Here is a 115,343-nt window from a genome sequence, read left to right on the forward strand (position 1 = left end):
CCCCCCCCCCCCCCCCCCCCCCTCCACTTTCTTTTTGCCACCGGACGACGGCATCCGGCGGTGCGAGGGGTGTGCGGAGTTCTGCTGTGGCGTGGGGAGTTGCGAGTTGCGAGTCAACAAGATATTGAATTATCTGAAAGAGTAAAGTGAACGCTTTACTCTTTTTTTATTTTTATTGGTTTATAGCTTTAACGTACGGGTGCTATAAGTTTTCTAACGTTATTTTGAGTATTATTCATTTAAAAGTGAAAGTCGGTATTGTTCCATAACCTGCTTCTTGGTTTAACTCATTCTTGCCCCAAAATAAGTTAGGTTAAATGCTCTAACTGCTGCTTTGAGCAATCAAGAAACGGTCCAAGCCCTACACATTGAATGATAAGTTAACGCATCTTTAATTATAGCTAGAAAATTTTGCTTAATGGGCTTACAACACCGTTTGCTCCTTGTTGTAAAACATGGGTGTAAATCTGTGTGGTTTTGACATCAGAATGGCCCAATTGTGCTTGAACGGTGCGAATATCGGCGCCACTTTGCAATAGCTGCGTTGCAAATGAATGGCGCAAGGTATGAGGCGTAATAACCTTTGTAATATTGGTTTGCTTTAATGCTTTTTTAATCGCTTTTCTAACACATGTAGGGTGGAAATGGTGGCGACGTATCTCGCCAGTTTCTGGGTCATCACTTAATTTGTAGGAAGGAAATAAGTATTGCCACGCTAGTGATTTATTAGCTGAGGGATATTTACGAGTTAAAGCGTTGGGCATCCACACACCTGCGTATCGCTCGTTTTGTAAATCTAATCTTAAATATTCTTCAACTTGCAAAATTTGATTTCTAAGTAATGGGATCAACTCCGTTGCAAGAGTAACTATACGATGCTTGTTGCCTTTTCCATTCCAAATTTGAATGCATTTGTAATCAAAATCAATGTCCTTTACTCGCTATTGCACCGCTTCCATCACACGCAAACCACTTCCATACATTAACCCCGTGATTAAGTAATATCGCTTGGAAAGATGACTCATCAATTGCTTTACTTCATCAGGCGTCATCACTACAGGCAGCTTGGGTTGTCGATTACTTCGTGCAAAATTCAAGTTTAAAGAAAGCTCATTTTTGACAATATGTTTATATAAAAAAGCCAGCGCATTTAAAGCTGCACTTTGTGTTCTAGGTGACATATTACGTTTTAATACAATATGGTCTAAAAACGCTTTGACTTCTGCATCTCCCATTGAGCTTGGGTGACGTTTGTTGTGAAAGTGAATAAATTTTGCGATCCAACCTAAATAAGCATTAATTGTTCTTAATGAATACTGACGAGTGAGCATATAGTCTGCAATGTAGTTTAAATAAGGAGAGCGAGTTTTCATTCCTTTGAAATGAGGCTGTATATATATACAGTTTTAGCTCAGTCGCTCGTATAGTCAAGAAAACGACCCAATCGCTCGTTTTTATCCTGAGGTAAAAGCGAGAACTCCTAAATTTTAATAACACTGGTAATTAGTTAACAAGTTTGTTAAAAATAATCTAATAAGAAAAACGAGGGATTAGCTCGCTATAAACATGTTATAAGCCAAAGGAAGTTCGGTGATGAAATCGATAATTGGAAAACTTGATGTGTTAAGCGTATTTTTGGCTTGGGCACTTTTGCTAGTTTTCTTTGTATCATTGGCTTATGGGAAAATGTTTTCTGAACCTGAAGCAAGTGCCAGCCATTTGGTTTATTTGTTCAGCGCATTTCTTTGCGCAGTTTTAATTCATATTGTTTTGGCATTTTTTAACCGATGCCCACATTGCAATAAATGCTTAACTGTTCAAGGTTTTCAAAAGCCACATCCAGCATCAAGTGGTAGCTGGGATAAAGTAGTCTGGCGCTGGTTTTCGGGTTCAATTGTTTGTATTCATTGCGGGCAAAGAGTGGCAACTAATGGCTTATAACAAGTTGCTCAAGTTCGTTCGTAAACTCACTGGGACAATTAACAGTTGGCTTTGCGCTTCGCGCAAGTATAGCCAACAGTAAATTGCCCTTTAGCAAAGCGTTAGGTGCCGAATAGGTCTGAGTCCAATAATCAAAATGTGAGAGGGAATTTGAAATGACGCCATATAGAAACATCAATGGAAACTCTAATGTCGAAGCGTATGAAATCGATGGTGACTCAATTACAGTAAGGTTTATGTCGGGTAGATGGCGTAACTATCTATATACTAGCCGTAGACCGGGAGCTGCTGTCGTAGAAAGAATGAAGGCATTAGCAATACAAGGTCACGGTCTTAATTCGTACATTTCCACGACAGTTCGCTCTAATTTTGAACGAAAATGGTAATACACCTAACAAGCGCGTCCACATGACCTTCAGCAACTGTCACCGCTTTTGCTTGCGCAAAAGCACCGCCAGTTCCACGGCCTGTGACGCGGGCGTTATGTCTCTCGGAGTTCTCTTGCATGGATTTGCGACCAACACCACAAGAAGAAGCTTTTTTAAGTCTTGCTTACAACAGGTTTTACGACCTCTCAGACGAAATTATTAAAGACTCGTTTTGGGATAAAGACGATTGGTATCGATTTAGTATAGTAAATAGTTTGTTTTCTGTTTACGCAGAATTGCTAGCGTACGAGCCTTTTAAATATGTTTTAGAAGAGATCAAAAAACAAAGACCACCTATGGAGTCTGAAATTGGTGGGCCATTGTTTAAATTTGTTAGAAATATATTTGCTCACTTTCCTCTGTTCGAGAGTTGGAATGACGTTTGGTTAACTAAAGACTTAGTCAATTGGCATAAAGAAGGTTTAACCATTGACCGCTTCCTGAAGAAATACGCAGGGCATCAGGAAATAAAGTATAGGTTTTGGGAGGCCGAGAAAAAGCAAATGACATATATGAGCATAAATTTTCCAAAACTATATGCAGACAATAAGATCTACTTAAATGATATTCTTTCAGAAAAGGACGGTGTTAAATTTTCGTTGATAATGATGCGAAAAATATTGAATACTAAAGTAGAGTCGATAGAAAACGAGACATAACAAGTTACTCAAAAGGACGCAAAACGCTTGGCTTGCGCTCATTCTTCGCTAATTGTAGCCAAGCATTTTTACGCCCATTATTGAGGTGTTATGTTTTCTTCAATTCTTGGCATCTAAATTTACGAATAGCTAAATGAGGTTATATGGACATTGCAGAGTTTAATTATGCGGAATCTTTGTTCTGGTTTATTATCGCCTTATGCCTATTGGTGCATGCTTTTAAGCTAGGTAAATCAGATGCTAATTTTAGAACGAGCCTTATAGCATCAATTGCATTTGTAGCTTTCGGTGTATCCGACATTATTGAGGCGCAAACAGGTGCATGGTGGCGCCCATTTAGCTTATTGGTTTTCAAAATTGGTTGTATTGTTGCGTTTTTAGTTTGTTTTATTAAATACAAAAAGATAGAGAGCAACAGGAAAACATAACAAGCCAATTAATCAGATTCACCAAGGCATGTCATGCCATTTGCTGAGCAAATCGCCCGCCAGCATTTGGTTCACTTATTATTGGGGCGTTATAAGTAGCTCAAAATTTAGAGCTAGGTTCGATAAAAGGATTTTCAAATTGAATTATAGAAAAAGATTAGTAGAAGCACTCGATAGAACTGAAAAACTTGGTCTAAAATTAGATTTCTCTCCACTTCCACTAACAGCTGATTTGCCTATTGATGTTAAACAGAACATTTTTCAGTTGTGTGCAGAAGCTTTGAATCATTATGGTTACGTTACATCTTCAGACCTAGCTAGTAAATGTACTCCCGTACACTTAATGCTTCAAAGCCACCTAAAATCCGACTTAAATATAGATAGCTATATCACAATAGGTGATCGGTATTGGGATGATTACATCTATTGTGAAATGTCAGATGAAAGTATTAATAAAGAGCTAGAAAGTACCAATATTCACGAACCAATTAAAGCCCATGTTTGGTTAACTCTTTCTGACGGTACTATTTTGGATTGCACAGCTGAGGCTCATGCAGATTTATTATTTAAACGCGGAGAGCACCCAGCCCATAAATGCATAATGTTAATCGATCCAAAGCAGCCAGAAGATGCTAAAACAGGGTATCACAGACCATTTATTTTAGGCTCAGCTTTCCTAAAAAAGACAGGAATGGTTCAGTTAGGCTACTTATAACATGTTACTCAAAAGGACGCAAAACGCTTGGCTTGTGCTCCTTCGTCGCTAATTTTAGTCAAGCATTTATGCGCCCATTAGTAAGGCGTTATACGTCCTTGCGGCTATGGATCATCAGGTAGAATTAAAATGAATGAAGAAATGATGGAATACGTCGAAAAAGAGAAACGTGATCGCATGATGAAAGAAAGGGCAATATACTCTGAACTCCAAGAACGGGAGACTGAGCTTTCAAACTATAGGGAGATGTTGAGGGCAAGAGAGCATGAGCTAGAGGAATATAAAAATCGCCTGAAAGAAGAGCAGATTGAAAGAGAGAAATATTTTAGAAAAGAACTCAGCGAAAGGGATCAGCTTATTGAAAATCGGGAGAGAGAGTTGTATGCCCGGCAAAAGGATATGGAGCGCCAATTCGCTAGGCGATTCGAAGAAACAGAAGAAATGCGAGAATCGCTGCAGAAAGAGCTTCTTCAGAAAGAAACAGAGCTTAAAAATCTTCTTATTGAGGCCGAGCGCGAAAAAGAGCGGTATCGTGAGGAAAGCCGAAAATCTATCGAATCAAAATCACAAAAATTCGTAGATTCAGCACTTCAGCTACTTAGTAAAAAGGAATCAAAATTCCATGATGTTTCTAGAAATTGGGCGATATTAGGGGCTTTCTCCATTGTTTTCGCGATTGGCTTTGCAATTTATACAATGGTAACAAGTGCAGATTTATTTCATCAGGCATCAAACAGTAGCCTTTCGTACTACCTGTATTCTCTTTTCCGTGGTCTTATTGTTGTAAGCCTTTTTGGGGCGCTTTCAAGATATGCATTTATCCTTAGCAACTCGTTTATGCATGAATCTCTGAAAAGTGGCGAAAGGTTGCATGCCATTAAATTTGGAGAATTTTACCTAGATGCATATGGAGCAGATGCAGAGTGGGAACAACTAAAAGAAGCCTTTGAAAACTGGAATATCAGTGGAAGCAGCGCATTTTCAAGAAAAGATATGGAGTCTAATAGCGGCAACCTTGCCGATACAATAACTGATAGCCTTGAAAAGGCCGTAAAAATAGCCACGGAAAAGAATTCAAAGTGAACGTATAACAAGCGCAAGTTGGCGGACTGGTTTTCCGCTGCGCTCCAAACCAGCCGCAAATGCGGGCGTTACTGATTAAATACTCTAACTCATTTTTGTCCAAAAACGAGTTTGATTAGCTAATTCTCAAATGCAGATAACCTAGGGAAATTGCCACAAACAAAAAGAGCATTGTATATAGCGCGATATAAACCGTGCCTACAATGCTCGATAGAGACTATTTTAAATAACGAGGTTATTTTAGTGAGTCGTTAATTTCTTTTAGTGTCGCAACTGGGTCTGCCGATTGAGTGATTGGGCGGCCTACAACTAAATAGTCGCTGCCATCTTCAACGGCTTGTTTTGGTGTCATGATGCGCTTTTGGTCGCCGGCATCGCTGCCTGCTGGGCGAATACCTGGAGTAACCAGTTTGAAGTCTGCGCCTAGTTCTGCTTTTAGCTTTTTCGCTTCTTGTGCTGAGCACACTACCCCATCAAGGCCTGATTCTTTGGCAAGCTTTGCTAAGTAAATTACTTGCTCTTCTGGCGTTTTATCTACACCTAAACGAGTTAGCTCTGCGGCATCCATACTGGTTAGTACAGTTACTGCAATCAGTAATGGAGCATCATCACCAAACTGCTCTAAAGCTTGTTTTGCTTTAGTCATCATTTCAACGCCGCCAGAGGCATGTACGTTAACCATCCACACACCCATTTTTGCAGCTGCTGTTACAGCTTTAGCCACTGTGTTTGGAATATCGTGAAATTTTAGGTCTAAGAATACATCAAAACCTAAGTCGATTAGTTCCTTAACAAAGCTAGGACCAAAATACGTGAACATTTCTTTGCCTACTTTAAGGCGACACGTATCAGGCGATAATTGCTTTACAAACGCTAGAGCTGTTTGTTGATCATCATAATCAAGGGCAATTAATACTTTTTTTGAATCTTCGACAGACATAACTTTCCTAAAAACTAATGGACTAATATGAATTAAAAACCGTCTATGCCACGGCTTGGAACAATTGTTTCCCAGTGCTTACAAGATGGACATACCCAATAAATGGTATGACTGGTAAAGCCACAGTGTTGGCACTGAAAATCAGGTTTGGTTGCGATATAAGACGTAACTAGCTTATCAATTTGATCGAGTACATCTTTAATATCGTTGTTTTGTTTGGCAAGTAGCTGTAATAAAAAGCTAAAGCCACGAATAGTTGGATGACGCTTTAAACTATCCGTTAAAAATTTGATTGCTTGCTCTATATGGCCTTGCTCAAGTAAAGCTTGGCAGTGTTTTATTTTTATTAATACGCCACCTTTATCGAGCAGTTCATTGAGTAATTCGTAAAACTGATGCGTTAAATTAAGCTTTTGATAGCTCAGTGCTAATTCTTCAATAAATACCGGCGCAAAAAACGTGAATTGGCTAATAAGCTCGCGCCAATAGTAAATTGCTTTTACATAATCTTCTTTAGTAAAAGCGCTGTGGCCAAGCTCATACAGTGGGCGAATGGCTTTGTGGTTTAAGCTAATGGCTTTACGCATAATTTGCGTATCGTTATCTTGTAAGGCTGCTTCACAGTAAAAATTGGCAATCGCTTTTACATGCTGAGGTTTAGTGAACAACTCACTGTGGGCCTCGTACATGTTAATGCCCTTTTCCCATTCACGGGTTTGTGAATAAAGATTAATAATTGGCTCTAACGCTTCTTTATAGCCTGCCTTAACAAGCCATACTAAATGCTCTTCTGCACCATCTAACAAGCCTGCCATAATGTAATCTTCAGCAAGTTCTAAGCGGCTGGTTGCAGCTTGTTGCTCATCAAGACTTGGATGTTTTAATAGCAGCTCATGAATTTTAATCGCGCGGTCAAGTTCGCCACGGCGGCGGAACATAGTTGCAAGCGTAGAATAGTGTTCAACAGAATCAGCGGCAACTTCGAGTAGATTAATAAGGTGCTCTAAGCCTTGGTCTTCTTCTCTGTCTAAGAGAAATTTAAGGCCTTTAGAATATTCAGAGGTAATTTGGCGATTAAGCTGATGAGCTTGGTTTTTAGCGCTGTTTTTACCCATTATCCAACCGTAACCGGCTGCAACGGGTAAAAGTAAAAACAGAAGCTCAATCATGATTAGGTGTCTTTATTAGCAACAAGCTTTTTATTGTTTTTTTCAGGCGCTAATTTCTTTTTTAAACGATAATTTTGCCACTTTAACTGAGAAAACAGTGTAAAGCTTATAAAACAACCAATTGCGACACCTAAAATAAAGCAGATACTTATTACAACAGCTAGGGGCAAAGTATTACTCGCGATTAAATAATTGATTTGCACCAATTGTGGATTCTGTGAACCAAGTACAAACGCAATAAATAAACACAGCGCAATTAATACGATTTTTAATACCCTAAACAAGTAACTACTCCTGTATAAAACTAGGCAATACTCGCATTTACGCGGTCACGTAATTCTTTACCTGGTTTAAAATGTGGTACGTGCTTACCGTCTAACTCAACTGTTTCGCCAGTCTTTGGATTACGACCTGTGCGAGGAGAACGATAATGCAATGAGAAACTTCCAAAGCCACGGATCTCGATGCGATCTGAGCTAGATAATGAGCCGGCCATTTGTTCAAGAATTTCTTTAACGGCATTTTCAACATCTTTCACAGGGATGTGTGCGTGTTGCTCGGCAAGTTGTTCTATCAATTCTGACTTAGTCATAGCGTTTCCTTAAAGAGTGGTAAAGGAAGGGCAAAACTGCCCTTCCAATTTTAAAAGACTAGATATTAGTCTTTTTGAGCATTTTTGAATGCTGCAGCCATAGCGTTTTCGAACGCTGGCTCTTCTTTCTTAAGCTTCTCTAGTACTTCTTTCTCTTCTGCTTCGAAAAGAGCTTTAACAGATAAGCTTAAAGTGCGGTTCTTACGATCAACACCAACGTATTTCGCTTCGATTTCGTCGCCTACAGAAACTACAGTAGTAGCATCTTCAACGCGCTCTTGAGCGATATCAGCTACACGGATGTAACCTTCAACGCCTTCGATTAGCTCAACAGTTGCGCCTTTCGCATCAACTTCAGTCACTTTACCTTTAACAATAGCACCTTTTTTGTTTGCGTCCAGGTAGTTATTGAATGGGTCAGCTTCGATTTGTTTAACGCCTAGAGAGATACGCTCACGCTCTGGGTCAACTTGTAATACGATAGCAGTGATTTCGTCGCCTTTCTTGAATTCACGTACAGCTTCTTCGCCTGGCGTGTTCCAAGAAATGTCTGAAAGGTGAACAAGACCGTCAATACCGCCTTCAAGACCGATGAAGATACCGAAGTCAGTGATTGATTTGATCTTACCAGTAACTTGGTCGCCTTTGTTTTGTAGACGAGCAAATTCTTGCCATGGGTTAGCAATACATTGCTTAAGACCAAGAGAAATACGACGACGCTCTTCGTCGATTTCAAGAACCATAACTTCAACAGTGTCACCTAGTGAAACAACTTTTGAAGGGTGGATGTTCTTGTTAGTCCAATCCATTTCAGAAACGTGTACTAGACCTTCTACGCCTTCTTCGATTTCAACGAAACAACCGTAGTCAGTAAGGTTAGTTACACGACCAGAAAGCTTAGAACCTTCTGGGTAACGACCAGCGATAGCTGCCCATGGATCTTCGCCAAGTTGTTTAAGACCTAGAGATACACGAGTTTTATCTTTGTCGAATTTAAGAACTTTAACTGCGATTTCGTCGCCAACATTAACGATTTCTGAAGGGTGCTTAACACGCTTCCACGCCATGTCTGTGATGTGTAGTAGACCGTCAACACCACCAAGGTCAACGAACGCACCGTAGTCAGTAAGGTTCTTAACGATACCTTTAACTTCTTGACCTTCAACAAGGTTAGCAAGAAGCTCTTCACGCTCTTGTGAGTTTTCTGATTCGATAACTGCACGGCGAGAAACAACAACGTTGTTACGTTTTTGGTCAAGCTTGATTACTTTGAACTCAAGCTCTTTACCTTCAAGGTGAGTTGTGTCACGTACTGGACGAACATCAACAAGTGAACCAGGTAAGAATGCACGGATTGAATCAACTTCAACAGTGAAACCGCCTTTAACTTTACCGTTGATAACACCAGTAACAGTCTCTTGCTCTTCACATGCTTTTTCTAAGCGGATCCACGCTTCGTGACGCTTCGCTTTCTCACGAGAAAGGATAGTTTCACCGAAACCGTCTTCGATTGCGTCTAAAGCTACATCTACTTCGTCGCCAACAGCAACTTCTAGTTCACCAGCAGCATTTTTGAATTGCTCAGCAGGGATTGCACTCTCAGATTTAAGACCAGCATCAACAAGTACGATGTTGTTCTCGATTGAGATAACTGTACCTTTAACGATAGAGCCTTGCTCTGCTTCAAAACCCTTTAGGCTTTCTTCAAATAACTGCGCAAAATTTTCTGACATTATACGTCTCTAAATAATTAAATAACCAATTAGCAACCATGCTGCATGGGGTTGTTAAAATAGCACTGGCTTCCTGCCGGCACCTTAATAAATTACTTTTTAGCTTTTGGAAGCTTACCTGCAAGTACGGCTTCGTCGATTAAAGTTACAACTTTATCAAACACTTGCAATGCATTGAACTCGCTAGTATCGATTTCAATGGCGTCTTCTGCAGGAACAAGCGGCGCAACTTCACGTGTCATATCACGGTGATCGCGAGCTTTTATGTCCTCTAGTAGACCACTTAGTGTAACATCAAGACCGCGTTCGTTCAACTCAGCAAAGCGACGACGAGCACGCTCTTCAGCCGTTGCGGTTAAATAAATCTTTAATGGTGCATCTGGGAACACAACCGTGCCCATATCACGACCATCGGCAATTAGGCCGCTCTCAGTACGAAACGCACGTTGACGACGTAATAATGCTTCTCTCACCCGTGGTAATGCAGCAATTTTAGATGCCGCAGCACCGACTTCTTCATTACGAATTGTGGTTGTGACGTCTTCGCCTTCCAAGACAATTTTAGATGTGTGCGTTTGGCTATCGACCAAAAACTGTACATCTAAGTTTGCAGCTAGCGGCACTAGCGCATCTTCATTATCTAATTCAATTTGATGATGAAGCGCTGCAAGTGACAGCACACGATAAATCGCACCGCTGTCTAATACATCCCAACCTAATTTCTCGGCTAACAAGCGACAAACAGTTCCTTTACCTGAACCACTTGGGCCATCGATGGTGATTACGGGCATTGATAACGCCTGCATTTATAACCTCCTGCAATGCACACCAAAATAAAACCGCGACATTATACGCCAGTTCTTGAAATAGATCCGCATTTAGAATGTAACTTTTTATATTTTCTTCTGTTTTATTGACTTGAGACAGACTCTAGTACTTTGAAAAACGTTGGAAAAGTTTTGTATGTACACTTAGGATCGTTAATGGTTATTGGCTTTCCGCCAACGGCAACCATTGCAAAACACATGGCAATGCGGTGATCGTTATAGGTGTCAATTGCGACATCGTTGAATGTCTCAGGTGGTGTAATTTCGATGAAATCTTCCCCTTCAACAACCTCTGCGCCGACTTTACGAAGCTCAGTCGCCATGGCATACAAGCGATCTGTTTCTTTTACGCGCCAGTTATAAATATTACGAATTGCTGTTTTACCTTTTGCGAATAACGCAACAGTGGCCAGCGTCATTGCCGCATCAGGAATTGCATTAGCATCAATATCCACTGCGTTCAGCTCGCCTTTACGAACCACCAGCTTTTCATCGTACCAATCAATTTTAGCGCCCACTTGCTCCATCACTTTGGCAAAACCAATGTCACCTTGAACAGATGCCGCACCTACCCCATTAATTTCTATTTCGCCGCCCGCTATTGCAGCCGCCGCAACAAAATAAGAGGCACTTGAAGCATCGCCTTCAACCATAATACGCTCAAGTGCTTGGTACTGCTGACAGCCTTTAACGTAAAATGTTTGGTAGTTATCATGGCTTACAGTCACACCAAAACGCTTCATTACATCAAGGGTAATATCAATGTAAGGCTTTGATACCAGCGTGCCTTTAATGGTAATTTCTGTGTCACCATTAAATAATGGCGCTGCCATTAATAGTGCAGTTAAGAACTGACTTGAAATACTGCCATCAATTTCAACTTGTCCACCATTGATTTTGCCGCCTTTAATGGCCAGTGGTGGATAGTCTTTATGTTTAAGGTATTCAACATCACCGCCAAGTGCTTGCAGAGCATCAACCAAATGGCCGATTGGGCGCTCTTCCATACGTGGCTCACCCACTAGCTGGTATTCGCCTTCTACCGCCGCTAACACCGCTGTAAGAGGACGATAAGCCGTACCAGCATTACCTAAGAACAGTGGCTCACTTGGCGTTTTGAATTGACCAGCAACACCTTCTACAGTTGCCACTGTTTTGTCTTCATTTAGGGTAACATTCACACCTAGCAGTTTTAACGCACCTAGCATGTGGCGAATATCATCACTGTCTAGTAGGTTTTCAACAACCGTTGTGCCCTCTGCCAGTGCCGCTAGTAACAAGATACGGTTTGATAAGCTTTTTGAGCCAGGCAGTGTCACACTGCCATTTACTTTAGAGATAGGTTCAAGACGAAGCTGTTCCATAATTAGCTGTTCTCCTTGGCGAATTTATCCATAAAATCAACCAACGCTTGAACACCTTCAAGCGGCATCGCATTGTAGATACTCGCGCGCATGCCACCCACAATGCGGTGGCCTTCAAGGGCTAATAGGCCAGCTTCTTTTGATTCACTGATGAATTTATCATTCAGTGATTCATCATTTAGCCAAAACGGCACGTTCATACGCGAACGGCAATGTTTAGCAACTTTATTGCTATAAAACGCTGAACTATCAATAAAGTTATAAAGTAGTTCTGCTTTTGCGATGTTTTGCTCTTCCATCGCTTTAACGCCACCGTTTGCTTCAAGCCATTCGAACACTTCAGCAGCTAAGTACCACGCAAATGTCGGTGGTGTGTTATACATGCTGCCTTGTTTTGCTTCTAAGGCATAATCAAGTATGCCCGGCTTTGCAAGACCTTCGCGCTCAAGGAGCGTTTTACGAACAATAACAATCGATAAACCAGACGGGCCGATATTCTTTTGTGCACCCGCGTAAATTAGGTCGAACTGATTTACGTCAAACTCGCGCGATAAAATAGTCGATGACATATCAGCGACAATCGGTGCAGATGGGTGTGAAGGTACTTCAAAAATTTCTATGCCGTCGACGGTTTCATTCGGGCAATAGTGAATGTATGACGCATCCGCAGGTAATTCCCAGCTGCTCGCTGGTTTAATAGAAAACTGGCCATTTTGCTGTTCATCATCACGTACATTAATGCTTTGAACAGTCGTGAATTTTGCAGCTTCTTCAGTGGCACCTTTAGACCATACACCGTTTTCACAGTACACAGCAGGCTTACCATCAAGATGAAGGTTCAAAGGAACCGCACTAAATTGACCACGGCCACCACCGTGCATAAATAACACTTCAAACTCATCGCTAATATTCATTAAGCGGCGTAAGCTTGCTTCACATTTAGCGGTCAGTGCTAAAAAGTCACTGCTGCGATGGCTGATTTCCATCACAGAAACACCTAAACCTTGCCAATCAATAAACTCTTTTTGTGCTTTTTGCATAACTGCCGGCGGTAACATTGCCGGTCCTGCACAAAAATTATATTTAGTCATTACTTTGCCTCATTCCAGTAATTATAGTGCGGATAAAAAAAGCGGCCGAAGCCGCTTTTTAAATCAATGTTATTCTGAAGGTGGGTTATCACCCGTTTCTTCAGTATTTGTATCGACTACTTCAACGGCCTCGCCTTCGATGGCTTCTAGCTCATCAACTTCGATTTCTTCGATACGTTGTAAACCAACTACTTGCTCTTCGTCAATAGTTCGTATCAAAATAACGCCCTGAGTATTACGACCAACCGTAGAAACCTCGTTTACACGCGTACGTACAAGTGTACCGCGATTAGAGATGATCATGATTTCGTCGTTTTCGTCAACTTGTACTGCACCAACCACAGCGCCATTACGCTCGCTTACTTTGATTGATACAACACCTTGTGTTGCACGGCTCTTCGATGGGTAATCTTCAAGTGCAGTACGCTTACCATAACCGTTTTCTGTCACAGTTAAGATTGCGCCATCTGACTTAGGTACGATTAACGAGACAACGCGTTGGTCGTCAGCCATCTTAATACCACGAACACCTGTTGCTGTACGGCCCATTGGACGTACACCTTTGAAGCGGATTTCTGGGTTACCATTTTCATCTAGAACTGGGTTACCGTTTTCATCAACAACTTCTGACTCTTCAGCTTCTTTAAAGCGAACAACTTTACCAGCATCAGTGAATAGCATGATTTCATTCGTGCCATCAGTGATATCAACACCAATTAGGCTATCGCCTTCATTTAGGTTAACCGCGATGATGCCGCTTGCACGTTGACGGCTATACGCAGTCAGTGGTGTTTTCTTAACTGTACCAAATGCCGTTGCCATGAAGATGTACTTATCTTCTTCGTACTCGCGTACTGGTAAGATAGCAGTGATACGCTCATCAGCTTCAAGTGGTAATAAGTTAACAATTGGCTTACCACGCGCTGCACGGCTTGCTAATGGTAATTGATATACTTTCAACCAATATAAACGACCTGCCGTTGAGAAGCACAGAATTGTATCGTGAGTATTGGCAACTAATAGACGTTCGATGAAGTCTTCATCTTTCATCTTCGTTGCTGATTTACCTTTACCACCACGACGCTGTGCTTCGTAGTCAGTTAATGGTTGATACTTAACGTAACCTTCGTGAGAAAGCGTTACAACAACGTCTTCTTCATTGATTAGGTCTTCAAGGCTAATATCGTGAGCAGCTGCACTGATTTCAGTACGACGTTCGTCACCATATTGCTCTTTGATTTCTACTAGCTCGTCGCGGATAACTTCCATTAGACGCTCTGGGCTTGAAAGAATGTGTAAAAGCTCAGCAATTAGATCTAGAAGTGTTTGGTACTCGTCTAAGATCTTCTCGTGCTCAAGACCCGTTAATTTGTGTAAACGTAGGTCTAGAATAGCTTGTGCTTGTTGCTCAGATAAATAGTACTGACCGTCACGGATACCTAAATCAGCGGCTAACCAATCAGGACGTGCTACGTTATCTTCACCTGCTTTTTCAAGCATTGCTTTAACAGTACCTAGTTCCCAAGAACGTGCTGTTAATGCAGCTTTTGCTTCTGCTGGTGTTGGTGACTTACGAATAAGTTCGATAATTGGGTCGATATTCGCAAGGGCAATTGCTAAGCCTTCAAGCGTATGAGCGCGGTCACGGGCTTTACGTAAATCAAATACTGTACGACGTGTTACCACTTCGCGGCGGTGAATGATAAACGCTTCAAGCATTTCTTTTAAGTTGAAACACTTAGGTTGGTTATTATCAAGTGCAACCATGTTCATACCAAACACAGTTTGTAACTGAGTTTGTGCATATAGGTTGTTTAAGATTACTTCACCAACATCACCACGTTTGATTTCGATAACGATACGCATACCGTCTTTATCTGATTCGTCACGTAGTGCGCTAATACCTTCAATCTTCTTATCTTTAACAAGCTCTGCGATCTTTTCGATAAGACGTGCTTTGTTAACTTGATAAGGGATTTCGTGAACGATGATTGTTTCACGACCGGTTTTTTCGTCAACTTCGATTTCAGCACGAGCACGGATATATACCTTACCACGACCTGTTAGGTACGCTTGCTCAATGCCTTTTTTACCATTGATAATCGCCGCAGTCGGGAAATCCGGACCTGGGATATATTCAATAAGATCAGCAATTGACATATCAGGGTTTTGAATAAGCGCTAAACAGCCATTGATAACTTCTGTTAAGTTATGAGGCGGAATGTTCGTTGCCATACCAACCGCGATACCTGAAGAACCGTTTACTAATAAGTTAGGTACTTTTGTAGGTAATACGTCAGGAATTTGCTCAGTACCGTCGTAGTTAGGTACGTAATCAACCGTTTCTTTTTCTAAGTCAGCTAATAATTCATGTGACATTTTCGCCATACGGACTTCCGTATAACGCATTGCTGCCGCAGAGTCACCGTCAACAGAACCAAAGTTACCTTGGCCGTCAACAAGCATATAGCGTAATGAGAAAGGCTGCGCCATACGAACGATGGTGTCATATACCGCGCTGTCGCCATGTGGGTGGTATTTACCGATTACATCACCAACAACACGTGCTGATTTCTTGTAAGGTTTATTCCAATCATTATTGAGTTCGTTCATTGCGAATAAAACGCGGCGGTGAACTGGCTTTAAGCCGTCACGTACGTCTGGCAATGCACGTCCTACGATTACACTCATTGCATAATCTAGGTAGGAATTTTTTAATTCATCTTCAATATTGACTGGCAGAATTTCATTGGCGAGATCAGTCATTTGATTTCACATTCCTTCAGTATTGACTCATTAAGAGGCAAACCGCCGTCTTAAGAGCTTTAGTTATTATTTCCAGACCATGCTATCACAATTTATTTAGATTTACAGGCGCTAAATCTTTGCGATTTATTAATTTCCCCCTATATAATGGCCTCAGATTAACGAGGAAGTTTTTTATGACCGAGCATCAAAATGTAGATAATGCAGAAATTGCAAAGTTTGAAGCCATCGCTGAACGTTGGTGGGACCGCGACGGAGAGTTCAAACCCCTTCATGAAATAAATCCTCTGCGTTTGGATTTTGTCGCTGATAAAGTGGGCGGCTTATTTGATAAGGAAACCTTAGATGTTGGCTGTGGTGGCGGCATTTTAAGTGAAAGTATGGCGCGTATGGGCGCAAAAGTAACTGGCATCGATATGGGCCAAGAGCCTTTAACCGTTGCTAAATTACATAGTTTAGAAACAGGCGTGCCTGTTGACTATATAAAGGTACCTGCAGAACAGTTTGCTGCTGAGCACCCTGCTCGCTTTGATGTTGTAACCTGTATGGAAATGCTTGAGCATGTTCCAGATCCAGCTTCTATTATCCGCGCTGTCGCTGAGCTTGCTAAACCGGGCGCCGATGTGTTTTTCTCAACACTAAATAAAACACCAAAAGCTTATTTGTTTGCCATCGTAGGTGCTGAAAAGCTATTAAAAATGGTGCCTGAAGGTACCCATGACCACAAAAAGTTTATCAAACCAGCACAACTCATTGCGTGGGCAGAAGAAGCGGGTCTAAAAGTAAGAGCCAGTACTGGCCTTAACTACAATCCATTTTCAAAGCAATACAGCTTAAATGATGATGTAAGTGTTAATTACATCCTGCACTTTGAGAAACTAGCATAATGAGTGGTGTGCAAACACCCTCTATCGATTTTGATGCCTTTATCTTTGATTTAGATGGCACACTACTCGATACCGCAGATGATTTAGGTGGCGCATTAAACCGTGTGTTAGCAGATGCTAATGTGGCCCCTGTTGCTGAACATATATACCGCCCTGCTGCATCTAATGGCGCTAATGCATTATTAGAAGCCGGCTTTGGTGATAAATGGCCTGAACTTGAACAACTTGCTTTACGCCAACAGCTTCTGGATTACTATGCCGAAGATATCGCTGTACACAGCAAATGCTTCACTGGCATCGAGCAGCTTTTAATTGCGCTTAAGCAAAACAATATTAAGTGGGGCATTATGACCAATAAGCCCGGCTTTTTAACTGAACCTTTAGTGCAAGCAATCCCGTCATTAAGTAATGCCCAGGCTGTTGTCAGTGGTGATACATTATCAGTGGCAAAACCATCGCCGGATCCACTTCTCCATACCGCTGAGATCTTAGAGGTTGATCCGAGCCGTTGTTTGTATATCGGTGATGCTGAGCGTGATATTCAAGCAGCAAAGGCTGCAAATATGTACAGCGCCACGGCGTTATGGGGTTACATACCCAGTGTCGACGCTGCGCTTGGCTGGCAAGCGGATTTCAATTGGCACTCACCAATTGATGGCTTTAACCATATATAGTGTTATTTAATATCTAAAACACCATATATTGTGATCTGATTTACTTTTGAACATTCTTTGATGATAAAAAAAACAGTCAAAATTTATTTTTAATTACGGTAAATTTTCTGGATCTTTTGTTGATTTCTACAAATTTCGTCGTCTATGAATGTTCAAAGGTTAATGGTTACTAACACAAAGCGTTTATCCAATAGTTATCCACAAAATGGGGCAATTCTATCCCTTGCAAAACAGCGCAGACCACACTATCTTGTGATCTGCAATTTAAACAACACCAGATATTGTGGCTAAATGTTATTCAATTAGTTCTCTGGTGTTTAATAATAATAATTACATAAAGAATACCTTTGTCTTTACAACTATAATTTCCCAAGGAATACAGGCAAAACTATGAACCAACAGCTATCTGTAAGCAAACGTGACGGCCGTAAAGAGTCACTTGATCTCGATAAGATCCATCGCGTGATCGCTTGGGCCGCAGAAGGTCTTGATAATGTGTCTGTCTCACAAGTTGAATTAAAATCTCATATTCAATTTTATGACGGCATTCGCACCGACGACATTCATGAAACTATCATCAAAGCTGCAGCTGATCAGATCTCTAAAGATACGCCTGATTACCAGTACCTTGCTGCTCGCTTAGCTGTATTCCATTTACGTAAAAAAGCATATGGCCAATTTGAGCCACCACGCTTACACGATCACATCACGAAATTAGTTGAAGACAAGCGTTATGATCAACACCTATTAGTTGATTATACCGAGCAAGAAATTGATGAGTTAGATGCTTACATCGATCACAACCGTGACTTAAACTTCAGCTACGCTGCTGTTAAGCAACTTGAAGGTAAGTATTTAGTTCAAAACCGTGTTACTGGCGAGATTTACGAAAGTGCACAGTTTTTATATATCTTAGTGGCTGCAAGCTTATTCTCTGATTATCCAAAAGAGACACGTCTTGATTACATCAAGCGTTTTTACGATGCAGTATCGACATTCAAGATTTCATTACCAACACCAATTATGGCAGGTGTGCGTACACCAACACGTCAGTTCAGTTCATGTGTATTAATTGAATGTGGTGATAGCCTAGATTCTATCAATGCAACATCGTCTGCGATTGTTAAGTATGTTTCACAACGTGCAGGTATTGGTATCAATGCCGGTCGCATTCGTGCGCTAGGTAGCCCAATTCGTAACGGCGAAGCGTACCACACTGGCTGTATCCCGTTTTATAAACACTTCCAAACAGCAGTTAAAAGCTGTTCTCAAGGTGGTGTACGTGGCGGCGCAGCAACCCTATTCTACCCACTATGGCACTTAGAAGTTGAAAACTTACTTGTGCTTAAGAATAACCGTGGTGTTGAAGACAACCGTGTTCGTCACCTTGACTACGGTGTACAGTTCAACAAATTAATGTATAGCCGTTTAATCAAAGACGATTACATCACATTATTTAGCCCGTCAGATGTACCGGGTTTATACGATGCGTTCTTTGAAGATCAAGCCAAATTTGATGAGCTATATGTTAAGTACGAACAAGATGAGTCTATTCGTAAAAAGCGTATTAAAGCGATTGAGTTATTCTCAATGTTTGCACAAGAGCGTGCGAGCACAGGTCGTATCTACTTACAAAACGTTGACCACTGTAATACGCACAGCCCGTTCATCTCGACTGTGGCGCCAATTCGTCAATCTAACTTATGTTTAGAGATTGCATTACCGACTAAGCCGCTAAGCAATGTAATGGATGAAGAAGGTGAAATTGCACTTTGTACGCTTTCAGCGTTTAACTTAGGTGCGATTGAGTCATTAGATGAATTAGAAGAGCTTGCTGAACTTGCTGTTCGTGCCCTTGATAACTTACTTGATTTCCAAGACTACCCAGTTCCTGCAGCTAAAAACGCAACGATGGGTCGTCGTACGCTAGGTATCGGTGTAATCAACTTTGCTTACTACTTAGCGAAGAATGGTAAGCGTTACTCAGATGGCAGCGCAAACGCGCTAACTCACAAAACATTTGAAGCAATTCAATATTATCTAATGAAAGCATCAAATGAGTTAGCAAAAGAGCGCGGTGCGTGTCCTAAATTTAACGAGACAACGTATTCTCAAGGCATTATGCCAACAGATACTTACAAACGTGACCTAGATCAGTTCTGTAATGAACCACTTCACTTAGATTGGGATTCATTACGTGCAAGCATTCAAGAGCACGGTATGCGAAACTCAACGCTATCTGCCCTTATGCCTTCAGAGACATCATCACAAATCTCTAACGCAACAAATGGTATTGAGCCACCACGTGGTCATATCAGCGTTAAAGCAAGTAAAGATGGTATCTTAAAGCAAGTAGTGCCAGATTATGAAAATCTGAAAGATAACTACGAGCTACTGTGGGATATTCCTTCAAACGATGGTTACCTACAACTTGTTGGTATTATGCAAAAGTTCGTTGACCAAACGATTTCTGCTAACACTAACTATGATCCATCTAAGTACGAAGGCGGTAAAGTACCTATGAAGGTGCTATTAAAAGACCTACTGACTGCTTACAAACTTGGTGTTAAAACCCTGTACTATCACAACACGCGTGACGGTGCATCGGATGCTCAAGATGAGCTAACACCAGAGGTGGAAGATGATGGTTGTGCAGGCGGCGCTTGTAAAATCTAATTAAATTAATAACATAACAAAAGCGGGCTCATTAGCCCGCTTTGTCCTGACTGTTTTTTGAGTAATCACTATGTCATATACAACTTTTAGCCGAAATCATAATAACCAATTACAAGAACCGATGTTTTTCGGCCAAACTGTAAACGTGTCACGTTACGACCAACAAAAGTACCCTATCTTCGAGAAGCTAATTGAAAAACAATTATCGTTCTTTTGGCGTCCTGAAGAGGTTGACGTAAGTAAAGACCGTCTTGACTTCCAAGCGTTACCAGAGCACGAAAAACACATCTTTTTGAGTAACTTAAAATATCAAACATTACTTGATAGTGTACAAGGTCGCTCGCCTAACGTTGCGTTACTACCCATTGTGTCTATTCCTGAGCTTGAAACATGGATTGAAACATGGGCATTCAGTGAAACCATTCACAGCCGTTCATACACGCACATTATTCGTAACGTGACGCAATCGCCAGAGCTTATCTTTGATGACATCGTAAGTAACGAGAAAATCAGCGAGCGTGCGGATGCCGTAACTAAATACTACGATGACTTAATCAACATGATTTCTGTTTACAACCTGTACGGTGAAGGTAAACATGTGATCAACGGTGAAGAAGTTAAGGTCAACCTTTTTGATCTTAAAAAGCAACTTTACCTTGCGATGATGTCGGTTAACATTCTTGAAGCGATTCGCTTCTACGTTAGTTTTGCTTGTTCATTTGCGTTCGCAGAACGTGAATTAATGGAAGGTAATGCAAAAATCATCAAGCTAATCGCGCGTGATGAAGCATTGCACTTATCTGGTACGCAACACATCTTAAACATCATGCAAGAAGGTAAAGACGACCCAGAAATGGCAATCGTTGCTGCACAATGCCGTGAAGAAGCGATCCAGATGTTTAAAGAGGCCGCTGAACAAGAAAAAGATTGGGCTGAGTATCTATTTAAAGATGGTTCAATGATCGGTCTTAACAAAGATATCTTATGTCAATACGTTGAATACATTACAAATGCACGTATGACTGCGGTAGGTTTGCCAGCTCAATTTGAAAGTAAGAGTAACCCTATTCCTTGGATCAACTCATGGTTAGTATCTGACAATGTTCAGGTTGCGCCGCAAGAAGCTGAAATCAGCTCTTACCTAGTTGGCCAAATTGATTCACAAGTTGATGCATCAGATTTTGGTGACTTCGACCTGTAATGAGCGCGAATACCACTGCACAGGTTATCCTTGCAGGAACAGACAGCCAGGATCTTGATTTTGATTCTGGCTGTTCATCTCTCCTTGAATGCCTAGAACAACACAAAATAGATGTCCCCTACCAATGCCGTGAAGGTTATTGTGGCGCATGCCGTGCAAAATTAGTTGAAGGTGATGTGAGCTACAATCAAGAGCCACTTGCGTTTGTTCGAACAGGCGAAGTGTTACTGTGTTGTAGTAAACCCAATGGTAAGGTGAAAATAGAACTTTAATGCCACACAAGTTCATTTGTTTGGTAGAAGTTTTCTTTGTCTGACACACTCACTGTTTGTTGATCTATGGTTACATCCCACTGTAAGTTCTTCGTTAAATGACTCGCCAATTGCTCAATAAAGTTGCCATCAAAAGCAATTAAATGGCTATTATTTATCAGCTCTAGTTGATGCTCATACTCTTGTAACCACTCATGGTTTAGCGTCGTAACAACCCATAATTCATCCACTCGTTTCGCTATTTTATTGAGCTGCACAATATCGGGTTGGTCAACAGCCAGCCAGGTTTGATAATGATCATCCAACGCTTTTATTGATACATCAGGCTCAGAATCGCTATGGCTTGTATTCAAGATGGCCGATTCATTATGAGAAAATAAGCAATAACTTAATAGTTTAAGTACAAAATGCTGATAGCTTTCACGACGACCACAGGCCGTAGTAAACACCTCTTTGTGATTACGATTTGCTCTTAAATCAGCAATCGTAAAATTTGCTTTAAACACCCTATTTTTATCAGACATAAGAGTTGGCCATCTCACTGTAACAGTCTAAGTATAGTGTATGGTGTTAAAATCGCGACATAAGGTAAAGTTATAGTATAACGTTATTGCAGTTAAAAAATTGCGGTGTTATATTATATCACAACACTCAACAACAAACTTAGAAGTAGTAATGATGAAGCAACTTTCAATTCTTTCTAGTGCTGTTGCCGCTGCGCTGTTTTCCCAATCAACAATGGCTGCTGTGATCACAGGTCAAGTATTAGATAAAAACCAACAACCTATCAGTAATGCCGAAATACACGTACATGGTAAATCGCAATCTGTTGTCACCGATACACAAGGTCAATTTAAAATTGATGTAGACAACAAAGGCCAGCTGCACATTAGTAAAGACAATTACATTGATAAACGCGTTGCTATCAACGGTGAAAATCAAAACCTGGTTGTTACACTTACCCCAACCTCAGTTGAGACTGTGGTTGTTTATGCCTCTGCACTTCATAAAAATAGCCTTGAAATGATTTCACCAGTGAATGTTTTAGCCGGTGATGAACTAAAAGATAAGGCAAAACCAACTCTAGGCGAAACACTTAAAGGATTACCAGGCGTTAATGCCAGTTACTTTGGCCCAGTATCTTCGAGCCCGATTATTCGTGGCTTAGATGGTCCACGTGTTAAAATCACTCAAAATGGTCTTGATAGCAGCGATGCATCTCGTATTGGTCCAGATCACGCAACATCGAACGACAGCTTAGCAGCTGAGCAAATCGAAGTACTTCGCGGCCCAGCTACCCTACTTTATGGCTCTGGCGCAATTGGTGGTGTGGTTAACGTAGTTGATAACCGTATTCCTACCGATAACATTGACACTTTAACCGGTGCTGCTCAGTACACTCACGATACAGTATCAAATACCAACACCTATGCTGCAAAACTTGAAACCGGTAACGATGGCTTCAACTTCCATTTTGATGGTACTAAGCGTAAAGGCCATGACTATAAAACACCAACATTCGAGCTTCCTGAGGAGCACGATGAACATGAAGGTGAAGATCATGAAGAGCACGAAACAGCTAACAGTGTTGAAAATACCTTTATCGATAGCCAAAATGTAAACTTCGGTACCAGCTATGTGGGTGAACACCTGACCTTAGGTGTATCTTATGGTCGTATCGAAACTGACTATGGTATTCCAGCACATGAACACCACCATCATGAAGAAGAAGCGGCTGATCATGATGAAGAAGAACATGAAGAGTCTGTTTTTGCACAATTAGAGCAAGATCGTTGGCAAGGTTACATGAGCTATGCGCTGCATGATAATTGGATTGAAAATATCTCATTACGTGTTGGTTACACTGACTATAAACATGCTGAAATTGAAGATGGTGCTGTTGGTACTGTGTTTTCAAACAAAACCACAGAAGCACGTGCCACTGTTGAGCATAAATTAGGTCTTTGGCACGGTATGGCGGGTTATCATTACACTGAATCTGACTATGATGCAGATGGTGAAGAAGCCTTTACACCTGCAAGTGTGACAAAATCAAATGCATTATTCATGCTTGAAGAGCGTCAATTTGGTGATGTTACCGTTGAATTAGGTGCACGACTTGAAGATTACCAAATCGACTCTGCAGTTAGCATGGCTGAACATCATCATGATCATGAAGCAGAAGAAGAAGATCACGATGAAGAAGAAGCAGAAATCATTAACTACAGTGAAGATTTCACTAACCTTAGCTTATCTGCAGGCGCAATTTGGCAGTATCAAGAAGGCCAAAGTGTTGCTTTAAGTGTATCTCGTTCTGAGCGTGCGCCGCTAAGTGCTGAATTACTATCAAATGGTGTTCATATTGCAACAGGCACTTATGAACTAGGTCTTGGCTATCATATCGAAGACGGTGAAATTCATTTTGAACCTGAAGATATCAAACAAGAAACATCAACCAACTTTGATTTAAGTTTCCGTCGTTTTATTGGTGACTTTGGTTATACCGTTAACTTTTTCTATAACGATATTGAAAACTACTATTACCAGCAGAATACGGGCTTAGCCTTTGATGAAGATAATGGCTTAACCAGTCAAGCTGATGCTGATGAAGATGCGATGGCGGTTTATCAGTTTACTAGTAAAGACGCAAAACTATACGGTATTGAATTTGATGTGCACTATCAAGTCACACCAAGTGCCTTAGTAAAAGTATTTGGCGATTCAACAACCGCTAAGTTAAAAGATGATGAAGGTTACTTACCGCGTATTCCGGCTAATAAACTAGGCTCGGAATTACAGTACACAGTAGCGGATTGGCAATTTAGCCTAACAGGCACTCATTACTTTGAGCAATCTGACATCACTGCGTATGAAACAAAAACAGATGGTTACACATTGTTTGATGCATCAGCTAACTACCAACTTGATTTAGGCCCTGTTGATACACAGCTTTATATTAATGTTGACAACTTAACCGATGAATTAGGTTTCGTACACAGTTCATTCATTAAAGAAAAAGCACCATTACCTGGTCGTAACTTCAGCTTGGGTATTCGCGGTTATTTCTAATCGCTTTAAATGGTTATAAAAAAACCCTTTCACTTTAAAAGTGAAAGGGTTTTTTATTAAGTTTAGAAACTTAATAGATTAGCTATTAGCCTTTTTGTTCAATCTTCGCCCATGAATCACGAAGACCCACAGTTTGATTGAATACTAATGAGTCGGCTTTGTTATCACGACAGAAGTAACCCATACGTTCAAACTGGAAGCCCTGCTCTGCTTGTGCATTAACAAGTGACGGTTCAAGTTTCGCGTTAGCAAGAACCACAAGTGATTCAGGGTTTAACGTTGCATTGAAGTCTTCAGCAGCAGCTGGGTTTGGTACGTTGAATAAGCGGTCGTATAAACGAACTTCTGCAGTAATTGACTCACTCGCTGAAACCCAGTGAATAACACCTTTAACTTTACGACCATCGCTCGGGTTTTTACCCAGTGTTTCTGGATCGTATGAGCAGAAAATAGTCGTGATTTCACCGTTTTCGTCTTTTTCAACGCGCTCCGCTTTAATTACATAAGCACCACGTAAACGTACTTCTTTATCAAGCACTAAACGTTTGAACTTGTTGTTTGCTTCTTCACGGAAATCTTCACGCTCGATATACAGTTCACGAGTGAAAGGCACATCACGGCGACCCATTTCTTCTTTATTCGGGTGGTTTGCTACAGATAAAGTTTCTACTTTATCGGCATCATAGTTTTCGATAATAATCTTCACCGGATCTAGAACAGCCATTGCACGCGGTGCATGCTCATTAAGATCTTCACGGATACACGCTTCAAGCATACCCATTTCAACCATGTTTTCTTGCTTGGTGATACCGATGCGAGAACAGAATTCACGTACTGATGCAGGTGTATAACCGCGACGACGCAAACCAGCAATAGTTGGCATACGTGGATCGTCCCAGCCTTCAACATGACCATTAACCACTAAGTCGTTTAATTTACGCTTAGACATAATCGTGTATTCAAGGTTTAAACGTGAAAACTCGATTTGTTGAGGATGACATTCAAGGCTGATGTTATCTAATACCCAATCGTATAAACGACGGTTATCTTGGAACTCAAGAGTACATAATGAATGTGTGATACCTTCTAACGCATCAGAGATACAGTGCGTGAAGTCATACATTGGGTAGATGCACCACTTGTCACCCGTTTGGTGATGATGTGCAAAACGTACACGGTATAAAATCGGGTCACGTAAAACGATAAACGAGCTAGCCATATCGATTTTTGCACGCAGTACACACTCGCCTTCTTTGAATTCACCATTACGCATTTTTTCAAAAAGCGCTAAGTTTTCTTCAATCGGTGTATCACGGTAAGGGCTGTTTTTACCTGGCTCTTTTAATGTTCCACGGTATTCACGTGCTTGCTCTGGTGACAAGAAACACACATACGCAAGGCCTTTTTCGATTAGCTCAACAGCATAGCCGTATAACGCATCGAAATAGTTAGATGAATATTTGATTTCACCATCCCACTGGAAACCTAACCACTGCACATCTTCTTTAATTGAGTTTACGTAATTGATGTCTTCTTTTTCTGGATTAGTATCATCAAAACGTAAATTACAAAGACCTTGATAATCTTTGGCAATACCAAAGTTTAAGCAAATCGACTTTGCATGACCAATGTGTAAGAAACCGTTTGGTTCTGGTGGAAAACGCGTGTGCGTAGTCGCATGCTTACCGCTTGCGAGATCTTCATCGATACGCGTTCTAATAAAGTTACTTGGGCGATTCTCAATTTCCGCCATAGGAGCATAATCCTCTGAATATTGCATGGTGACAAAACTACTGCATTATTACAAAAACAAACCCTAACATACAGTAGTTGAACCATGTTTATTGAAGATAATAAGTCGATTCTTGAATACATAGTTCACAGACTGGACAAAATCGGTAAAAAAATTGTTCTAACGCAATAAAATGATCATTGACTAGCGATATAGTGCCGTCAGTTTCATTACCAATAAGGAAAAAAGATGGCTTCGCTCAATCAACACCGAGTCTATATTCCTAGCTCAGCACGTGCAAACCAGTATGTGTTAGTTGAATTTAAACCTACTGATGAGTTTTTTGCCCAGTTTACTAATGTGAGCTGCGCTTATAAGCGTCTTGCAAGGGAATTATTTGCGCTATGTGATGAGTATGAATTGCATAACGTACATTTAATCGCAAACGATAAACTACCTGTGGTTCGTTACCATGATGAAGCATACAGTTTAGAAACCGCTAAGCAGATTTTATTTTTCTACAATCCGCAATACCATGAAGCACATAATGTATTTGCCGATGGTGAAGTTAGATGCAAAAAAATACGTTTATTATTCTTAGCAACCGGTGAAGATATTCGTGCACATGCAGCAAGTTTTCATCATAATGTGCAACGAGTGATTAACTCATTACAAGAAAAACTATTAAGCGGCCAACCACCGCTTAAAATTCGCGATCATCAACACCTAACTTACGATTTATTTGCCAAAGCAAAAGGTCACAAAGAAAGCTATGGTTATAAATTACGTAGCTTATACCCACGTTATCAGTCTCGCCAATGTCATTTACCCAATGAACATAGCGAAATGACCTATGCAGGTTTTTCAATTCCTGTTACACGTGCCATTAAAACGCAATTTCAACATATGTTGAATGAAGAGAATTACACGCAGTTTTATCAATACATCTTTGATGCATTCAAACGTGCATGTGAAAAACGCGGATTAACCCTAGGCGCATTTATCGCAAATGGTACGCGCCCGATTGTGCGTAATAGCAATATTGATAACGCACAAAGTAACAGTGAACTGCAAAAACTAACCTTTGATTGCAGTACTGAACAAGTACAGTTACAACAGTATTGGGATGCTAATCAACTTGTTGATGCGCTACATTTTGTGATTGCAGCAGCAGATAAAGACAAGCATGACATTGGTTATGGTAAGTTTATGAATCAAGTACAAAGTGCCATAAATGAAGTAACCGATGAACTGGCGTTTAATCCGACTCGCCAAGATTTACGTGTGCGTTTTTATCAGCACATAAATTATCAATATTAATGAATAACAATGAGAGGTGACGCGCTTGCGTCACCTTTTAATTAACGGTTTTTACTTAACTTAGTAAGGTCTAAACGCAGTACCTTAGAACGTCTCTCATAGTTATAAAGCGCTTTTTTCTTAGCTGGCAACTCATCGACTGTTACCAATTCAAAACTCTGCTCTAAAAACCAGTGGATGCTACGTGTCGTTAAGGCAAATAAATGTGAGTAACCCGCACGTTTAGCCTTGTTGATGATAAATCGCAGAAGAAAACTGCCACGATCGGCATCTCGATATTGTGGATGCACAGCCAAACTCGCAAATTCTCCCACTTGTTCATCAGCAAACGGATATAGCGCAGCACAGGCAATGATAACGCCATCACGCTCAATTACTGTAAATTGCTCAATTTCAATTTCAAGTTGCTCACGCGAACGACGCACTAAATAGCCCTGCTCTTCAAGTGGTCTGATAAGGTTAATAATCCCCGTGATATCAGAGATACTTGCACTTCGTAATTGCTCAGAGCTTTGCGGCGCGATTTGCGTACCGATCCCATCTAAAGAGAACAGCTCTTGCAACAAAGCACCGTCTTCTTTGTAACTCACTAAGTGACAGCGATGTACACCACCACGACACGCATCAATCGCCGCTTGTAAGAATACGGTTGCACTTAAACATGAATCTGGTTGATTGCGATAATTCGCTAATACATGCTCTGCTTCATTTGGCATAAGCTCAGCGATTGCTTCGCCATTTTCATCCAAAATACCAGCTTCTTGGCAAAAGCCTAGCATCTTATCAGCACGCAGTTTTAACGCTACTTGTGTGGCAATTTCTTCTGCTGTTAAGTTAAAGCTTTCACCTGTCACTGATGCTGCAATCGGACCGAGTAACACGATACCGTTGTTATTTAGCTGATGGCGAATGCCTGCAACGTCAATGCGTCTCACTCTTCCTGAGTGATGGTAATCGACACCTTCATCAACACCTAAGGGTTGAGCAATAACAAAATTACCGCTGACAACATTTAAGAAAGAACCTGACATTGGTGTACTACTCAAAGATGTCGATAAGCGTGCTGTGATGTCAAATTGCATTGCACCGGCAACTTTTTTTATTACATCAAACGTTTCGTTATCGGTCACTCGTATCTCATTGTGAAACTGACTAGTTATGCCAACTTGCTCAAGCGCGGCATTAAACTGTGGGCGAGCACCAAACACTAAAACAATCTTAATACCAAGACTCGTTAAAAGCGCAATATCATTGATGATACTGCGACAACCAGACTGATCAATCGCCTCACCACCAAGCATGACAACGAATGTTTTGCCTCTGTGAGCATTTACATAAGGGGTTGACTGGCGAAATCCATCTACCAATTCTGTGGTACGCACGTAATATTTACCTTATTAAAGTCGAATGTTTTAATAAAAACAACTATACAAGCCACAAGTGTAGAGAATTTATATTCACAAATAAAGCATTATTATTCTTAATTTGCAGGCGGAATTTTAGTGCGGGTTATAAGAAAGTGATAGATACAAAAAAGGCCCGCATAAGCGAGCCTTCTTTAAGAGTTCAGAACTGATTACCAGCCTGTTTTCTCTTTAAGTGCAGCACCGATATCAGCTAGTGAACGTACAGTTTTTACGCCAGCAGCTTCTAATGCAGCAAATTTCTCATCAGCAGTACCTTTACCGCCTGCGATGATTGCACCTGCGTGACCCATACGCTTACCTGGAGGTGCAGTAACACCCGCAATGTAAGAAACAACAGGTTTAGTCACGTTGTGCTTGATGTATTCTGCAGCTTCTTCTTCTGCAGTACCACCGATTTCACCGATCATAACGATAGCTTCAGTTTGCTCGTCTTTTTCGAACATTTCTAAAACGTCGATGAAGTTAGTACCAGGGATTGGGTCACCACCGATACCAACACATGTTGATTGGCCGAAACCAGCGTCAGTAGTTTGCTTAACCGCTTCGTAAGTTAAAGTACCAGAACGTGATACGATACCTACTTTACCAGGCTTGTGGATGTGACCAGGCATGATACCGATCTTAGTTTCACCCGGAGTGATAACACCTGGGCAGTTAGGACCGATCATACGAACACCAGTTTCTTCAAGCTTAACTTTAACGTCAACCATGTCTAGTGTTGGGATACCTTCAGTGATACAAACGATTAGCTCGATGCCAGCATCGATAGCTTCTAAGATTGCATCTTTACAGAAAGGTGCTGGTACGTAGATAACTGATGCAGTTGCGCCAGTTGCTTCAACAGCGTCACGTACTGTGTTGAATACTGGAAGACCAAGGTGCGTTTGACCGCCTTTACCTGGGCTTACACCACCAACCATTTGTGTACCGTACTCAAGCGCTTGCTCAGAGTGGAAAGTACCTTGACCACCTGTGAAACCTTGACAGATAACCTTTGTATCTTTATTGATTAATACAGACATTATTTGCCCTCCGCAGCAGCAACAACTTTCTCAGCTGCGTCTGTTAGTGATTCAGCAGCGATGATGTTAAGGTCAGACTTAGCAAGTACTTCACGACCTAGTTCAGCGTTAGTACCTTCTAAACGTACTACTACAGGAACGTTTACGCCTACTTCTTTAACTGCGCCAATGATACCTTCAGCGATCATGTCACAACGTACGATACCACCAAAGATGTTAACTAAAACAGCTTTAACGTTGTCGTCAGATAGGATGATCTTGAATGCTTCAGATACACGCTCTTTAGTAGCACCACCACCAACATCTAGGAAGTTAGCTGGCTTACCACCGTGTAGGTTTACGATGTCCATTGTACCCATCGCTAGGCCTGCACCGTTAACCATACAACCAACGTTACCGTCTAGTGCAACGTAGTTAAGCTCGAAGCTTGCAGCGTGAGCTTCACGCGCGTCTTCTTGTGAAGGATCGTGCATTTCACGGATTTTAGGTTGACGGTAAAGCGCGTTACCATCTACACCGATTTTACCGTCTAGACAGTGAAGGTTACCTTCGTCTGTGATAACTAGCGGGTTGATTTCTAATAATGCGAAATCGAAATCGTTGAACATGTTTGCAAGACCCATGAAGATCTTAACGAACTGTTTCATTTGAGTAGGGTTTAAACCTAGTTTGAAACCTAATTCACGAGCTTGGTAAGCTTGAGGACCAACTAGTGGATCGATCTCAGCTTTGTGAATTAATTCTGGAGTTTCTTCTGCAACTTGCTCGATTTCAACACCACCTTCAGTAGATGCCATGAAAACAACTTTACGAGAAGCACGATCTACTACAGCGCCAAGGTATAATTCGTTAGCGATGTCAGTGCAGCTTTCAACAAGGATTTTAGCTACTGGCTGACCATTTTCGTCTGTTTGGTAAGTAACTAAGTTTTTACCTAACCAGTTCGCAGCGAACTCTTTAACTTCGTCGATTGTTTTAACTAGCTTAACACCGCCAGCTTTACCACGGCCACCTGCGTGAACCTGTGTTTTAACAACCCACATATCACCGCCGATTTTCTCAGCAGCTGCTGCAGCTTCTTCAGGTGTATCGCAAGCGAAACCTTGAGAAACTGGTAAACCATATTCGGCAAAAAGTTGTTTTGCCTGATACTCATGCAAATTCATGATGCTTTATCCAATTTTTTATACTAAAAGAGCTGAATATTTATGCAAATAGCCAGCTATCCCAAATTGCGCACTTAGTATAAATCCCAAGGCTCCACATGAAAACCCCAGTTAGACCAAAGGCGCAAAAAAAAAGCTGTGAACGAGGTTCACAGCTTAGTTTTTATACAACCAGATTAAACATCTAGTAGTAAACGAGTTGGATCTTCAAGTAACTCTTTAATTGTTACTAGGAAGCCTACTGATTCTTTACCATCGATTTGGCGGTGATCATAAGATAACGCTAAATACATCATTGGTAAGATTTCAACTTTACCATTTACAGCCATTGGACGATCTTGGATTTTGTGCATACCTAAGATTGAAGACTGTGGTAAGTTGATGATTGGTGTAGATAGTAATGAACCGAACACACCACCGTTAGTAATTGTGAAGTTACCACCTGTCATATCTTCGATAGATAATTTACCGTCACGACCTTTAATCGCAAGCTCACGGATACCTTTTTCGATTTCAGCAACTGAAAGTTTGTCACAATCTTTAAGAACTGGTGTCACAAGACCACGTGGTGTAGAAACCGCGATGCTGATGTCGAAGTAGTTGTGATAAACAATATCATCACCGTCAATAGACGCATTAACTTCAGGGAAACGCTTAAGTGCTTCAGTTACAGCTTTCACATAGAAAGACATGAAACCTAAACGGATACCGTGACGCTTTTCAAATACTTCTTGGTACTGCTTACGAAGATCCATGATTGGCTTCATATTAACTTCGTTGAACGTCGTTAACATTGCAGTAGAGTTTTTCGCTTCAAGAAGACGATTAGCAATTGTTTTACGTAAACGCGTCATAGGAACACGTTTTTGCGTACGGTCACCCATAGGTGCTGCTGGCGCTGCTGCTTCAGCTTTTGGTGCTGCTGCAGGTGCTTTTAAGAATGTATCAACATCTTCTTTAGTTACACGACCGTTTTTGCCTGTACCTTTGATTTTAGATGCATCAAGACCTTTCTCAGCAATTAAACGGCGTACTGACGGTGTTAAAACGTCAGAGCTGTCGCTTGAATCGCTTGCTGGTGCTGCTTCAGCTTTAGGAGCTGCTGCTGCCGGTGCTGCACCCGCTTTAACTGTACCAATTACTTGCTCACCAAGTACTGTTTCGCCTTCAGCGTGAATGTGCTCACCCATGATACCGTCTTCTTGAGCAACAACTTCAAGAACAACTTTATCAGTTTCGATGTCAACTAGGTTTTGATCGCGAGTTACCGCTTCACCTGGTTGAACGTGCCAAGTAGCAATTGTCGCGTCTGCGACTGATTCTGGAAGTACAGGTACTTTAATGTCCACTTCTTTACCTTCTGATGCTGGTGCTGATTGCGCCGCTGGCGCGTCTTCTGATTTAGCTGGTGCACTATCACTTGCTGGTGCAGCATCTGCATCACCAAGTAATGCAATTACTTGTTCGCCAAGTACCGTTGCACCTTCTTCTTGTGAAATTTCAGTGATCACACCGTCATTTGGTGCAACAACTTCTAAAACAACTTTATCTGTTTCGATATCTACTAAGTTTTGGTCGCGGCTTACTTTGTCGCCAACACTTACGTGCCATGTTGCAACTGTAGCATCAGCAACCGACTCAGGAAGTACAGGAACTTTAATTTCTGTGCTCATTGCTTATCCTTTCTTTTCAATAGTAAGCGCATCAGCAACGAGCGCTTGTTGTTCTTTATTATGCACTGACATGTAACCACACGCTGGTGATGCTGATGCTTTACGACCTGCGTAAGTTAATTTAGCACCCGCTGGGATTGCATCAACAAAATGATGTTGAGAGCAATACCATGCACCTTGGTTTTGTGGCTCTTCTTGACACCAAACAAAATCTTTAACGTGTTGGTAACGTTGCATGATTGTATCCATTTCAGCATGTGGGAATGGATATAATTGTTCTACACGAACAATAGCAATGTTATTTAATTCAAGCTTGCGACGCTCTTGTAGTAGCTCGTAATAAACTTTACCGCTACAGAATACAACGCGTTCTACTTTGTCTGCTGCAATATCATCGATTTCGTCGATCATGTTGTGGAACACACCTTCCGATAACTCTTCAAGTGTTGATGTTGCCAGCGGATGACGAAGTAATGACTTTGGTGTCATAACAATCAATGGACGACGAAGTGGACGTACAGATTGGCGACGTAGCATTGCATAAACTTGCGCAGGTGTTGAAGGCACACAAACTTGCATGTTGTGATCAGCACACAATTGTAAGAAACGCTCAAGACGTGCCGAGCTATGCTCAGGACCTTGACCTTCATAACCATGTGGAAGTAAACATGTAAGACCACATAAACGGCCCCACTTCTGCTCACCTGAGCTTAAGAATTGGTCGAATACAACTTGTGCACCGTTAGCGAAGTCACCAAACTGCGCTTCCCACATAACAAGTGAAGTCGGCTCAGCTGTTGCGTAACCGTATTCAAATGCAAGTACCGCTTCTTCTGAAAGTACAGAGTCGAATACTTCAAACGCACCTTGCTTTTCGCTGATATTTTGCAGCGGCAAGTAAGTTGAAGCGTCTTTTTGGTTATGGATTACAGCATGACGGTGGAAGAATGTACCACGGCCTGAGTCTTGACCTGTTAAGCGAATATCAGTACCTGCATCAACAAGTGTTGCGTAAGCAAGTGTTTCGGCCATACCCCAATCAAGCGCTTTTTCGCCTGTTGCCATTAGCTTACGGTCATCGTAGATTTTCTTAACACGAGACTGAGCTTTGTGGCTTTCTGGGTAGTTTGCGACCTTTTCACCAAGTTCTTTTAACTTTTCAACAGACACTGTTGCATCGTACTCAACATCCCAATCGTGGCCAACAAATTTAGCCCAATCAGAAGAGTGTGATGTTTCTGGCTGAATTTCTTCAACAACACAGTTGCCTTTGTCTAAGCCATTACGGTAATCATCTGCTAGTGCTTTAATTTCATCTTCAGAGAATGAACCTTCAGCAACAAGTTGATCTGCGTAAATTAAACGAGGAACTGGGTGTTTTTTGATTTTTTGGTACATAAGTGGTTGAGTCGCATTCGGCTCATCCGCTTCGTTATGACCATGTCGGCGATAACATACTAAATCAATCACTACATCACGTTTAAACTGATTTCTGAAATCAAGAGCGATTTGAGTTACAAATGCAACCGCTTCTGGGTCATCAGAGTTAACGTGGAAAATTGGTGCCTGAACCATTTTCGCAATATCAGTACAGTATGGTGTAGAACGTACATCAGACTGCTTAGACGTTGTGAAACCAACTTGGTTATTAACAACGATACGGATACTACCACCACAACTAAATGCATTAGTTTGCGATAAGTTAAATGTTTCTTGTACAACACCTTGACCTGCGATTGCAGAGTCACCGTGAATAGTAATTGGTAAAGCTTTAATACCTGACTTGTCACCTAGACGGTCTAAACGCGCACGTACCGAACCCATAACTACTGGGTTAACGATTTCTAAGTGAGAAGGGTTAAATGCAAGTGCCATGTGCACGTTGCCGCCCTTAGTTGCAAAGTCAGATGAATAACCCATGTGATATTTAACATCACCTGAGCCTAATGTGTCTTTGTGTTTACCAGCGAACTCATCGAATAATTCTGATGGGTTTTTACCTAATACGTTCACTAGTACGTTCAAGCGACCGCGGTGAGCCATACCAATAACAGCTTCTTTTTGTCCGCTTTCACCTGCACGATGAATAAGTTCTTTAAGCATTGGTACTAACGCATCACCACCTTCAAGTGAGAAACGTTTTGCACCTGGGAACTTAGCCCCTAGGTATTTTTCAAGGCCATCTGCAGCTGTTAATCCTTTAAGGATACGTAGCTTTTCTTCTTTTGAGAAGGTTGGACGTGATTGCACTGATTCTAAACGTTGTTGTAACCAACGCTTTTCTTCAGTTGAAGTGATGTGCATATATTCAGCACCAACCGACCCACAATAAGTCGTTTTAAGCGCTTGATATAGCTCACCTAATGGCATGGTTTCGCGACCGACAGCAAACGAACCCACATTGAATTCACGGTCAAAATCAGCTTCAGATAATTCGTGGTACTCTAATTCAAGATCACGAACACGTTCGCGTTGCCAAATACCTAATGGATCTAGGTTGGCATTTTGGTGACCACGGAAACGGAAAGCATTAATAAGTTGTAGCACTTTGACCTGTTTAGGATCACCAGAGCCACCCTCTGCTACCACTACTTCTCTATGCTTGTTTTTAGCAAGCTGTGCAAATTGTGAACGAACTTCTGAATGTTTAACGTCAACATCCACACCATCAACTTTTGGTAATTGTTCGAACACTTCTCGCCATTCTTCTGGCACAGAAGTCGCATCATCTAAGTACGCTTCATAAAGCTCTTCTACGTAAGCAACGTTACCGCCGTTTAAGTGAGAAGATTCTAGCCATGCCTTCATCACACCTTCGTGCATTTATAAGCCCTTTTCTTTAGCGCAGAAATTAATTGTTGTAAAAACAAGGTGGTTAATCACTTAACCACCTTACATATTCAAGCTTTAAACAGCGCGGTTTAATAGCATTGATTTGATTTGTCCAATTGCTTTGGTCGGGTTAAGACCTTTTGGACACACGCTAACACAGTTCATGATACTGTGACAACGGAACACGCTGAACGCATCGTCAAGGTCAGCAAGACGCTCTTCAGTTGCTGTATCGCGGCTATCAGCCAAGAAACGATACGCATGAAGAAGACCCGCAGGACCGATGAACTTGTCTGGATTCCACCAGAACGAAGGACACGATGTTGAACAACATGCACATAAGATACACTCATATAAGCCATCTAACTTATCACGTTCTTCGATTGACTGAAGACGCTCACCCGCCGCTGGCGTGTCGTTGATTAGGTAAGGCTTAACTTTTTCGTATTGAGTGTAGAACTGACTCATGTCAATAACAAGGTCACGTACCACAGGTAAACCTGGTAATGGGCGAATTACGATTTTACCTTTGCCACCTTTAAGTAGCGTTGATAAAGGCGTGATACACGCTAAACCATTTTTACCATTCATGTTGATACCGTCTGAACCACACACACCTTCACGGCATGAACGACGGAATGATAATGTTGGATCTTGCTCTTTCAATTGCATAAGTGCATCCAATACCATCATATCTTGGCCTTCTTGCGTTTCTAGCGAGAAGTCTTGCATACGTGGTGCATTATCAACATCTGGATTGTAACGATATACCGAAAATTGTACTTGTGCCATCGTCTCGCTCCTAGTATGTACGTGCTTTAGGTGGGAAAGCTTCACGCAGTTTCGGCGCGTAGTTTACATCACGTTTGCTCATTTCTTCGGTCGTAGGATCGTAGATTGAGTGACATAACCAGTTTTCGTCATCACGATCTGGGTAGTCAAAACGAGAGTGAGCACCACGGCTTTCTGTACGGAAGTTAGCAGCTACTGCTGTTGAGTAAGCTGTTTCCATCAAGTTATCTAGCTCTAGACATTCGATACGTGCAGTGTTGAACTCAGTTGACTTGTCGTCAAGACGAGCGTACTGAAGACGTTCACGAATTTCTTTAAGCTCTTTAAGACCTGTTGCCATTGCATCACCTTCACGGAATACCGAGAAGTTAAGTTGCATACACATTTGTAAGTCTTTCTTGATTTGAACTGGGTCTTCACCTTGGCCAGCTTTAGAGCTTTCCCAACGGTTAAAGCGTGCAAGTGATGCTTCAAGGTCTGATTCAGACGCATCTTTACCTGCTTCAACACCGTTTAGGTATTTACCTAGGAAGTTACCAGCCGCACGGCCGAATACAACTAAGTCAAGTAGCGAGTTACCACCTAGGCGGTTCGCACCGTGTACAGATACACACGCAATCTCACCAACAGCGAATAAACCTTCAACTACTTTTTCTTGACCATTTGCATCAACTTGTAATGCTTGACCATTCACGTTAGTTGGAACACCACCCATCATGTAGTGACATGTTGGGATAACTGGGATTGGCTCTTTTGCCGGATCAACGTGTGCGAATGTTTTCGCAAGGTCACATACGCCAGGTAGACGTAGGTTAAGTGTTTCTTCACCTAAGTGGTCAAGCTTAAGCTTGATGTGTGGACCGTAAGGACCATCGCAACCACGACCTTCACGGATCTCAGTCATCATTGAACGAGCAACAACGTCACGAGATGCTAAGTCTTTCGCGTTTGGTGCATAACGTTCCATGAAGCGTTCGCCGTCTTTATTTAGAAGGTAACCACCTTCACCACGACAACCTTCAGTTACAAGTACACCAGCGCCAGCGATACCTGTTGGGTGGAACTGCCACATTTCCATATCTTGCATTGCAACACCAGCACGTGTTGCCATACCAACGCCGTCACCTGTATTGATGTGAGCATTTGTTGTAGATGCGAAGATACGACCTGCACCACCTGTTGCTAGTACAACAGCTTTAGATTTGAAATAAACAACTTCGCCAGACTCGATGTCGATTGCTGTACAACCTACAACGTGACCGTCGCTATTCTTAACTAAATCTAGTGCATACCACTCAGAGAATACGTTTGTTTTGTTTTTAACGTTTTGCTGGTAAAGACAGTGTAATAGCGCGTGACCTGTACGGTCAGCTGCTGCTGCAGTACGTGCAGCTTGTTCACCACCAAAGTTTTTCGACTGACCGCCGAAAGGACGTTGATAAACACGGCCATTTTCAAAACGAGAAAATGGTAAACCCATGTTTTCTAATTCAGTAATAGCTTCTGGACCTGTTTTACACATATATTCGATAGCATCTTGGTCACCGATGAAATCGGAACCTTTAACAGTATCGTACATGTGCCATTCCCAGTTATCTTCATGTGAGTTACCCAGCGCAACCGTAATACCACCCTGTGCAGACACAGTGTGAGAACGTGTAGGGAAAACTTTTGAGATAAGTGCACAGGTTTTGCCTGATTCAGTGATAGCTAGTGCAGCACGCATACCCGCACCACCGGCACCAATCACTACAGCGTCAAATTCACGAACAGAATAATTCACTTAAACACCCCATAAAACGATTAGACCAATTGCTACGTAAGCAACAGCCATAAGGTTTAATACAAAGCCTAAAACAGCACGTAATTTCGCGTTTTTAACATAGTCCGTAAGAACTTGCCAAAGACCGATACGGGTGTGAACCATGATGCAAACTAGGGTAATTAGTGTAAACCCTTTCATTGCTAGGTTAGAGAATAGGCCTTGCCAGGCTTCAAAAGTGACTTCTGGTGTACATAAAAAATAGCCAACAATAAAAATCGCGTAAGCGCTGATGATTAATGCTGTTGTACGTAGTGATACGAAATCTTGTACACCATCACGTTTAAGAGTTGCTTGATTTAAAACCATATCCACACTCCTGCTAGAATTGCAGCTACAACACCTAAAGCTAATGCAACTTTAGCGCTGAAGTTACCTGATTCAAGTTCTTCCCAGTGACCCATGTCCATAATGATGTGACGGATACCACCGATTAAGTGATACGCCAATACAGAAATGGTGCCCCATGCTATGAATTTGGCAATGAATCCGCTGAACAGACCCTTGACGAATTCAAAACCTTCCGCAGAAGAAAGAGACTCAGACCAAGCCCAAATGACAAACGTTAAAGCAAAAAATAATGCAACACCGGTGACGCGGTGAAAAATTGATGCTTTAGCCGTTGCCGGCATAGATATAGTTGTTAGATCTAGATTTACAGGTCTTTGCTTTTTCACAGTTACTTGCCCATCTTGCCCACTAAGGAGCTCATCTACTTGTTTTTCTAAAACCCATCAAAATGAATTTCGATGGAACTATCTAAGTAAACCGTGTTGATACACAAAAAGTTCACACTTATGCAAAACTCAAATGTAAAAATAAAGTTTACCTACAGACAATACGGTATAAAACCTTGGATAGTATATATAGCCCAAGGTCTTTTTACAATTCTTGTTTAGTAAGAGACGTTTGCGAATTAGCCAATGGTATAATATTTAATCCTGCTAGAATATTTATTATCCATTTGTGCATAATGTTTATAAAAATTGACTTTACACCCCTCTTTCACGTTAAAATGAAAAGAATGTGCTTAAACAGATTCAGAACATAACAATCAGAGTTGTTATCTTAATAGGAGATAAATAGATGGCGGATAAGAAAGCCACGGTCCATATTGATGGTCTTGATCCAATCGAACTTCCAATTTACCAAGGCACTGCTGGCCAAGACGTAATCGACGTACGTACGTTAGGTTCTCATGGCTATTTCACTTATGACCCAGGTTTCATGTCGACCGGTTCTTGTGAATCTTCAATCACTTACATCGATGGCGGCAAAGGTGTTTTATTACACCGTGGTTACCCAATCGAGCAATTAGCTGATGATTCAAACTACATCGAGCTTTGCTACTTACTATTAAACGGCGAATTACCGACTAAAGAACAATACGATGCGTTTGCACAAGAAATCACGCACAACACAATGCTTGATACTAAAATCGCAAACTTCTTCCAAGGTTTCCGCTTTGACGCTCACCCAATGGCAATGCTGTGTGGTGTTGTAGGTGCTCTTTCTTCTTTCTACCACGAAGATTTAGACATCACTGATGCTACACAACGTAAAACAAGCGCAATCAAGCTAGTTGCTAAATTACCAACTATCGCTGCGATGGCTTACAAATACAACGTTGGTCAACCATTCGTATACCCACGTAACGATTTAAGCTTTGCTGAAAACTTCTTACACATGATGTTCTCAGTACCTGCTGAAGAATATAAAGTAAGCCCTGTTCTTGCTAAAGCAATGGACAAAATCTTCATGCTTCACGCTGACCACGAGCAAAACGCATCAACGTCAACAGTTCGTTTAGCAGGTTCTTCAGGTGCTAACCCTTACGCGTGTATCGCGGCGGGTATCGCATCTCTATGGGGTCCTGCACACGGTGGTGCTAACGAAGCATGTCTTAACATGTTAGAAGAAATCGGTTCTGTTGACCGCATCGATGAGTACGTTGCGAAAGCGAAAGACAAGTCTGATCCTTTCCGTCTTATGGGCTTTGGTCACCGTGTATACAAAAACTTCGACCCACGTGCGACAGTAATGCGTCAAACGTGTCACGAAGTACTTGCTGAGCTAAACATTCAAGATCCACTTCTTGATATCGCAATGAAGCTTGAGCAAATTGCACTTGAAGACCCATACTTCGTAGAGAAGAAACTTTACCCTAACGTAGATTTCTACTCAGGTATCATCTTAAAAGCAATCGGTATTCCAACAAGCATGTTCACTGTAATCTTTGCAATGTCACGTACTGTTGGTTGGATCTCTCACTGGGATGAGATGCTTTCTCAACCTGGTCACAAGATCAGCCGTCCTCGTCAGTTATACACTGGTGAAACTTCACGCGATTACGTTCCAGCTGACAAACGCTAGACTGTATTTGTGTTTAAAAAAGGCCGCTATGCGGCCTTTTTTGTTGCCCTGCACTTGTCTATTTGTGCAAAGTAATTAAAATCGTCGCATTCTCGCTGTTAAGGGCCTTCCATGTTCGACATTGCTAAAATACGTGCTGACTTTCCACTGCTGAATGAAACGGTTAATGAGCAGCCTCTGGTATATTTAGACTCAGCGGCGACCTCTCAAAAGCCACAAGCGGTAATTGATGCCCTTGCACGCTTTTATAGCCATGAGAATGCAAATGTCCACCGTGGTCGTCATACTCTCAGTGAAAACGCCACACGCAACTATGAACATACCCGAACGCTACTTGCTGATTATTTTTCTGTAAAAAGTAATGAGATAGTGTGGACCAAAGGCGCAACTGAATCGATTAATTTAATCGCAAATGGTCTGGCTTCTAGGCTTAATCCTGGCGATAAGATTGCCTTATCTGCTATTGAGCATCACGCCAATATCGTCCCTTGGCAACAACTCGCTCAGCGTACCGGTGCACAAGTCATTATTTTGCCGATAGAAAATGATTTAAGTATTAATAGCGAACACTGTAGTGAATTTATCACACAACAAAGGCCGAAAATTGTCGCCATTACCCATGCATCAAATACTTTAGGTAATATTACTGACTTAGCGCCTATCATTAGCGCATGTAAAGCCATTAATGCTATTTCGGTTGTAGATGGTGCGCAGGCGGCGATGCATTTGCGCCCTCATTTACCAGAAATTTCGTGTGACTTTTACGTATTTTCTGCCCATAAAATGCTCGGCCCAACAGGTTTAGGTGGCTTATATGGACGTTATGAGCTGTTAAATTCGCTCGATGTTTATCAAACCGGTGGCGAAATGATAGAAACAGTTTCCTTAACTCAGAGCACTTTTCGTGATGCACCGGGTAAATTCGAAGCAGGAACACCTAATATTGCGGGTGTCATTGCCTTTGCAGAGGCAATTAATTATTTAACGTCTTTAGATTTTCAGCAAATGCGTCAACATGAGCATACAGTTTTCGCTTATGCGATAAACCAGTTAGCAGCAATTGACGGTATTCGAATATATTCAAATCAAGAATGTAACATTGGTAACATCAGTTTTAATTATAAAGATGAACACCCTTTTGATGTTGCCACCTTACTTGATGGATTTGGTGTTGCGGTACGTAGTGGTCACCACTGTACCCAGCCAATCATGAGCCAACTAGGTATTCCTGGAACAGTACGCGCTAGTTTTGCCTTATATAACAATAAAGACGATGTTGACGCCTTTATAAATGCACTTAAAAACAGTATCGAATTATTAGATTAATTTTGGATAAGATATGAATTCAACGTTTAAAGCCGTAACTAAAGACATTGAAATAGCGGCAGGTTGGCAACAAAAATACCGCCAAATTATGCTACTGGGTAAACAATTACCAGCAATGCCTGATGCATTAAAGGTCGATGATGCGCTTGTAAAAGGCTGCGAGAGTAAAGTGTGGCTTTATATTGAGTTTGATCACTCGGAAAATAGCCTTGTTTTAGCAGGCGATTCAGATACGCGTATCGTCAAAGGGTTACTGGCTTTGATTTTAGCCTTATACAATGGTCTAACACCGGAACAAGCAGCGCAAATAAATGCCTATGATGAATTTGAACGACTTGGTCTAATTAACCATTTAAGCCCTTCTCGCGGCAATGGCATCAAAGCCATGGTCGATAAAATTCAAACCATGGCTGAACAAAAGCGCTAAGTTAGGCACCGCGCTGTTTTTTATCTAGGTATTTTCTAATCGCTTTGGCTGCTACAAAAAAGCCAAAGCTGCCTGTCACCATGGTTGCAGAGCCAAAACCATTATTACAGTCCATATTCATAGAACCATCTGCACCTTGTTTTGCTTGGCAAACCTCACCTTCAGAGGTTGGATATACAAGCTGCTCAGTTGAATAAACACAATCAACGTTAAATTTTCGCTTTGGATTGCTACTAAAGTTGTACTGTTTTCGCAAAATATAACGTACTTTTGCAAGTAATGGGTCATGAGTTGTCTTTGCAACATCACCAAAACTGATTTGACTAGGGTCAGTTTGCCCGCCTGCTCCACCGGTTGTAATTACCGGTAGTTTTATACGTTTACAATGTGCGATTAGCGCTGCTTTTTCTTTTACAGCATCAATACAATCAATTACATAGTCAAAGCCTTGAATATGTTCACGAATGTTATCAAGGGTAATAAAATCATCAATAACATTAATTTTGATATCTGGGTTTATCAACTCACAACGTGTTTTCATGGCTTCAACTTTTGCTTCACCAACAGTGCCCGTTAAAGCATGAATTTGACGATTTACATTGGTTGCACAAATATCATCAAGATCAATAAGCGTTAGTTGCCCTACACCAGTTCGTGCCAATGCTTCAGCAGCCCAACTACCTACGCCACCAATACCAATGACACAAAAATGGGCTTGTTGTAACCAATCAAATTGTTGATGACCATATAAACGTTTAATGCCACCAAAGCGGATGTCTTGTGTTGTTTCTTTCATTTACCAATCCAACGTCCAAGGAGTGAACCACTCTTGGAATTCGTCTGCGTTAAATACTTCGTTAAGATGCAAGCCAAAAGTGTAACCACATCGATATTCTTTAAGCTGCCCTTTATAGCTAAATTGTAGTGCATAGGCATGCAAATTAGTGCGCTCGTCTTTACTTCCTGCATAAGTGGAATCACCAAGAATTGGGGCGCCTAAGCTTTTCATCGCGACTCTAAGCTGATGTGTCTTACCTGAATAAGGTTTTAACAAATAAGCACGAAGCCCTGGGCGAATACTTGTGGAATAAAAACGAGTAATCGCTGGGTTTGTTTGCGTCTTTAAAAGCTTAAATGCACCACGACGACTTTTTTGCATATCCCCTTTTATCCAACCTTGTTTTTTCTTCGGTTTGGCATCACTGACGGCTAGATAAAATTTATTTATTTTATGATCAGAAAATAGCGTGGTGAATTCGGCTGCGGCTTCTTTATTGCGGGCTAAAATAATTAAACCAGAAGTCACTTTATCTAGCCTATGAACCGGATAGAGCTTCTCGTTTACGAGCTTTTCAGCAAGTACGACAAAACCAGCACACTGTTCACTATGAAAACTTACACCTGCTGGTTTATAAAAAACAAAAAAGTCATCTTCACTAGCATGAAGATGAACAGTGTTTACATCGTACATGCGCTATTTGCCAAGTACAGCAATGACTCGCGCTAAATCTTCAGGTGTATCAACACCCGCCTGTGGCGCGCACACTGCTTTTGCGATTTTGATCTTATGACCATGATAAAGGACACGAAGTTGCTCTAAAGACTCAAGTACTTCTAAACGAGACTCAGGTAACTCGATGTAGTCCTTTATAAAACCTGCTCTGTACGCATAAATACCAATATGGCGTGCAAAATCAGCAAGATTTAATTTTGCTTTATCGTCATTCATCATCGCATCACGATGATAAGGGATTGGCGCACGTGAAAAATACAACGCATTGTTATCTGCATCGTTAATAACTTTGACACAATTAGGATTAAAGATATCGTCAATCTCATCAATGCTTGTACTCAAAGTCGCCATTGGCGCATCTGAGTCTGCAAGTAGCGTGGCAACTTGAGAAACATTTTCGCTCGCCAATAAAGGCTCATCGCCTTGCACATTCACAACAATGATGTCACTTTCAAGCTCTAATTGCTCAACAACTTCAGCTAAACGCTCTGTACCAGATTGATGATCTTCACGCGTCATAAGCACGTTATCAGTAAAGAGTTTTACTGCATCAAACACTGCTTGATGATCAGTGGCAACGTAAACTTGTGATGCACCTGAGGCAACGGCTTTTTCATAAACATGTTGGATCATCGGTTTGCCACAGATATCAGCCAGTGGTTTACCCGGCAAACGTGTTGATGCGTAGCGTGCAGGAATAACGACTACGAATTCCACTTATCAACCTCTTCTTGGCTTAATTCACGGGCTTCATTTTCTAATAGCACCGGGATATCATCTTTGATTGGATACGCAAGTTTTGCAGCTGTGCTGATAAGCTCTTGATTTTCTTTATCAAGACGTAGTTTACCTTTGCAAACTGGGCAAGCGATAATTTCAAGTAATTTTGTATCAAAGGCCATTGAGGATCCCTTTTTGTTTTAATAATAAATTTAGTTTGTCGATAACTGCTGGTGTCGGCTTTGCATCAACAGGTAAATAATACCAATTAGGTTTAGCAAAACTAAAGCATTTAACTGCATCTTTTTCTGTCATAAACACTGCATCGTCGGCAAAATCGTTAAAATCATTTGCTTGGTAGGCATAATGGTCACGAAAATGATGAGTCGATAACAACTTAATGCCCTGCTGCTCAAGACTATTTTCAAAGCGTTTAGGATTACCTATTGCACTAACTGCATGACCTTTATCTTGAACTGAATTAGCAAGCTTTGAATCACTCACGGTTCGAAATGGACTCGATGCCAAATCATAGCGACTCTGTGCGTTGCCACCATTTTCAATCACTAAATCAACCGACTTTATACGCGCTTTGGTTTCGCGAAGTGGGCCTGCAGGCATTAATAAACCGTTACCAAATTGTCGCTCACTATCAACAATACAGCACTCTATATCACGCGCCATTTTATAATGCTGCATGCCATCATCAGAAATGATCACATCAATACCATGCGACTCTAACGCCTTGATACTTGCTTGTCTGTTAGGGCCAACCATAACAACACAGCCTAAACGACGTTGTATCAATACAGGTTCGTCGCCCGCTTGCGTTGTACTCGTTTGTTCTGTCACTAACAGTGGATAAGAATCAGATTCACCACCGTAGCCACGGCTGATCACAGCCACTTTTAAACCTTGTTGCTGTAAGTACTCAGCAAGCCAAATAACAAATGGCGTTTTACCGTTGCCACCTACACTGATATTACCAACCACAATAACAGGAACATGCGCTTTAAAAGCCTTAAGTATATTAAGTTTATAAAACAAAGCACGAAGCGTTGAGATAAACCAAAAGAGCAAACTCAAAGGCAATAGTAAAATGCTTAGTAAACCTGGCTTTTTATACCAGCTTTTTTCAATAACACTCACTATTGCTCACCAAATTGCATCTTACATAAGGCTGAATAGGTACCGTCTTTTTCAAGCAGTTCGTTATGTGTGCCCTTTTCGATAACCTGTCCATGATCAATGACATAAATACAATCACTGTTTTCGATAGTCGATAAACGGTGCGCAATGACTATTGAAGTTTTCTCTTTCATTAAACTATCAAGCGCTTGCTGGATCAGTTTTTCAGATTCAGTATCAAGTGCTGAGGTAGCTTCATCAAGGATCAAGATAGGTGCATCTTTTAATATTGCACGTGCAATAGCGATGCGTTGACGTTGGCCGCCTGATAACATCACGCCGTTTTCACCCACCATGGTATCTAACCCTTCTGGTAAGTCTTTTACAAACTCCCAAACATGGGCTTGCTTGGCAACGGCCATTAATTCTTCGTTCGTTAATTCACGGCTTAGACCGTAACAAATATTATTAGCAATGGTGTCGTTAAAGAGCACGACTTGCTGTGAAACCAGTGCAAATTGCTTACGAAGATCCGTTAGCTTGTAATCCGCGATATTAACACCATCGAGCAAAATTTCACTTTCACCTTCAAGTTCATAGTAACGCGGCAGTAAATTCGAGATGGTCGACTTGCCTGACCCAGAGCGCCCTACTAATGCAATGCTTTCACCGGCATTAATCGTGAGTGACAAGTTTTTCAAAACAGGCTCATCTTTAGTTGGGTATTTGAAGGTCACATTATTCACTTCAATACGACCCGTCACTTTCTCAATGCTGTATGTACCAGTGTCCTTTTCAACCTCTTCATCAAGCACTAAAAAGATACTTTGCGCAGCAGAAATACCACGTTGTAAATCGCTATTTACGTTTGAAAGTTGCTTAAGTGGACGCAATAACATCATCATTGATGAAATTAGCAATACGAAGTCGCCAGAGCTAATGGTGTCAATCATAGACGGCATCGACACAACCCATAAAATCACTGCCATAGCGCTTGCTGCCAATATTTGAATAACAGAAACACTTAACGCTTTGGTGGCATCCATTTTAATGCGCTGCTGGCGATTATGATTGTTAATTGCTGAAAACTGAGCAATTTCTTGTTGCTGACCGCCAAAACCATGAATCACTTTGTGACCAGAGAGCATTTGTTCTGAGCTACGCGTTACTTGCCCCATGGCTGACTGAATTTTTTTCGAAATCATACGAAAACGTTTTGAAACAAACGCGACAATCACAGCCACCAGCGGAATAATAACTAAAAATATTAAAGAAAGTTTCCAACTGGTATAAAACATATTGAATAGCAAAAAGACTACAAAGGCCCCTTCTCTAACCACGATTAAAAGCGCTTTCGTGATAGCTTGCTGTACTTGCTCAGTATCGAAGGTGATTTTTGAAATTAAATCACCATTTGAGTTTTTGTCATGAAATGAAACAGGTAAATGTAAGATATGCTCAAACAATTGCTGACGTAAGCTTCTAACAACTTGCGAGCCAACATAACTTAAACAATACGACGACATATAGTTAAACATGCCTCGACCCAACACCAGCGCTATAACAACAAATGGCGCATAGGTTAAAACTTCAGTGTTACGGGCATTAAGACCTTCATCAATGAAGGGTTTCATTAAATTGATAAACAATGCATCCATAGCGGAATAACCAATCATGCCCACAATGGCGAAAAACGCGATTAACTTATAATCACCCACATAACTGATTAATCGCTTATAGATTTGGGATGTAGTTTGATCCATAACACTCTCTTATTCATAGACTTCGACTATTGTAGCCTCATGGGGTTAAAAACAAAACGTCAATCTTGTTCGAACCAATAACTTTCCTGCTCGCGGGCAAATTCCAAACGATAACTATCACGATAAAATAGAATACGAATGTGCCCCTGCTCGGCGGTGGAGAATTGAGGTATATTGCGTTGCTGATAGCGTTTTACAACCTCTGGGTGCGGAAAATGCCATTGACCTTGATAAGCCGATGAATGAATCACCATTTTTGGGTTTACAGCATCAATAAAGCGAACACTCGATGATGTATTACTACCATGGTGAGGACTCAATAAAACAGTTGCCTGCAGGTCAACGCCCTTTTCAATCAGGGTTGCTTCTGCCAAAGCGGAGATATCACCTGTTAACAACACTGAGTAATTTAAAGAACTAATTTTTAGTAAGCATGAGTGATCATTTCGATTATCACCATTCACATCAGCATGAAAGCTATTTATGATTAGCCCCTCAAACCTCAACTGTTTGTTGTCACATGGTTTTCTTAGTCCCTCAGGGTGAAAGGTTGAGAATGTATCGCGATACCCAGCTCGGTACCAAGAACTTAAACCACCCGCATGATCGTTATCTAAATGACTTATTTGTGTCGCTGAAACCGTTAATGCGTATTTATTAATATTCCTAACTAACACCCTATTGATGTAATCATAGCGAGAAAAGTGCCTTGGCCCTAAATCATAAATTAGGGCGTGCTTATTTGCACTTATCATCACCATAAGGCCATGGCCTACATCAAAGATATCCACTTGGAATTGAACCTGTGGCTGTAGCTTGCAATCAATGATATAGATAAAAAGTGGAAGTACTGATAAGTACTTCTTTGGGCTAAACAGTAAGATGAGTAAACTAAGATAGCTGATGGTCAATAGCGAAAAATTAACCTCTGAAAAAGAAAACCAACGCCAATGCTTAGGAATACTAAGTAGTAATTGATAGCCAAAACTCAGAACACTATCGACAAGAGACAATAAACTAACCACATCGAGAAAACTTGAAATCAGACTATAAAATATCAACAAAGGGAGTAACACCAAGCCAACAAGTGGCACGGCGATTAAATTGACTATAAGACCAATTACACTGGTACCGTCAAAATAAAATAATGACAATGGCAATAAGCCAAAGAACAAGGCCAACTGAACATACATAAGTTGGCTAATACGCTTTATTAAACCGAGTTTTATATCTAACGTATGCTTGGTTAATAGGAAAATAATTGTCACCGCAGTAAAACTAAAATAAAGCCCCGGATTTAGAAGCGAAAATGGGTCAATCAGCAGCACAAGTGTTAAAGCATACAGAATAGAGCGCCAGCGCAGCGGGTTTTTACCTAACTGATATATGACCAAATAGCAGCCGAGCATAACAAGAGCACGCGTTGCTGAGACAATAAAGTCGCTCAAGTAGACATAAATAAGTGCACAGCTAAAGCCAAATAAAACAAAACCGTTGTTCAACTGGTATGCTTGATTTATCCGCAGTTTACTTACTTTTACCAGCCATTTGCTCGTATAGAAACCTATTGCGTAGATAAGTCCGATATGAAGTCCAGAAATCGCGAGCAAATGCGTTAGGCCTAACTCTCTTAATTGTGTGTTATCGTCATAGGAAATTTTGCTTCTATCACCCGTAAGTAAAGCATAGTAAAGCCATTGTAAACGCGTATTCTCAGTGATGCTGGAAATGTACTGCCGATACCGTTCTCTAATATTATTTCCTTGTTGGTGACCATAGGAGCTAACTTCACCAACACTACGACCTTTGTAAAATATCCGTTCTTTAAGCGCATTTCTTTCACTATCAAAACTATCGAAATTTTTTACAGAACGATAACGTTTGAGTTTTACTTTGCCTTCTATTAAATCACCAGAGAGAAGTGGTTTATCTGATGTAATACTGAGCATGGCAAGTGGTGCAGGACGAATTATTCTTTCACAGGATTCTATATTTATTAATCGCGCTTTGATGTAAAAAGGACTCTTCGCACTAACGCTTTCAATTACCTCAAATTTGACAACTCTAGTGAGTTGGTAGTTTATTTTGCAATCACTCACGGAGTAAAAAATTAGGTAATGAAAAATCACTAAAAAAATTGCGCAAATAAACCCTGACAATAGAATCAAAAAAGGCTTAAAATAAGCACCTGCTAATAAAATAGCAAAACTCATTATATAGAACGCCGCAGTGCCAAATGTATATAGGGTGATAAAACAGCCTATGACAAAGCCGCTGCATAACCAAATTGATGTAAATGGTTGCTTTAAATGGCTAAAAAAACGATCCAACGGTTTTTACCTGATCATAACAAGGTAAGAGAACACAAGTATTTAAGAATTTTTGGTCGTTTATTGCATGATGCCAATTTGTGGCACTTAAATAGACGCTCTGCACGCGGTGCATTTGCGGTTGGTTTATTTTTCGCATTCATCCCTGTTCCTTTTCAAATGGTTCTTGCAGCCGCCCTGGCTATTCCATTTCGAGTGAATTTACCTATCTCTGTTGCGACAGTGTGGATCACAAACCCACTAACAATGCCTCCTATTTTCTATTGTTCATATATTGTTGGCACGATTGCCCTAGCCCAGCCTCCACAGCATTTCCAATTTGAACCAAGCTGGCAATGGTTCATCGAAAGTCTTACAACTATCGGCCCTGCGTTTTTAGTTGGTTCACTTATTTGTGCAACGGCTGCGGCTATTATTGGTTATTTTGGTATCGATATGCTTTGGAAGCGCTCAGTGCGCAAAGCCTGGATACATCGCCATAAAAAATAATATTAGCAATTTATAATTTCAGTATAGACAAAAAACCCAGCTTGGCGCTGGGTTTTTTAATATTGATTAGTAAGTCTCGATTACGAAACGATTACTTTTTAAAGAAGCGACGTGCAGCTGCAAATGGCACTAACAATAGTGCATACCAAGGAAAACTTGCAGATTGACGCTCATATTGTTCAATCTCTTCCGCTGGACACTCTTCTACACTGCCATCAATTGGCGTTAATTTAACAGCAACTGCAATACTTTCATATTCGATATTACCATCAACATCGACAACTACATTGCCAAATGAATCTGTCTTTTCGACTGTTTTAGTCGCAACACCGAAGATTTCATTATTGTTGTTAATTGATTTAGCTTCAGCAACCGTATACTTAAAGCGTGTCTCACCATCTTCTTCGTAACATGGTAATAAATCGTTTAAGTTAACAACTTTATCTTCACCAATGGTGTACATGAAACCTTCACGACGACGCGTAGAAGTATTGTAAATGTCAGTTTCACCTTCACCAACAACGATCCCATTGTCATTAACATCATTTGCTAACGAACTTGAGCTCGAGAAGTAATCAGTTGGGAAAACAACACTGTCACTTTTTTTATCGTAGTAGAAGAATTTTGTGCGCGTTGTACCATCAATACGTTTGCTTGCGTAACCAACAACAACATCGTTATTATTTACAGCAAGTGGCTGACCCGAAATCCAATCGTCTTCTTGATCGATAAACTCTTTTACTTCACCATTTTCGAAGATAACAGGCATAGTGATGCGGGTGCTATTGCTTTTATAACGAACATCAGAAGTACCTACAACCAGACCATTTTCGTTGATAGCAAGTGCGTTACTACGAAAAGCAAAATCTTCATCATCTTCAGGTGTTAAACCTAAACCAAAAATTTCAGTGTTAGTGATATTAAGATTACTATCTAACGTCCATTTCACAGCGCGTTTGTTATAGATGCCAGTTGTATAAGTACGATTATAAGCTTCTACACAGTCTGAAACTGGCTCATCTTCACCATCACAGTTATCGGTAATATCATCAAGTGGGTCAACCGCGATATCCGTTGATACTGTACCTACAACTTCATAGCCATTAGCTGTTTTAATAATGTCATTTGCCGAGCTAATACCGCCGTAATCATCAAACTCAGGTGCGAGTTCAACTTTCACACCATCTTCTGAGATTACAATCGCACGACTAATAAAGTCTCTTAAGAAGTGTGTTTCTTCTTCGTCTTCATCAGTTTGTGTGAACGATGTTTTTTCGTAAGGTGCACTACCCCAACCGACCATTACACCGTCATCTGTTACTGCATTTAGTAAGTTAGACGTCGAACGTGTTAAGCCGTCAAAATCAAGCGATTGTTCATCAAATAATACTTGCTCTGTTGAACCTTCAGATGAATATACCGTCGCTATAGCGCTTGATAGTTTTTGATATTCAGAATCAGTTGAACGACCTGTTAAAAAACTAACCATAAATGAATGGGCATCGGCATTGGTATTTACCGCATCGTTATTCGCAATATCATCAAGGGTGAAAGTAATTTCTTTATCAATGAGTTTATATTGCGCTTCTGCTGTATCGTAAGCTGATTCAAGACGGCTATCATCTGTAAAATCAATATATGAGATATCAATAGGTAGCTTATAAAGACCGTTTGCTAAGCCTATGATGTGACCGTTTTCACTAACATCTGTTACGTAGTTAAATTTAGCGCCATCAACGCCACCTAATTCTTCTAATTTATAGGTTGCGCTCATCGCTGAGGTACTTAGGGTGGCTAAAATACTGGCAGCGAGTAATTTGTATTTCATTTTAATCCTTACTACTGATTCTTTAAATCTTCGAGTTCTTCCCAGCGCTCAAAAGCGGCTTCAAGCTCAGACTCTAACTCGGCTAAATGGTTCAATGCTTCTGTCGTAATTGCAGCATCTTGCTTAAAAAAGTCTGGGTCATTAACCACAACTTGCTGAGCGTCTAACGCTTTTTCAAGTTGTTCCACTTTACTGGGTAATTCTTCTAATTCAAGTTTTAATTTGTAAGAGAGTTTATTACTTTTCTTTGGTGTTTTATCTTGGCTAACAACGGGCGGCTTTTCTTGCTTAATTTGTTGCTGTTGTTGTTTTTCTTGCTCAGCTAAATGAGCAGCATATGCTTCATAGTCGCTATAGCCTCCGACAATGTCAGTGATCTTGCCGTTACCTTCAAATGCCCAGACAGAATTACAAGTATTATCAATAAATTCACGGTCATGGCTTACAATCAGTACAGTGCCCTGATATTGGTTAATAATCTCTTCTAAAAGCTCTAAGGTTTCAATATCTAGGTCATTGGTTGGCTCATCGAGTACGATAATATTCGATGGCTTTAAAAATAACTTTGCTAATAATAAGCGGTTTTTCTCACCACCCGATAATGCTTTTACCGGTGTACGTGCTCTTGCCGGCGGAAATAAGAAGTCTTGTAAGTAACCAAGTACATGACGTGAGCGACCGCCCATCATCACTTCTTGCTTACCTTCAGCTACGTTATCTTGTACTGTGGCTTCTTCATCAAGCTTTTGACGATACTGGTCAAAATAAGCAAACTCTAAGTTAACACCTTGCTTAACACTGCCGCTATCAGGTGTTAAGTCACCAAATAAAATTTTAAGCAGTGTTGTTTTACCAATACCATTGGGTCCGACCAGGCCAACACGATCGCCACGCATAACAAGGGTCGAGAAATCTTTCGCGATCACTTTATCTTTAAATGCATGACAGATGTTTTTCGCTTCGAATACTAATTTACCTGAACGATCCGCTGTTTCAATATTGAAATCAGTTTTACCAACTTGATCAACACGCTGCTTACGCTCTTTACGTAACTCTTTTAAAGCGCGTACACGGCCTTCATTACGCGTTCTACGTGCTTTGATACCTTGGCGGATCCACGCTTCTTCTTCTGCTAAGCGCTTATCAAATAATGCGTTTTGTGTTTCTTCTACTTTTAGATCATGCGCTTTTTGTTCAAGGTACGTCGCGTAATCGCCAGGGTACGAAACCAGCTTACCACGGTCTAAATCAAGAATACGGGTTGCAACTGCTCGAATGAATGCACGGTCGTGAGAAATAAAAACGATACCGCCTTTAAACTCTTTTAAAAACTGCTCAAGCCAAATAACACTACTCATATCTAAGTGGTTGGTAGGCTCATCAAGTAGCAGTAAATCAGGTTCACTAACCAAGGCTCGTGCAAGAGCAACTTTACGTAGCCAACCACCCGATAATGATTCCAGCTTGGCTTCTGGGTCTAGCTCTAAGCGAGATAAAACGAGCTGAATACGGGTATCAAAACGCCAGCCATCAACGGTTTCTAATTGATTAGATAAACGCTCTAATTTGTTAAGTAATTTATCGTTATAATCTGTCTGCATTTGATTACTAACTTGGTGATATTCTATCAGTAAGTTAGCAATGTCAGGCATGCCCTGCGCGACATAATCAAATACTGAGCCTGCCGCCCCTTTTGGTGGATCTTGCTCTAAACGTGAAATGCGAATACCGCCTAATTGGTTGATTTCACCATCATCCAATGTCACTTGGCCATCAAGTACTTTTAATAGTGTTGATTTACCTGCACCGTTTCGACCAACGATACAAACGCGCTCACCTGACTCAATAACGGCATCGGCATCATCTAGTAGCGGATGCGTACCATAAGCGAGTTGAGCTTTGGCTATTCTGATTAAATCCATCGTGATTACTACTCTTATTCTTTATTATCAGCAATAAATTGCGCTAATTGCTCAGCATCAAAAGGCCAAAATAATTTCTTGCCTTGATGAGATTCCACAACCGGAATACTGGTTTGGTAAAGTTCAATCAGCTGTTCACTGTCCATAATGTCTTTTGCTACAAACGAAGCGTTTGTAGCAATTAATAATTCATCGGCCATGTCACACAGATGACAGCCATCAGTGTGGTACAGGGTAAAATTAGCCATGGGTAATAAGCCAGCTATTATGAATTTGCTTATTACGCTTAAAATCAGGTGATAAGGTCTTGTCAGAAATGTTTTCTGCTTTCAAACCTAGGCCCATTAACCCGACTTCATCCATGCTAAAGCCACGCTTATTGTTTGAGAATATAAGCGTACCATTCGGGCTTAAGATTTTCTTAACCCAAGTAAGTAGTTTGATATGGTCACGTTGTACATCAAATGCATCTTTCATACGTTTTGAATTTGAGAACGTCGGTGGATCTAAGAAGATTAAATCGTATTGACCTTGAGCATACTCAAGCCATTTCAAGCAATCAGCTTGTTCAAAACGATAACGTGTATTACTTATGTCATTAAGCGCAAAGTTTTCTTGTGCCCACTTTAAATAAGTTTTCGACATATCAACCGTGGTAATGGCTTTAGCGCCACCAACAGCAGCATGTACAGATGCGCTGCCAGTATAGGCAAACAAGTTTAAGAAACGTTTACCTTGTGCGTTTTGTTGAATATAACGACGTGCCAAGCGGTGATCTAAAAATAAACCCGTATCTAGGTAATCAAATAGGTTCACTTTAAATTTCGCACCAAATTCTTCTACCACTTGTGTGCGATTTTGCTTTGATACCTTGGTATATTGCTCTTCACCTTTTTGCTTTTTACGCACTTTAACCGCAATATTTTCAGGGGCAATTTCTAACTGCTCAGCAGTCAGACTAATCACATCTTGTAGACGTTTTTGTGCTGTATTGTCATCAATTTCTTTTGGCGCAGCGTATTCAAAAATAACCGCTGAATCATCGTATACATCAACAGCTACGTTATATTCTGGAATATCCGCATCATAAACACGATAACAGCTTACTTCATTTTGCTTTAACCAGTTCTTTAAGTTTTGCTTGTTTTTCTTTAAACGATTTGCAAACGCTGTTGAACCTTCAAAATTAAGAGCAGGTTTATCTTCTTTACTAAGTTCTACTTGTTTATCATCTAATTGGTATAGATTTAATACCACATCTAACGGGCCATTTTTAAACTTATAGCGTTTTAACTTAACTAATTTTAATAGCTTAAATAAGCTTTCATCGGTGCCAAGCAAAGCAAGTTTCCAATGATTAAAGTGCTTTTTAAAGCCTACACCTAAGCTACGGTGTAAGTTCACCAGCTCCGCCATTGAACCTAATCGTTCACCATAAGGTAAGTTTGAAATCACTACACCAGGAAGTTTTGCAACAGACGTTAGTTTAGTCGCATCGCTTTGTTTAAATTTAATCACACTACCAAGGTCTGCGCGCTCTGCGTTTTCTTGCGCTTTTGCAATAACACTACCGTCAATATCATGACCAATAAGCCAAAGTTTAGGATCAGTAATTTGTGCCGTTAATTCAGCTTTTAATTCTTTGTACTTTTGAATACGGAAACTTGGTAGACGCTCAAAGGCAAAACCTTCGCGGAATAACCCCGGCGCTTCATTGCGCGCCATGCTTGCAGCTTCAATTAAAATAGTACCTGAACCACAACATGGATCGAACAAAGGTTGTTGTACGTTTTCAAGCCAGCCACTTCGTTTCACTAGTGCTGCTGCTAAGTGCTCTTTAATTGGCGCTTTACCTTGATCTTGACGATAACCACGCTCAGATAAACGCGGGCCAGAATAATCTATATAAAGCGCAACACCTTGACGGTTCAACCTTGCTACAACACGAACATTGGCATTGTATTTATCAACATCTGGGCGTTGTTCGAATAAATCTGCAAAATAATCAACAATCGCATCTTTTACAACAAGACCTGAAAATTGTGTATTTTTTAAATCGTTATTGGTGCCGCTAAAATCAACAGCGAAAGTTTGTTTAGGACCAAACCACTCTTGCCAAGGCTGCAGTCGCGCAAATTGATAAAGGCTGTCTTTGTCTTTTACGCCTTCCTTTTCTTCTATCAGCATCATGATACGAGTCGCAAAACGGCTCGATAAACAAATCTTCTGTGCTAATAAGCTATCTGCTTCAAAACGTACAGAGCCCACGGTTTGTTTAGAGACTTCTGCACCGAGTGTAGTAAGCTCATCAACAAGTAAATTTTCTATTCCGATAGAAGTAAGTGCGATAAATTGCAAAGTAAAAACCCTTAAATGCTAATTGCGCAGGATTATAGCATAGCTTGGCGAACAAAAACGCCAACATTTGCAGGGATAGTAGGGCGTGTTGACTTTTTTTGATTAATTTTGCAGCAGTGTGTTTGGTATTTTGGCAAGGCAGAGCCTATGTAGTGTGATTGTTTCCCATAAATAGGCGATAACGCAGCATAAATGCCAAACACGCGCTGCCCTTCGGGTTCTTCCTAGGGGCGATTAACTCTTTGTTGCTCGATTTTTACTTAGCCCACTAGGTTACAAATCTCGCGCCGCGATTAAATCGCCCCTAGAGTGAACAAATTTTAATTCACAAAGGTCAACACGCCCTAGGCTGATTTGAACTGTTTTTGTTGAATATAAACAGGATGGATACGGTTATTTAAAACCTTAATAGCCTCAAACTGTTCAAGAGAAAGGTTTTCGTCTAGTTGAAAGTGTTGGCTTAGGTTAATACATACCGACGCTTCACTTGAATGGTCAACAATTAAAAACTCCCCTTCTTGTGCCTGTGAGCACAATTTCACTACAGCTTCGACACTTGGCTGGCTGCCATGATACTCATGAAAGAACCAACTTTTTGCAAGTACTGGTTTTAAATGAAATTTAACCGCTGTAGCGTTAAGGGCAATTTGACAAAGCTGTGCTGGGTTCCACAGTGAGAATGTTTCGAGGTATTGATAAACTTGCTGATAGAAAGCCGCATCTTCAAGGCTGAAGTTTGGTTGTTCTAATACTGCATCAGTGAGTTGGCGAAGTTTATAAGGCGTGCACAGTTGCATATCTTGGTCAAGGTCAACCAAAAGACGATTATTTTTCGCACAAGCAAGCCATTTCCATTGCTTAGATGCTTGTAACATGTCTCCTCCCTAACGAATAAATACTGTGCGCTTAATCGTAAATTATAACTAAAGCAGACCATTAATAAAATGATTTCTTAGAACATTTTATTAATGATCAATTGCTTAGATAACTGATCCTTATAAGCTATTTAGGATCGTTTTTACCAATTCTGGGCCTTTATAAATGAATCCAGTGTAAACTTGAACAAGGTCTGCACCCGCTGCAAATTTCTCTTTTGCAGAATCCGCATCATCAATACCACCCACACCAATGATAGGTAACTTACCATCAGTTAAACGCTTAAGCTCACTAACCACGTGGGTTGAACGCTGACGTACTGGTTGGCCAGATAAACCTCCCGCTTCGTTTGCGTATTGTTGGCCTTGTACTGCCGCACGCTCAAGCGTCGTATTTGTTGCAATAACACCATCGATCTTATTTGTGATCAATGACTCACTTACCTGGGCAATTTGCACTTCATCAAGATCAGGGGCGATCTTAACCAGCATTGGCACTTGTTTGTTGTGTTTAGCAATTAGATCAAGTTGCTCGTTCTTTAAGCTTTGTAATAAGTCATCCAGCGCCTCACCATATTGTAAGTCACGAAGGCCTGGCGTATTCGGTGAAGAAATATTTACTGTGATGTATGATGCATGCTCAAATACTTTGCGCATACAGTGGATGTAGTCATCTTTACCCTGCTCGTTTGGTGTATCTTTATTTTTACCAATATTAATACCTAGAATACCGTCGTATTTCGCTTCTTTAACATTGTTAACTAGGTTATCAACGCCCTTATTGTTAAAGCCCATGCGGTTAATAATCGCATTTGATTCAGGTAAGCGGAAAATACGTGGTTTGTCATTACCCGCTTGAGGACGTGGTGTAACAGTGCCTACTTCAACAAAACCAAAACCCATTTGCGAAAATGCATCAATACACTCGGCATTTTTATCTAAGCCTGCCGCTAAACCTACTGGGTTTTTAAACTCTAAACCTAAAAAGTTAACGGGTTTATTAGGGACAGTTTGTGACCACGCAGCACTCAATGGCGTATGAGCAAATCGGCGTAAATTATTAAGTGCAAATTCATGAGCCCACTCCGCATCACGGGTAAACATAAAACGGCGAGCTAGATCATAAAACATGGTTTGTTCCTTAGGTAAAAATAAACAAGGTAGCCGTTTGTAAACGGACCATTGCAAATTAAGGGCAAAAAAATACCCCAGCGAGCTGGGGTATGTATTTTAACGACTTTTCACTTATTTGGAAGTGTCACAGTTGTGGCTTAACAACATTAGTTCACGAAGTGCCACTGAGAACTTCGCAAAATCATGGCTTTGCGATGTTTTGAACTCAGATAGCATCTGCTTCCAACGTTGTAATAGTAGATCTTGGTTATCCATCCACTCATCAATTTGTGCATCAATGTCTTTGCTGTCTGCAGCAAAGCTATTAAGTACCACAGCTGATAATGTACGTTGTTGCCAATCCAGCTCTTCACGGTAAGAAGCACGAGCAAGTGCTTGCCAGTGGTTCGCAACTGGTTGGTTGGTGATTTGGTCAAGGAACCAATGTAAGCCCATACGCGCACCTAACTTGAAGTAGGTGTTAGAAACCATATCAATGCTACGCTCTGAATTGTTAGCGATTTCAGCTAAGTCCATGACAGAGAATAAGCTTGAGAGTGACACAATACGTGTTGCAAGTGCTTTTGGTACATTGCTGTCAATTAGCTTATCTGCCGCTTTAACTAGGCGCTCGCTTTCTTTTTCAACCATGTAGCTGTTTAAGTTTTCACTTAAATCAGCAAATGTTGGTGCAAAGAATTCAATTGCTTGCTCAATCGTTTGTGCTTTATTGCGATGACGTAAGAACCAACGTGTTGCACGACGAACCGTACGACGTAATTGATATAGCATTTCTGTTTGTACAGCTGCTGGGATCTTATTATCAAGTGCAACAATTGATGACCATGTTTCTGGCATCTGGAACACTTCTTTTGCAATTGAGTAGCAAAGTGCGATTTCAGCTTCGTTAGCACCTGTTTCTTCGTGCATACGAACCATAAAGTTAAGACCCATATCGTTAACGATGTTGTTTGCAAGTTTCGTTGCGATAATCTCTTTACGAAGTGGGTGGTTATCCATTGCATCGTTGAACTTCTCACGAAGTGGTACCGGGAATGAATTAACTAATAACTGACGGTAATAAGGGTTTTCTGTGATTTCATCAACCACTAGAGACTCTTTAAGAACCATTTTCGCGTAAGAAACAAGTACAGAAAGCTCTGGACGAGTTAAGTCTTTACCCGCTGCTGCACGCTCTGCAAGTTCTTCATCTGTTGGGATGAACTCGATTGCACGGTTAAGCTTGCCGTCTTTTTCAAGGGCATGGATAAAGCGTACTTTTTCTTTAAGCGTTGATGTACCTTTTGATTGTGTAATCGATAAGGTATGTGTTTGACGATAACAGTCTTTTAATACTAACTCAGACACTTCATCAGTCATTGAATAAAGTAACTCATCACGTTGTTTACGCGTTAAGTCACCTTCAGCAACTAGACCATTCAGTAAGATCTTAATGTTTACTTCGTTATCTGAACACGCAACACCACCTACGTTATCGATGAAGTCAGTGTTAACACGACCGCCTTTCGCAGCAAATTCGATACGACCAAGTTGCGTCGCACCTAAGTTACCGCCCTCACCTAAGATCTTCGCACCAAGCTCAGAACCATTAATACGAAGTGCATCATTCGCGCGGTCACCCACATCAGCATCTGTCTCTTTAGAGTTCTTGATGTAAGTACCGATACCACCATTCCAAAGTAAATCAAACTCCATCATCAGTGCAGCTTTGATTAACTCGTTAGGTGTCATGCTTGCTTTTTTAGTGCCAAGCATTTTCTTCATTTCAGGGCTTAAGCTAATTGATTTAGCCGCACGAGAGAATACACCACCACCTTGTGAAATAAGGTCTTTGTTGTAATCTTCCCAAGAAGAACGCGGTAGATTGAATAAACGCTCACGCTCTGGGTAAGATGCCGCTGCATCTGGGTTTGGATCAACGAAGATATGCATGTGGTTAAATGCAACTTGTAAGCGAATGTGCTTAGAAAGCAGCATACCGTTACCAAATACATCACCTGCCATGTCACCGATAGCCACAACAGTGAAGTCTGTTGTTTGACAGTCAATATCCATTTCGCGGAAATGACGTTTAACAGATTCCCAACCACCTTTAGCAGTGATACCCATTTTCTTATGGTCATAACCAACTGAACCACCAGATGCGAATGCATCCCCTAGCCAGAAGTTATATTCATTTGCGATGCCGTTAGCGATATCAGAGAAAGTCGCAGTACCCTTATCGGCAGCAACTACTAAATACGGATCATCTTCATCATGACGAACAACATCAACTGGTGGCACAATCTCACCACGTTCGATGTTATCTGTGATATCTAATAAACCACGGATGAAGATTTTGTAACACTCTTGGCCTTCTTTAAAGAACGCTTCACGGTCTGTCGGTAGCTGTTTACATACGAAACCACCTTTAGAACCTACTGGCACGATAACCGTGTTTTTAACTTGTTGCGCTTTAACAAGACCCAGTACCTCAGTACGGAAATCTTCACGACGGTCAGACCAACGTAAACCACCACGCGCAACTTTACCACCACGTAAATGCACACCTTCAACGCGCGGTGAGTATACGAAAATCTCAAACGCTGGAAGCGGTAATGGCATTTCTGGGATCATAGAAGGCTGAACCTTGAACGATACATATGACTTAAATTGGCCATCCGCTTCTTTTTGGAAGAAGTTCGTTCTTAGTGTCGCGATGATCATGTCTACGTATAAACGAATGATACGGTCATCATCCAGGTTCGCTACGTTTTCAAGTTCTAAATAAATTTGTGCGATTAGCTTTTCTAAAACTTTTTCACTGCCAGGGTTCTTAACTGAGAACTTTTTAGTGAATAAGTTTACGATTTGCGATGCAATGTGTGGGTAATTTGCAAATGTGCTTTCAATGTAAGTCTGTGAGAACGTTACACCAATTTGACGCATGTATTTTGCATAGGCGCGAAGAATAGACGCTTCGCGACCCGTTAAACCACCCATTAATACTAAGCGGTTGAAACCATCGTTTTCTAAACGGTTATTCCACACATTTGTTAATGCAGCACGGAAACGCGCTGAAACTTTATCAAAGTCAGCAATGCCTTTGTTGTCAATTAGCATGGTGAAGTCCATGATCCAATTAACTTTACCATCAGTTGTTTTAACTGAGTAAGGCGTTTCACCCACGACACGTAAACCAAAGTTTTCTAACATTGGCATGACGTCAGATAAGTGGATTGGCTCATCTTTATGGAATAAGCTTAAACGAACTACGTTGGTATTTGCTTCTTCTTGTGGACGATAGAACAACATTTCTAGTTTGTTTTCGTCATTCAGAAGTTCAAGTTTTTCAATATCAACAACCGCTGCACTTGGTAGAACCTGGTCTTTATACGCACTTGCAAACGCTTGCGCATATTTACGGTTTAATTCTTTACCACGTGCTTCACCTGCGCTTTCTAAGAGTGCAGATTGGAGTCTATCTTCCCATGTACGGGCAGCTTCAATTAGGTTGTTTTCGATGTCTTTCACGTTATATTCAATATTATTGTCAGTCACACGCACCGTATAGTGTGTACGGGCTAATGTTGACTCAGAGAAGAAAGTAGTAAATTCGACTTTATCGTCAGAATTAAATGCATTGGCTAAGATACGTTGCGTTTCACGACGAAGAGCCGTGTTGTAGCGCTCACGTGGTACGTAAACCATGCAAGATAAGAAACGACCATAAGCGTCTTTACGAACGAACAAGCGACACATATCACGCTCTTGAACTTGCAATACACCCATCGCAACTTCAAGTAGTTCTGTTTCACGTGCTTGAACAAGTTCATCACGTGGATACGTTTCCAGAATGTTTAATACCGCTTTGTATGCGTGTGTACCTTTTGCGAAATCACACATCTCCATGATGCGGTTAATTTTACTTTTTAGTACCGGTACATCAGCAGCGCTGTTGTTGTAGAAGCTTGATGAGAATAAACCGATAAAACGGTCTTCACCAATTACATTGCCTTTGTCATCAAAACGCTTAATACCTACGTAATCGATATAAGCTGGGCGATGAACGCGAGATACTGAGTTAGTCTTAGTTAAGATCAGTAAATTATTGCTACGAGCTTCTTGACGAGCAACTTCAGGTAATTCTGATAATAAACGGCTGTGCTCTTCATCTGAATTTTTCATCAAACCAAGGCTTGTGCCCTTTTTACCTTTTAATTGATAATCACCTTTAACCGCTGATAATTCGTATTCACGGTAACCCATTAAGGTAAAGTTATCTTTTGCTAACCAGTCTAAAAACTCAACGGTTTCAGCAACTTCACTATCGTTATTATTATGATGGCGTTTTGGTAGCTCTTTGGTTACCGCAATCAACTTGTCACGAATTGGCTGCCAATCTTCTACAGCAATCGATACATCAACAAGCACAGATTCAAGTTCTTCTTTGAAAGACTCAATCACTTTTGCATCTGTTTGACGGTCAATTTCGATAAAGAACACAGTTTTTGTCGACGTTGATTCTTGCTCAGCCTTTAAGCTTGAAATACCCGTGATTTTCGCGTTTTTATCACGTTGGATTTTCAGCGGAGAGTGAAGTAATAAGTGAGAAGCGATGTTTGCGCGAGTCATGGCCATACGCACAGAATCAACTAAGAAAGGCATGTCTTTCGCGATGATTTCAACAATAGTGTGCGATGACTGCCAGCCATCTTTTGCTACTTCTGGGTTGAAGACACGGACAACCGCGTCATCAGAATTATTTTTTTCTAGCGAGTTCCATAGGCTTAGTGCAGCGCCATATAAGTCACTATCGTTGCGATGTGCCAAATCCTCTTTAGACATATTGCTGTACAAGGCTTTGGCGAATTTCTCAACGAGTAACACATTATCAGCGTGAACTTTTTTCTGGATCAGCTTACAGACATTATCTAAGATAACCGAGGCTTGCCCTTCATTTCGTGTCATTGTATGTTCCTTAATCTATACTACTTATCGATTAGTAGAATATTTGTACAGCCATTTATTAGCGTGGAGTCAGGTAAATTCTAACTCTTTTACAGCTAATAAACAGCCTTTTCGATGAAATCATTTTAAGCTTTTCAGCTATTTGGTCATCTATTCACAAAATATAGATATAAATGGCCATTACTGGCCATATTGGAGCACAATTATTCACATTATTTTTTCTGGTCAGTCCAGAGGAAGCTACCAATTGCAGGTAAAAGTAGTACTGCACCCAACATGTTAACCAAGAACATGAAGGTCAAAAGTATACCCATATCTACTTGGAACTTCAGATCAGAGAAAATCCATGTGCTGACACCGATGGCTAAGGTAATACCTGTGAATAACACTGCGCTACCACGCTCTGCTAATGCATTGCGATAAGCAACTTCCAGTGCGACACCTTGTTTTAGCTGCCCCATCATTGATGACAGTATATAAATCCCATAATCAACACCAATACCAACACCTAAAGCGATAACTGGTAGTGTCGACACTGTTAAGCCAATTTCTAACTGTACCATCAACGCTTGCGCTAACGTCGATACGATGTACAGAGGTAATACTACAGCGATTGTGGCCTTCACACTTCTAAAGCTTATTAAGCATAGCAGGATTACGGCGCCGTAAACGTAAAGCATCATAGGTAGCTGTGCAGCTGATACTGATTCGTTCGTTGCAGCCATTACACCCACAGGCCCTGATGCAAGTTTAAACTTCAACGTGTCAGTTTCTTCGCCAGCAGCAAACTCTTTAACTTTAGCAACAACGTGGTCAATCGTTTCTGCTTTGTGGTCATTTAAGAAAATAATCACCGGCATGACAGAACAGTTTCCATCAAGTAAGCCTGAGCTTGTTTCAACACGCGATGTTGATTGCACTAAGCTCGCGGTGTTTCGCGGCAAGCTTTGCCATTTTAAGTTACCTTCGTTAAAGCCTGCATTCACAGATTGTGCAACTGAGCTTAAACTCACAGCCGATTGTACCCCTGCTACGTTTTCCATTTGCCATTGGAAACGACTAATACGTTCCATCACATCATGCTCAGTACAGGCTGCAGGATAGGCTTCAACAATCACTTTTAGGATATCTGAAGATATGGTGTATTTATCTGATATTAAGAAAGTATCTTGGTTATAACGGGCATCTTGATGCAGTGATGGTGCACCAGCATGTAAATCACCGATACGCATCTTATCAGCTTGCCAATAGCCCACAGCGAATAACACGGCTGTCAGTGCAATGATGAACACAGCTGTTTTTCGGTCTGTTGCTTTAACTAACAGTTCACGTAGTTTATCTAAGAAATTCGGTTTGTCTGTATGTGTACCCGCTTGAATATGCACTGAACCTTCGAAGCGCATATACGAAGCCCAAACCGGCAATAAGATTAAGTTTGTGAAAATAATAACCGCAACACCTAAGCTCGCGGTAATAGCAAGCTCACGAATAATACCAATATCAATCGTCAGTAAAGTTAAAAAGCCCACGGTATCAGATAACAGAGCAATACCACCTGGAATAAGTAGTGCTCTAAAGCTTGCCTGACAGCACACTCTGGTTGAGCTGCCCGATGTGACTTTTTTACCGATATCATTAATCATTTGCACACCATGGCTTACACCAATGGCAAACACTAAAAACGGCACCAAAATTGACATAGGGTCTAAACCAAAGCCTAGGCTTGACAGCAAACCTAACTGCCAAACAACAGCAATGATCGAACAAGCAATCGGTAAAATAGTCAGTTTTAAAGAGTGGCAGAACAGCCAAACCATTACAAATGTGAAAGCAATAGCAATAGCAAAGAATAACAGTACGCCCTTAGCGCCCTCTGCGACATCCCCAGCCATTTTTGCAAAACCGATAATATGAATACTGACCTTGTCAGTGCTTAGCGGTTCACGTACTTGTGTTTCTAACTTTTCAGCAAAGGCTAACGTGTCGAGTTTTTCTTGTGTTTGTGGATCAGTCTCGAGTAGCTGAGCAGTTACCATTGCACACGAGTAGTCGCTTGCAATCATGCGACCAACTACTTTTGCTTTTTCGATGTTTTCTTTTACAACCGCAAGCCCACGTTTGTCTGCTGTAAAGTTTGCAGGAATAATGGGACCACCGGCGAAACCATCTTCAACCACTTCAACGAAACGCGCACTCGGTGCAAAAATTGAATTTACTAACGGACGATTTACCCCTGGAATAAAGTAAAGCTGGTCGTGAACTGCTTTCAGTTGAGTAAAAAATTCTTCATTAAAAATATCACCGTCTGCATCACAGACTGAAATTAAAATACTGTTAGCGCCACCAAACTGCTTTTCGTGTTTAGTGTAAACTTTCATGTAGTCATGATTGAGCGGAATATTTTTGTTAAACGACGCGTCTAATTGAATTTGCGTTGCTTTGAATAATAAAAAACAGGTGATCAAAGCAAAAGAAATAATTGCGAACAAGCGATGGCGAAACACCGCTCTTTCTAAGATATCTAAAAAACCACGCATTACGGATTCAACTCCTTCACTTTAATGCCATTTTCTGAAGCCATAATCAGTTTGTTTTGAAACACAACGCCATCGAGTAATGACTTACCATCTGCCATTTGTTCTTCTGAGAGTTGATCATTTTTAATATGGAAAATCACGCCACTGTTTGCAAATAATAGCCATTCATTATTGTAATTAATTGCGCTATTCACGGTTGCATAATTGCTGTGCGGGATTTGCTGCCACTGATCACTGTCGGCTTGACGAGTAAAAATATTGCCACGAAGTCCTGCAACGATGTCTTCGCCACCTTGATCTGCAGTTGACGCAAACGTAAAGAAAGAGCCCATATAGATCTCTTCGAGGCGTTGCCATGTTTGGCCATTGTCGACACTTTCTGCCATCAACCCCATTTCACCGGCTAAAATTAAACGCTCACCGGCTTTAACGATGCGATTAAAATGTGGCAGTATTGATGCTGTCTCGACTTCATAACCTTCAGGATCATTTTCTTTTAAGTCATTTAAATAATCACGGTCATCTTCAAACAGTAAACTATCTAAAAAGCGCTTTTGCCAATGCTCACCACCATCATTGGTTTCAAAGAACATGCCATAAGCACCAACGGCATAACCGTGCTTTTCTGATGTAAATAAGATATCCAAACACGGTTTATCCATGTTTGGTAAAGATTGTTGTAACTGCCATGTTTTACCTGCATCCACTGTGTTAATGATGGTTGCATCATGACCACATGCCCAGCCTAAGTCGCTATTGTAAAAATCAACGGCTGTGAGTAGCACTTGTGTTGGGACACTCGCTTGTTGCCAAGATTGCGCATCTGAGCTTGTAATAACCACACCATGTTTACCTACAGCAACCAGCTGTGAACCTGCTAATTCAATGTCAGTAAGAAGAGTTTTGTTCGCATTAACAGCGCTAACGGCGTGTTGCGCTACTGGCATGTCTTGAGAAAAACATGAAGCACTATAAGCAAGACAGGCATAAAGCAAATACTTCATAAAGATAAATCGCCTTCGAAATGATAAAAAGAGAAGTCAAAAAAGCCACTGGGAAAACCAATTGCGTGTCCTGATGACTTACGCGAATTGCAAAAGGCACCTGTTAGCAGGTGCCTTATTTTGATTAACGACCTTCGCGACGTAATGCGCTTGAAGTAAACTCGTTATCGTTGAATGATTTAGAGAAATCATACATTTTTTCTTGGTTATCTAAACCAATTGCTAAATAACGACGTGAGTTAAGATCATGGTAAACTTCTAACGTACTCCAATGAGTTGGTACTTCATAGTAGTTAAGACCATGTGCCATCGCTACACGATACATTTGATCACGGTTATCGTAGATATCCGTTACATGTACTTGCCAGCTATCTTCATCAATATAGAAAACACGTTTCTTATAAATGTGACGCGTGCCCTCTTTTAGATTTGCTTCTACAACCCAAACACGGTGTTTTTCATAACGAACATGCTCAGGGTTGATATGACCAGCTTGTAAAATGTCATCATAGCTCAGTTTGTCACTGTGTAGCTTGTAGCTGTTATAAGGAATATAAAGCTCTTGCTTACCTTTTAATGTCCAGTTGTAACGGTTCGGTGAACCATTGAACATATCAAAGTCATCAGTTGTACGTAAGCTGTCAGCCGCTGTTCCTGGTGCATCATAAGCAACATTAGGTGCGCGACGAACACGGCGTTGACCTGAGTTGTATGTCCATGCTTGGCGAGGCGTTAAGATTTGGTCCATGGTTTCATGAACTAATAACGCAGTACCAGCAAGACGCGCAGGCTCAGTTACTTTTTGCTTAAACTTAAACAAGATATTTGATTCTTGTAGTTTTTCAGGTGTCGCTTCAGGCGATGAATACTCAACTAACAATTGTTCTTCAAAACCAACGTAGTTATAAGAGCCTGATGCTGTTGGTGCTGCTTGACCACCAGAGCGCTCGATTGATAAACCACGGAAACGTAATAAGTGGTTCCAAATAGCTTCTAAACCATCTTTAGGAATTGGAAACGGAACACCTACAGCGGTATTTTTAATACCATTACCACCTTCCACTAATTCCGCTGTCGTTGCATATTTTTTCGTTGCATCATATACAAACTGCGGATAAGACGCGCTACGACGGGTTGGATAGATGTTCATTTTGAACGTGTCAGGATAGGTATTGAATAATTCAATTTGACCTGGGCTCAAGTAATCTTTGTACTCGGCAACATTCGATTTATCAATCGTGAATAAAATTTTATCATCTGCATACGGATCAGGATGATGCATACCTGGCTTATAACTTGCCGGTGGCGTTGTAATGCCGCCTGTCCAAGCTGGAATTGAGCCGTCTTTATTCGCTGCTTTTTCTGCGCCAATTGGCGTTAAATCATTACCTAAACGTGCCGCTTCATCAGCGGTAATTTTTGCAAGTACACTCGAGCTTGTGAAAATGCCACAAAATGCTGCAGCAATGAGGGTAGGTTTTCTAATAATCATAATTTACCCTTAGATTGAATATTTAATATTGAAAGAAACATAATCGCGGTCAGAGAAAGTATTCGTTGCGCCACCACCCCAGAAAGAGTTGTAGCTAAAGTCGAACGACCACGCATTTTGATAGTTGAAGTTCATAGTAACACCGAGCGATTTACGGTCTTCAACAAATAAGAACATTGGATCTGGTGTAATACCATTCACGTCATGTGAGAACACAAAACGTGGCGAGAAGTTAACACCATTAAAAATGTTGTAGTAATCACCTTTCGCAATAAGACGATAACCCCAAGCCGATGCTGTTGGGAATGGGTTCGTCTCAGGACCATTAGACAGACCTAGATGAAGTGTTGAGTAATCATCACTTAACGGGCCTTGCATGATACCGCTTCGACCAGTACCCGCTACGTTTAAACGAAGCTCGTCGTAGTCAGGCATATCGTTAATGCGTACACCACCAATTTCACCAACAACTGCCCAGCTATCAGCACCTAATGATGGGCCAAATAGATGTGTTGCTGTAAATTGTAACTGTGCTGTATTACGCAGGATGAAACCTTGTGCAACTTCACCCGGACCTACAACACTTGTTGCATCGCCAAGACTCATTTGCGAAATACCAGCAAAGTCAGGACGAATACCCGCAACAGCTAGTTGCTCAGGCATACCCGCATACAGTAACTCTACGTCATCAATTTGTAGAGGCTCATCTTGACGGAAGGCAAATTCACCGGCAAATGCTGTTTCACCTAGCGAGGTATTGAAGCTGATACCGTAAAGTTTAATATCTTCAGGGTATTCTAACTGGCCTTTAGTGAATGCTTGTAGGTTTGTTACGTTATCTTCAGTGATATCTGTTGTTAAAAGCATACCGATATCGGCAGCAATTGCTTCACTGGTAAAGTTTGAAACCTGACCAGAGATTACCGGGCGACGGCTATGATAGTTAATGTGATATAGCGCTAACTCAGTATCATTCAAATCAGGTAAGAACATACCTAAACGTAAACCGTATTGGCCACCGTCATCAGGTTCGTTTTTACCAGCACCACCCTTGCCTTTTAACGCCACTTTAGTTGGGTAAGCTAGGTACATTTGTGCCATCATTGCTCGGCCTTGTACTGATGTAGGATCAACACCTTGCGAGCGAACAATGTCATCTAAATTATTTAAGCTTTCAGTTAAGAATGCTAAGTCGATATCTGGGTTAGACGTGAAGCCTAATTGGATATTTTGTTGATAACCATTTTCAGATGCGAAATCGTTGGTCGAGAAGTACGTACCAGCCGCTGGAAGGCGCGTTTCATGCCATTGATATTGGTAAAAGCCTTCAAGGGTTACATTATCAGTAATACCTAAAGACGCCCAAAGCATACCAACTGGAATAAAGGCTTCTTTTAATTCAGCACCAGGGGCTTTTAAACGATCGATATCAACAGGGTTTACGTTAATACCATGAGAAATTAAAGTACTCTCCCCCCAGTTAACAACTTGTTGGCCTAAACGAATAGACAGCGGGTTACGACCTTCATTTAAATCAAAGTTTGCCCATACATAAGCATCTAATAAACGCAGATCAGCACACACTTGTTCTTTGGTGTCGTCATCATCACATGGGTCTACTTTTTTACCTGATGTTGGGTTGCTATACGCAAAATCACCATCCATTAGGGCGAAGTCGTAGAAATACATGAAACGAGTAAATAAACCAAAGTTATCTTTGCTGATTGATAGCTCATGGTTACCTTTTAATAATTTTGAAAATGAATCACCACTATCAAAATTAAGGTTACCTGCATCACCATTATTTGAGTAAGCACCCGGTTGGTTCCATACATCAGCAGAAGAATAAATTGGATTTAGCGCAGAGTGATAACCCGTCCAATCAAATGAAGGATTATTACTTTTACCAATATGTTGGAAATCACGGTCTTCAATTCGTATGCTTTGACCATAAGAAAAGTTAGAGTCAAATCGAACGTCGAAGCCACCTAACTCAAAATTTGCCGCATGCAAAGATGTGCTTGAGAGTCCGAGTGTAGCTGCAGCGAGTCCCAAAGCTATTTTGTTTTTAACAAAAAGCGATCGTTTTATCATTGTGTTCATCCCCCTGTAACGGGTTGTTTTGTGATCAAATTGTTGTTTTTAGTATCTTTCTAACGATAGAAGCGAAACGCTAAAATTACAATACGGAACGCGTTCAATCGGTTAATATTTATTTAAAAATGTGACGTTTACGTATTGGTAAGACGTCATACCAGATATTTTATACACGTAAATTAACAATAGAACAAATCGAATTAACAAAAATATAATAAATTTAGCGAATTGGGGACAGTAAAAATTAGCTTTTTAGGTGACAAAAAAGCAGCCGAAGCTGCTTTATTAACTGATTTTTTCGAGTTTTAAGAATTGATTATCTGCGGTTAACGTTAATCTAAAACGCCCTCTTATTCCTAACGATGAAATAAAAGGACGTAAATGACTGGCAGCAAATCGAACTGTCTTACCACCATCTTCTGTGACTTGCACCGATTTATATTTACCGTGGTAGTAATCAAGACATTCTGAGTAACTCAGATACAATGCAAAATAATATTCTGTCATTAACTTTCGAGTGCTTTCTCTACTTTTTCAAACAGATCATCACTGAGTCCATCTAAATCAGCTAAACGTTGTAGTTGTGCTTTCATTGCCGCAGAACGATTTTCATCATAGCGTTTCCATGACATAAATGGCGTCAGCATACGTGATGCATTTTGTGGATTAATATCATTAAGCTTAACTAATAAGTCACCCAACAGCTGGTATCCTTTACCATCTGCACGATGGAACTGAGTGATATTAAAGTGACTAAAGCTGCCAACTAAAGCACGCACGCGGTTAGGGTTACCAAAGTCAAAACTTGGGTGTTCATAGAGCGCTTTAATATCGTTGATACTCGTTGCAGAATCTTTCATTGCTTGCAACGCAAACCATTTATCCATAACGAGCACATCATGGCGCCACTTTGCATCAAACTCTGTTAGCAGCGTATCACATAGTGAATGGTTTGCTTTTACCACCGCACTCAATGCAGCAAGGGCATTGGTCATATTAATACTGTGTGCAGATTCTATGATGAGGCTACTGACGTCGCTATGATTCGTTTTCGCTAAATAATGTAAACACAGTTGCTTAAGAGCACGTACGGCAACAGCTGTCGCAGATGTTGAACCATCATCTTCTAGCGCGTTATAACAATTTACCAATGATTCTGTTAGGTGAGTTGCTATTTGTGATTCAAATGCATTTTGTACAGCAATAATGTCATCAACAGGGATAACTGCATATTCTGCTGCGAGGGTATCGTAGCTAGGCAGTTTTAAAAGCTCAGCAATTAGAGCAAGATCACCTTCTCGCTGATCAATTAATGCTTTTAATGCGAATAAAATGTCATCCGATAAACAGGCTTCACCACTGGCAATCGCCGCTTTCATTTCATTGGTAAATAAACGCTGCTGCGCATCCCAACGTGAAAAATCACTGCGAGCAAAACGCATGATATGTAATAGATCAGCAGCAGAGGTATCTTGATTAACAATACACGGCGCAGAGAAATCTTCGAGTAGCACTGCTACAGGGCGCTGTTTAATGCCCTCGAAAACAAACTGCTGCGTTTTTTCAGTGACATTTAATACCGAATCTTGGACCTGATTATCAATTATAAGAGGTAGCGACTGCCCTTCACTATCTAATAGCTCAATAGCAAATGGAATATGTAATAAGGCATTGTTAGGCTGATTATCAGGTGCAAACTGCTCAATGCTTAATGTGAAAGTTTGGTTTTGTTCATCATACGCTTGCTCTACATTGAGCTTAGGTGTACCCGCTTGACTATACCAGCGCTTAAATTGCGTTAAATCAATGCCAGACGCATCACTCATGGCAGCCACAAAATCATCACAGGTAACAGCCTGTCCGTCATGGCGCTCGAAATACAATGCCATACCTTGTTGGAACTTTTCTTCTCCAAGTAAGGTGTGCATCATGCGAATAACTTCAGCCCCTTTGTCATACACAGTCACTGTATAAAAGTTATTCATTTCAATGACTTTTTCAGGGCGAATTGGGTGTGCCATCGGCCCTGCATCTTCACTAAATTGGTGAGTACGCATGACTTTAACTGCATCGATACGGTTAAGCGCACGAGAACCTAAATCGCTACTAAACTCTTGGTCGCGGAAAACCGTTAAGCCCTCTTTTAACGACAGCTGGAACCAGTCACGGCAAGTAACACGGTTGCCGGTCCAGTTATGGAAATACTCGTGCCCTACAATTGATTCAATCGTATGATAATCTTTGTCAGTGGCTGTTTCTTGATTCGCCAGAACACATTTAGAGTTAAAGATATTCAAACCTTTATTTTCCATTGCGCCCATGTTGAAGAAATCAACGGCAACAATCATGTAGATATCTAAATCGTATTCAAGGTTAAAGCGCTCTTCATCCCATTGCATTGATTTCTTTAAAGACGTCATAGCATGAGGCGTCTTAGATAAATTACCTTTATCAACAAACAAAGCTAATTCTACTTTTCGACCAGACTGCGTCGTGTAATGGTCACGTAATACGTCAAAGTCACCGGCGACTAATGCAAATAAGTAGCTAGGCTTTTTAAATGGGTCTTGCCATTTTACAAAATGACGACCGTCATCTAAGTTACCTGATTCAATTTGGTTACCATTAGACAGTAAATGAGTGTACTTTTTGTCGGCAATAATGGTTACATCAAAGCTGGCAAGTACGTCTGGGCGGTCAAGGTAATAGGTAATCTTTCTAAACCCTTCAGCTTCACATTGCGTACAGTAAGCTCCACCCGACAAGTACAAACCTTCTAACGAAGTATTCGTTTGTGGATCAATATGGTTTTCAATTTTAAGAATAAAGCTTGCAGGCAGATTATGAATAATCAGCTTTTCATCTTCAAGCGTGTAATCATCATACGCTTGATCATCAACCTTTACTGAGATAAGTGTTAAATCAACACCATCAAGCGCAAGATCTGCATTGCTCTCATCAGTACGGTTGATTGTCATTGTTGACTGTACTGATGTTTTTAAAGGGGCTAATTCGAAGCGTAAATTGATGTGCTGGATTGAAAATTGTGGGGCTTGGTAATCTTTTAAATATTGAGCTTGAGGTTTAGTCGTAGTAGACATAACTGACTCCAAATGGCCCTGCACTGCAGGGCCTATATAGTTTATTCAGCGTTAGCTTCTTGTTTAAGGTGCTTTGGGGTAATACGTAAAATTTTAATACCTAAATAAGCGTAAACAATCGCTAAAAGTGGATTAATTAAATTAAAGAATGCATACATGGCATAATCAAATGGATTGATTAATAAAACACTTTGCATGTAGGCACCACAGGTGTTCCATGGGATAAGTGGGCTGGTAATTGTGCCGCCATCTTCTAATGTGCGAGATAAGTTAACCGGCTTTAAACCGCGTTTTTCGTATTCATCTTTAAACATACGACCAGGAACAACAATCGCGATATATTGATCCGCTGCAACTGCATTCGTACCAATACATGTTGCAATCGTTGCAGTGATAAGCGAGCCGGTGCTTTTAGCAATTTTTAAGATGCTCTTAACGAACATATCAAGTAAGCCGGTTTTTTCCATGATAGCGCCAAACATCAAGGCCGTCATGATCAGCCACGTTGTTGTTAGCATGCCAGCCATACCACCACCGCTTAATAGTGAGTCCATTTTTTCATCGCCAGTATCAATGCTAAAACCATCGAAGAACGTTGTCCAAACTAGTTTAAAGTAGCCAATAGCATGACCTTGTGATGCATCAATTTGGCTATTGATTAAATCTGATTGAAATAACATAGCCCAAATTGCACCTAGCACTGCACCAATTGAAATAGCAGGGAAAGCTGGCATCTTACGAATTGCTAAAAATAACAGCACCACCAGTGGCACTAGCATTTCAAAACCAATATTAAAATTTTGTTCTAGTAAATTTACGATTTCGTCAATACGACCTGCTTCTGCTGAACCGCCAGCATTAAAGCCCATAAATATGAAAATGATTAATGCGATAATAAAGCTTGGTACCGTTGTCCAAAGCATGTGATGAATATGGTCAAATAAATCAGCCCCTGCCACTGCCGGCGCTAAATTCGTTGTTTCAGAAAGCGGGCTTAATTTATCACCAAAGTAGGCACCTGAGATAACCGCACCCGCAGTGACAACTTGTTCAAGACCAAGACCAGTTGCAACACCTAATAACGCTACACCAATGGTCGCAGCCGTTGTCCAAGAGCTACCGATACTCATAGCGACAATGCCACAAATCAAGCAGCTAGCGGCATAGAACCAGCTAGGGTTGATAATCTGTAGACCATAATAAATTAAAGTAGGTACGGTGCCTGATAACAACCAAGTACCAATTAAGGCACCCACCATTAATAGAATAATGATTGCTCCCAGGGATAAGGTGATCCCCTCAATCATAGCTTGTTCTAGTTTCTTCCAGGTGTAACCATTTTTTAAGCCTATTAATGCCGCGGTAAATGTAGCGAATAATAATGCGATTTGGTTAGGACCTGATGATGAATTATCACCGAATAAATAAACAGCAGCGCCTAATAGGCACACGAGCACAGTAATTGGGATTAAGGCATCTAAAAAACTGGCCTGTTTAATTGGCTTCTCTTCAATTGAATTCAAAAGATAGTCTCCTACACGTCTTATGTGGCGTGTTTAATTATTATTGTAAGCTTTGACGCAAAACTTCAGTGGCCTTATGCAGCCAAGTATTGTGATTATACCAATATGACCTGTTTTAGGTAGCAAAAAAGGCGCTTATGCGCCTTTTTATTAATCTATATTGCTAATTAATTGCTAATTATTTCTTAGCGATACGACCATATTTTATATAATCTTGGGTGATTAATGCCGCTTCTTCTAAGAAAGGGTCTAGTTCATCAAGGCTATCTGGTAAATCATCAAGGTTTTCAACTGGCTTTTCACCTAAGCGAACAAGTCGTTCATTAGCACGCTCTAAGGCACGCTCTTCACCTTCATCTTTCTCTTTTAGACGGGTCGCTTCAACCAATGAGATAGTTTTACGGTCTTTCTCTTCTTGGTAGCGCTTAATGTCATCAAACACATAGCCAAACTCAGGCTCACCGGCAATACGCGTATCATGAAGCTTATTAACGTAAGCAATCGCTGGTTTTAGGTTATCAACCGAATTGTACTTAGCACGGATGATGCTATCCCAAGGTAATGCGTTATCTTGCTGGCTCTCGCCCCACTCTGATGGGTCAATTGCCGATGGGAACGATACATCTGGGATCACGCCTTTGTGTTGTGTGCTGCCGCCGTTAATCCGGTAGAATTTTGCAATGGTATATTGCACGCTACCTAATGGGTGATCGTATAAGTCATAAGCACGGCCAAGTGGTTTGTGCTGTTGAACGGTACCCTTACCAAAGGTTTGTTCACCAATCACAATTGCGCGGCCATAGTCTTGCATTGCAGCTGCAAAAATCTCTGATGCAGACGCACTGTAGCGATCAACTAACACAGTTAGCGGGCCATCATAAAAAGTGACACCGTCACGATCTTTTTGCTCTTCAATACGATTATTCAGGGTATGAATTTGTACAACAGGGCCTTGGTCGATGAACAAGCCAGATAACTGAGTCGCTTCGTAAAGTGAACCGCCCCCGTTTTGACGTAAATCGATGATGATGCCGTCGACTTTAGCTTCTTTTAATTTCGCAATTTCAACTTTAACGTCTTGCGATAAATTGTTATAGAAACCAGGGATTTCAATCACACCAATTTTGCTGGTTAAGTCTGAATATTTTGCTTCAAATACTTCAGATTTTGCAGCGCGATCTTCTAAGCGAATTTTATCACGCGTAATTTCAACCACTTTCGGTGTGCCGTGAGCATCTGCCCCTTTAAGATATTGCAGACGAACTTTTGTGCCTTTAGGGCCCTTGATCAAATCAACGACGTCATCTAAACGCCAGCCAATTACGTCAACAAAGTCTTCGCCTTCTTGAGCAACACCAATAATACGATCGTCTGCTTTAATTTGTTCTGATTTATCAGCTGGGCCACCAGGCACTAAACTACGGATAACTGTGTAGTCTTCATCATAGCTAAGCACCGCACCAATACCTTCTAACTCAAGATCCATATCCATCTTGAACTGTTCAGCGCGTCGTGGTGATAAATAAGAGGTATGTGCTTCGATGCTTCGTGCAAATGAATTCATCACGATTTGAAACGCATCTTCACTGTTTGTCTGAACTAAACGTTTTTGCGCATTGTGGTAGCGTTTGGTCAGAACTTCTTTGATGCCCTGCCAATCTTTACCGGTCATTTTTAAACGTAACGCATCATATTTAACGCGTTGACGCCAAAGTTCATCAAGCTCAGCTTGGCTTGTTGCCCAATCAGCGTCTTCACGGTCAAATACGTACTCATCTTCATTATCGAACTTCATTTCATTTTCAAGTAGCGATAAAGAATAATCGTAACGTTCAAAACGACGTTTTAAGCTTAAGTTAAAAATATCAAAGGCAAAACCCAATTTACCTGTCGACAATGCATTATCAAACTGGTCTTTATATTGCTCAAACGAGGCAATGTCAGACGCTAAAAATACACTTTTGTTGTAGTCGAGAGATTCAATGTAGCGATCAAAAATCTGTTCAGATAATTCATCGTTAAATTTAATTGGTTTGTAGTGTGCACGAGTAAATAAGTTTGTCACCCGTTTGCTTGCTGTACTATGTTGGCTTTCTTGCTTGAGTACTGGCAAATCTTTTTCTGTCAGATTATCTGACGATGCCAATAATGAACCTGAAAACAGGGCAGCGACTAACGGAATGAGCGTAAACTTTTTACTCATACACAACTCCTTTATTTTTTACAGCTATTAAATGATATACAGGCTGTCTGCTTTGGTTTTAACTTGCATCCCTGTTACTAACTCAACGTGAACTTCATCTTTATTCACTTCAGTAATAACTGCGTTTACAAGTGCTTGGCCAAGTTTAACTTTAACTTTGCTATTTACCTTGACCTCAGAGGCAGGTAAAGGTTCAACTTTTCCTGAACGTTTTACAGGAGCAGCTTTAGCAGGCTTATTACTTACTTTAGCGCCTTTTTCGCCAGATTTAGCGTGATGACCTGTATTCTTTTTGTAAGATTTTGTGTCACCGTCTTTGCGTGGACGTTGTGGCTTTTTACGCTTCGCCATTTTAGCGCGGCTTTCTTCTAACGCTTTTTGCGCGTGTTCAATGTGCTCTTGTTCCACTTTTTCGTCTTGATTACCATCAAGGTCGATACGGAACTCAGACTTAGTCACGGCTTCTAAATAGCGCCAGTTTGAGGTGTATTTTCTTAGTGCTTGACGTACCTGAGTCTTACTTACTTTCTCAGAACCTTCAATGCGCTCAGCAATATCTTTAAAGATACCGACTTTAAGCGGTTGAATGCCGTCTTTTTGTTTAAAACATTGTGGAAATTCTTGGTATAAGAAATCCAATACTTCATTAATATCTTTTAGCTTGTTTGTGGTTTCCATGTTAGAACCTTTTATTACATCTTTTCATCTAATGATGAATCGACATAGTGTGTTACCCAGTCGGTCAACTCTTCGAAGTCCGCTTCAATAAGCGCTAAATCACCACGAAGGTGTTCCCAAATACCATTTATAATTTCATCAATTGATTCACAGTCAAGGTCATCCGGTAGACGATCCCAAGCCATGTGAATCAAGTCGTTGAGCCTTTCGGCAACAACTTCTTCTTCCCCTTCCCAATCACCAACATCAGCAATTGCAAAGAGGTAATCTTGCACATTTAGCAGATCTTTCATTTTAGATTTGCCTCAAAGCATTTTACCAATGCTTCTAAACCAGCTTGATCATCAGCGTCGAATCGCGCAATGCTTGGGCTGTCGATATCAAGTACAGCAAATACTTTACCGTCTTTGAAAATCGGCACAACGACTTCAGAATTCGATGCAGCATCACAGGCAATGTGCCCAGCAAATGCATGAACGTCTTCAACGAGTTGTGTTTGTTGTGTTTGCGCGGCAGTTCCACATACCCCTTTACCTACTGGAATACGGATACATGCAGGATTACCTTGAAACGGCCCTAGCACTAATTCTTCAGGTGAATCCATTAAATAAAAGCCCGCCCAGTTTATATCCTCTAAAGAGGTAAATAACAGCGCACTAATATTTGCCATGTTGGCAATAACATTTGATTCACCAGTGATTAGCGACTCAGTTTGTTTAACTAATGACTGGTAAAAATCTTGCTTTTGCATACCAAACTACTTCTTATTAAACATACAGTAGCTAAAGGTACTCTTTGTAGACGACAAATGAAACCTTTTAAGGGCAAAAAAAAACATTTTGCCCTCAATTTCAGTCAGCTTGATTAAATATTCTGCTATTGATGAGAAGATTGTGTTGTAAGACCCTGTCTTAAACCAAATAAAAACAGACCCGCTGCAAGTGCAGACATCAATGCATTAACAATAAATTCCATGCCTGTTGTCGGACTTAATAGGTAACTAAAGATGGCACCACCTAATAGACCTAGCGTTAATACACCTGAATAATTTACCTTTGCATACTTATACATAAGCAAATATCCCGGTACGACAAAGGCTGCCATAGTTAACCCAACGATATGTGCATTGGCTATTGCGCTAACAAGAAGCTTAAAGAAAATGCTTAAGCCATTTCCCTCAAGTGTAAACGCATAATAAAGGCCTAAGATACAACCGATGATCACAGGCGATAATAAAGAAAGTCCTACACTCTTTGCTAAACGATGTTTCATAAATTCCCTAATTTCACAAAGATAATACGAGAAGTAATAAGCATGGACTAACTAGTTGAAATGCGAAATATCGACAATAGTCGTAATTTGCAGGCTGAAGAAAAAGCGCTAGAAACAAAAAAGCCGCTGAATAAATTCAGCGGCTTCAATGATGGTGGAGAGATAGGGATTTGAACCCTAGAGGGGCTACAAACCCCTGCCGGTTTTCAAGACCGGTGCATTCGACCACTCTGCCATCTCTCCGAATGCGAAAACCTACTCGCTTACGCCAGTAGTAAAAATAATGGTGGAGAGATAGGGATTTGAACCCTAGAGGGGCTACAAACCCCTGCCGGTTTTCAAGACCGGTGCATTCGACCACTCTGCCATCTCTCCGACGGCGTGCATAATAGATAAAGCGGCCGTGCTTGTGAAGCTTTTTTTTCAAAAAACTGTTTAAGTGATTAAAAAACAACTAAATCGTTCAGTATTAACACAATTAAAGTCAAAATATAATCGATTTGAACTTTTCAATTATTTATCCTGTCTATTGATCCACAATAGTTTGCCCAAATATATAACTCTTGATAGGCTTAGTTCAGTTTAACAATTGGAACTAACGAACGTATAAGTTCATTTAAAGGAGCTCTAACAATGGCGTTTAATCAATCGTACAATACTGCTAGACCAGTAATGTCGACTATTGAAACCAATAAAGTTTTAAAAAACACCTATTTTTTACTCGCAATGACACTTGCTTTTAGTGCAGTCACTGCCGGTATCTCTATGGTAATGAATCTACCTTATTTTATGGGGTTAGTATTCAGCTTGATTGCATTCGGCGTACTTTTTGTTGTTAATAAAAAGGCCGACAGTGCGTCAGGTGTTGCTTGGGTATTTGTTTTCACAGGTTTGATGGGCGCAGGGCTTGGTCCAATGCTTAACTACTACGCAGCAATGCCAAATGGCCCATTCCTTATTATGCAAGCGTTAGGTTCTACCGCGTTAATTTTCTTTGGTTTGTCGGCTTATGCGCTTACCACTAAAAAAGACTTCTCATTTATGGGCGGCTTTTTAACTGTTGGTTTAATCGTGGTTATTATTGCAAGCCTAGTTAACTTATTTATCGGCAGCTCAGTTACCTTTATGGTTATCAACGCCGCTGTTGTACTAATTATGTCTGGTTTCATCTTATTCGACACAAGCCGTATTATTAACGGCGGCGAAACCAATTACATCCGTGCAACGGTTGCTTTATACCTGAACATTTATAACTTATTCACTTCACTTCTACACCTACTTGGTGCAAGTGATGACTAATTAAATAGTTCTGCTAAAATAGCCCCTTTCTAGGGGCTTTTTTATTGGATGCGTTTTGGCACAATTTGTACTTTCTCTTCATACCGCACCGACCGATCACGACACTACTCAACGGCTGATTAAATTTGCACAGGCTTGTCTTGATTCTGGTCACTCGATTGCAGCTATTTTTCTTTATCAAGCAGGTGTTTACCACGCAAGTAACCATTTAGAACTTGCCAGTGACGAGCTACCAATTAATCGCTTGTGGCAGTCGTTAAGTGAGCAAAACATTCCCCTACTGCTATGTGTAACGGCCGCTGAAAAGCGTGGCTTAGATACCGCTAATACAGGTGTGTTTACCGTCGCTGGACTCGCTGAATTTGCGATGCTTGTCAGTGAAGCAGATAAATGGGTGCAATTTAAATGAAAAACATTTTAGTAATAAGTCAACATGGCCCATTTGATGATCAGCATATTCGTGAATCACTCGATACCACACTGATTTTTGCCGCTATCGAACAGAACATTAGCTGGCTTCTGAGTGGTGAAGCTGTTTTGGCTTTGAAAAAAAATCAACAACCAGAATTACTTGGTATTAAAAACTATTTTAAAACCATTAAAACCCTTGAGTTATACGATGTTGAAAACATTTATGTATGTGAAAAGTCGTTAATGGATTTTAACTTAACAAAAGACGCGTTAATGATTGATGTCAAAGTAGCTAACTTTGAACAACAGCGAGCGTTGATTGCACAGCAACATCAGGTGGTTACACTTTGAGTACCTTGCATATTTTTTCAAAACCCTTATCGCATTACTGCAACAATATGCTCGCTAATTTGATTACTGCACAAGATTCTGTGCTACTTGTCAGTGACGCATGTTATAACAGCAGGCAATTTAAACAGTTTTCTTCTGCACTTTTTTTACTGAAAGAAGATGCAGAAGCGCGCGATATTTCACTTAGTCATAATGAATCAGCCTTAGACTACAGGCAATTTGTAGAATTGACTATAAACGCAAAGAACACGATTACTTGGTAAACCATGCTTGAATTTAATAACAAACAGATTGAAACAGATAAACAAGGCTATTTACTTGATTCAAATGATTGGAGTGAAGAGCTCGCACCTATTATTGCTGAACAAGAGAACATTACCTTAAGTGAACAGCACTGGGAAGTTGTCCATTTCGTGCGTGATTTTTACGTAGAGTACAACACCAGCCCTGCTATTCGCATGCTGGTCAAAGCCATGGCCCAAAAGCTAGGTGAAGAAAAAGGTAATAGTATGTATTTATACAAACTGTTTCCTAAAGGCCCCGCTAAGCAAGCGACTAAAATTGCTGGTTTACCTAAACCTGCTAGGTGCATTTAATGGTTAATAAAACCAATAGCAAACCACGTCGCAGTAGCGGTCGCACTTATTCAAGACCAACACAAAAACGTGAAGTTAAAAAAGCAATTAGCCCTGAGCAGCGCAAAGTGGTGCTATTTAACAAACCATTTGATGTGCTTTGCCAATTCACTGATGATCAAAACCGCAAGACGTTAGCAGACTATATCACTATTAAAGACGTGTATGCAGCAGGACGCCTAGACAGAGACAGCGAAGGGCTTTTGTTACTTACTAACTGTGGAAAGTTGCAACACACCCTTACTGAGCCCAATAAGAAAACAGCTAAAACTTATTGGGTGCAAGTAGAAGGTAATGTCAGTGATGAGGCTATCTTTTCGCTTAACAAAGGCGTAGCGCTGAAAGATGGCATGACCAAGCCTGCCAAGGTTAAACGTATTGACGAACCATCCGTTTGGCCTCGTACCCCACCCGTTCGCGAGCGTAAAAACATTCCAACTAGCTGGTTAGAAATCTCTATCACCGAAGGGCGTAATCGCCAAGTTCGCCGCATGACAGCACATGTTGGCTTCCCTACTTTACGATTGATTCGTTACAGTATTGGTAACTATACCCTTGATGGCTTAGAGAATGGTCAATTTAAAGTAGTGAACAACCCTGATGCATAAACCCAATGTCACAGTGGCTGCTATTGTCACGAGCCAAGACAAATTTTTACTTGTTAAAGAGCGCGATAAACACACAGGTGAGATTTGCTATAACCAGCCTGCCGGCCATTTGGAAGCCAATGAAACCTTAGCTGAAGCAGCTCATCGCGAACTTATTGAAGAAACGGGTATTAGCCTTCATGCCAGTCACCTTGTAGGCATTTATAATTTGCATGCCGCGAATGGTGTCCACTATATGCGTTTTAGCTTTGCTTTTAATTGCCCAGAGCCCGTTGAAACATCACCCCAAGATAATGACATTTTAAGTGCAGATTGGTTTAGTCTTGAACAAATTAAAAGCATGCCATTGAGAAGCCCTTTGGTTTTAAAATGCATTGAAGATCATTTAGCTGGTAAAGCCTACCCACTTAGTTTGATTTACCAATAACCCCTGTGATTTTGGCTGGTTTGGGCGTCTAAAAGCATGCTATAATATCGGCCTTTCCATAGCAGTTAAAAAATGACAGCGAATATTATGAGCGAAAATAGTCACATTAAAGTCATCGTGGGCATGTCCGGCGGTGTTGATTCTTCAGTATCAGCGTATTTATTAAAGCAGCAAGGCTATCAAGTTGAAGGCCTGTTCATGAAAAACTGGGAAGAAGATGATAATGATGAATATTGCGCTGCAGCTGAAGACCTACAAGATGCACAAGCAGTGTGCGACAAGCTAGGTATTGAGCTTCACACTGTAAATTTTGCAGCCGAATACTGGGACAACGTGTTTGAGTACTTTTTAGCAGAGTACAAAGCAGGCCGCACACCAAACCCAGACATCATGTGTAATAAAGAAATCAAATTCAAAGCATTCTTAGAGTTTGCAGCACAGGCACTGGGTGCTGATTATATTGCTACAGGTCACTATGTACGCCGCGAACAACGCGGTGATAAATTTGTAATGTGTCGTGGCCTTGATGACAACAAAGATCAAAGCTATTTCTTATACACGCTAAGCCATGAGCATATTGCGCAAACACTTTTCCCTGTTGGTGATATTGCTAAACCTGAAGTTCGCCGCATCGCTGAAGAGCAAGACTTAATTACGCATGATAAGAAAGACAGTACCGGTATTTGTTTTATCGGTGAGCGTAAATTTAAAGATTTCTTACAAAAATTCTTACCAGCACAGCCAGGTAAAATTGAAGATACCGATGGCAATGAAGTGGGCGAGCACGAAGGCTTGATGTACCACACGCTTGGTCAACGTAAAGGCCTGTTAATTGGCGGCATGAAAGAAGGCTCAGGTGAACCTTGGTACGTTGTAGATAAAGACGTTGAACGTAACGTGTTAGTCGTTGGTCAAGGTAAAGACCACCCTCGCCTATACAGTAATGGCTTAAATGCAAACCAGCTTCACTGGGTTGACCGTGAAGGCCCTAAGGGGACCACACGCTGTACTGTTAAAACTCGTTATCGCCAAGAAGATATCAGCTGTACTTTACTCGTTGGTGAAGATGGTATGGCACGCGTACTATTTGATGAGCCACAAAAAGCGGTTACACCGGGCCAATCAGCCGTATTTTACGCTGACGAAGTCTGTTTAGGTGGCGGTATTATTGATTCGGTGATCAAGTAATGACAGAGCACCAAGTCATGGCTTTAGCTGCCATGTGTCAAGTTGCTAAACAAGTACAAAAAGTTGCGCAATATGGCCAAGGCAGTGATCACGAATTAGAGAAATTACTAAACTGTATTGTCGAAACATCACCAAATAGCCCTGAGGAAGTGTATCAAGGTAAGCATAATTTACGAGAAGGCTATCGCATTTTGATTGCACAGCTTTCAGCCGGCGCAGACAAAGACGTCGAAATCGTGAAGTATGTAGGTGGTTTAATGCAATTAGAACGCGCATTAAGCTCAAAACAAAACAGTTTAAATGAATTAGGTCGTCGCATTGATGATGTTAAACGTCGCCTCGACCATTTTGCTATAACAGATGATACTGTTGTAGCAGCGCTTGCTGATATTTACTCATCGGTGCTAAGCCCCCTTGGGCATCGTATTCAAGTGTACGGCAAGCCAGAGTTATTAAAACAGCAGCTCACGCAAAACAAAATCCGCGCCCTATTATTGGCCGGAATTCGTAGTGCCGTGTTATGGCGACAAATGGGCGGTAAACGCCGTCACTTTTTCTTTGCAAAAAGAAAAATCCTCGCCATTGCTAAACAATCAATTTAATTATCGTTCAAACTAGACAATTTAGGAGTCATTATGGAGCTTTCAGCGTTAACCGCTATCTCTCCGGTAGATGGTCGCTATGGCAGCAAGACCACGGAACTACGCAGCATTTTCAGCGAATTTGGTTTAATCAAATACCGTGTAACTGTTGAAGTTCGTTGGTTACAAGCTTTGTCTGCAGCAAGCGCAATCGCAGAAGTACCGGCATTTAGCGACGAGGCTAATGCTTTACTTAATGCCATTGTTGATAACTTTAGCGAAGCGGATGCAGCACGCGTTAAAGAAATCGAGCGCACAACTAACCATGACGTAAAAGCCGTTGAATACCTACTTAAAGAAAAAGTAGCAGACAACGCAGAGCTTAACGCAGTAAACGAATTTATTCACTTTGCATGTACTTCAGAAGACATTAATAACCTATCTCACGGTTTAATGCTAACAGAAGCGCGTGACAAAGTATTACTTCCATACTGTGACCAACTTCTAAATGCATTAAAAGAAAAAGCGGTTGAGTACAAGTCAGTTGCGATGATGACACGTACCCACGGTCAACCTGCTACTCCTTCTACAATGGGTAAAGAATTTGCTAACGTATACATGCGCTTAAAGCGTCAACGTGACCAAATTGCTAACGTAGAAATGTTAGGTAAAATCAACGGTGCTGTAGGTAACTACAATGCTCACCTAAGTGCATACCCTGATTACGATTGGCACAGCCACGCTGAACAATTCGTAACAAGCCTTGGTTTAACATTTAACCCGTTCACAACACAAATCGAGCCACACGATTACATTGCTGAGTTATTCGATGCGATTGCACGTTTCAACACTGTATTGCTTGATTTTGACCGTGACGTTTGGGGCTACATTGCGCTTAACCACTTCAAGCAAAAAACAATTGCAGGTGAAATTGGTTCTTCAACCATGCCTCACAAAGTAAACCCGATTGATTTTGAAAACTCTGAAGGTAACTTAGGTATTGCGAACGCAATTTTTGCACACCTTGCGCAAAAGCTACCTGTATCTCGCTGGCAACGTGACTTAACTGATTCAACAGTGTTACGTAACCTGGGTGTTGGTATGGGCTACACACTTATCGCTTACCAAGCGACATTAAAAGGTGTTAGCAAGCTTGAAGTAAATGAAGCGCGTTTACTCGAAGAACTAGATCAAAACTGGGAATTATTAGCAGAGCCTATCCAAACGGTAATGCGTAAATATGGTATCGAAAAGCCATATGAAAAACTTAAAGACCTTACGCGTGGTAAACGTGTAAACCAAGAAATCATGGCTGATTTCATCGATGGTCTTGAGTTACCTGAAGAAGCAAAAGTAGAAATGAAAAAATTAACACCGGCTAATTACATCGGTCGTGCTGTTGAGTTCATCGACAACTTAGCTTAAATTCAAACTAAGATTTTAAAAAGCGAAAGGCCTTCCTTTCGCTTTTTTTATACCACTTCGTTTAGGTCATGTTATGTATCAATTAACTATAAACTCATTAACCCAAGAGCAGTTTTTAGCCGAGTACTGGCAAAAGAAACCATTACTTATTAAGCAAGGCTTTAAGGATTTTTCTGATCCTATTGAGCCTGAAGAACTTGCCGGCCTTGCCATGGAAGAAAGTATTGAATCACGCATTGTCACCAATCACTCAGATGATTGGCAAGCATACCATGGCCCATTTGAAGACTTTAGTTTGCTAACTGAAAAGCACGCAACACTGCTCGTGCAAGCGGTTGACCATTGGCATAACGATGCTGCGCAATTACTGGAGCCATTTCGTTTTATTCCAAACTGGCGTATCGATGACTTGATGATCAGCTATTCTACGCCGGGTGGTGGCGTGGGACCGCATTTAGATCAATACGATGTATTTATTATTCAAGGTGAAGGTAAACGCCATTGGCGCGTTGGTTTACCTGATGCGAACTTAAAACAATTCGCACAAAATAAAAGCCTATTACAAGTTGAGCAATTTCCTGCCGTGATCGATTGTGTGTTAGAGCCGGGTGATATTTTGTATATCCCACCTGGTTGTCCGCATGAAGGCTATGCCGTTGAAAACGCGCTTAATTACTCTGTGGGTTTTAGAGCGCCAAATCAACGCGATTTACTCTCTCAATTTGCCGATCACCTCATTGATACTGAGCTTGGCAATCAACGATATGGTGATGCAGAGCTTAAATTGCGTACTTCAAAAGGTGAACTTAGCCAAGCTGAAGCTGAAAAAGTAAAGCAGCTTATGATTGCTGCGATTAATGATGACGAAGTATTCAAGACTTGGCTTGGTAACAGTATGAGCCAGCCAAAGCATGAGATGGATTTAGCCCCGCTAGAAGACCCATATTCATTAGATGATGTCATCGAGTTAATCAATGATGACGAGGTTGTTTTTGAGCGTTTAGGTGGTACCCGAGCTATCTACCAAGTTATTGACGATAAGATACTTTTAAGTATTAATGGCGTTAACTACATGCATGATTTAGATGAGCTTGAATTGATAACCAAGCTCACTGATCAAACTTGGCTGACCGCAGCTGACATAAATAGTTCAAAAAATAATCACATTTTCTTGAAAACCTTTACTACACTTTTAAATGAGGGTATTTGGTTTTGTTAGGAGCGTGTGTTTATGGGCTATCATATAGATGAAGTTGAATGGAGTATCGACAAGGAACTCTTACAGCAAATCCGAGAACGGGTATTTGTATGCGAATTACATATCCCTAAACACATAGAGTTTGATCACCTAGATAAAACAGCACACCACGTACTCGTTACAGATGAGTGTAAATGCCCGGTTGCAACCGGGCGTTTATGTAGTGATGGCCTCATTGGCCGTATTGCCGTTTTACCTGAGCATCGCAATCGCTCAGTTTACAAATCATTACTGACATACTTAGTCAATATGGCAGAAAAACAAGGCTGCGACTGTGTCAGTATTAATTGTATTTTGAATGAAGTTGATCGATTTAAACGTAATGGCTTTTCAGCAGATGGCTTAGTATTTATGGAAGCCGGTATTCCAAGACAACGAATGCTGTGCCCTATCAAGCAATTTGATACAAGGCCGTTCACTTTAGTGCATTAAGCGAATTGGCATCAATAAAAAAGCTGAATAACATTATTCAGCTTTTTTAATAGAAATTACGCAAATTGAGTTATGCTGGCTCGTTTTGCCACATTTCGTCTTTTTCAAAAAGTTCATATAAGCCATGAGCACGATTGATGAGTAGATTTGCGAAATCAACTTTGGTTTTATCTACCGCACCTGACTGCATCAGCTGATCAGCTTTCAATTGCCATTGCATCGAGAAATAACGTAATACTTCACGCGCGTTGCTAGCTGCACCAGCCTCAGCATGATCGGTTGGTAAACGACCGGTGATCACCCAATAGCTTTTACCGTTTTGTGCTCTAAATTTCCAAATAGCTACTAAAGGCGCAATAAAACGGCTTTCTTTTTCTACAACAGTTTGCGGAATAACGCCTTTTTCTGCTAAATGCTTTTGTGCATTTTGGAAACATTCTCTTTGCCAAATAACACTTTGTTTTTGCGCTTCGGCTTGTTCTTCTGGTGTTAATGGTCTTGCTTGTTTTTGTTCCATGGTGGTTACTCTTTTACAACATTTATGACACTTTAAGGTTTAAAATGGCGCCGTGCAAGTGTTTACGGGCTATCAAAGAGCATTTTAAATTACTTGCCTACTATTCATTCAAATCAGAAAGAAGAGTTAGGCTCAGTTAAAAATTGTAGCTCTTCGGGGGTTGATTCACGGCCTAAAATCGCGTTTCGGTGTGGGTAACGACCAAACCTATCAATAATCACTTTATGCTTTAGTTCAAATTCATAATTACTCATGCCTTTAAACAATTGTTCAGCATGTTGATGAATGACTTTCGATTCACTGTGCATAAACGGCATATAAATAAACGCCGCTTGAGAGCTAGGTAATTTTTTATCAAAGCCAAGTTCAATTGCTCTTTGCGCTAAGCTTAGGGCTTGTGGATCTTGGCTAAAAGCCTGTGCAGTGTTTCGATAAATATTCCGTGAGAATTGATCTAACACAATAATTTCAGCTAAAGAGCCTTGGGCATCAAGTCGCCAGTCAGCATGCTCTCCAGCGATAACCTGCAAAAGACACTCTGAAAACTCACGTGTAATTAATGCATCAATGTCATTAGATTGTTGATACCAAGCTTCTGGGCCCAATTCATTAAACCAAAAATCGATAATCCTTTGCTTATTCATAAACTCTCCTTAATTACCCAGTACTTTTGCCGGATCTACTCTAGTGGCTTGCCACGCAGGATATAAGGTTGCCAAAATAGCGAGAACAAATGTAACAATCACCGTGATAACGATATCCTGCCAAACTAATTTACTGGGTAAAAACTCTATAAAATAAACACCTTGCAACGGGTTATCGCCAAATAAGTTACTTGCCCAAATGAATAGTTCACTGATGTTTAACGCAAGCATTACGCCGATAATAGTGCCTAAGATCACACCAATTAAAGCTTGTGTAAAACCTTGCATTACGAAGGTTGCTAAAATGGTGCTATCTTGTGCGCCCATGGTTTTTAAAATCGCAATATTTGCTTGTTTTTCACGTACTTCCATCACTAATGAAGAAACGATATTAAAACTCGCTACGGCAATTATTAAAAACACCACGATATACACAATGGTGCGAACCATTTGAATATCTTGATATAAGCTACCCTGCGTCCTAAACCAACTCGAGACATAGACATAATCTGGTATAACTTGCCCCACACGCATCGCTGTTTGATGAGCCGCAAATACATCTTCTACTTGTAATCGTAATCCGGTTACTTGGTTTTCATCGAAACTCAGCACACTTTGCGCTTTATCAAGGCGAATGAAAGCAGCCGTTTCATCAATTGGGCCGCCCATTTTTATAATACCTGCAAGATTCAAGCTCACCCGCTTTGGTGCCAGTAAAGTGTTACTTTGCTGGTTTATCTGGGGAATTAATAAGGTAACTGGGTCGCCAATCTTAAGACCTAATCGGTTGACTATTTGCTGCCCTAACAGTACATCTTCTTGTTGTAACTGACTAACTAAACGCCCTTCTGTGAATTGGTTTAATGCCGACACTTGGTTTTCAAATTCGGGGCTAACACCACGCACTTCAACCGCTTTTAGCTCGCTTTTATATTGTGCCATGCCGTTAACACTAATAAATGGCGCAGCACCTGTAACACCTGCTTGAGAACGCAATAAAGCAACTTTTGACTGCCAGTTATTGATTGGTTTGTTAGGGGCAACATATTCAACCTGCGGAACTACCGATAAAAGTCGATGTACTAATTGCTGCTCAAAGCCATTGATCACTGAAAGCGCAACAATTAACACGGCGACTCCCAAAAGTATGCCGATTGTCGATGCTTTAGCGATGAAGCTAACAAACCCGTTTTGTCCGTCTTTTTGGCCACTATGGGCACGAAATCGTTTTGAAATAAAGGCACTAAGCAACATGCTGAGACTCTTTAATAGCAAGCTTACCATCGTCTAAATAGGCAATTTTGCCTAGTTTATCTGCAAGCTCTAAATCATGAGTTACCACAACAAAGCTGGTTTTTAAGCTGGTATTTAGCTCTTTGATTAAATCGTAAATCTTAATAGCGTTTTGTTTATCTAGGTTACCCGTAGGTTCATCGGCTAGCACTAAAGCAGGTTCGGTTACTAATGCACGTGCTATTGCAACCCGCTGCCTCTCACCACCTGATAACGCCGATGGTTTATGTTCGCTACGATGAGATAGCCCTACTTTATCTAGCATGTTACGGGCTTTTTCGGTTGCCGCTTTTGCGCTTAAGCCTTTAATTAATAATGGCATTGCAACATTTTCGATGGCAGTAAATTCCATTAATAAATGATGAAATTGATAAATGAAGCCCAAATTTTCATTTCGGAAACTGGCTTGTTGTTTACGGTTTAATTTAGCAACTTGCTGACCTTTAATTTCAACTTTACCTGAGCTTGCATTATCCAAGGTGCCTAATATGTGCAATAAGGTACTTTTACCGGAGCCTGAGCTACCAACAACGGCTAACATCTCACCTTGTTGAAGCGCTAAATCAACCCCTTTTAAAACAGCAACTTCGTTATCACCATCTTGATATACTTTGTTAAGCTGCTGACAATTGATAACTAAATCACTCATAACGTAATACCTCTGCTGGATTCACTTTTGCAGCTTTTCTGGCAGGATACAAGGTAGCTAAAAAGCTCATTGCGATACTCCCTGCGGCAATTAAACTCAAACTCATCACATCAAACTTAACGGGTAAACTCACACCGGCTAATAAATTGATGCCTAACATATTCAATAATTCATTAATGTTGCTACTTAATAGCACGCCAAGTAACGCACCAATGCTGGTACCAATTAGACCGTTGTATAAGCCTTGGATCATAAACACATGCTGTACTTGTAACGGAGTTAAACCCAGTGTTTGTAAAATAGCGACTTCACTTTGTTTTTCACTGACCATCATGGTTAATGCTGACACGATATTAAACACCGCAACGAGCACGATTAAGCCAAGTAACATCGACATAATGCGCTTTTCCATTGCCACAGCAGCAAATAGTGTCCCTTGGCTAGCTCGCCAATCAGTAACAGCGTAATCATTTAATATAGCTAACTGAGAGTGCAATACTTGTTCAACGGCAAAAGGTTCATATAGCGACACACTCAAATTTGGCGCAGCTGATTTTGGTAGCTTTAAAACCCGGCCTAACGAATAGCCACTGGTAAATGCCAATGACATATCAATTTCTGATTGTGTTTCATACAGTGCAGCAACGGTAAACAAGCGCTGACTCGGTACTCGACCAAGTGGGGTGTACGAACTGGCATTAGGCATGATCACCCGTACTTTATCCCCAAGCGAAATACCCAATTTGCGGCTCAAATAGCGGCTAATTGCAATGTGGTAATTGCTGTCCATTACTAAGGACCAATTACCGGCAACAATTTTATCTTTTACGTTATAAAGGGAGCTTCCTTCATCATAGAGCCCTTGTAACAACACACCATGCAAATCTTGGTTAGTTTGTAAAATGGCTTCACCATGACGATACAGGTTAACTTGTTTAATATCTTGAGAATTTTCTAGTTGCTGCTTTAACTGCAACATGGTTTCTTTCGAATTACCCTCAGCTGATACTTCAATATGAGGAATTAAACCGAGCATGTTGGTTTTAAGGTTATTCTCAAAGCCATTCATTACCGAACTAACTGTAAACAAGGCCATTAAGCCAATAGCAATGCCCGCGATAGAGAAAAATGAAATAAATGAGATAAAGGCATTACCCTTTGAGGAGCGACTATATCTCAGCCCTATAAAAAGGCTAACAGGTTGAAACATAATGAGTTGTGGGTATTCCAAGGGCTAAATATGCGCCCATGTTAGCATACATTTAGCCAGCATGGGATGCGTGAAATTGTAAAAAATAATTATAAATCTGATACTTGAACACTAGCTACTAAATGGTCTAGCAATGCTTTTACATTGGTTGCTATAAATTGCCTTGGCGGGTATACCCCCCATACTCCTTCAGGTTCAGGTGCAACATTCGAAAGTACGGCTGTCAAACGGCCATTGGCTAGGTGTTCATTTACATAGTAATCCGGTAATTGCACGATGCCTAACCCTTTTATTGCAGCATCAACCAATGCCCAACCACTATTACAGGCTAAGCGACCAGCCACTTTAATGTGCTTATCTTGGCCCTGCTCTTTTACCCGCCAATAACTGTTATTACCGATAAGGCAATGATGTTGATGTAATTCACTGACGCTGTGTGGTTGACCAAAATTATTAATATATTCAGGGCTACAGCATATAACGAGTCTGCGCTGGCTAATACGGCGTGCTTTTAATGTTGAATCTTTTAAGTGGCCAAGTCGAATTGCTAAGTCATACCCTTCTTCGAGTAAATTAACTTGCTCATTACTTAAATGACTGATCACTTCAATATCTGGGTGCTTTTGCATAAACGAGTGCACTGCTGGCATGATATAGCTTTCACCGTACATCACAGGTGCCGTTAATTTTATACTGCCTTTAGGTGTCAGTTGCTGCTCTGCAAGCAGTGCCGTGGCATCATCCATGGCATGCTGTAATTGTTTTGTTTGATGCGCAAACACTTGACCCTCTTGTGTTAGCACAACTTTACGCGTTGTTCGGGTTAGCAGCTGTGTGTTCAATCGCTCTTCCAATTGACTCACATACCGGCTTACATGCGCCACTGACATACCCAGTAGTTTACTTGCTTTTGTAAAACTGCCCGTCTCTGCTACCGCTAAAAACTCATCAATTCCGTGCCAACGATTCATTATTACCATAGTGTAAAAGTGTTTTAATAAAACGGAGATTATCATTCATTGAGAAACAAATAAAATAGACTAAGTTTAATACTTACTTCCAACAACTATAAGGGAACGTTATGACTGATTTTATTAAATCAAAAGCGGCTATCGCTTGGGGTCCAAATCAACCACTATCAATTGAAGAAGTGGATGTAATGATGCCTAAAAAAGGCGAAGTGCTTGTAAAGATTGTTGCTACCGGTGTTTGTCACACAGATGCATTTACTTTATCTGGTGAAGACCCTGAAGGTATTTTCCCAGCAATCCTTGGCCATGAAGGTGGCGGTATCGTTGAAGCCATCGGTGAAGGCGTAACGCACGTTGAAGTAGGCGATCATGTTATTCCTCTTTACACTGCTGAATGTGGCGAGTGTAAGATGTGTAAATCGGGTAAAACAAACTTATGCTCTGCGGTACGTGAAACGCAAGGTAAAGGTTTAATGCCAGATGGCACAACGCGTTTCTATAAAGATGGCCAGCCAATTTATCACTACATGGGTTGCTCTACGTTCTCTGAGTACACTGTATTACCAGAGATTTCACTTGCTAAAGTAAGTAAAGAAGCGCCGCTTGAAGAAATTTGTTTACTTGGTTGTGGAGTAACAACCGGTATGGGTGCTGTTACTAAAACAGCAAAAGTTCAAAAAGGCGATACAGTCGCTATTTTTGGCTTAGGTGGTATCGGTTTATCAGCGATTATCGGGGCGAAAATGGCGGGTGCAAGCCGTATCATTGGTGTTGATATCAACACCAGTAAATTTGATCTTGCTACTAAATTAGGCGCAACTGATTTAATCAATCCTAATGACTTCGACAAACCAATTCAAGAAGTTATCGTTGAGATGACTGATGGCGGTGTTGATTTCTCATTTGAATGTATCGGTAACGTTAATGTAATGCGCTCTGCTCTTGAGTGTTGTCACAAAGGTTGGGGTGAATCGGTAATCATTGGTGTTGCAGGTGCAGGTCAAGAGATCTCTACTCGTCCATTCCAACTAGTTACGGGTCGTGTATGGCGCGGTAGTGCATTTGGTGGCGTTAAAGGTCGCTCTGAATTACCAGAGATTGTTGAGCGCTATATGAATGGTGAGTTTGCGTTAAATGATTTCATTACGCACACCATGAAACTTGAAGATATCAATGAAGCTTTCGACTTAATGCACGAAGGTAAGAGTATCCGCTCTGTAATTCATTATTAATCTTTTAATTTGGCGCTAGGTATCAACCTAGCGCCTTTGTTTCAAGGATGTGGTTATGCTAGAAAACATAAGCTCAACAAAAGTCAGTGGTGGCTGGCATAAACAATATACCCACCAAGCTAGCAGCACACATTGTGCTATGCGCTTTGCAATATTTTTACCACCTGGTGCCAGCGAAACCAATAAAGTACCCGTCATGTATTGGTTGTCAGGTTTAACCTGTACTGATGAAAACTTTATGCAAAAAGCCGGGGCATTTAAAAAAGCGGCTGAACTGGGTATTGCGATTGTCGCTCCAGACACTAGCCCGCGCGGTGAAAATGTTCCTGACGATGAAAATTACGATTTTGGTCAAGGTGCTGGCTTTTATGTCAATGCGACTCAAGCGCCTTACAATGTTCACTACAACATGTACGACTATGTTGTTTCTGAGTTACCTGCACTTATCGAAGCACACTTCCCTGTGACGTCTAAAAAAGCCATTACGGGTCACTCTATGGGTGGTCACGGTGCATTGATGATTGCACTTAAAAACCCTAAACAATACGTCAGCGCCAGTGCTTTTAGCCCGATTGTGAACCCGATTAATTGCCCTTGGGGTGAAAAAGCATTTAGCAATTACCTTGGTAGTGATAAAGCAAGTTGGCTTGAATACGACAGCTGTGAATTAATGAAAAAAGCCGTCGCTGAAGATTATTTACCCATGCGTATTGATCAAGGTGAGGCTGATAATTTCTTAGCTGAGCAACTCAAAACTGAGCACTTATTTGCTGTCGTAAACGAGAAAGATTACCCAGCCGAAATTAACATGCACGCGGGTTATGATCATAGTTACTTCTTTATCAGCAGCTTTATTGATGAACACCTAATGTTCCATCAAAAATATCTGTGATTAATATCTCATTTTTAGTGTGAGGACTTAGCTTCCTCACACTCTTTAATACTGCGTGTGATTTGCCTACAAACTAACTGTGGTTGTTGTTCTTCTGGTTTGAGTAAACCAATAACAGCGCTATCAATTTCAAAGCCTAACTTTGCAAATGAAAAGCCGTCGGCATCGGTTACAGTTCTGTTAGTTTGATTTGCATTTGTGGTTGCAAGATTTGTTGGTTGTGAGTTTTTTGCATAGCCATCGACTAATGACCCTGCCACTGTACATCCAACTAATTGGTAACTAAATAAGAAAGTGACAAGTTTTAGACTGTTACTCATCATTAAAACTATCCATTAATGTGGGCCTTTTTTTCGGCTCAGCTTTAACCTCAACACATTCTTTTACTGCGCGACTAATTTGACGACATTTAAGCTCAACATCCTTATCTTTGCTGCTATTCTCTAAGCCTTCAATAATCGCTTTGTCGATTTCATAACCTAACATTGTCATGGTCATACCATAGTTGACTCGGTCGTTATCTTTTTTATCTGCATAGGCACTTGGAGGCTGTGCTTGGCTAGCGCGCCCACCAATACCATCAGCAACTAGGCCGATTGCAGTACAGCCACTGAGCAAACTAACAGAAAGTATAAGATACAGAGATTTAAGCATCGGTCCTCCAATACACTTAAGCTTATTTTGTAAGCATAATAACAAACGCGTAATTTAACTGTAAAAAACTGTAGATTAATCACAAATATCGCGAATAAACTCTTTTAGAAATCCGACTAATTGTAAAAGGAATATTAATAAAAAAGGCAAAGCGCCTAAAATTGCGACGCTACGATTTAACGGCTCATCTTGTAACAGTAATAATGCAAAGCTGCATATGAATAATGCTAAACACCATGCGTAGAGTGTCACACGGTTATTTTGCTCAGAGCCAACCAGCTCTCTTATGACCAAAATTGCAGAGTCAGCGGATGTAGCAACAAATATCAATAGTAATAACAAACTTGCCCAAATAAACACGGTTCCTTGCCAGTCTAATTGATTAAAAAATACAAACAAGCCTTGGCTATAATCCTGTTTTATTGCGACTAAAATGCCCGCTTGATTGAGTCTATCCCATTCAATTGCTGCACCAGAAAAGGCCGAAAACCAAACAATAGTGACTAAAGTTGGAATACACACAACCGCCAAAATAAATTGCCAAACCTTGCGCCCCTGACTAATTTTAGCCAGGAACACACCAACAAATGGCCCCCACGCTAACCACCAAAAGTAATAGTTATATGTCCAATGAATGGCCCAGTCAGGCGTTTTTAATTGGCTATCAAATTGCCAAGTGCCGGTCGCAAGTAACTGTAAATAGTACCCAGTTCCATCTAATGCAATTTTAATAATGGGCGCAATCGGCACAACAGTTAATAACCAGGTTAGTAAAGCAAAGGCCAAGACCACATTGAATATACTCAGTGACTGTACCCCGCGTCGTAATCCAAATTTAACCGACAGCGAATAAATAACGGCTAACAAACAAACGATTAATGAACCCACTAATAATGTTGAAGTAACCCCCAACTCGATTTCTACACCTTTACTGATCAGTAAAGTCGAGTTTGCTATGGTGCCGACGACACCAAAAAAAATAGCGATTACCGCAATTAATTTCACAACAAATGACACTGTAAATTTTGCAGACTTATCTATCTGATTACCAAGAGCAGTTAAAACAGGTGCACAAATATCACCTGACTTACCACTGTATTGCGTTAATCCACCAAGCACTAACGCAAACACCGCATAAAGTCCCCATGCATGGGCGCCCCAATTAACCAAGGTTAAAGCGAGACTACTGGCTAGTCGGTCTGGGTATAAGCTTTGTTTAAGTGGAGGGTCGAGAGAATGTAATGCTGGCTCTGCTACGCCCCAAAAAACCAAGCCAGATCCCATTCCCGCTGCAAACAACATAGCAAACCAGCCAAAATTAGAATACTCGACCACAGCCTGCTCGCCCCCCACTTTACGACTTCCGAGTGGGCTAATGGCTAAAATAATGATGGCAAACAATAAAAAATTCACCAATAAGAAAAAACTGCTCCCTGTCCATTTTAAAATCATTTGTACAAACGGCTGTACTTGCTCAGTGATAACACTAGGTAAAATAACAGCTATCAGTGCACCAAACATACACAGTGCAAGCGCGGTCTTTTCAAGAGAGGAGATGGAATGTTTCAATGTGAAGCCTATTTAGTCAGCGTGTTTAGCATACTGTTAGCATGGCTGAAATTCAAACAGCCAAAAGGCTGAAAAAATGACATAGCACTGCGTAAAAATCGCAAATTATACCAAGCCCTCCTTTTTTAAACCCGGCTACATGTCCCTAGTTTCCTCATTTTATTCAATTTGTTGATCGGGTATTGAAATTGCAACGCAATCACAATCTAGATAGCAAGGATCAAAACATGGACTTTAATCTCGATTGGCATGAAATACTCGATAACTTAATTCATTTAGGAATTGCCTACTTACTTGCCCTCCCTATGGCATTTGATCGAGAAAAAACCAGTAATGGTGCAGGTCTTCGAACATTTCCTTTAGTTGCCGTTGCATCATGTGGTTATGCATTAGTGGGCATGTCTGTTTTGACAAGCTCTGAAGCCGAATCAAAAGTGCTCGAAGGGATTATCACGGGTATTGGTTTTATTGGCGGTGGCGCCATTTTGAAGAATAAGAATTCAACGTATGGAACAGCCACAGCAGCCAGTATTTGGAACATGGGACTCATCGGCATTGCTGTGGCATTTAGTCGTTACGAAATCGCCTTTCTAATGGCACTGATTAATTTCGTAACGCTTAAGTATGTAAAACGCTTAAAGTAAGCAATTAACTAGCGTCAAATTTTGAGTTAACGATAGCATAACCAGTTTGTTTAACTTTAATCTCAGCTGGGTTTGCAGATTTAACTAATAAACCGCAGCGTCTGCTTTGCTCATCAATAACGTAGTTAACTGACTCACTTGCTTCAAGATCAACGACTTGATCAGCACAGCGGATCTGCAATTTAGAGACATCGCTCGCGCCTTCAATTTTGATTGAACCGCGAGATAAAGATAAATAAGACAGCTTATCTTTTGAAACATTGATTTGTGAGTTAATCTGCGGTGTACGGGCTAATAAGTCATCAATTTGCTTGATGGTGGCAAGTTTGTTTTCTTCTGAAAACGCTTTTCCTTCAATATTATCCAATGCATAAATTGCATTGTAAGCAAGGTTAAAATCGCCCTTAAAGCTGTACCATTGTAGAGCACTTTTAGCGACTAAATACTGTATATCAGTTGGCAGTTTTGCTCGCAGTAAATAGGCAACAGATAACTGTTCGTCAAAGCCAAACCATTGTTGTTGATGGTAATAATATTGGCTTTTCAACCAAGCAAATAATGCCTGCTCAGAGGTGTTTTTAGTATGATCTTTATATAACTCAGCCAATGCTAATTCAGCTTTTTTAAACTCTTTCGCTTGTAGCATTTTATTGATTTCATCGTATTCATTAATAAAACCACGGCTCGCTTTATCATTAGAGTACCCGTTAAAATACTTACCTACTTCAAATGAAAACAGGTAACCACCTTCAACTGTTTTGCCTTCTTTTGTCGCGGGGGCAAACTCTAAGTTTGTTAAATATTTCTCTGCGTTTTCTTCGCTACCGCGAGTATCAGATGCCATGATCACTTCAATGTCTTTTGCCTTACCTTGCGTATCAACCACATAAGACATTAATGCCCAGCCTTCTAAGCGAGAGCCATTGTAACTACCGGGATAACGGGGGTTTGTATTTTTAACGATATAGGCAGAGGTAGCAGCTTGAACATCAACGCCTAAGTCATTGACATCTCGAGCTAAAGACTGAGTAGGTAATGCGATAAGTGAACAAAGTACAGCGAGTTTAGTTAATTTAATCATGAGTAATTGCTCCAATTCCCTTTGATAGGAACATTTATAGCACTAAAAAAGGCGCTTTAAAAGCGCCTTGCAATCAAGAATGTGCTTAAACATGCCTTGATCTTAAAACATATCCTGATAAGGGTTTGATTTTGATAATAAAACTTTTTTATCAAAACCTGGAATTGTCATTGAATCTTCACTAATTTCAATGTCATTTTCGTCAATTAAGCCATCACCAAAGCGATAAATAAGTTCATAATGACCTAAATCAGCCTGATGTTGGTAGTCAGCTTGCGCTTGGGCTACCTGAGTGTGACGGTCTTGATATTGCGCCATAACCTCATCACCATGCCGCTTTGCGAGCATCTTCAATGTAATTGCCGGTGATAACACAGTCGCTGTAGCATTGTTACCGCCAAACCCTTTGGAGTTAATGAATGCAATGTCCATTGCATCACATTGATAATGTTCTGTACGAATATCTAAATGTTGGCTGTACACATCATCTGCTACTTTATCGATTGTCGTAATACCCGGCATAATGTTGTGGCTAAATACACCTAATGCCATAGCCAATTGATCACCACTGGCAGGCGCAATGGTATGGCCAACATACGCTTTAGGCGCAGCAACCTTCCAATTATCAATTGCAAATGTCTCTGCCACTTTATGATAGATCAGTGATTCTGTTACGCGGTTTTGCGGTGTACTTGAGCCGTGTGCCAAAATAAAGCTACGCTTTTGTACCGCCTCTTGACCAACAATACTGCTGGCTAGTGCAACAGATTTTGCCATCGTAATGTAGTTACCAGGGCCCGGTGCTGTAATTGATTTTTTAATACCATCGGCATTAACGAACACATCTGCAACGCTGCCTAACACATCTGCACCTAACTCTAATGCCAATGCATCATCCATTAAAATAGCAACCTGGGCACCTTCACCAATTGTAAAACCACAGTTTTCTCCAAATGGACGGCTGGTACGGCGATGATCAACTACATCTGAATTATCAAGACGCTTTAAACCCTCTTCATTCGCAAGTGCGCTCATATTGCCAAAGCCTTCAACGATTTCAGGTGTAATTGCACACTCAACAGACGCCACAATAGCCACTCGAGTACGACCCGCTTGAATATCGTTTACTGCTGCACGCAGGTTATATAAAAACGTGGCACATGCCCCTGATGTGGTAAAGGTTGTACCCACATTACCTGTTACATAGGCATTGATAAAGTCAGTCGACATGGTGTTTAAGCCAAGTGCAAGTTGCTTTGTGCTCACACGGTCGCCCTGCTGACGCGCACGAATAAGTCCACCAAAGCCTTCATCATCAACTTGACCCGCAACTGAAGCTGAATAAGTGCCAATTTGATCAGGCTCAACGCTGTTCATTACCTGCTGCCATGGCAGACCTGTCGAACGAATTGCATCAGTTGCGGCAAAAATAGTCGCTTGCAGGCCTCTTGGTTGATAACGGCTGTTATACATAGCCGAAGGTTCAAAACCTGTTGGTAATTGACCTGCCGCTTTAATTGGATTATCACGGGTACTGTCATGTTTAATAGCAAGATCAGCAGTAATTGTGACTTTCACTTTTTTATCGCTTAACTCTTCAACCTGCCAAGCACTTGGTACCGGGGTTGGTAAATCACGGCGGCGCGTTTCAAAAACAATCTGCTGTTCATCTGACGCTGTTAACGTCATTTTTTGCTGCCATGGCGTTGCATCCACATCGAAGTGATTTTTTTCAATTTTACGAATAAGTGTGCCAGCTAATATTTGTTCACCGAACTTAGCTTCGATGTCTGATTCAGCAATGCTATTGCCGTCAGCATCTTTGAGTACACCTTCAGTAAGAGTGACTAAGTTCATTAATGTCGCTAAGCCTAAAAATGTCTCCTGACGGGCTTTAGCGTCTAAGCTGTCTAACACGATACGACGATAACCTTGATGAAAAGAAGTGCGGCCTGCGGCATTAATACCACCCATACCGACAATAACGGGTAATGCTGTCATAAAAAACCTTGAGAAAACGTGTTATGAGAATTAAGCCAAGTTTAAATGGATTAATTAACACACTTTATGCTTAAATAGCCAAATAACCTGCACAACAGGCCAAAAACAACTGGTCGGAGCAATTTGAGTGACGAAACTTCAACACGTAAAAGCCATTGAAATTAGTATTTTGGTTTATCCCCATTTACTAATAACCAGTTTAACCTTGCCTATCGAAATGCTCAGAGCTGGTGAGGCCTTTGCTAAAAGCCATCGTCAGCAGAACGAATTTAAACCTCTCAACATCAATTTAGTGGCAAGTAGTCTAAAAGCGATCCCTAATCGTACTGGGCTGGCAATTATGCCCGATTGCGAAACCGTCACAGCGCCTGCTAGTGACTTAATTATTGTGCCTGGGATTTGGCGAAACCCGCGTCCTGTGGTGAGCAAGCAGCAAAGTTTGGTGAATTGGCTTGGTGATTCTTGGCAGCAAGGCAGCCATATCATTGGTGTTGGAACAGGTAATTGTTTAGTTGCCGAAGCAGGGTTATTGGATGGCCACCCTGCTACCACTCACTGGCATTACGCAGAGCAATTTAAACGTGACTACCCTAAAGTGCAGCTTAAGCCTGACTTTTTCATCACACAGTCTGAGCGCATGTATACAGTTGCGAGTTTAAATGCCCTTGCCGATGTTATTGTGCATATTATTAGTCAATATTACGGACGAGAAGCGGCGCAACATGTTGAGCGTAATTTCTCCCATGAAATTCGTAAGCCCTATGAAGATCAGCGCTACCTTGAGGGTGCCGTCGATAAACACCCTGATGAACTCATCGCACAAATTCAATTTTGGCTAAAAAACAATTTAACCTCCGAACTGACTCTGCAAGAAATTGCAGCACAATTTAGTTTAAGCTACCGCACCTTTACGCGCCGCTTTCGTCAAGCCACCAGCCAAACCCCTGTTGAGTATTGGCAACAGCTTAGAGTACAAACCGCAAAAGAGTTATTAGCGTCTTCAAATTTATCAATTCAAGAAGTTGCCCTAGAAGTAGGTTATAACGACCAAGGCCATTTAACTCGGGTATTTAAGAAAGTACTCTCACAAACACCCAGTGAATACCGTACCGTCGTTAGACGAAAACTATTTGGCTAACTCTAAATAGCGAGAAATGTTCTAAGTCTAAGTCAGATAAATCATATTTAAGTTGCTGAATTAAAAATTATTACTAAGCTTTTAGTTAGTTGTATTGGTATTTGTTTGAGTAAGAAAAAATGTATCAGCTTGATTATGATGAATTAGTGCAAAGTTGGAATAAAACGCTCGAAGTTTTAGCCTTGTTTGCCGATGTACCCGTCGCCTTAGTAATGAAGGTAGAAAATAATATTATTAGTGTTTTTTCTAAAAACGATAATCAAGCAAACCCCTATGAAATTGGTGATAATGAAGAGTTAGAAGATTCAGGTCTTTACTGTGAGCATGTATTAAAAACCCAGAACTTACTGAATATCCCCAACGCTCTTATTGATGAGGACTGGAAAGAAAACCCAGATATCAAACTTAATATGATTTCTTATTTAGGTTTACCAATATGTGCTGGAGACACCACACCATTTGGCACTATTTGTATCCTTGATAGCAAACCCCATGAATACACAGAGCCTGTCATAAAACTACTCGAAACCATAAAGCAAAGCTTTGAAACGCAACTCAAATTGTTATACCAACAAAAGCAAGCGTTTGAACAACAACAATTTGCAGAACTGGCTACTCTAATTAGAGGGATTGCCCACGAGCTCAACACGCCACTTGGTAACTGCATTACCGCAGTTGATGTCACTCAACTTGCTGTCAAAGAAACACAAACACGGCTTGTGAAAAAACGCCTTAGCCAACAAGCCTTACAAAGCACATTAGAAACATTAATAAATACCAATGAACTCTTAGACAGAAACTTAACTTCATGTGCTTACAAGATACGTATTTTACAAGATTTGCTTTATACCAAGTCACAATCAAGTAAAACAATCATGACGTTAGCTCAGCTTTCGGAGTCACTGTACAAACACTTAGAAGAACAAATAAAACATCGTGGTATCAAATTAGATATTAATTATCAAAACCCTCACAGCCAATTCGAAGTTGAATTAGACTTGCTAAAACAAGTACTTTTTATTTTGCAGCAAAACTCAATTGAGCATGCGTTCAACAACATCGAAAACCCTGCTATAGAAATTGATATATATGATTTTGATGAGGTATTAAAAGTTCACTACACCGATAATGGCACCGGTATCAGCATAAGTGAACAAAACTCCATTTTCACCCCATTTTATAAAGGTAAAAACAACCAATCAGGTATTGGGCTTGGCCTCAGCATTGCGAAGAAGATAGTTACTCAACAACTACAAGGTGAAATCTGTGTTCAAGAAAGTAACAACGGCGCACACTTTTTGATTAGTTTACCGAAGTAAGTAAATTAGTTTAAATGTCTTTTGTAAATAAAATTTTGCTAGTCTGTGGGCAGCCTCTGTCTTCATAACCCACTATTGCATAGTCATTTTTGATAAGCAGACTCAGCATTGCAGGAAAACGGTTCATCGACTTAACTTTTATAGCTCGATAGCTGTGGGCTTTAACCCATGCTTCTTGCGCGTTTAGTAAAGCCTGCGCAATGCCCTTCCCTCTACATTCTGGCGCAACCGCGCCAAGCCAACTATAAAAGGTGTTTGAATCTAACGCATAACCCAGTTTGTAGGCCACAGGCTTATTATCGATATAGGCAACTAAAGCTAGGTGCTCAACATCTGCACACTGTGCTTGTAATTTGCTAAGGGTATTTCGGCCATCAAACTCAGGAATTTGACTATCAACAAGTAACAAATCGTCTAAACTAGCAGGCTTTATCGTGTAACAAGGCTCCATGACTCACTCTAATCTATTATCTAACTTCACTTTTCTTTTCGATAATACAACTTTGAATAGCGTTTTACACGGGCATGCACGCCGCGACCTAAACTCTTAAATTTAGCTTCAAGTACATCTACACCATATAAAATACCTACTACTAGCACAGATAGTTTTATTGCAGCTAGTAAGTTGTCGGTGGCAATGACAACACCAATTGATGCTAATACCCAGATCGTTGCAGCGGATGTTACACCAACTACCGCGCCATCTTTTGCAAGCATTACTCCGGCACCTAAAAAGCCAATACCGGTGATAATTTGGCCCACTACACGTGAATGGTCTATCACATCGCCATGCAACATAAATGCAGTAGCAAGAAATAAGTAGGTACCTAACACAATGAGTGCGGAGGTACGAATACCAACAGGCTTACCGCGTAACTGACGCTCCATACCAATAATTGCGCCGCAAAATGCGGCGCTACCAATTGCTGACCAAGAATAAGGGGCAATATCAAATAAACTACTCAGAGTCACTGTACTTCCAAATCAAACTAACAATTAAAATTATAAATAAAAGGCCATCGCAGTGCTGAGTCTTGATGAACCAAAACTCGCCATTTTGTTAAAATCAGCTTTGGCTATTGGGACATGCTGACAATCAATCGCCAATTGTTTTTCGTTTTCACAAAACGGGTCATGCACGTACAAGCAATGCTCATCAATATGCGTTACACACACCCAGTGCGGTGACTTTTTACCATCAAACCGATAGGTGCTGATCAATAAAACCACCGCTTTACCCTCAGCAAGCCAATCTTCAATGGAGGCCAAGGTTAACTCTTGATACCTCACAGGCAGTTTTGCAGCTATTGCTTCAGCCACAAACTGATTGTGTACGGTATGCAAAATGGCTTTTTTCTTTTCGCTTCTTACCCCGTCAATAAACAAAGTATCACGGGTATTTAAAACTACATCAGCTTTAAAACCACGTTTCATTGCAGCAAGTGCTAACCCTAGAGGATGGCAACCGCCATGCCCTGAAGTCATGAAGATAGTCGTGGCTTCACGCCATATATCCAGCTCTTTGAGTTGGCTCATTGCGGTATCATTCAAGGATGACATTGCCATTAATAGCGCCGCAGGACCACAGGTAAACTCGGTTGTTTGCTGATACCAAGGCGTGTGCTTATCGGCATTAAATTCGATATTACGACGAATGTTTTTTTGCATTCGATGGGCATCACTATGGTCATCATAATAATCACTATAATGACCAAACACCTGGTAACCCAGTTTTTCATATAAACGAATTGCTGATTGGTTGTTTACCGCAACTTCTAAACGCATGTATAAACGGCCCCGTTTAGCCGTTTCATTTTCAAGCGCAAGTAGTAACTTTGAAGCAATACCTTTACCTTGCTGAGATTGCAAAACCGCCAGTGAATATAACCGAGCAAGGCGCGTCCCTTTGTGGCACCACACTAAACCATAACCAACCAGTTGATTATCTACCTCAGCCACCATCAATAAGCCGTGGCTTGCGCTGATCCAGCGTTTTAAACTACGGCTACTTAATCTATCTTGGCTAAAGCTTTGCTCTTCAATGGCAACAAGAGCCGTCAAATCCGTTGCATTGGCAAAGCGGATTTGACAAACAGATGCGTTCATTAACCGCGGCCTCGTGCTTCTAGGCGTTGTTTAAACTCATCCATAATGATCATATAAAGCTCATCACCTAAATAGGCATCTTCGACTTTATGGTCGATACTCGGGTTGTCATTCACTTCTAACACGTATGCTTTACCTTGATGCTCTTTAACATCAACACCATACAAACCTTTACCCACCGTTTTACAGGCTTTTAATGCTGCATCAAGTACCACTTTAGGTAGCTCAAACGTTGGCAAGGTTTCAAAACCACCTGAGAAAAAGCGTTTTGCATCATGGTTGTAAATTTGCCAGTGATTACGCGCCATTAAATAACGACACGCATAAATTGCACGGCCATTTAACACCCCGACACGCCAGTCGTATTCGGTGTACATGTACTCTTGTGCAAGCACAAGTGCACTAAACTCAAACAGTTCTGTTAACTTAGCAACTAACTCATCACGAGTAGCAACTTTAAATACGCCTTTTGAGAAAGAGCCTTCTGGCATTTTTAATACCAGTGGGTAGCTAAAGTTTGCTTCTAAACTTTCAATTGTCTCTTCACGTGTATCAGCCACAACGTGAGTTTTTAAACTCGGCACTTTTTGATAATTAAAGGCATCGTGCAAATACACTTTATTACAACAGCGCAGTATTGACTCTGCATCATCAATCACCACTAACCCTAAGCTTTGTGCTTTACTCGCTAAACGATAGGTTGGATGGTCGATGGCCGTTGTTTGACGAATAAATAGCGCATCAAATTGTGCAATATTGGTAATTTCATCAAATGTCAGTGCTTGAGCATAAATACCATGTTTAGCGGCTGCTTTAATAAATTTAGCAATGGCATCTTTATCACTTGGCGGCACTTTTTCTTGGTGATCAACCAATATAGCCATATCCCAACGGTAACGACGTTTTTTATCGTGAATGCGCCACACAGACTCGGTAAAGCTACTAAGTTGTTTTACAAACTCTGTAAAGCCAGTGTCATCTAATGATGCAATCGTGCCTTGCTTCACAACTCCTTGCTCATCACACACCAAAATAGGCGCAGGATATTGTGAGAATAATGCTTTGGTTGCTTTACTTTGCTGCTCTTGATCTGTGTGACCAAAAAAGACAGTGCCACCAGCAAGCTCTTTATGACGCGTGCTGTGCTCATCGCTACGGAGCGCATTAATTGTTTTTACACTCGGTAATACCTGATGCTTTCTCGCTTCAGCAAGCAAAGAACAATAATAACCTTTACTTAAATACTGCCCTGTATCACACAAGTTTAAAATGCGCGTTTTTGGCTCATTATGTTTTGGGTAATCACGTAAGTAGGTGTCAAAGGTAATGACATTTTCGAAATTTTGAGCAATACGTTGCTCATTGTTATCAACCACAATCAAGGTTTTAAACACGACTTTTCCTAAATTAAGTCTTATGAAAAAAATGAAAACACCCAACCAATTAAGTGAACGCATGAGGCTAAACTTCACTTAACTAGATGGGTGCTTAAAATACCAATACCCGAGAATTGGTAATTGCGCGTATTGGTATAAGCCTTAAGCTTGATGTGATTTATAGAGGGTTTTTAGCTTTGTGACCAACGAGTTATTTTTTACCTTAAGATGAAATTTATTGATTAATAAATTTTCTTGGTCAGCATATTTCTGCAATGCTGTAAAACTGCTTATTACCTGCAATTGTCAGTGTTACTTCATCATCGACTTGCTTACCAATCAGTTGTTTACCTAACGGCGCTTCTCGGGTTACAACATAAATGGGCTGCTGTTTTACGGTGACCATTAAGCCACCTGCACTTGGGCCTAAAAAAAACCACTTTGAGTTATCGTGCTCATCGATAAGACACACTAATGCACCTTCGCGAACCTTATTAAATTCGCTTTCTTTAAACACCGTATTGAATGCCTGAATATCACGGTAGCACTCATTAACTCGCTCAGCTTGCCCTTGCGCTAAATAAGCGGCTTCTAAACCCAAGGTATCGTATTGAGTTTCAGCAACACTTTCTTCGTGAGTTGCTGCATCATGGGCCGCTTTTGCCGCTTCTTTAGCGTTTTGCAGTTGTGCCTCAAGCGCAAAGCGTAAATGTTCAATTACGTGTGTTTTATTCATATCAAAGCAGTTAAAACAGAAAAGCCGCTATTCTATGGAAAAATAGCGGCTGATGAAAGTAAGTTATAAAACTGACTTACGGCATCTCCATATAGGCTTTGGTTTTATCATCCAGTGTTTGGGTGTAATTTTCTGAACTTAACCCCAATAACTGCGGCAAGGTCGCGGCGATACAAATCGATGAGAATGTCCCCACCACAATGCCCACAAATAACGCGATAGCAAAACCCGTTAATGCAGCCCCTGCAAGCAGCCAAATACAGGCAATGGTCGCAAGTGTTGTGCCTGAGGTGATCAATGTACGCGTTAACGTAGAGCCAATTGCATCATTAATCACAACATGGGTATTTATGCGTTGATTGTCTGGCTGAATACGTAAAAGCTCTCTGACTCTGTCGCCAACAATAATTGAGTCATTTAATGAATAACCAATAATAGCCAGTAAACTCGCCAGCACGGTTAAATTAAACTCAAGCCCTAGCAAAGAAAACAAACCAAGCACTAAGATTAAATCATGTAACAGTGCAACCACTGAACCTACTGCGAGTCGCCATTCAAAGCGCACGGCAAGATAAACCATAATTGCAATCAGCGCTGCAAATAAAGCTAAACAGCCCTGTTCAAAAAGCTCATCACCCACTTGTGAGCCTAAAAATGAGCTAGATAATACGCTATAGTCGACGCCTTGTTCATTCAGCTCTGCTTGCCAAGTACTCGCTTTGCTAGCCTCTGGTGCTTCTCTTAAAACAAAGTGATATTCACCCGCTTTACTGATGGCTAATTTACTCGCAACCTCGGGGCTTAACTTTGCCTTTAAATCAGCAATTGTCGTGACTGACGTTGTGTTAATTTCCGTGATGTAGCCACCTGTAAAATCAAGGCCAAAGTTTAGCCCTTTTACAGATAAAACACTTAAGCTCGCGATGACTAAAACACAACTTAGCAGTAATCCTAAAACGCGCGCTTTACTCGGTGCAGTTAATGTTGACCAACTCATGCTTTAGCCCCCGTTAAATTAGTTAGTTTTATGTAGAGTGTTTGGCTAAGCGCTTTCGAAATATAAACGCCAGTAAAAACACTGGTTAATAGCCCAAGTGCTAACGTGATTGCAAAGCCTTTCACCGGCCCATAACCAATGGCATATAAAATAATTGCCGTGATCATCGTAGTCACATTGGCATCAAAAATGGTCGTAAATGCTTGGTTATAACCTTGCTCAATCGCTTGATATGTAGGTCGACCTTTACGCTTCTCTTCTTTTATTCGCTCAAAGATAATCACATTGGTATCCACTGCCATCCCTATCGTCAGAACAAGCCCTGCAATACCCGGTAAGGTCAGCACAACCCCCGGTAATAATGACATTAAACCAACTAAAGCTGTTAGATTAAGCAATAAAGCAATATTGGCAATCAGCCCTAAGCGACGATACCAAAGCGCCATAAAGGCAAGGGTAATACCGATACCCAGCATTAACGCTGCTAAACCGTGTTCAATGTTTTCACTACCTAAGCTTGGGCCTATGGTTTGTTCTTGAACAATGGTCACTGGCGCTGTGAGCGACCCTGCGCGTAGTAAAAGCGCTAAATCGTAAGCTGCTTGCGGGCTTTTCATATTAGTAATGCTAAAACGAGAACTTAAATGCTGGGCAATGTTTGCTACATTGATCACTTCGCTTTTTTTCACAACGTCGCCATTCGCATCCCGCGAGTATTCAGAATACACCGTGGCCATTGGTTTACCTATGTTGTGCTTTGAAAAAGCAGACATCGCATCGCCACCTTGCGAATCTAAACTAAGCTGAACTAAAGGCTTGCCCCATTCATCTTTGCCAACACTGGCATTATTAATGTGATCACCTGAAAAAATCGCCATCGGATTTAAATTAACAACGCCACCGCCTTGTACATTAAACGCTTTACCACCGACTTCGACGACCTGGTAAAAATCAAGGGTCGCAGTTGCACCAATAATACGTTTCGCTTCTGATGGGTCCTGCACACCGGGTAACTCAATACGAATGCGCTGCTTACCTTGTCTTTGCGTTACCGCTTCAGTAATACCAAGCTCTTCAATGCGACCACGCAGGGTTGTTAAGCTTTGCGCCATAACTTGTTTATTGAATTCGTTTTGGCTTTGCTCATTAAAATGCAGTAATACCGTGGTTAGGTTATTCGTTGTTGATTTAGTTTGCATCAGGCCTTTGAATTGACCTTGTAACGTTGAGACAAGTCCTGCAAGTTGCTCCTCACCACTTGGTAAAATTTGTAACTCAACCCCATCTTTTACTTCACTTGCCCGGATCCCACGAATTTTGTCTTTACGAAGCGTCAATTTAGTTTGTTGATACACACTGTTTAAGTGCTCTTGCATTGCTTTATCTAGGTCAACATCAAGCACAAATAAAACGCCACCATTTAAGTCGAGTCCTAATTTAATCGGTGAAAGACCCAGCTGCTGGAGCCATTGTGGGCTTGTCGCATGCTCAACAATTTTAGCCTCTAGCTGTGGGTATTGCGTTTTTATAAAGCTCAACGCATTAGCACTTTGAGTCGGCTCAGCTAATAAAATAGCCAGTTGTGCTTGGCTATCATTGGCTTCAGTCACTTCAAAACCATGTTGATTTAGTGACGTTGTCACACTTTGCAGCGTCACAGTTTGATCTGGCAAGCTAATGTGCAACCAAGATTTGTTAGGGTAAAGGTTAGGTAGTGCGCTAACCGCTAATAAAATACACGCCGCTATCATAGCGACATAACTCATTTTTAGACGACGCCATAGCGCCGGCTTAGATTTATGTGACATACATGACTTCCTTCCGGCATTGTCAGCCGGTAAAAATTTAATTCCAAAAAATAAAAAGTAACGAAAGAAGTCGTTTAGCTATGATAGATCGTATTGGCTTTGTACAAGAGATTAGCGTCTTTCCAGCCACTAATGCGGGATTTACGTTGAGTGGCTAACGCAAACCATGGGATCACACGCACAGCACCTGGCGGCGCTAAAAAGTGCTCTTTTCCCCAATCTTCAGCAAAGAATTCAATCAATAGCTCGTAATCAGGATCAACCTGACTATGATAAAGAAACAATGATGAATTACTGGCAGTTAAACGCGGCACAAGGGTATCAAACCCCGATGGTTCTAGCGGTTTAGGGTGTTCAACTGTATGAGTTTGAGAAATAACTGGGGTTTTAGTCAGCTCGACTTGGAACAATTTAGTCGCAGCATAGTGTGAGTGATTGTCAGGCATAGCCATGCTCTGTGCACTAAAGAACACAGTAAATAGCAAGATAATGACTGAGAAAAACCGTAACAAGAACTGACCAATAAATTAAGCGGATAACAGGGCTATAATGAGGGTAAAAAAATAAAACACAAGGTATTACTTAAATAAAAGTAACTAAAATAAAGCGAGCCTAACTAGACCCGCTTAGTTAGTTTAACTTTTTAAACAAGTTAAACTTCTAATGATGACATGTCGATAACAAAGCGTGAGGCCATATCACCTTGCTTTAATTTATCGAATGCGTCATTAATTTGGTCCATATTGATCATTTCGACTTCTGGCAGAATATTATGTAACGCACAGAAATCGAGGATCTCTTGGGTTTGCGCTATACCGCCAATTAATGAGCCAGCAACACGGCGACGCCCCATTAATAACGGCACTGAGTTAGACTCAGCAAGCTCACCTACTTGACCAACCAATACTTGCGTACCATCAATATCCAAAAGCGGAATATACGGCGTAAAGTCGTGTTTTACCGGAATGGTATTAATGATCACATCAAATTGATTAGCATGCGCTTGCATGGCTGCTTCATCACTCGATACCAATAAATCTTTTGCGCCATAAGATAAAACCTGCTGTTTTTTCTTATCACTACGGCTAATTGCCGTAACATGTGCGCCCATTGCAGCTGCGATTTTAATCGCCATGTGGCCTAAACCACCTAGCCCAATCACACCAACACGGCTACCTGGGCCGACATTCCACGTGCGTAGTGGCGAATACGTTGTGATACCCGCACATAGAATTGGTGCACATTTAGCAAGGTCTAAGCCTTTTGGCACGCTCAATACAAACTCTTCACGCACCACAATGTGCTTTGAATAACCACCTTGAGTGAGTTCACCACTGATACGGTCTTGTCCTGAGTAGGTTCCTACCATCCCTTCGCGACAAAACTGCTCTTCACCGTGATGACACTGGTCACAGCTTAAACAGCTATCAACCATACAACCTACAGCGACATTATCGCCTACTTTATATTTTGTAACGCCACTGCCTACTTCAAGGACACGGCCAACAATTTCATGGCCTGGTACGACAGGATACTGAGTCCAGCCCCAATCGTTTTCTGCTGTGTGTAAGTCTGAATGGCACACGCCACAATACAGAATTTCAATTGATACATCTTCATCACGAAGTGCACGGCGTTCAAAATGATACGGCTCTAATGGTTTTTCAGAATCATGTGCTGCATAACCGACGGTTTTCATGCTTACTCCTTAATTTTCTTCGTGTTTAACTCATGCAATTAACTAATTTGCTAATGCACTGGTGTATACTTCACTCAGTATAGAGGTAAATTTGCAAAGTTCACTTGCCTAAAACACGAAAGCTTTTGCCTATTTTTATCAAATTGATTTTAAGAGACCCCCATGCGTGGAATGAGCCGCAAAGAACAGGTGACAAGATCGCCTGATGCAATGAACCTATCACAAAGCATCAAAACACTCTGGCCCTATTTAATGACCTTTAAAGGCCGCGTTATTTTAGCCGTCTTAGCGCTTATTGCTGCAAAAGGCGCCACATTGCTGATGCCTTGGGCACTAAAAGAAATAATTGACGCGGTTGATGCGAGTATCAACCCGCTATTAAGCGTTCCTATTGCCTTGCTGATCGCCTATGGATTACTGCGCTTTGCCAGTGTGTTTTTTGGTGAAGTACGCGATGCATTATTTGGCCGTGTTACAGAGCACGCAATGCGCCATATCGGCTTAAAAGTATTTAAGCACTTGCACAGTTTAGAGCTTGCCTTTCACCTTGATAGGCAAACAGGTGGTATCAGTCGCGATATAGAGCGTGGTACAAATGGCCTCAGTTTTTTAATGCGCTTTTTGATGTTTAACATCGTGCCAACCCTATTTGAAATAATCACAGTAGCGATTATTTTTGCGACCTTATTTTCACCGTGGTTTGCATTGGTTACCGTAATCGCGGTCGCTATTTACATTGCTTTTACTGTGATTGTAACGCAGTGGCGAAACCGATTCATTCGTGAAGCAAATGCTGCCGATAACAACTCAAACACCCGTGCTATCGACAGCTTACTCAATTACGAAACCGTTAAGTACTTCAACAATGAACACTATGAAGCAAACACCTACGACGGCTTTTTAGCTAAATGGGAGCAAGCAAGGCTAAAAAATCGTTTATCGTTACTGGCGCTTAATTCAGGGCAAGCACTTATTATAGCCGCAGCTATTACAGCGCTAATGTGGCTAGGTGCCAGTTCAGTGGTCAATAAAGAGCTGACCATAGGTGAGCTTGTGATGATCAATGCCTACATGATCCAGCTATTTTTACCGCTTAACTTTTTAGGCTTTGTTTATCGTGAGATACGCCGTGCGCTGACTGATCTTGAAAACATGCTGGGGCTATTAAATCGTAAAGCCGCCATTAGCGATGGCAAAGATGCAAAACCATTAAAAGCAACCAAAGCAGCTATTCGATTTGAAAATGTCTCTTTTAGTTACGACAAACAACGGCCAATTTTAAATAACTTAAGCTTTGAGGTTACTTCTGGCAGCAAGGTGGCCATTGTGGGTGCCAGTGGCGCAGGTAAAAGCACTCTAAGCCGCCTACTCTACCGTTTTTATGATGTTGATGAAGGTAAAATTTATATCGATGAGCAAGCAATCAACACAGTGACACTTGAAAGTTTGCGCCAAGCTATTGCCATCGTACCGCAAGATACCGTGCTATTTAACTCCAGTATTCGCGAAAACATCGCCTACGGAAATCCAACGGCAAGCGAAGATGAAATTGATAAAGCCATTAGCCTTGCCCATTTAGATGGATTTATTGCAAGCCTAGACAAAGGCGATAAAACCCTTGTTGGTGAGCGCGGTTTAAAAGTATCAGGCGGTGAAAAGCAGCGCATTGCAATAGCCAGAGCTATTTTAAAAGGTTCACCGATTTTATTATTTGATGAAGCAACATCGGCGCTAGATTCGCATTCAGAGCAAGCCATTCTCAGCGCAATGCGTGAAGTCGCACAAAGGCACACCAGCTTAGTTATTGCACATCGTTTATCAACAATTACTGACGCAGACAAAATTATTGTGATGAAACAAGGACGGGTTGTTGAGCAAGGTCAGCACCAACAGCTACTTGCTGCGAATGGTGAATACGCTCGAATGTGGCAGTTGCAGCAAAGCGATGAATAAACACTGTTAACTAGTGGGTTAAATGATTAGAATAACCGCTTTATTTTTATCTATAACAAAAAGGCAACACGCAGATGGGCAGAGCTTATCAAAACAAAAAAGACTCAATGGCAAAAACTGCGGGTGCAAAAACCAAAGTTTATTCAAAGTACGGAAAAGAAATTTATATCTGCGCTAAGAATGGTGGTGTTGATCCCGATGGCAACTTAGCGCTGCGTCGCTTAATCGATCGTGCTAAAAAAGACCAAGTACCTACGCATGTAATCGAGCGTGCAATCGATAAAGCCAAAGGTGGTGGCGGCGAAGATTACGTAGCAACTCGCTACGAAGGTTACGGACCTGGTAACTGTATGATTATTGTTGACTGTTTAACCGACAACAACAAACGTACCTTTGCTGACGTACGTGTTTGTTTTACAAAAGCGAATGCAAAAATTGGTGCGCAAAACTCAGTATCACACTTATTTGATCACCTTGCTATTTTTGTGTTTGATGGTGATGATGACGAAGCTGTTTTAGAAGCACTAATGATGGCTGATGTTGATGTAACAGATGTAGAAGTTGAAGACGGTAAAGTGACTGTATTCGCTCCACACACTGAGTACAACAATACCCGTACAGCACTTGAAGAAATGGGAATTACTGATTTCCACGAAGATCTAATTGCCTTTGTGCCGCAAGTAGAAGCACCAATTGAAGGTGAAGACGTTGAAGTCATGGAACGCTTTTTAGCCATGCTAGAAGACTGTGATGACGTACAAAACGTTTACCACAACGCACAGTTTTAATTAAAAAGGCCAACCAAGTTGGCCTTTTAGCCCAAAGGAATCAACATTGAATACCCTCGAAGAGTTACAAGCCGGTTCTTTACAAGGTTGTACCCGGCTTCAGCTTA

General features: G+C 41.0%; 102 protein-coding genes, 2 tRNA genes and 1 pseudogene (1 of these 105 running past the window's edge). 36 read left to right on the top strand and 69 right to left on the bottom strand.

Going from position 1 to position 115,343, the window contains the following annotated elements; translation table 11 throughout:
* Nucleotides 1-401: 401 nt before the first annotated feature.
* A pseudogene (locus tag CWC28_RS10650) lies at nucleotides 402-1,373 on the bottom strand (integron integrase).
* Nucleotides 1,374-1,593: 220 nt separating this feature from the next.
* Here CWC28_RS10650 and CWC28_RS10655 point away from each other — a divergent pair.
* From CWC28_RS10655 to CWC28_RS10680, 5 genes are all read left to right on the top strand, one after another.
* Nucleotides 1,594-1,941, top strand: a complete 348-nt coding sequence (locus CWC28_RS10655) for a hypothetical protein (RefSeq protein WP_138625131.1) — start codon at nucleotides 1,594-1,596, stop codon at nucleotides 1,939-1,941.
* 505 nt (nucleotides 1,942-2,446) lie between these two features.
* Nucleotides 2,447-3,028, top strand: coding sequence for a hypothetical protein (locus CWC28_RS10665; protein ID WP_138625133.1), 582 nt, complete (start codon nucleotides 2,447-2,449; stop codon nucleotides 3,026-3,028).
* A 143-nt stretch (nucleotides 3,029-3,171) separates the two neighbouring features.
* Nucleotides 3,172-3,456: a hypothetical protein gene (locus CWC28_RS10670; protein WP_138625134.1), complete on the top strand. Its 285-nt coding sequence runs from the start codon at nucleotides 3,172-3,174 to the stop codon at nucleotides 3,454-3,456.
* 139 nt (nucleotides 3,457-3,595) lie between these two features.
* Entirely contained in the window at nucleotides 3,596-4,171 is a 576-nt protein-coding gene (locus tag CWC28_RS10675) for a hypothetical protein (RefSeq protein WP_138625135.1), read from the top strand.
* 129 nt (nucleotides 4,172-4,300) lie between these two features.
* Complete coding sequence (locus CWC28_RS10680) at nucleotides 4,301-5,254, top strand: hypothetical protein (RefSeq protein ID WP_138625136.1); 954 nt, start codon at nucleotides 4,301-4,303, stop codon at nucleotides 5,252-5,254.
* 235 nt (nucleotides 5,255-5,489) lie between these two features.
* Here the strand turns inward: CWC28_RS10680 and pyrF are convergent, their stop codons facing one another.
* The 9 genes from pyrF to gyrA all read right to left on the bottom strand — a co-directional run bounded on the left by pyrF (nucleotide 5,490) and on the right by gyrA (nucleotide 15,736).
* Nucleotides 5,490-6,194 carry an orotidine-5'-phosphate decarboxylase gene (gene pyrF, locus CWC28_RS10685; protein ID WP_062564454.1) on the bottom strand — a complete coding sequence of 235 codons (705 nt, stop codon included), beginning with the start codon at nucleotides 6,192-6,194 and terminating at the stop codon, nucleotides 5,490-5,492.
* A 32-nt stretch (nucleotides 6,195-6,226) separates the two neighbouring features.
* A complete protein-coding gene (gene lapB, locus CWC28_RS10690; protein ID WP_058585078.1) occupies nucleotides 6,227-7,363 on the bottom strand; it encodes a lipopolysaccharide assembly protein LapB in 1,137 nt (378 codons plus the stop codon).
* Between the two features lie 2 nt (nucleotides 7,364-7,365).
* Complete coding sequence (locus CWC28_RS10695; protein ID WP_054551349.1) at nucleotides 7,366-7,647, bottom strand: lipopolysaccharide assembly protein LapA domain-containing protein; 282 nt, start codon at nucleotides 7,645-7,647, stop codon at nucleotides 7,366-7,368.
* A gap of 20 nt (nucleotides 7,648-7,667) precedes the next feature.
* On the bottom strand, nucleotides 7,668-7,955 hold the full coding sequence (ihfB, locus tag CWC28_RS10700; protein WP_036968575.1) for an integration host factor subunit beta: 288 nt from the start codon (nucleotides 7,953-7,955) through the stop codon (nucleotides 7,668-7,670).
* A gap of 65 nt (nucleotides 7,956-8,020) precedes the next feature.
* Nucleotides 8,021-9,688: a 30S ribosomal protein S1 gene (rpsA, locus tag CWC28_RS10705; RefSeq protein WP_063705479.1), complete on the bottom strand. Its 1,668-nt coding sequence runs from the start codon at nucleotides 9,686-9,688 to the stop codon at nucleotides 8,021-8,023.
* 92 nt (nucleotides 9,689-9,780) lie between these two features.
* Nucleotides 9,781-10,494 carry a (d)CMP kinase gene (gene cmk / locus CWC28_RS10710; RefSeq protein WP_063705481.1) on the bottom strand — a complete coding sequence of 238 codons (714 nt, stop codon included), beginning with the start codon at nucleotides 10,492-10,494 and terminating at the stop codon, nucleotides 9,781-9,783.
* A 104-nt stretch (nucleotides 10,495-10,598) separates the two neighbouring features.
* Nucleotides 10,599-11,879: a 3-phosphoshikimate 1-carboxyvinyltransferase gene (aroA, locus tag CWC28_RS10715; protein WP_138625137.1), complete on the bottom strand. Its 1,281-nt coding sequence runs from the start codon at nucleotides 11,877-11,879 to the stop codon at nucleotides 10,599-10,601.
* Between the two features lie 2 nt (nucleotides 11,880-11,881).
* Complete coding sequence (gene serC / locus CWC28_RS10720) at nucleotides 11,882-12,970, bottom strand: 3-phosphoserine/phosphohydroxythreonine transaminase (protein WP_063705487.1); 1,089 nt, start codon at nucleotides 12,968-12,970, stop codon at nucleotides 11,882-11,884.
* A gap of 69 nt (nucleotides 12,971-13,039) precedes the next feature.
* Nucleotides 13,040-15,736, bottom strand: coding sequence for a DNA topoisomerase (ATP-hydrolyzing) subunit A (gyrA, locus tag CWC28_RS10725; RefSeq protein ID WP_063705490.1), 2,697 nt, complete (start codon nucleotides 15,734-15,736; stop codon nucleotides 13,040-13,042).
* Nucleotides 15,737-15,912: 176 nt separating this feature from the next.
* Here gyrA and ubiG point away from each other — a divergent pair, with 176 nt between their 5' ends.
* The 5 genes from ubiG (at nucleotide 15,913) to yfaE (ending at nucleotide 21,446) form a co-directional block, all read left to right on the top strand.
* Nucleotides 15,913-16,623 carry a bifunctional 2-polyprenyl-6-hydroxyphenol methylase/3-demethylubiquinol 3-O-methyltransferase UbiG gene (gene ubiG, locus CWC28_RS10730; protein ID WP_105174078.1) on the top strand — a complete coding sequence of 237 codons (711 nt, stop codon included), beginning with the start codon at nucleotides 15,913-15,915 and terminating at the stop codon, nucleotides 16,621-16,623.
* Nucleotides 16,623-17,297 (top strand): HAD family hydrolase, encoded by a 675-nt coding sequence (locus tag CWC28_RS10735; protein WP_138625138.1) that lies wholly within the window; start codon nucleotides 16,623-16,625, stop codon nucleotides 17,295-17,297. The genes ubiG and CWC28_RS10735 overlap by 1 nt, the downstream gene beginning before the upstream one ends.
* A gap of 390 nt (nucleotides 17,298-17,687) precedes the next feature.
* The gene (gene nrdA, locus CWC28_RS10740) at nucleotides 17,688-19,973 is read left to right on the top strand and encodes a class 1a ribonucleoside-diphosphate reductase subunit alpha (RefSeq protein ID WP_138625139.1); all 2,286 of its coding nucleotides are present in this window, start codon (nucleotides 17,688-17,690) and stop codon (nucleotides 19,971-19,973) included.
* Nucleotides 19,974-20,043: 70 nt separating this feature from the next.
* Complete coding sequence (gene nrdB / locus CWC28_RS10745) at nucleotides 20,044-21,174, top strand: class Ia ribonucleoside-diphosphate reductase subunit beta (protein WP_063705502.1); 1,131 nt, start codon at nucleotides 20,044-20,046, stop codon at nucleotides 21,172-21,174.
* Entirely contained in the window at nucleotides 21,174-21,446 is a 273-nt protein-coding gene (gene yfaE, locus CWC28_RS10750; RefSeq protein WP_063705504.1) for a class I ribonucleotide reductase maintenance protein YfaE, read from the top strand. The genes nrdB and yfaE overlap by 1 nt, the downstream gene beginning before the upstream one ends.
* On the opposite strand, the gene CWC28_RS10755 is transcribed toward yfaE, so the two are convergent.
* Entirely contained in the window at nucleotides 21,443-21,970 is a 528-nt protein-coding gene (locus tag CWC28_RS10755) for a YaeQ family protein (RefSeq protein ID WP_138625140.1), read from the bottom strand. The two genes, yfaE and CWC28_RS10755, sit on opposite strands and share 4 nt — an antisense overlap.
* Before the next feature lie 154 nt (nucleotides 21,971-22,124).
* Between CWC28_RS10755 and CWC28_RS10760 the strand changes: the two genes are divergently transcribed.
* On the top strand, nucleotides 22,125-24,515 hold the full coding sequence (locus tag CWC28_RS10760; protein ID WP_063705508.1) for a TonB-dependent receptor: 2,391 nt from the start codon (nucleotides 22,125-22,127) through the stop codon (nucleotides 24,513-24,515).
* A gap of 85 nt (nucleotides 24,516-24,600) precedes the next feature.
* Here CWC28_RS10760 and glnS read toward each other — a convergent pair whose 3' ends face one another.
* Nucleotides 24,601-26,268: a glutamine--tRNA ligase gene (gene glnS / locus CWC28_RS10765; protein WP_138625141.1), complete on the bottom strand. Its 1,668-nt coding sequence runs from the start codon at nucleotides 26,266-26,268 to the stop codon at nucleotides 24,601-24,603.
* 228 nt (nucleotides 26,269-26,496) lie between these two features.
* On the opposite strand from glnS, the gene CWC28_RS10770 reads away from it, so the two are divergent.
* Nucleotides 26,497-27,567, top strand: a complete 1,071-nt coding sequence (locus CWC28_RS10770) for a DUF3083 family protein (RefSeq protein ID WP_105174076.1) — start codon at nucleotides 26,497-26,499, stop codon at nucleotides 27,565-27,567.
* A 41-nt stretch (nucleotides 27,568-27,608) separates the two neighbouring features.
* Here the strand turns inward: CWC28_RS10770 and argA are convergent, their stop codons facing one another.
* The 9 genes from argA to sdhC form a co-directional block, all read right to left on the bottom strand.
* A complete protein-coding gene (gene argA, locus CWC28_RS10775) occupies nucleotides 27,609-28,949 on the bottom strand; it encodes an amino-acid N-acetyltransferase (RefSeq protein WP_105174075.1) in 1,341 nt (446 codons plus the stop codon).
* A gap of 194 nt (nucleotides 28,950-29,143) precedes the next feature.
* Nucleotides 29,144-30,016 (bottom strand): succinate--CoA ligase subunit alpha, encoded by an 873-nt coding sequence (sucD, locus tag CWC28_RS10780; protein ID WP_063705515.1) that lies wholly within the window; start codon nucleotides 30,014-30,016, stop codon nucleotides 29,144-29,146.
* Entirely contained in the window at nucleotides 30,016-31,182 is a 1,167-nt protein-coding gene (gene sucC / locus CWC28_RS10785; RefSeq protein ID WP_063705517.1) for an ADP-forming succinate--CoA ligase subunit beta, read from the bottom strand. The genes sucD and sucC overlap by 1 nt, the downstream gene beginning before the upstream one ends.
* 176 nt (nucleotides 31,183-31,358) lie before the next feature.
* On the bottom strand, nucleotides 31,359-32,855 hold the full coding sequence (gene odhB, locus CWC28_RS10790; RefSeq protein WP_063705521.1) for a 2-oxoglutarate dehydrogenase complex dihydrolipoyllysine-residue succinyltransferase: 1,497 nt from the start codon (nucleotides 32,853-32,855) through the stop codon (nucleotides 31,359-31,361).
* A gap of 3 nt (nucleotides 32,856-32,858) precedes the next feature.
* Complete coding sequence (locus CWC28_RS10795; protein WP_138625142.1) at nucleotides 32,859-35,678, bottom strand: 2-oxoglutarate dehydrogenase E1 component; 2,820 nt, start codon at nucleotides 35,676-35,678, stop codon at nucleotides 32,859-32,861.
* Nucleotides 35,679-35,762: 84 nt separating this feature from the next.
* Nucleotides 35,763-36,479: a succinate dehydrogenase iron-sulfur subunit gene (locus CWC28_RS10800; RefSeq protein WP_054551369.1), complete on the bottom strand. Its 717-nt coding sequence runs from the start codon at nucleotides 36,477-36,479 to the stop codon at nucleotides 35,763-35,765.
* 10 nt (nucleotides 36,480-36,489) lie between these two features.
* Entirely contained in the window at nucleotides 36,490-38,262 is a 1,773-nt protein-coding gene (gene sdhA, locus CWC28_RS10805) for a succinate dehydrogenase flavoprotein subunit (protein WP_063705526.1), read from the bottom strand.
* Nucleotides 38,263-38,610, bottom strand: a complete 348-nt coding sequence (gene sdhD, locus CWC28_RS10810) for a succinate dehydrogenase, hydrophobic membrane anchor protein (RefSeq protein ID WP_063705528.1) — start codon at nucleotides 38,608-38,610, stop codon at nucleotides 38,263-38,265.
* Nucleotides 38,601-38,978, bottom strand: a complete 378-nt coding sequence (sdhC, locus tag CWC28_RS10815; protein ID WP_082401567.1) for a succinate dehydrogenase, cytochrome b556 subunit — start codon at nucleotides 38,976-38,978, stop codon at nucleotides 38,601-38,603. Before sdhC ends, sdhD begins: the two co-directional genes overlap by 10 nt.
* A gap of 409 nt (nucleotides 38,979-39,387) precedes the next feature.
* On the opposite strand from sdhC, the gene CWC28_RS10820 reads away from it, so the two are divergent.
* The 3 genes from CWC28_RS10820 (at nucleotide 39,388) to CWC28_RS10830 (ending at nucleotide 42,427) form a co-directional block, all read left to right on the top strand.
* Nucleotides 39,388-40,674, top strand: coding sequence for a citrate synthase (locus tag CWC28_RS10820; protein WP_063705530.1), 1,287 nt, complete (start codon nucleotides 39,388-39,390; stop codon nucleotides 40,672-40,674).
* Between the two features lie 111 nt (nucleotides 40,675-40,785).
* A complete protein-coding gene (locus CWC28_RS10825; RefSeq protein ID WP_138625143.1) occupies nucleotides 40,786-42,000 on the top strand; it encodes an aminotransferase class V-fold PLP-dependent enzyme in 1,215 nt (404 codons plus the stop codon).
* A gap of 13 nt (nucleotides 42,001-42,013) precedes the next feature.
* Nucleotides 42,014-42,427, top strand: coding sequence for a SufE family protein (locus tag CWC28_RS10830; RefSeq protein WP_063705534.1), 414 nt, complete (start codon nucleotides 42,014-42,016; stop codon nucleotides 42,425-42,427).
* A gap of 1 nt (nucleotide 42,428) precedes the next feature.
* Here CWC28_RS10830 and tcdA read toward each other — a convergent pair whose 3' ends face one another.
* Genes tcdA through CWC28_RS10865 form a run of 7 tightly spaced genes read right to left on the bottom strand, consistent with a single transcriptional unit; the run spans nucleotide 42,429 to nucleotide 49,881 of the window.
* A complete protein-coding gene (gene tcdA / locus CWC28_RS10835; RefSeq protein ID WP_063705535.1) occupies nucleotides 42,429-43,223 on the bottom strand; it encodes a tRNA cyclic N6-threonylcarbamoyladenosine(37) synthase TcdA in 795 nt (264 codons plus the stop codon).
* On the bottom strand, nucleotides 43,224-43,898 hold the full coding sequence (locus CWC28_RS10840) for a TIGR01621 family pseudouridine synthase (protein ID WP_138625144.1): 675 nt from the start codon (nucleotides 43,896-43,898) through the stop codon (nucleotides 43,224-43,226).
* 3 nt (nucleotides 43,899-43,901) lie between these two features.
* A complete protein-coding gene (gene kdsB / locus CWC28_RS10845) occupies nucleotides 43,902-44,657 on the bottom strand; it encodes a 3-deoxy-manno-octulosonate cytidylyltransferase (protein ID WP_138625145.1) in 756 nt (251 codons plus the stop codon).
* Nucleotides 44,645-44,842, bottom strand: a complete 198-nt coding sequence (locus CWC28_RS10850; protein ID WP_036968654.1) for a Trm112 family protein — start codon at nucleotides 44,840-44,842, stop codon at nucleotides 44,645-44,647. The genes kdsB and CWC28_RS10850 overlap by 13 nt, the downstream gene beginning before the upstream one ends.
* On the bottom strand, nucleotides 44,832-45,809 hold the full coding sequence (gene lpxK, locus CWC28_RS10855) for a tetraacyldisaccharide 4'-kinase (RefSeq protein ID WP_138625146.1): 978 nt from the start codon (nucleotides 45,807-45,809) through the stop codon (nucleotides 44,832-44,834). Before lpxK ends, CWC28_RS10850 begins: the two co-directional genes overlap by 11 nt.
* Entirely contained in the window at nucleotides 45,809-47,551 is a 1,743-nt protein-coding gene (gene msbA / locus CWC28_RS10860; RefSeq protein WP_138625147.1) for a lipid A export permease/ATP-binding protein MsbA, read from the bottom strand. The genes lpxK and msbA overlap by 1 nt, the downstream gene beginning before the upstream one ends.
* A 59-nt stretch (nucleotides 47,552-47,610) precedes the next feature.
* Nucleotides 47,611-49,881, bottom strand: a complete 2,271-nt coding sequence (locus tag CWC28_RS10865) for a DNA internalization-related competence protein ComEC/Rec2 (RefSeq protein WP_138625148.1) — start codon at nucleotides 49,879-49,881, stop codon at nucleotides 47,611-47,613.
* Here CWC28_RS10865 and CWC28_RS10870 point away from each other — a divergent pair.
* Nucleotides 49,861-50,370 carry a DUF2062 domain-containing protein gene (locus CWC28_RS10870; protein ID WP_063706174.1) on the top strand — a complete coding sequence of 170 codons (510 nt, stop codon included), beginning with the start codon at nucleotides 49,861-49,863 and terminating at the stop codon, nucleotides 50,368-50,370. The two genes, CWC28_RS10865 and CWC28_RS10870, sit on opposite strands and share 21 nt — an antisense overlap.
* A gap of 91 nt (nucleotides 50,371-50,461) precedes the next feature.
* Here the strand turns inward: CWC28_RS10870 and CWC28_RS10875 are convergent, their stop codons facing one another.
* The 21 genes from CWC28_RS10875 to CWC28_RS10975 form a co-directional block, all read right to left on the bottom strand.
* The gene (locus tag CWC28_RS10875) at nucleotides 50,462-52,198 is read right to left on the bottom strand and encodes a DUF3466 family protein (protein WP_138625149.1); all 1,737 of its coding nucleotides are present in this window, start codon (nucleotides 52,196-52,198) and stop codon (nucleotides 50,462-50,464) included.
* A gap of 11 nt (nucleotides 52,199-52,209) precedes the next feature.
* Entirely contained in the window at nucleotides 52,210-54,120 is a 1,911-nt protein-coding gene (gene uup / locus CWC28_RS10880; protein WP_063705546.1) for an ATP-binding cassette ATPase Uup, read from the bottom strand.
* A 14-nt stretch (nucleotides 54,121-54,134) separates the two neighbouring features.
* Nucleotides 54,135-54,368 (bottom strand): glutaredoxin family protein, encoded by a 234-nt coding sequence (locus CWC28_RS10885; protein WP_063705548.1) that lies wholly within the window; start codon nucleotides 54,366-54,368, stop codon nucleotides 54,135-54,137.
* Nucleotides 54,361-56,478 carry a bifunctional 23S rRNA (guanine(2069)-N(7))-methyltransferase RlmK/23S rRNA (guanine(2445)-N(2))-methyltransferase RlmL gene (gene rlmKL / locus CWC28_RS10890; protein WP_105174068.1) on the bottom strand — a complete coding sequence of 706 codons (2,118 nt, stop codon included), beginning with the start codon at nucleotides 56,476-56,478 and terminating at the stop codon, nucleotides 54,361-54,363. The genes CWC28_RS10885 and rlmKL overlap by 8 nt, the downstream gene beginning before the upstream one ends.
* 344 nt (nucleotides 56,479-56,822) lie before the next feature.
* Complete coding sequence (locus CWC28_RS10895; protein ID WP_063705553.1) at nucleotides 56,823-57,353, bottom strand: cell division protein ZapC domain-containing protein; 531 nt, start codon at nucleotides 57,351-57,353, stop codon at nucleotides 56,823-56,825.
* Between the two features lie 120 nt (nucleotides 57,354-57,473).
* Complete coding sequence (pyrD, locus tag CWC28_RS10900; RefSeq protein WP_063705555.1) at nucleotides 57,474-58,484, bottom strand: quinone-dependent dihydroorotate dehydrogenase; 1,011 nt, start codon at nucleotides 58,482-58,484, stop codon at nucleotides 57,474-57,476.
* Nucleotides 58,485-58,598: 114 nt separating this feature from the next.
* Nucleotides 58,599-63,437, bottom strand: coding sequence for an NAD-glutamate dehydrogenase (locus tag CWC28_RS10905; protein WP_105174067.1), 4,839 nt, complete (start codon nucleotides 63,435-63,437; stop codon nucleotides 58,599-58,601).
* A 212-nt stretch (nucleotides 63,438-63,649) separates the two neighbouring features.
* Nucleotides 63,650-65,974, bottom strand: a complete 2,325-nt coding sequence (locus CWC28_RS10910; RefSeq protein ID WP_063705559.1) for an efflux RND transporter permease subunit — start codon at nucleotides 65,972-65,974, stop codon at nucleotides 63,650-63,652.
* Nucleotides 65,974-66,978 carry a WD40/YVTN/BNR-like repeat-containing protein gene (locus tag CWC28_RS10915; protein ID WP_063705561.1) on the bottom strand — a complete coding sequence of 335 codons (1,005 nt, stop codon included), beginning with the start codon at nucleotides 66,976-66,978 and terminating at the stop codon, nucleotides 65,974-65,976. Before CWC28_RS10915 ends, CWC28_RS10910 begins: the two co-directional genes overlap by 1 nt.
* A 124-nt stretch (nucleotides 66,979-67,102) precedes the next feature.
* Nucleotides 67,103-68,467 carry a DUF1329 domain-containing protein gene (locus CWC28_RS10920; RefSeq protein ID WP_138625193.1) on the bottom strand — a complete coding sequence of 455 codons (1,365 nt, stop codon included), beginning with the start codon at nucleotides 68,465-68,467 and terminating at the stop codon, nucleotides 67,103-67,105.
* 12 nt (nucleotides 68,468-68,479) lie between these two features.
* The gene (locus tag CWC28_RS10925; protein ID WP_063705564.1) at nucleotides 68,480-70,564 is read right to left on the bottom strand and encodes a DUF1302 domain-containing protein; all 2,085 of its coding nucleotides are present in this window, start codon (nucleotides 70,562-70,564) and stop codon (nucleotides 68,480-68,482) included.
* Between the two features lie 288 nt (nucleotides 70,565-70,852).
* Nucleotides 70,853-71,074: a DUF2835 domain-containing protein gene (locus tag CWC28_RS10930; protein ID WP_105174066.1), complete on the bottom strand. Its 222-nt coding sequence runs from the start codon at nucleotides 71,072-71,074 to the stop codon at nucleotides 70,853-70,855.
* Nucleotides 71,074-73,668, bottom strand: coding sequence for an aminopeptidase N (gene pepN / locus CWC28_RS10935; RefSeq protein WP_138625150.1), 2,595 nt, complete (start codon nucleotides 73,666-73,668; stop codon nucleotides 71,074-71,076). The genes CWC28_RS10930 and pepN overlap by 1 nt, the downstream gene beginning before the upstream one ends.
* A gap of 41 nt (nucleotides 73,669-73,709) precedes the next feature.
* Entirely contained in the window at nucleotides 73,710-75,191 is a 1,482-nt protein-coding gene (nhaC, locus tag CWC28_RS10940; RefSeq protein WP_063705570.1) for a Na+/H+ antiporter NhaC, read from the bottom strand.
* A gap of 178 nt (nucleotides 75,192-75,369) precedes the next feature.
* Nucleotides 75,370-77,394, bottom strand: a complete 2,025-nt coding sequence (gene prc, locus CWC28_RS10945; protein ID WP_063705572.1) for a carboxy terminal-processing peptidase — start codon at nucleotides 77,392-77,394, stop codon at nucleotides 75,370-75,372.
* A gap of 27 nt (nucleotides 77,395-77,421) precedes the next feature.
* A complete protein-coding gene (gene proQ / locus CWC28_RS10950; protein WP_063705575.1) occupies nucleotides 77,422-78,072 on the bottom strand; it encodes an RNA chaperone ProQ in 651 nt (216 codons plus the stop codon).
* 14 nt (nucleotides 78,073-78,086) lie between these two features.
* The gene (locus CWC28_RS10955; protein ID WP_063705577.1) at nucleotides 78,087-78,365 is read right to left on the bottom strand and encodes a hypothetical protein; all 279 of its coding nucleotides are present in this window, start codon (nucleotides 78,363-78,365) and stop codon (nucleotides 78,087-78,089) included.
* Nucleotides 78,362-78,823 carry a free L-methionine (R)-S-oxide reductase MsrC gene (gene msrC, locus CWC28_RS10960; RefSeq protein WP_063705580.1) on the bottom strand — a complete coding sequence of 154 codons (462 nt, stop codon included), beginning with the start codon at nucleotides 78,821-78,823 and terminating at the stop codon, nucleotides 78,362-78,364. Before msrC ends, CWC28_RS10955 begins: the two co-directional genes overlap by 4 nt.
* A 125-nt stretch (nucleotides 78,824-78,948) precedes the next feature.
* Complete coding sequence (locus CWC28_RS10965; protein WP_063705582.1) at nucleotides 78,949-79,344, bottom strand: hypothetical protein; 396 nt, start codon at nucleotides 79,342-79,344, stop codon at nucleotides 78,949-78,951.
* Nucleotides 79,345-79,496: 152 nt separating this feature from the next.
* Nucleotides 79,497-79,587, bottom strand: a tRNA-Ser gene (locus tag CWC28_RS10970).
* 41 nt (nucleotides 79,588-79,628) lie between these two features.
* A tRNA-Ser gene (locus CWC28_RS10975) sits at nucleotides 79,629-79,719 on the bottom strand.
* A gap of 258 nt (nucleotides 79,720-79,977) precedes the next feature.
* Here CWC28_RS10975 and CWC28_RS10980 point away from each other — a divergent pair.
* From CWC28_RS10980 to CWC28_RS11035, 12 genes are all read left to right on the top strand, one after another.
* The gene (locus CWC28_RS10980; RefSeq protein WP_063705584.1) at nucleotides 79,978-80,643 is read left to right on the top strand and encodes a Bax inhibitor-1/YccA family protein; all 666 of its coding nucleotides are present in this window, start codon (nucleotides 79,978-79,980) and stop codon (nucleotides 80,641-80,643) included.
* A gap of 55 nt (nucleotides 80,644-80,698) precedes the next feature.
* Nucleotides 80,699-81,052, top strand: coding sequence for a sulfurtransferase complex subunit TusD (tusD, locus tag CWC28_RS10985; protein WP_063705587.1), 354 nt, complete (start codon nucleotides 80,699-80,701; stop codon nucleotides 81,050-81,052).
* Nucleotides 81,049-81,405, top strand: coding sequence for a sulfurtransferase complex subunit TusC (tusC, locus tag CWC28_RS10990; RefSeq protein ID WP_063705589.1), 357 nt, complete (start codon nucleotides 81,049-81,051; stop codon nucleotides 81,403-81,405). The genes tusD and tusC overlap by 4 nt, the downstream gene beginning before the upstream one ends.
* Before the next feature lie 5 nt (nucleotides 81,406-81,410).
* Nucleotides 81,411-81,668: a sulfurtransferase complex subunit TusB gene (gene tusB / locus CWC28_RS10995; RefSeq protein ID WP_276203799.1), complete on the top strand. Its 258-nt coding sequence runs from the start codon at nucleotides 81,411-81,413 to the stop codon at nucleotides 81,666-81,668.
* Nucleotides 81,669-81,671: 3 nt separating this feature from the next.
* Nucleotides 81,672-82,001, top strand: coding sequence for a sulfurtransferase TusE (tusE, locus tag CWC28_RS11000; RefSeq protein WP_063705594.1), 330 nt, complete (start codon nucleotides 81,672-81,674; stop codon nucleotides 81,999-82,001).
* Complete coding sequence (locus CWC28_RS11005) at nucleotides 82,001-82,648, top strand: rRNA large subunit pseudouridine synthase E (RefSeq protein ID WP_063705597.1); 648 nt, start codon at nucleotides 82,001-82,003, stop codon at nucleotides 82,646-82,648. Before tusE ends, CWC28_RS11005 begins: the two co-directional genes overlap by 1 nt.
* Nucleotides 82,641-83,075 (top strand): NUDIX hydrolase, encoded by a 435-nt coding sequence (locus CWC28_RS11010; RefSeq protein ID WP_063705600.1) that lies wholly within the window; start codon nucleotides 82,641-82,643, stop codon nucleotides 83,073-83,075. Before CWC28_RS11005 ends, CWC28_RS11010 begins: the two co-directional genes overlap by 8 nt.
* Nucleotides 83,076-83,162: 87 nt before the next feature.
* A complete protein-coding gene (mnmA, locus tag CWC28_RS11015; RefSeq protein ID WP_063706178.1) occupies nucleotides 83,163-84,263 on the top strand; it encodes a tRNA 2-thiouridine(34) synthase MnmA in 1,101 nt (366 codons plus the stop codon).
* Complete coding sequence (hflD, locus tag CWC28_RS11020) at nucleotides 84,263-84,865, top strand: high frequency lysogenization protein HflD (protein WP_063705602.1); 603 nt, start codon at nucleotides 84,263-84,265, stop codon at nucleotides 84,863-84,865. Before mnmA ends, hflD begins: the two co-directional genes overlap by 1 nt.
* Nucleotides 84,866-84,898: 33 nt before the next feature.
* Nucleotides 84,899-86,269 carry an adenylosuccinate lyase gene (gene purB / locus CWC28_RS11025; RefSeq protein WP_063705605.1) on the top strand — a complete coding sequence of 457 codons (1,371 nt, stop codon included), beginning with the start codon at nucleotides 84,899-84,901 and terminating at the stop codon, nucleotides 86,267-86,269.
* A 73-nt stretch (nucleotides 86,270-86,342) separates the two neighbouring features.
* Nucleotides 86,343-87,488, top strand: coding sequence for a cupin domain-containing protein (locus tag CWC28_RS11030; RefSeq protein WP_063705607.1), 1,146 nt, complete (start codon nucleotides 86,343-86,345; stop codon nucleotides 87,486-87,488).
* A gap of 12 nt (nucleotides 87,489-87,500) precedes the next feature.
* Entirely contained in the window at nucleotides 87,501-87,959 is a 459-nt protein-coding gene (locus CWC28_RS11035; protein WP_063705610.1) for a GNAT family N-acetyltransferase, read from the top strand.
* Nucleotides 87,960-88,029: 70 nt separating this feature from the next.
* Here the strand turns inward: CWC28_RS11035 and CWC28_RS11040 are convergent, their stop codons facing one another.
* From CWC28_RS11040 to CWC28_RS11065, 6 genes are all read right to left on the bottom strand, one after another.
* Nucleotides 88,030-88,476 (bottom strand): DUF4826 family protein, encoded by a 447-nt coding sequence (locus CWC28_RS11040; RefSeq protein ID WP_063705612.1) that lies wholly within the window; start codon nucleotides 88,474-88,476, stop codon nucleotides 88,030-88,032.
* Nucleotides 88,477-88,589: 113 nt separating this feature from the next.
* Nucleotides 88,590-89,120, bottom strand: coding sequence for a DUF924 family protein (locus CWC28_RS11045; protein WP_138625151.1), 531 nt, complete (start codon nucleotides 89,118-89,120; stop codon nucleotides 88,590-88,592).
* 9 nt (nucleotides 89,121-89,129) lie between these two features.
* Nucleotides 89,130-90,374, bottom strand: a complete 1,245-nt coding sequence (locus CWC28_RS11050) for a lipoprotein-releasing ABC transporter permease subunit (RefSeq protein WP_138625152.1) — start codon at nucleotides 90,372-90,374, stop codon at nucleotides 89,130-89,132.
* Nucleotides 90,364-91,062, bottom strand: coding sequence for a lipoprotein-releasing ABC transporter ATP-binding protein LolD (gene lolD, locus CWC28_RS11055; RefSeq protein ID WP_105180439.1), 699 nt, complete (start codon nucleotides 91,060-91,062; stop codon nucleotides 90,364-90,366). Before lolD ends, CWC28_RS11050 begins: the two co-directional genes overlap by 11 nt.
* Nucleotides 91,055-92,272 carry a lipoprotein-releasing ABC transporter permease subunit gene (locus tag CWC28_RS11060; RefSeq protein ID WP_138625194.1) on the bottom strand — a complete coding sequence of 406 codons (1,218 nt, stop codon included), beginning with the start codon at nucleotides 92,270-92,272 and terminating at the stop codon, nucleotides 91,055-91,057. The genes lolD and CWC28_RS11060 overlap by 8 nt, the downstream gene beginning before the upstream one ends.
* 89 nt (nucleotides 92,273-92,361) lie before the next feature.
* A complete protein-coding gene (locus CWC28_RS11065) occupies nucleotides 92,362-93,243 on the bottom strand; it encodes a LysR family transcriptional regulator (RefSeq protein ID WP_082874086.1) in 882 nt (293 codons plus the stop codon).
* 110 nt (nucleotides 93,244-93,353) lie between these two features.
* Between CWC28_RS11065 and CWC28_RS11070 the strand changes: the two genes are divergently transcribed.
* The gene (locus CWC28_RS11070) at nucleotides 93,354-94,475 is read left to right on the top strand and encodes an S-(hydroxymethyl)glutathione dehydrogenase/class III alcohol dehydrogenase (RefSeq protein WP_063705626.1); all 1,122 of its coding nucleotides are present in this window, start codon (nucleotides 93,354-93,356) and stop codon (nucleotides 94,473-94,475) included.
* Nucleotides 94,476-94,530: 55 nt separating this feature from the next.
* A complete protein-coding gene (gene fghA, locus CWC28_RS11075; RefSeq protein ID WP_138625153.1) occupies nucleotides 94,531-95,367 on the top strand; it encodes an S-formylglutathione hydrolase in 837 nt (278 codons plus the stop codon).
* A gap of 14 nt (nucleotides 95,368-95,381) precedes the next feature.
* Here fghA and CWC28_RS11080 read toward each other — a convergent pair whose 3' ends face one another.
* The 3 genes from CWC28_RS11080 to CWC28_RS11090 all read right to left on the bottom strand — a co-directional run bounded on the left by CWC28_RS11080 (nucleotide 95,382) and on the right by CWC28_RS11090 (nucleotide 97,590).
* Nucleotides 95,382-95,690 carry a hypothetical protein gene (locus CWC28_RS11080; protein ID WP_105174054.1) on the bottom strand — a complete coding sequence of 103 codons (309 nt, stop codon included), beginning with the start codon at nucleotides 95,688-95,690 and terminating at the stop codon, nucleotides 95,382-95,384.
* On the bottom strand, nucleotides 95,680-96,021 hold the full coding sequence (locus CWC28_RS11085) for a hypothetical protein (protein WP_138625154.1): 342 nt from the start codon (nucleotides 96,019-96,021) through the stop codon (nucleotides 95,680-95,682). Before CWC28_RS11085 ends, CWC28_RS11080 begins: the two co-directional genes overlap by 11 nt.
* 75 nt (nucleotides 96,022-96,096) lie before the next feature.
* Nucleotides 96,097-97,590, bottom strand: coding sequence for a BCCT family transporter (locus CWC28_RS11090; protein WP_249324966.1), 1,494 nt, complete (start codon nucleotides 97,588-97,590; stop codon nucleotides 96,097-96,099).
* A 227-nt stretch (nucleotides 97,591-97,817) separates the two neighbouring features.
* Between CWC28_RS11090 and CWC28_RS11095 the strand changes: the two genes are divergently transcribed.
* Nucleotides 97,818-98,234: an MgtC/SapB family protein gene (locus CWC28_RS11095; RefSeq protein WP_063705635.1), complete on the top strand. Its 417-nt coding sequence runs from the start codon at nucleotides 97,818-97,820 to the stop codon at nucleotides 98,232-98,234.
* Nucleotides 98,235-98,238: 4 nt separating this feature from the next.
* Here the strand turns inward: CWC28_RS11095 and CWC28_RS11100 are convergent, their stop codons facing one another.
* Together CWC28_RS11100 and CWC28_RS11105 are read right to left on the bottom strand one after the other, a co-directional pair.
* A complete protein-coding gene (locus CWC28_RS11100) occupies nucleotides 98,239-99,315 on the bottom strand; it encodes an energy transducer TonB (protein ID WP_063705637.1) in 1,077 nt (358 codons plus the stop codon).
* Between the two features lie 102 nt (nucleotides 99,316-99,417).
* A complete protein-coding gene (locus CWC28_RS11105; protein ID WP_063705639.1) occupies nucleotides 99,418-101,316 on the bottom strand; it encodes a beta-ketoacyl synthase in 1,899 nt (632 codons plus the stop codon).
* 127 nt (nucleotides 101,317-101,443) lie between these two features.
* On the opposite strand from CWC28_RS11105, the gene CWC28_RS11110 reads away from it, so the two are divergent.
* Together CWC28_RS11110 and CWC28_RS11115 are read left to right on the top strand one after the other, a co-directional pair.
* The gene (locus CWC28_RS11110; RefSeq protein WP_063705641.1) at nucleotides 101,444-102,454 is read left to right on the top strand and encodes a GlxA family transcriptional regulator; all 1,011 of its coding nucleotides are present in this window, start codon (nucleotides 101,444-101,446) and stop codon (nucleotides 102,452-102,454) included.
* Nucleotides 102,455-102,573: 119 nt separating this feature from the next.
* Complete coding sequence (locus CWC28_RS11115; protein WP_138625155.1) at nucleotides 102,574-103,773, top strand: GAF domain-containing sensor histidine kinase; 1,200 nt, start codon at nucleotides 102,574-102,576, stop codon at nucleotides 103,771-103,773.
* Between the two features lie 10 nt (nucleotides 103,774-103,783).
* On the opposite strand, the gene CWC28_RS11120 is transcribed toward CWC28_RS11115, so the two are convergent.
* The 9 genes from CWC28_RS11120 to CWC28_RS11160 form a co-directional block, all read right to left on the bottom strand.
* On the bottom strand, nucleotides 103,784-104,224 hold the full coding sequence (locus CWC28_RS11120) for a GNAT family N-acetyltransferase (protein WP_105180434.1): 441 nt from the start codon (nucleotides 104,222-104,224) through the stop codon (nucleotides 103,784-103,786).
* A 26-nt stretch (nucleotides 104,225-104,250) separates the two neighbouring features.
* Nucleotides 104,251-104,745 carry an MgtC/SapB family protein gene (locus CWC28_RS11125; protein ID WP_063705648.1) on the bottom strand — a complete coding sequence of 165 codons (495 nt, stop codon included), beginning with the start codon at nucleotides 104,743-104,745 and terminating at the stop codon, nucleotides 104,251-104,253.
* Between the two features lie 30 nt (nucleotides 104,746-104,775).
* Nucleotides 104,776-105,879 carry a GNAT family N-acetyltransferase/peptidase C39 family protein gene (locus tag CWC28_RS11130; RefSeq protein ID WP_063705650.1) on the bottom strand — a complete coding sequence of 368 codons (1,104 nt, stop codon included), beginning with the start codon at nucleotides 105,877-105,879 and terminating at the stop codon, nucleotides 104,776-104,778.
* Entirely contained in the window at nucleotides 105,879-107,273 is a 1,395-nt protein-coding gene (locus CWC28_RS11135; RefSeq protein WP_063705652.1) for a RimK family ATP-grasp domain-containing protein, read from the bottom strand. The genes CWC28_RS11130 and CWC28_RS11135 overlap by 1 nt, the downstream gene beginning before the upstream one ends.
* Nucleotides 107,274-107,514: 241 nt before the next feature.
* Nucleotides 107,515-107,991 (bottom strand): GreA/GreB family elongation factor, encoded by a 477-nt coding sequence (locus CWC28_RS11140; protein WP_138625156.1) that lies wholly within the window; start codon nucleotides 107,989-107,991, stop codon nucleotides 107,515-107,517.
* A gap of 76 nt (nucleotides 107,992-108,067) precedes the next feature.
* Nucleotides 108,068-108,988 (bottom strand): protein translocase subunit SecF, encoded by a 921-nt coding sequence (gene secF / locus CWC28_RS11145; protein ID WP_063705657.1) that lies wholly within the window; start codon nucleotides 108,986-108,988, stop codon nucleotides 108,068-108,070.
* Nucleotides 108,985-110,796 (bottom strand): protein translocase subunit SecD, encoded by a 1,812-nt coding sequence (gene secD, locus CWC28_RS11150; protein WP_063705660.1) that lies wholly within the window; start codon nucleotides 110,794-110,796, stop codon nucleotides 108,985-108,987. The genes secF and secD overlap by 4 nt, the downstream gene beginning before the upstream one ends.
* Before the next feature lie 74 nt (nucleotides 110,797-110,870).
* Nucleotides 110,871-111,242 (bottom strand): hypothetical protein, encoded by a 372-nt coding sequence (locus CWC28_RS11155; protein ID WP_138625157.1) that lies wholly within the window; start codon nucleotides 111,240-111,242, stop codon nucleotides 110,871-110,873.
* 206 nt (nucleotides 111,243-111,448) lie between these two features.
* Nucleotides 111,449-112,495: an NAD(P)-dependent alcohol dehydrogenase gene (locus CWC28_RS11160; RefSeq protein WP_105174043.1), complete on the bottom strand. Its 1,047-nt coding sequence runs from the start codon at nucleotides 112,493-112,495 to the stop codon at nucleotides 111,449-111,451.
* Nucleotides 112,496-112,705: 210 nt separating this feature from the next.
* Between CWC28_RS11160 and CWC28_RS11165 the strand changes: the two genes are divergently transcribed.
* The 3 genes from CWC28_RS11165 to CWC28_RS11175 form a co-directional block, all read left to right on the top strand.
* Entirely contained in the window at nucleotides 112,706-114,448 is a 1,743-nt protein-coding gene (locus CWC28_RS11165; RefSeq protein WP_138625196.1) for an ABCB family ABC transporter ATP-binding protein/permease, read from the top strand.
* 74 nt (nucleotides 114,449-114,522) lie between these two features.
* Nucleotides 114,523-115,236: a YebC/PmpR family DNA-binding transcriptional regulator gene (locus CWC28_RS11170; protein ID WP_138625158.1), complete on the top strand. Its 714-nt coding sequence runs from the start codon at nucleotides 114,523-114,525 to the stop codon at nucleotides 115,234-115,236.
* Nucleotides 115,237-115,282: 46 nt separating this feature from the next.
* On the top strand, nucleotides 115,283-115,343 hold the 5' end (the start) of the coding sequence (locus tag CWC28_RS11175; RefSeq protein ID WP_138625159.1) for a protein kinase. The gene runs 1,214 nt beyond the window's last position; 61 of the gene's 1,275 nt are visible here — the first part of the coding sequence; it begins with the start codon at nucleotides 115,283-115,285; its stop codon lies off the right edge, out of view.

This window comes from Pseudoalteromonas sp. S4492, from assembly GCF_005886115.1.
GTDB lineage: Bacteria > Pseudomonadota > Gammaproteobacteria > Enterobacterales > Alteromonadaceae > Pseudoalteromonas > Pseudoalteromonas gelatinilytica.

Excerpts from the sequence above, each read along its gene's own strand:
- CWC28_RS10655 (WP_138625131.1), top strand. The coding sequence starts at position 1,594 with ATGAAATCGATAATTGGAAAACTTGATGTGTTAAGCGTATTTTTGGCT.
- CWC28_RS10665 (WP_138625133.1), top strand. The coding sequence starts at position 2,447 with ATGGATTTGCGACCAACACCACAAGAAGAAGCTTTTTTAAGTCTTGCT.
- CWC28_RS10670 (WP_138625134.1), top strand. The coding sequence starts at position 3,172 with ATGGACATTGCAGAGTTTAATTATGCGGAATCTTTGTTCTGGTTTATT.
- CWC28_RS10680 (WP_138625136.1), top strand. The coding sequence starts at position 4,301 with ATGAATGAAGAAATGATGGAATACGTCGAAAAAGAGAAACGTGATCGC.
- pyrF (WP_062564454.1), bottom strand. The coding sequence starts at position 6,194 with ATGTCTGTCGAAGATTCAAAAAAAGTATTAATTGCCCTTGATTATGAT.
- lapB (WP_058585078.1), bottom strand. The coding sequence starts at position 7,363 with ATGATTGAGCTTCTGTTTTTACTTTTACCCGTTGCAGCCGGTTACGGT.
- ihfB (WP_036968575.1), bottom strand. The coding sequence starts at position 7,955 with ATGACTAAGTCAGAATTGATAGAACAACTTGCCGAGCAACACGCACAC.
- rpsA (WP_063705479.1), bottom strand. The coding sequence starts at position 9,688 with ATGTCAGAAAATTTTGCGCAGTTATTTGAAGAAAGCCTAAAGGGTTTT.
- cmk (WP_063705481.1), bottom strand. The coding sequence starts at position 10,494 with ATGCAGGCGTTATCAATGCCCGTAATCACCATCGATGGCCCAAGTGGT.
- aroA (WP_138625137.1), bottom strand. The coding sequence starts at position 11,879 with ATGGAACAGCTTCGTCTTGAACCTATCTCTAAAGTAAATGGCAGTGTG.
- serC (WP_063705487.1), bottom strand. The coding sequence starts at position 12,970 with ATGACTAAATATAATTTTTGTGCAGGACCGGCAATGTTACCGCCGGCA.
- gyrA (WP_063705490.1), bottom strand. The coding sequence starts at position 15,736 with ATGACTGATCTCGCCAATGAAATTCTGCCAGTCAATATTGAAGATGAA.
- ubiG (WP_105174078.1), top strand. The coding sequence starts at position 15,913 with ATGACCGAGCATCAAAATGTAGATAATGCAGAAATTGCAAAGTTTGAA.
- CWC28_RS10735 (WP_138625138.1), top strand. The coding sequence starts at position 16,623 with ATGAGTGGTGTGCAAACACCCTCTATCGATTTTGATGCCTTTATCTTT.
- nrdA (WP_138625139.1), top strand. The coding sequence starts at position 17,688 with ATGAACCAACAGCTATCTGTAAGCAAACGTGACGGCCGTAAAGAGTCA.
- nrdB (WP_063705502.1), top strand. The coding sequence starts at position 20,044 with ATGTCATATACAACTTTTAGCCGAAATCATAATAACCAATTACAAGAA.
- yfaE (WP_063705504.1), top strand. The coding sequence starts at position 21,174 with ATGAGCGCGAATACCACTGCACAGGTTATCCTTGCAGGAACAGACAGC.
- CWC28_RS10755 (WP_138625140.1), bottom strand. The coding sequence starts at position 21,970 with ATGTCTGATAAAAATAGGGTGTTTAAAGCAAATTTTACGATTGCTGAT.
- CWC28_RS10760 (WP_063705508.1), top strand. The coding sequence starts at position 22,125 with ATGAAGCAACTTTCAATTCTTTCTAGTGCTGTTGCCGCTGCGCTGTTT.
- glnS (WP_138625141.1), bottom strand. The coding sequence starts at position 26,268 with ATGGCGGAAATTGAGAATCGCCCAAGTAACTTTATTAGAACGCGTATC.
- CWC28_RS10770 (WP_105174076.1), top strand. The coding sequence starts at position 26,497 with ATGGCTTCGCTCAATCAACACCGAGTCTATATTCCTAGCTCAGCACGT.
- sucD (WP_063705515.1), bottom strand. The coding sequence starts at position 30,016 with ATGTCTGTATTAATCAATAAAGATACAAAGGTTATCTGTCAAGGTTTC.
- sucC (WP_063705517.1), bottom strand. The coding sequence starts at position 31,182 with ATGAATTTGCATGAGTATCAGGCAAAACAACTTTTTGCCGAATATGGT.
- odhB (WP_063705521.1), bottom strand. The coding sequence starts at position 32,855 with ATGAGCACAGAAATTAAAGTTCCTGTACTTCCTGAGTCGGTTGCTGAT.
- CWC28_RS10795 (WP_138625142.1), bottom strand. The coding sequence starts at position 35,678 with ATGCACGAAGGTGTGATGAAGGCATGGCTAGAATCTTCTCACTTAAAC.
- CWC28_RS10800 (WP_054551369.1), bottom strand. The coding sequence starts at position 36,479 with ATGGCACAAGTACAATTTTCGGTATATCGTTACAATCCAGATGTTGAT.
- sdhD (WP_063705528.1), bottom strand. The coding sequence starts at position 38,610 with ATGGTTTTAAATCAAGCAACTCTTAAACGTGATGGTGTACAAGATTTC.
- CWC28_RS10820 (WP_063705530.1), top strand. The coding sequence starts at position 39,388 with ATGGCGGATAAGAAAGCCACGGTCCATATTGATGGTCTTGATCCAATC.
- CWC28_RS10825 (WP_138625143.1), top strand. The coding sequence starts at position 40,786 with ATGTTCGACATTGCTAAAATACGTGCTGACTTTCCACTGCTGAATGAA.
- CWC28_RS10830 (WP_063705534.1), top strand. The coding sequence starts at position 42,014 with ATGAATTCAACGTTTAAAGCCGTAACTAAAGACATTGAAATAGCGGCA.
- tcdA (WP_063705535.1), bottom strand. The coding sequence starts at position 43,223 with ATGAAAGAAACAACACAAGACATCCGCTTTGGTGGCATTAAACGTTTA.
- CWC28_RS10840 (WP_138625144.1), bottom strand. The coding sequence starts at position 43,898 with ATGTACGATGTAAACACTGTTCATCTTCATGCTAGTGAAGATGACTTT.
- CWC28_RS10850 (WP_036968654.1), bottom strand. The coding sequence starts at position 44,842 with ATGGCCTTTGATACAAAATTACTTGAAATTATCGCTTGCCCAGTTTGC.
- msbA (WP_138625147.1), bottom strand. The coding sequence starts at position 47,551 with ATGGATCAAACTACATCCCAAATCTATAAGCGATTAATCAGTTATGTG.
- CWC28_RS10870 (WP_063706174.1), top strand. The coding sequence starts at position 49,861 with ATGGCTAAAAAAACGATCCAACGGTTTTTACCTGATCATAACAAGGTA.
- CWC28_RS10875 (WP_138625149.1), bottom strand. The coding sequence starts at position 52,198 with ATGAAATACAAATTACTCGCTGCCAGTATTTTAGCCACCCTAAGTACC.
- uup (WP_063705546.1), bottom strand. The coding sequence starts at position 54,120 with ATGGATTTAATCAGAATAGCCAAAGCTCAACTCGCTTATGGTACGCAT.
- CWC28_RS10885 (WP_063705548.1), bottom strand. The coding sequence starts at position 54,368 with ATGGCTAATTTTACCCTGTACCACACTGATGGCTGTCATCTGTGTGAC.
- CWC28_RS10895 (WP_063705553.1), bottom strand. The coding sequence starts at position 57,353 with ATGTTACAAGCATCTAAGCAATGGAAATGGCTTGCTTGTGCGAAAAAT.
- pyrD (WP_063705555.1), bottom strand. The coding sequence starts at position 58,484 with ATGTTTTATGATCTAGCTCGCCGTTTTATGTTTACCCGTGATGCGGAG.
- CWC28_RS10905 (WP_105174067.1), bottom strand. The coding sequence starts at position 63,437 with ATGACACGAAATGAAGGGCAAGCCTCGGTTATCTTAGATAATGTCTGT.
- CWC28_RS10910 (WP_063705559.1), bottom strand. The coding sequence starts at position 65,974 with ATGCGTGGTTTTTTAGATATCTTAGAAAGAGCGGTGTTTCGCCATCGC.
- CWC28_RS10915 (WP_063705561.1), bottom strand. The coding sequence starts at position 66,978 with ATGAAGTATTTGCTTTATGCCTGTCTTGCTTATAGTGCTTCATGTTTT.
- CWC28_RS10925 (WP_063705564.1), bottom strand. The coding sequence starts at position 70,564 with ATGATAAAACGATCGCTTTTTGTTAAAAACAAAATAGCTTTGGGACTC.
- CWC28_RS10930 (WP_105174066.1), bottom strand. The coding sequence starts at position 71,074 with ATGACAGAATATTATTTTGCATTGTATCTGAGTTACTCAGAATGTCTT.
- pepN (WP_138625150.1), bottom strand. The coding sequence starts at position 73,668 with ATGTCTACTACGACTAAACCTCAAGCTCAATATTTAAAAGATTACCAA.
- prc (WP_063705572.1), bottom strand. The coding sequence starts at position 77,394 with ATGAGTAAAAAGTTTACGCTCATTCCGTTAGTCGCTGCCCTGTTTTCA.
- proQ (WP_063705575.1), bottom strand. The coding sequence starts at position 78,072 with ATGGAAACCACAAACAAGCTAAAAGATATTAATGAAGTATTGGATTTC.
- CWC28_RS10955 (WP_063705577.1), bottom strand. The coding sequence starts at position 78,365 with ATGAAAGATCTGCTAAATGTGCAAGATTACCTCTTTGCAATTGCTGAT.
- msrC (WP_063705580.1), bottom strand. The coding sequence starts at position 78,823 with ATGCAAAAGCAAGATTTTTACCAGTCATTAGTTAAACAAACTGAGTCG.
- CWC28_RS10965 (WP_063705582.1), bottom strand. The coding sequence starts at position 79,344 with ATGAAACATCGTTTAGCAAAGAGTGTAGGACTTTCTTTATTATCGCCT.
- CWC28_RS10980 (WP_063705584.1), top strand. The coding sequence starts at position 79,978 with ATGGCGTTTAATCAATCGTACAATACTGCTAGACCAGTAATGTCGACT.
- tusC (WP_063705589.1), top strand. The coding sequence starts at position 81,049 with ATGAAAAACATTTTAGTAATAAGTCAACATGGCCCATTTGATGATCAG.
- tusE (WP_063705594.1), top strand. The coding sequence starts at position 81,672 with ATGCTTGAATTTAATAACAAACAGATTGAAACAGATAAACAAGGCTAT.
- CWC28_RS11005 (WP_063705597.1), top strand. The coding sequence starts at position 82,001 with ATGGTTAATAAAACCAATAGCAAACCACGTCGCAGTAGCGGTCGCACT.
- CWC28_RS11010 (WP_063705600.1), top strand. The coding sequence starts at position 82,641 with ATGCATAAACCCAATGTCACAGTGGCTGCTATTGTCACGAGCCAAGAC.
- mnmA (WP_063706178.1), top strand. The coding sequence starts at position 83,163 with ATGAGCGAAAATAGTCACATTAAAGTCATCGTGGGCATGTCCGGCGGT.
- hflD (WP_063705602.1), top strand. The coding sequence starts at position 84,263 with ATGACAGAGCACCAAGTCATGGCTTTAGCTGCCATGTGTCAAGTTGCT.
- purB (WP_063705605.1), top strand. The coding sequence starts at position 84,899 with ATGGAGCTTTCAGCGTTAACCGCTATCTCTCCGGTAGATGGTCGCTAT.
- CWC28_RS11030 (WP_063705607.1), top strand. The coding sequence starts at position 86,343 with ATGTATCAATTAACTATAAACTCATTAACCCAAGAGCAGTTTTTAGCC.
- CWC28_RS11035 (WP_063705610.1), top strand. The coding sequence starts at position 87,501 with ATGGGCTATCATATAGATGAAGTTGAATGGAGTATCGACAAGGAACTC.
- CWC28_RS11040 (WP_063705612.1), bottom strand. The coding sequence starts at position 88,476 with ATGGAACAAAAACAAGCAAGACCATTAACACCAGAAGAACAAGCCGAA.
- CWC28_RS11045 (WP_138625151.1), bottom strand. The coding sequence starts at position 89,120 with ATGAATAAGCAAAGGATTATCGATTTTTGGTTTAATGAATTGGGCCCA.
- CWC28_RS11050 (WP_138625152.1), bottom strand. The coding sequence starts at position 90,374 with ATGTTGCTTAGTGCCTTTATTTCAAAACGATTTCGTGCCCATAGTGGC.
- lolD (WP_105180439.1), bottom strand. The coding sequence starts at position 91,062 with ATGAGTGATTTAGTTATCAATTGTCAGCAGCTTAACAAAGTATATCAA.
- CWC28_RS11060 (WP_138625194.1), bottom strand. The coding sequence starts at position 92,272 with ATGTTTCAACCTGTTAGCCTTTTTATAGGGCTGAGATATAGTCGCTCC.
- CWC28_RS11065 (WP_082874086.1), bottom strand. The coding sequence starts at position 93,243 with ATGAATCGTTGGCACGGAATTGATGAGTTTTTAGCGGTAGCAGAGACG.
- CWC28_RS11070 (WP_063705626.1), top strand. The coding sequence starts at position 93,354 with ATGACTGATTTTATTAAATCAAAAGCGGCTATCGCTTGGGGTCCAAAT.
- fghA (WP_138625153.1), top strand. The coding sequence starts at position 94,531 with ATGCTAGAAAACATAAGCTCAACAAAAGTCAGTGGTGGCTGGCATAAA.
- CWC28_RS11080 (WP_105174054.1), bottom strand. The coding sequence starts at position 95,690 with ATGATGAGTAACAGTCTAAAACTTGTCACTTTCTTATTTAGTTACCAA.
- CWC28_RS11085 (WP_138625154.1), bottom strand. The coding sequence starts at position 96,021 with ATGCTTAAATCTCTGTATCTTATACTTTCTGTTAGTTTGCTCAGTGGC.
- CWC28_RS11095 (WP_063705635.1), top strand. The coding sequence starts at position 97,818 with ATGGACTTTAATCTCGATTGGCATGAAATACTCGATAACTTAATTCAT.
- CWC28_RS11100 (WP_063705637.1), bottom strand. The coding sequence starts at position 99,315 with ATGATTAAATTAACTAAACTCGCTGTACTTTGTTCACTTATCGCATTA.
- CWC28_RS11105 (WP_063705639.1), bottom strand. The coding sequence starts at position 101,316 with ATGACAGCATTACCCGTTATTGTCGGTATGGGTGGTATTAATGCCGCA.
- CWC28_RS11115 (WP_138625155.1), top strand. The coding sequence starts at position 102,574 with ATGTATCAGCTTGATTATGATGAATTAGTGCAAAGTTGGAATAAAACG.
- CWC28_RS11120 (WP_105180434.1), bottom strand. The coding sequence starts at position 104,224 with ATGGAGCCTTGTTACACGATAAAGCCTGCTAGTTTAGACGATTTGTTA.
- CWC28_RS11130 (WP_063705650.1), bottom strand. The coding sequence starts at position 105,879 with ATGAACGCATCTGTTTGTCAAATCCGCTTTGCCAATGCAACGGATTTG.
- CWC28_RS11140 (WP_138625156.1), bottom strand. The coding sequence starts at position 107,991 with ATGAATAAAACACACGTAATTGAACATTTACGCTTTGCGCTTGAGGCA.
- secF (WP_063705657.1), bottom strand. The coding sequence starts at position 108,988 with ATGAGTTGGTCAACATTAACTGCACCGAGTAAAGCGCGCGTTTTAGGA.
- secD (WP_063705660.1), bottom strand. The coding sequence starts at position 110,796 with ATGTCACATAAATCTAAGCCGGCGCTATGGCGTCGTCTAAAAATGAGT.
- CWC28_RS11155 (WP_138625157.1), bottom strand. The coding sequence starts at position 111,242 with ATGCCTGACAATCACTCACACTATGCTGCGACTAAATTGTTCCAAGTC.
- CWC28_RS11160 (WP_105174043.1), bottom strand. The coding sequence starts at position 112,495 with ATGAAAACCGTCGGTTATGCAGCACATGATTCTGAAAAACCATTAGAG.
- CWC28_RS11165 (WP_138625196.1), top strand. The coding sequence starts at position 112,706 with ATGAACCTATCACAAAGCATCAAAACACTCTGGCCCTATTTAATGACC.
- CWC28_RS11170 (WP_138625158.1), top strand. The coding sequence starts at position 114,523 with ATGGGCAGAGCTTATCAAAACAAAAAAGACTCAATGGCAAAAACTGCG.